The organism is Longimonas halophila, assembly GCF_002554705.1.
GTDB classification, from domain to species: domain Bacteria; phylum Bacteroidota; class Rhodothermia; order Rhodothermales; family Salinibacteraceae; genus Longimonas; species Longimonas halophila.
The window spans coordinates 1-115,343 of record NZ_PDEP01000008.1; the positions used below are offsets into that span (position 1 = coordinate 1).

Sequence of the window (115,343 nt, forward strand, 5' to 3'; positions counted from 1 at the left end):
GGCGACAACGCAACGTTTACGGTGAAGCTGATCCAGCCGGTTGCGCTGGAGGAGGGCCTGCGGTTTGCGATCCGCGAAGGCGGGCACACCGTGGGCGCCGGCGTCGTTACCGAAATCCTTGACTAACAACAAATTGTAAGATCACCGGACCTGCTTCTTAGCGAGCAGGTCCGACACACGGGCGTAGCTCAATTTGGCAGAGCAGCGGTCTCCAAAACCGCCGGTTGCGGGTTCAAGTCCTGCCGCCCGTGCAACGAGCGTTTTTCTCATCAAGAGTGCTGCCAGTTGTGCAGCGCGCTTCCAGGCCCCCGCATGTTATGACGTGGCTTCGCGAGTACATCCAAGAGGTGATTGCCGAAATGCGTAAGGTGAGCTGGCCCAGCCGCGACGAGCTCGTTAGCAGCACGCTCATTACGCTTCTTGGAACCGTTATGATATCAGGCTTCATCTTTGTAGCCGATCAGGTTGTGAGCACCATCATGGGGTTCATCTACTAATCGGATCACGAACTGGATGTGCATTTCAGCACGCGTCCTGCGCATCCGACCGACCAGTCCTTGCCCCACTCTCTCTTGCTCTCGCCCCTTACCTCTACCAGCCCCCATGTCAAGCGGAAACGGCATAAAGAAATGGTTTGTGCTACGGACCTTCTCCGGGCACGAAAAAAAAGTACGCCGTTTTCTGGAAAGCGAGCTGGAGCGTCTGGATATGGAGGACCTCGTTGACGAGGTCCTCATCCCGACTGAAACCGTATTCGAGATGCGCGGCGGAAAGAAGAAGACCAAAGAGAAGACGTTCTTCCCGGGCTATATTCTGCTGCATGCCGTTATGAACGAGCAGTTGCAGCATACTGTGTCTGGGTTGCCCTCTGTTATCGGATTCCTGACATCGGGAACCGGTGACGATCCAACGCCGCTCCGTCCAGATGAGGTGCAGCGCATTCTTGGCCGCATGGATCGCGCCGATGCGATGGGCGAGCAGCCTGAGATTCCCTTTAAGGTGGGCGACCCGGTAAAGGTTGTTGATGGACCCTTCGACAGCTTTAATGGGTTTGTTGAAGAAGTCTACCCCGAAAAAATGAAAGTCCGTGTGATGGTGTCCATCTTCGGGCGTAAGACACCTGTTGAGCTTGACTACCTGCAGGTTGAGCACGAAGAGTGACAGTGCCAAATATGATAAGCGGCGCTGGTAAAGCACCTGGTATCGTGCTCCACGCCTGAGAATCCCACAAGGCCCCGCCTCCTCTTGGGTGGATAGGGCCTTTTTCGATGTACATTGCTCCGTTACCTCCACTAACGAAACAGCGGGAGCCCAAACGGGCGTCTGAACCGCGTACCGACCTATGGCAAAGCAAGTAAACACGCAAATTAAGCTCCAGATTAAAGCCGGACAGGCGAACCCGGCTCCGCCCATTGGCCCTGCACTGGGGCAGCATGGCGTAAACATCATGGAGTTCTGCAAGAAGTTTAACGCCGAGACGCAGGACCAGATGGGTCTTCTGCTCCCGGTTGTCATTACGGTGTACGCCGACCGCTCATTTGACTTCATCGTCAAGAGCCCTCCCGCTTCGGTTTTGCTGAAGCAGGTAGCGGGGATTGAGAGTGGCGCGGGCGACCCGCTCCGCCAGAAGGTGGCCACCGTGTCGTGGGACGACTGCCGCGATATTGCCGAGCGTAAGATGGAAGACTTGAACGCGCATAGCATTGAGCAGGGTGCTCATATGATTGCGGGAACGGCGCGCTCTATGGGCATCAAGGTAAGCGACAAGCCCGAAGGGTAACCCCAGAAGCCAGCTACCCTCCACTGATCTCTACGAACAGCGCGGGAGTCTGCCCCTGGCAGGCGCTTGTACCGCACAACCTACCGACTTATGGCAAAAAAAGGAAAACGATACGCCGACGCTGAAACCCTCCTTGAGGAGGCATCGAGCCCATCTACGCTTGAGGAAGCAGCGGGCTTGGCGAAGAAGACAGCAACGGCCAGCTTCGACGAATCCATTGATCTGGACCTGCGCTTGGGCGTAGACCCACGCCATGCCGACCAGATGGTGCGAGGAGCTGTTGTGCTCCCGCACGGCACAGGCAAAGAAACCACGGTGCTCGTGCTTGCCAACGAGAGCAAACAGGCCGAAGCCGAAGAAGCCGGGGCCGACTACGTAGGACTTGAGGAATACGTGGATCGCATCCAGAATGATAACTGGCTCGACTTCGACGTGGTTATTGCCACGCCCGATGTGATGGCCCAAGTGGGACGTCTGGGGCGTATTCTCGGGCCGCGCGGCCTGATGCCAAACCCCAAAAGCGGGACGGTCACGATGAACGTGGCCGAAACCGTTGAAGAGGTGAAGTCAGGAAAGATTGAGTTCCGTGTTGACAAGCATGGTAACATGCACACGGCCATTGGCAAGGCCTCATTTTCGGCTGAGGAGCTCGCCGATAATGCGCGGGCTTTCTTGAAGGAAGTGGTGCGCCTGCGCCCGGTCTCCTCCAAAGGGATATACCTGCGCTCAATCACCCTTTCTGCCACCATGGGTCCTCCTGTATCGGTCGACCGTAGCACAGTGCTCACGGAAACGCGTTAACCACGCTGCGCCACCTGCACACGGCGCCGTATGCCCTTGTGCGCCCTCCCGTACTCCTCCGTTTCGACCCTCCCTCCGATATGCCTCTGACGCGTGCCAAAAAGGCTGAGATCATTGACGATCTCACCGAACAGTTTGAATCCTCCTCGATCATCTACCTGACGAACTTCTCGGGCCTTACCGTAGCAGAGACCAACGAACTGCGGGCCCGTTTTCGCGAGGCCGATGTCGAGTACACCGTTTGCAAAAACACGCTGGCTCAGCTGGCCATCGACCGGATCGACAATACCGACATTGAGGTGCTCTCGGAGCACTTTAGCGGTCCTACCGCCGTTGCATTCAGCAACGACCCGGCGAAGCCTGCGCGTGTCATTCAAGACTTTCTTGAAGACAATGAAAGCGAGCGCCCCGAGCTGAAGATTGCATACATTGAAGGTGATCTTTACGACGGGCCTGATGCGCTTGATGCATTGGCCGACCTGAAGTCGCGCGAAGAGCTGATTGGCGACATCATCGGTCTGATGCTTGCGCCGGCACAGAACATCACTGGTGCTCTTAATGCCCCGGCCAGTACGCTGGCGGGCGCTATCCAGAGCATCGCTGACGGCGACGACGACGCGTAAACATCGCGTTGTAGGCCGCCTGGTAGGCTCCTACGAGGAGCTTACCCTTTTGAGAGTGCCCTGTGCACTCTCTCCTATCGTACTCTCCCTTAATGAGCAGCGCAGTGCCCTCCTTAGACCGGGTGCACAGACCGCTGCAGGACACCAACTTACCTATGGCAGACATTAAAGAAATCGCAGAACAGCTTGTAGGGCTTACCATTCAGGAAGCCAGCGAGCTTGCCAACTACCTTGAAGAAGAATACGACATCAAGCCGGCTTCGGCAGGTGTGGCTGTAGCAGCCCCCGGTGCCGCTGGTGGCGAAGGCGACGGCGCTGAAGAGAAGACGGAGTTCGACGTGGTACTGACGGGCGTGAGCGGCAATAAGATTGCTGTGATCAAGGAAGTCCGTTCTATCACTGGGCTCGGGCTTAAAGAAGCCAAGGCCGTTGTCGACGAAGCGCCCAGCCCTGTTAAGGAAGGCGTTTCGCGCGAAGATGCTGATGAACTGAAAGCACAGCTCGAAGAAGCCGGTGGCGAAGTCGAGCTTAAGTAAGGCAATGTCACGGCACCAGGGTTTGTTGCCCTGTTAGCCGTGTGCAAAGCAAAACATATGCCCAAGGGCCGACCTCTGTCTGCAGGGGTGGGCCCTTGTTCGTATGCGACAGGCGCTCTTTCCGAGTAAATCTGTCAGTAAAGCCAGATGACAACAAGGCCATACATAGTAGGCCATAGTAGAAAGTTGAGTGCTGCCGATGATGCCGTCTTTGGGCCAAGTTCAGTAAAATACTCGCACCGCGAAACAACGTTATTCAGCATCGGTATTCATCTTTGCTGTGATTCGCGAACCCCGCCTGTGCGATGACGCTCAATATGTTATTGCGTAGGGCTTCCTGCGAACGAACGCCCCCTGGCATTGAAGCATCTGTCGCGACTACCCCCGGTTTCCATTCGCTCCGATTCTATTCTGCATGCGGATGAGAACACCCTCATCTCTGCTTCACCCCCAACGTGTGCGTCGTTCTTTGTAGAGCCGCCTGCTTTGTGGAGCCATACTCACAGAGCTGATTAACGGCTCACACCGGCTCCCTGGAGCTGTGCCCGCACGCACGGGTCGCACGCTTGCGCGTATTCCCCAACTGTTTAAGGAGTTATTCCGCCTATGCCCACGCTGCTCAGCGGTGACATTGTTACTAATGGTCACCTGCAAGACCCGCCCGAACGAGAATCCTTTGCCCGGATCCCCACGGTTTGGGACTATCCGGACTTTCTGGACATTCAACTCAAGTCGTTTCACGACTTTGTGCAAGACGACGTACCTCCAGAAGACCGGGAGGACGACGAGGGGCTTCAAGCGGTGTTCAACGAGCACTTCCCGATTCAAGACAGTCGCGAGCGCTACACGCTTGAGTTTGTCAACTACGGGCTCGATGCGCCGAAGCACACCATTGAGGAGTGCATTGCGCAAGGCCTCACCTTTTCGGTTCCGCTGAAGGCGACGCTCCGCCTTTCGAGCAAGGAAGAGGATGGCGATGATGAAGCCATCGAGGCTATCGAGCAAGAGGTGTACCTCGGTACGCTTCCGTTTATGACCGACCGCGGTACGTTCATCGTGAACGGCGCGGAACGCGTGATCGTTGCGCAGTTGCACCGGAGCCCCGGCCTGTTTTTTGGCACCGACACGCACTCGAACGGTACGCAACTGTTCTCCGCCCGTGTAATTCCATTTCGCGGTTCGTGGATGGAGTTCGCAACCGACATTCGGAACGTGCTGTGGGCCTACATCGACCGGAAGAAGAAAGTGCCCGTCACCACGCTCCTGCGTGCGCTCGGCGTCTCCTCCGACGACGAAATTATCAACCTGTTCGATCTCGCTGACACAGTAGAGGTCGACAGCCAGGAAGCCTTCAATGAGTATGTAGACCGCGAGCTTGCGACCTCCGTCATTGTGGAGCGCAAGGTCGAAATTGTTGACGAAGACACCGGCGAGGTCGTCGAGGAGGAAGTTGAGCGCGAGGTGATTCTGCCGGCTGAGCACATGCTGGAAGAAGAGGACTGGGAGACGCTCAGCGAGCATGACATCGAGCGCATGTATCTCGTACGCGAGAATCGCGGCGAGGACGAGCTCGACATGAGAACGCTCGTTGAGACCCTCAAAAAAGACGCGACGCACAACGAGGAAGAGGCGCTCCGTGAGATCTACCGCCAACTGCGCGGCTCGGAAGCCCCCGACCTCGACTCCGCTCGCAATGCACTGGATCGCCTGTTCTTCTCCGACAAACGTTACGACCTGGGCGATGTGGGACGCCACCGTATCAACAGCCGCCTGCAGATCGATGTGGATCCCGACACCACGGTGCTCACCCGCGACGATGTGGTGGGCATTGTGCAGGAACTCATTCGCCTGAAGAATGGACAGGTTACGCCCGACGACATTGATCACCTGAGCAATCGCCGTGTGAAAACGGTGGGCGAGCAGCTCGGGTCGCAGTTCTCGCTGGGCCTGGCTCGCATGTCCCGCACCATTAAGGAGCGCATGAATCTGCGGGATGCCGACAAGTTTACTCCGCAAGACCTGGTAAATGCACGGACCATTTCGAGCGTGATCAACACGTTCTTTGGGACGAACCAGCTAAGCCAGTTCATGGACCAGACAAATCCGCTGGCTGAACTGACAAACAAGCGCCGCCTCTCGGCCCTTGGTCCGGGTGGGCTGACACGTGAGCGCGCCGGGTTTGAGGTGCGCGACGTACACTACACGCACTACGGGCGCCTCTGCCCAATTGAGACGCCAGAAGGCCCGAACATTGGCCTGATTTCATCGCTCTGCGTGCATGGCGTCATCAACGAGTTCGGCTTCATCGAAACGCCGTACCGCGTCGTGAAAGATGGCGTGGTGACAGAAGAAGTTGAGTACCTGGCTGCTGATCAGGAAGACCGTCACATTATTGCACAGGCCAACGCGCCGATTGACGAAGACGGCAACTTCCAGACCGATCAGGTCACGTGCCGCCACCAGGGCGACTTCCCCATTGTACCGCCCAAAGAGGTCGAGTACATGGACGTAGCGCCAAACCAGATTGTCTCGCCCTCGGCCAGTCTTGTGCCGTTCCTTTCGCACGACGATGCCAACCGTGCGCTTATGGGATCGAACATGCAGCGCCAGGGTGTGCCCCTGCTGCGTAGTGATTCGCCCATTGTGGGTACTGGACTTGAAGGCCGCGCCGCGAAAGATTCGCGTGCTGTCATTGTGGCTGAAGGCAAAGGCGAAGTCGAGTATGTGGATGCCGAGCGCATCGTCGTCCGCTACGAAGAAGACGCCGAAAAAGATGATCTGACCTTTGGAGATCCGGTGCGCGAGTACAAGCTCGTGAAGTTCCGCCGCACCAACCAAGACACCTGCATGAACCAGAAACCGATCGTGCAGGTCGGCGACAAGGTCGAAGACGGTACGGTGATGACGGAAGGATTCGCCACCGAGAAAGGCGAGCTGGCCCTCGGCAAGAACGTGCTCTGCGCGTTTATGCCGTGGCACGGCTACAACTTTGAGGATGCCATCGTGATTAGCGAGCGCCTCGTGGCCGACGACGTGTACACCTCGGTCCACATCGAGGAGTTTGAGCACGAAGTGCGTGACACGAAGCGCGGTGAAGAAGAGCTGACGCGCGAGATTCCGAACGTCTCGGAGGAAGCCACGAAGGACCTTGACGAACGCGGTATTATTCGCGTGGGGGCCGAGGTGAATCCGGGCGACATCATTGTAGGCAAGATTACACCGAAGGGTGAAACCGATCCTACGCCCGAAGAGAAACTGCTGCGTGCGATCTTTGGCGACAAAGCGGGCGACGTGAAAGACGCCTCGCTGAAGGCCAAGCCGGGCATGGACGGTGTGGTGATTGACACGAAGCTGTTCAGTCGCCGCCAGCTCGATCCCGCCTCCAAGAAGATGGAGGAGAAGCGTCTTGAAGCGATCGAAGAAACCCACGTGCGTGAGGTTGCTGATCTCGACAAGCGGTTCTGGGATAAGTTCTTCAACCTGGTGGGCGGAGAAACCTCCGGCGTCATCAAAGACCGCGACGGCAACGACATTCTGCCTGAAGGAGCCGAACTTACGCGCTCGGCGCTCGACAGCGCAGAGCCGCAGGACCTGAGCACCAAGGCGCAGTTTACCACCGACGACGACCTTAACGAGAAGGTGGCTACGCTCCTGCGCAACTACAAAGTGCGCCGCCGCGAGATCGACGGCAAGGAGAAGCGCGAGAAGCACCAGGTCGAGATGGGCGACGAACTGCCCGCCGGCATTGTGCAGATGGCCAAGGTGTATGTGGCACGCAAGCGTAAAATCTCAGTCGGCGACAAGATGGCGGGCCGCCACGGCAACAAGGGCGTGATTGCCAAAATTGTACCGGTCGAAGACATGCCGCATCTGGACGATGGTACGCCCGTCGACATTGTGCTGAACCCGCTGGGTGTGCCCTCGCGGATGAACCTCGGCCAAATCTACGAAACCCTTCTTGGCTGGGCGGGCGACAAGCTCGGTAAGAAGTTTGCCACGCCGATCTTTGACGGGGCCACGATGGACGACATCGCGGATAAGCTCGAAGAAGCCGGCCTCCCACGCGATGGCAAGGCCCAACTCATTGACGGCCAAACGGGCGAACCCTTCGATGAGAAGACAACCGTGGGCCAGATCTACATGATGAAGCTGAGCCACCTGATTGATGACAAGATGCACGCGCGCTCCATCGGGCCGTACAGCCTGATTACGCAGCAGCCGCTGGGTGGTAAGGCGCAGTTTGGCGGTCAGCGCTTGGGCGAAATGGAGGTGTGGGCGCTGTATGCCTACGGAGCCTCCCATACGCTGCAAGAAATGCTGACGTACAAGTCGGACGATGTGCAAGGCCGTTCGCGTGCCTACGAGTCGATCGTGAAAGGCAAGAACATGCCGTCGCCCAGCGTGCCAGAAAGCTTCAACGTACTGGTACGCGAGCTGCAAGGTCTGGGGCTGGAGGTCAACCTCGACTAACGCGTTATCTGCACACGTACCTGAGCGCCCACGGGGCTGCACCGTGGGCGCCGGTGCACAGGCATTCCGTGCCGAGCGGTTGCACGGGCCGCTCTCTGCCACTCTCAAATAGCACACTGCTACATGCCTTACGGAAACTCAAAAAACATCGAAAAGGACTTCAACAAGATCTCGATCAACTTGTCGTCTCCAGAAGACATTCTGGAACGCTCGTATGGCGAGGTACTGAAGCCGGAAACGATTAACTACCGGTCGTTCAAGCCGGAAATGGGCGGGCTCTTCTGCGAGAAGATCTTTGGGCCCGTCAAAGACTACGAATGCCACTGCGGCAAGTACAAGCGCATCCGCTACAAGGGGATTATCTGCGACCGCTGTGGCGTAGAGGTCACGCGCAAGGCCGTCCGCCGCGAACGCATGGGCCACATCAAGCTCAGCGTACCCGTGGTGCACATCTGGTACTTCAAGACGCTGCCGAACAAGATCGGCCACCTGCTGGGCCTCAAGTCGAAGGACCTGGAGAAGGTCATCTACTACGAGCAGTACATCGTTATCCAGCCCGGTACGGCCAAGCGCCTGGGTGTGGAGCAGAACCAACTGCTCACGGAAGAGGAATACTTCAACATCCTCTACCAGATTCGGGAAGACAACAACCGTCTCCCCGACGACGACCCCGAGAAGTTCCTGGCCATGATCGGTGGGGAAGCGGTCGAAACGATGCTGAAGCGTCTGGAGCTGGAGAAGCTCGCGCAGGAACTGCGCTACCAGGTGAAAACCGAAACCAGCCAGCAGCGCAAAGCCAAAGCGCTGAAGCGCCTGAACGTGGTGCAAGGCTTCATCGATGCCAACAAGCGCACCGAAAACCGCCCCGAGTGGATGGTGATGCGCGTGATCCCGGTCATTCCGCCGGAGCTGCGCCCGCTCGTCCCGCTCGATGGCGGACGCTTTGCCACGTCGGATCTGAACGACCTGTACCGGCGCGTTATCATCCGCAATAACCGTCTGAAACGCCTCATTGACATCAAAGCGCCCGAGGTGATCCTGCGGAACGAGAAGCGTATGCTGCAGGAGGCAGTCGACTCGCTCTTCGACAACAGCCGCAAATCGAATTCGGTGCGCGGCTCCTCAAACCGTCCGCTGAAGAGCCTTTCGGACATGCTGAAAGGCAAGCAGGGGCGCTTCCGTCAGAACCTGCTTGGCAAGCGCGTCGACTACTCGGGCCGTTCGGTGATTGTGATTGGTCCCGACCTGGAACTGCACCAGTGCGGCATCCCCAAAGAGATGGCCGTGGAGCTCTTCAAGCCGTTCATCATTCGCCGCCTCATCGAGCGCGGAATCGTGAAGACGGTGAAGAGCGCCAAGAAGTACGTCGAGAAACGCACGGCTGCCGTGTGGGACATCCTGGAGAAAGTGATCCAGGGCCGCCCGGTCATGCTGAACCGTGCGCCCACGCTGCACCGCCTCGGCATCCAGGCGTTTCAGCCGGTGCTTACCGAGGGTAAAGCCATCCAGCTGCACCCGCTGGTCTGTACCGCGTACAACGCCGACTTCGATGGCGACCAGATGGCGGTTCACGTGCCGCTCTCGCACGAGGCGTGCCTGGAAGCCATGGTGCTCATGCTGAGTAGCCATAACATCCTGAGTCCGGCCAACGGCTCGCCGCTGACCGTGCCCACGCAGGACATGATCCTGGGCCTCTACTACATGACGAAGGCCAAAAACGGCGAGAAAGGCGAAGGCCGCCGCTTTGCCTCGGTCGACGAGGTGCGCCAGGCCTTTGACCAGGGCATCGTGGCCACGCATGCCAAGATCGAGCTGCGTGATCCTGACGACCCGAGCACCATTCTCAACACGACAGTTGGGCGCACGCTCTTCAACGAGATTGTGCCCGACGGCGTGCCGTTCGTGAACGAGGTGCTCACGAAGAAAAACATGCGCCCGATCATCTCGCGCATTCTGAAAACGGTTGGATTCAAGGAAACGTCCCAGTTCCTGGATGCGATGAAGCGCATGGGATACGGACGCTCCACCACATCCGGCATTACGTTCTCGCTCGCCGACATTGTGGTGCCGGACAAGAAGGAAGAACTCGTCGAAGAAGCCAATGCGGAGGTCGACAAGATCCAGTCGAACTACGAAATGGGCTTCACGACCGACAACGAGCGTTACAACCAGGTCATTGACATCTGGACGCAGACCAACAACCAGGTGTCTGAGGTGCTCTTCCAGACGCTGAAAGAACACCGCGAAGGCTTTAACGCCATCTATATGATGGCCGACTCCGGTGCGCGTGGCTCGAAAGAGCAGATCCGTCAGTTGGGCGGGATGCGTGGTCTGATGGCCAAGCCGCAGAAAAACGTCGGGGAAGGCGGCGGCGAGATCATCGAGAACCCGATCCTCTCCAACTTTAAGGAAGGCCTGTCGGTGCTGGAATACTTCATCAGCACGCACGGCGCGCGTAAGGGACTGGCCGACACGGCTCTGAAGACCGCCGATGCGGGCTACCTGACGCGCCGCCTGGTTGATGTCTCGCAAGACGTGACGATTAACGAGCACGACTGCGGCACGCTGCGCGGCATTACAGTGTCCGCCCTGACCGACAACGAAGAGGTGGTGGTTCCGCTTAGCAAGCGCATCCTGGGCCGCGTTACGGTGCACGATGTGTACGACCCACAGACCGACGACCTCATCGTGGGCGCCAACGAGCTCATTGATGAAGAGGTGGCCCAGCATATTGCCGAGACGTCGATCGAAGAGATCGAAATTCGGTCGGTGCTCACCTGCGAATCCCGCCGCGGCGTATGTACGCTGTGTTACGGGCGCAACCTGGGCACAAACCGCATGGTCGAGGTGGGCGAATCGGTGGGCGTCGTTGCGGCGCAGTCGATTGGCGAGCCCGGCACGCAGCTTACACTTCGTACCTTCCACATCGGGGGCGCCGCCAGCGCGGTCGCATCCGAAAGCACCATGCAGACGAAGTCGGCGGGTACGCTCGCCTTCCAGAACCTGCGCACGGTGATGTACGAAGACACCGACGGACCGAAAGAAATCGTGCTCACACGCCAGGGCGAAATCTCGGTCCTCGACGATGAAGGCCGTGAGCTCAACAGCCAGGTCGTGCCGTACGGCGCTGAACTGCTGGTGCAAGAAGGCGACTCGGTTGACAAGGGCGATGTGCTCGCCTCATGGGATCCCTACAACAGCGTTATCCTCTCCGAGGTCGACGGCGAGGTGGTCTTCGAAGACATGATCGAAGGCACCACCTACAAGGAAGAAACGGACGAGCAAACCGGCCACCGGGAGAAAGTGATTACCGAAAGCCGGAAACGCACGCTGACCCCTGCAGTGCGAGTGCGCGTGGACGAAGACGATGTCCGCGAGTACAACATGCCTACACAGGCGCGCATCCAGGTGGACGAAGGCGACTCGGTGCAGGCCGGTAAGGTGCTGGCCAAGATTCCGCGCCAAACGGTGAAGCAGAGCGACATTACCGGTGGTCTGCCCCGTGTTACCGAACTGTTCGAGGCGCGCACGCCCTCGGATCCGGCGGCAGTCAGCGAGATCGACGGCATCGTTAGCTTTGGCGACCGCAAGCGTGGTAAGCAAGAAGTCATCATCTCCAGCCGCGAAGACGAGATGACGAAGACCTACATGGTCTCGCTCTCGAAGCACATGCTGGTGCACGAAAACGACTTCGTACAGGCGGGCGATCAGCTCTGCGACGGAACGATTGCGCCGCACGACATCCTCAAGATTAAGGGCCCGCGGGCCGTGCAAGAGTACCTGCTGAACGAGATTCAGGAGGTCTACCGCCTGCAGGGCGTCGAGATTGACGACAAGCACATTGAGGTCGTCGTACGCCAGATGATGAAGCGCGTCAGCATTGTGGAAACAGGCGATACGCACTTCCTCGAAGAGGATGTGGTCGACCGCCACAAGATGGCGCGCGTCAACGATGACTTGCATGACAAGTTTGTCGTGACCGACCCGAGCAGCTCCGACAGCGTCAAGATTGGCGAAGTTGTGAGCCGCCGCCGCTTGCGCGAGATCAACTCGCAGCTCAAGCGCAACGACGAGCCCGAGATTCAGGTGCGCGAAGCGCGCCCAGCCGTTGGGCGTCCGGTGCTCCTGGGTATCACCAAGGCCGCACTGGCCACCGACTCGTTCATCTCGGCCGCGTCGTTCCAGGAGACGACCAAGGTGCTTACCAACTCGGCCATCCGCGCCGAAGAGGATCCGCTGCACGGTCTGAAAGAGAACGTCGTGGTGGGGCATCCCATCCCGGCGGGAACCGGCCAGCACGAGTACCGCGACATCGTGGTCGGCTCGAAGTCGGAGCTCGAAGAGCTTCAGGCAGCCATTGGCGGCAACGGAGCCGCAGGCGATGGCGCGCCCTCGAAAGAAGAGCTGGAGTCGTCGGTGAAGCAGTAACCCACGACATCCCACAACACACCTAAATCGCGCCCTGCGGCCGCTATGGCAGCAGGGCGTGTTTTTTTGTTTGCCCGTCCGATTGCGGCCGGAGATGTTCGTAAGGGCGCTTCCAGCACCGAAAGCATTCGGCCCACGTTCTCCGGCTACCGAAGGGATTCAATACGGGTCATTCCGGAGCACAACAGGCATGACCCTTCGGGCCCCTCTGCCCCGTTTGTACGTAAGAAATAACGAATGCCCGGATTGAACGGAACGCATAACTCCTTTTTTTGAGGATACGTAGCATAACGCCCCACCCCTATGCTCTACACCAAGCTTGCAATCGGTGGCGCGCTGGCCGTGAGCATCGCCGTGGTCGTGTACAAAATGCGCTGGCTCACCAAAGCAGGCGCCGGGCTTGGAGGCGCACTGGGCGCGCACGTTGTTCTCGTTGGAGGCACAGCCTGTGCGCTCCCCCTGGCCGCGTTCGTGGTCTCGGGTAGCCTGCTGGCCCGTCTGGAGGGGCCGTCCAACGAAACGACGCCGCCTCGCACAGCAGTGCAGGTGCTCGCCAATGGTGGTGTGGCGTGGGGGGCCCTTGCCGCGCTGCCCTACACCGACGACATGGTGGCCTACCTGGCGTTCACGGGCGCACTGGCCACCGCCACCGCCGACACCTGGGGCACCGAAATTGGGACGCGCTGGCACGGACAGGCATGGTCGCTCGCTACGGGGCGCTGGGTGAAAGCCGGTGCGTCGGGGGCCATTTCGGTCACAGGCACCGCAGCCGGCGTCGTGGGGGCAAGCGTCATCGCCGCTCTGGCTGCAGGCGTCGGCCCGCTCTCGTGGAGCATGGCCGGATGTGTGGCTGCAAGCGGGGTAGTCGGAAGCCTCGTGGATAGCATGCTCGGCGCGTTCGTTCAGGCGCAGTACACAACGCCCGGCGACACGACACTGCATGACACACCGGCCGCGGCATCCGACACACCGGCGCGTGGATTTCGCCTGCTCACCAACAGCGGCGTCAACGCACTGGCCACGCTGGCAGGCAGCGCCCTCGCTATCAGCAGCACAGAGTGGCTGTTTTGACACGAGTTCGCATCTCGCGTTGCAAAACACCGCAGGACCCCTTGTTTCCGGGACGCAGGCTCCTTTTCTTGTGTTGATCCATGAGTGCCCAACACCTTTCCCCACTACCTTCCACCGCAACCTACGCATCCCCTATGCCCTGGTATCGCAAGCTGCATTGGCAAATTATCATTGGTCTTCTGCTCGGACTGGCCTACGGCGTTGTGGGGGCTGCGCAAGGCTGGCAGCAGTTTACGGCGTACTGGATCGCGCCATTCGGCACCATCTTTCTGAACCTGCTCAAGCTCATTGCGGTGCCGCTGATTCTGGCCTCGCTGGTGGTGGGCATTTCCTCACTGGCCGATCTGAACAAGCTCTCGCGCATCGGCGGCAAGACCATCGGGCTCTATCTGATTACAACCGTCATTGCACTGCTGGTGGGGCTGACCCTCGTCAACACGCTGAATCCGGGCGGCTCGGTGCCCCCTGAGATGCAAACCCAGCTCGAAGAAACCTACCGCGACGACGTGGGCGAGCGCGAAGCCTTTGCCGAAGACGCCGCCGACCGTGGTCCGCTGCAGCCCATCGTTGACATGGTGCCTGCCAACTTCTTCAACTCCGCCTCCGACAACGGCAACATGCTGCAAGTGGTGTTCGTGGCGTTCCTGATTGGGATTGGGCTGCTTCTCATCCCGGGTGAAAAGGCGCAGCCACTCATCGACGTGTTCGACAGCCTCAACACACTTATTATCAAGGTGGTGGGGCTTATCATGCTTACCGCACCGGTGGGCGTGTTCGGGCTACTGGCGGATGCAATTGTATCGATCGCCGCCGACAGCCCGGCGCAGCTTGGGGCGCTGCTGGGCGCGCTCGGCTACTACTGCTTAACGGTGGTGCTGGGCCTGGCCGTGATGGTGTTCATCGTCTATCCGCTGTTCATCACGTTCTTCACGCGCAAAAGCGTGCCTGAGTACTTTAAGGCCATTGCTCCCGCCCAACTGGTCGCGTTCTCGACTTCATCCAGCGGCGCCACACTGCCGGTTACGATGGAGGTGAGCGAGAAGAATCTGGGCGTATCGAAAGAGATCTCGTCGTTTGTGCTGCCCCTGGGGGCGACCATCAACATGGATGGCACCGCGCTCTATCAGGCCGTCGCGGCGGTGTTCATTGCGCAAGTGTTGGGCCTGGATCTTACGATGGTGCAGCAGCTCAACATTGTTCTGATCGCCGTGCTGGCGTCGATTGGCACCGCGGGCGTGCCCAGCGCGGGCATCGTCATGCTCGTCGTCATTCTGGAATCAGTTGGTGTGCCCAGTGCGGGCATTGCACTCATTCTGGGGGTCGACCGTCCGCTCGACATGCTGCGCACAGCCAACAACATCACGGGCGATACGATGGTCGCTTCCGTCGTGGCCGAGAGCGAAAATGCACTTCGCGACGTGGAGGATGCAATGCAGGTCGGAACGAACGGAGCCGGTACGCTGGAAACAGCAACTCCAGAAGCAGCCTCGGGCTCAGAGGCATAACCTGCACTGCTGTCCCCTGACGTTGACGATGCATCAGGGGCATCAGGGGGAGGCGGAGCGTTGCATCCCCCTGATGCTGAACGCATCGTTGCTGCTACTGTGCTTTGTCCAACGCCCTCCTGTGGATGCACTGGATTGACGGCCTCATCATTGCGCTCTACCTGATTGGCGCGCTGGCGCTGGGGGCCTACCTGTCGCGACGCGCCTCGCAGTCGGTCGAAGACTTCTTCATTTCGGGGCGCTCGCTGCCGTGGTGGCTGGCTGGCACGTCGATGGCCGCCACCACGTTCTCGATTGACACGCCGCTCTACGTGGCAGGGGTCGTGGGCGAGCGGGGGATTGCAGGCAACTGGGAGTGGTGGGCCTTCGGGGTGGGCCATGTGGCGCTCATCTACGTGTTTGCGCGACTCTGGCGGCGCAGCGCGGTCGTGACCGATGCCGAACTCATCGAGATGCGCTACAGCGGGCGTCCGGCTGCGGTGTTGCGGGTCGTGAAGGCGTTTCTGTTTGCGGTGCCCATTAACTGCATCGGGATTGGCTACATCATGCTGGCGGCGCTGAAGGTGATGGAGGCGCTCTCGTTTTGGTCGCTCCTCGGCATCCCCACGGGCGGCACGGTGCTGGGCCTGGACCCGAAGATGCTGTCGGTGCTGGTGCTGCTTGTGTTTGTGCTGCTGTACGCGGGCCTGTCGGGCCTGTGGGGCGTGGTGGCTACCGACTTCGTGCAGTTTGTGCTGGCTCTGATTGGAGCGGTGCTCGTGGCCTGGTTCGCGATTCGAAGCCCCGAGGTGGGCGGGCTCAGCGGACTCGTGACCCAGGCCCAGGCGGCCACCGACTTTGACGTGCTGGCGTTTGTGCCGTTTGAGATTGGCTGGGACGACGGGCTGCGCATTGGGTGGAGCGCGTTTGCGGGGATTTCGGCGTCCACCTTCTTTGCGTATGCTTTTGTGCAGTGGTGGACGTTCCGGCGCTCCGATGGGGGCGGCGAGTTCATTCAGCGCCTGGTGGCCTCGCGCGATGAGCAGCATGCCGAGTGGGCGGCCTGGCTCTTCAACATCTTGCACTACGTCATTCGCACCTGGCCGTGGGTGCTGGTAGCGCTGGCGGCGCTCGTGGTGTATCCCGACCTTGAGGACCCCGAGATGGGCTACCCGAAGCTCATGCTCGACTACCTGCCGGTGGGCGTGCTTGGGCTGGCGGTGGCCTCGCTCCTGGCGGCGTTTATGAGCACTGTATCCACCCAGATTAACTGGGGCGCCTCGTACCTCACGCACGACGTGTACGCCCGCTTTGTGCGTCCAGAGGCCACGCAAGATGAACTGGTGCTGGCCGGACGCGCCGCCTCGTTGCTCATTGCCACAATCGGGGCCGTCGCTGCGTTTTTCTCGGAGAGCGTAGCCACCATCTTCCGGCTCGTCATTGCCATTGGCACCGGGCCTGGCGTGGTGCTCATTCTGCGCTGGTTCTGGTGGCGCATTAACGCGTGGGCCGAGCTGTCGGCCATGTGCGCGGGCTTTCTGATTGGACTGACCACCACGCTCTATCCCGGCGCAATCATCGACGACTTTGGGCTGCGCTTGGGTGCCATTACCGTGCTTACGGGCATCGTGTGGATCAGTGTGATGTACGCCACGAAGCCTGAATCGGCCAAGACCCTGCGGCGCTTCTACCGCATGGCGCGTCCAGGCGGACCCGGGTGGGCGCGGCAGCGGGCCGAAACGGGGGTGGCCCCGGCGGCCTCGCTGTCACGCAGCATCTGGAGCACGGTGGCGGCGGTGGGTCTACTCTTCGGCACTATGTTCGCAACCGGCGGTGCGCTGCTGCTGCGTCCGGCTGTGGCTGTGGGATGCAGTAGCGTTGCGCTGGTATCGGGATATGCGTTGTACCGGCTGCGCCAGGGGGCAGCTCCCATCATCGAAAGCGAGGAAGCCCCTTCGGCCTCCCCCTGAACCAGTCGCGCCGCAATAAAGAACAGGCTTTGCACACTCGAATGCAGGTGTGGGGAAACACCCATTTTGGCACGTAGGTTTGACTTACGCTACTTACCCACGGGCCCACGCAAACTCCATGTCTACCATTGATGACCTCCCGCTTTTTCCGCTCGGTCTGGTACTGTACCCGCATGAACAGGTGCCGCTGCACATCTTCGAAGAGCGCTACAAAGACCTGATGGCGTTTTGCACAACGCACGACGCGCCCTTCGGCGTGGTGCTGGCCGAGGAGGGGTCTATTGCCTCGGTAGGGTGTACCGCGCACATCCAGCGTATTTTGAAGCGGTACGAGAACGGGAGCGCTGATCTGATTGCCAAGGGGCAGGAGCGGTTTCGCATCGAGGAAGTGTTTGACGACCGCGCCTCGTATTACACGGCCGACGTGACCCTTATTGCAGATACCTCGGACGAGGTCGATCCGTCGTTGCGTGAGCGCATGATCACCCAGCACATGAAACTGCTCGAACTGGCCGGGCGCACTGTGCGGCCAGGGCTTTACCAAACCGACCGGCCGCTCTCGTTTGTGCTGGCGCAGAACGCGGGGCTGTCGCTGGAGCAGAAGCAAGAGGTGCTGCAACTGCGTACCGAGCTTGAACGCGTGAACTATCTGGTAGAGCACTTCGGAACGCTCATCCCGCAAGTCGAACAGCAGGAAGACCTGCAGCGCCGCGTGAAGTCGAATGGGCACTTCAAAGACTTTCCGCCCGAGGATGTGTAGGTTGCATGCGTCGCGATCTTGTGCAGCAGCCCACACCGTCCTATGATCGAATGCGGACCCTACACGCTCCACCAACTCGAAACGGGCACCTTTAAGCTCGACGGCGGCGCCATGTTCGGCATTGTGCCTAAGCCGCTGTGGGACGAGCGCATTCCCGCCGACGATCAAAATCGTATCGAACTGGCCATGCGCTGCCTGTTGATACAGGGCAACGACCGCTGCATCCTGGTGGATACCGGCATCGGCGATACGTTCTCGGAAAAAGAGCAGTCCATCTTCGGGATCGACCACTCAGTGCACACGCTTGCGGATAGCCTCAACGCGGCAGGCGTGGTGCCGTCGGAGGTGACCGACGTGGTGTTTACGCACCTGCACTTTGATCATAGTGGAGGCGCGGTCGTTCGCCATAACGATGAGGTGGTGCCGCGCTTCCCCGAGGCTACGCATCACGTGCAGGCCAGACATTGGGAGGCGGCGCGGGCTCCGAATCCCAAAGAAAAAAACTCATTTCGCACCGCTATTCTCGACCCCCTGGCCGACCAGGTGGCGTGGACATTCCATGAGGGCGCAGGCACGCTGATGCCGGGCATCGACTTGCGGTGTGTCGACGGCCACACCACCGCGCAGCAACTGGTGAAGGTGAGTGGCCCCGAGGCAACCTATGTGTTTGTAGCCGACCTACTCCCCACACATCACCATGCCGGGGCCGCCTGGACGATGGCGTACGACATTGCTCCCCTGCAGACGATTGATGAAAAGGCAAGATTCTTGCGGGATGCAGAAGCGCACGGGTGGACACTACTCTTTGAACATGACCCCATCGTTGTGCAGGGACATGCGCACGCCTCCGATCGTGGATGGCGCATTGTACCCGCCGGTTCTTCCTAACCCGACCCCCGCCTCCTATGGCCAATTATCCCGATGCCGATGCGCTGCACCGCGTGCTCAGCGAGATTATACACGACGTAAATAATCCCCTCTCCATCATTCACGGGAATGCTCAGTTTCTAATTGAGGTTGCCAAAGAAGAAGGCGATGACAGTCCGGTGCAAGAAGCGCTTCGAGACATTCACGATGCAACGAACCAGCTCTCGAAACGACTGGAGCGGCTTGAAGACCTTCGGGACGAGCTGGAGGGAGAGTAAACGCTGGCAATCTTACATGTTGAGCCTTGCGAGCATCGCAGAAAGGCCATATGTAAAACCCGTACAAAACCTCGACTCCCGGTCGTCTGGATCCGGCATAAGAAGGTCCAGCGCTTGCCCCTTCCAGGGCATCAGCCGGTAAGCAAAAGCGACACAGCCGGTTATAGTGAGCATGGATGCCTGTGCGGGGCGGGCCGATGCATCGACACGCTGCTGTGCAAAAGGATATGCAACGCATAGCCACAACGCCCCGTCTTGCTTTTAAGGGATGCATTGCCTACCCTCATAAGCACGCTGTTCTTTGTCATCCACCTGCGGTCTATCGATACAAACTGATACGCTCTTTTTTCGACGTGCACTGCCCACAGGCAGCCGTCGTTTTCCGTACATCGATAACGCAGTTAGCTCGCACTCATGACTTTGACTTACCCTCACCGACCCCTCCGGCAGTGGATTGGCTTTGCTGGAACCGCGCTCCTTCTATTCATGCTTACAACGGCCGCCCATGCCCAGCTGGGGCAGTCGTCAGCGCTGTTTCTGCGCATTGAGCCCGACAGCCGAGGGGCAGGCATGGGGAATACCGGCGTAGCTCTGGCCGACAATGCCAACGCTATGTTTTGGAACCCGGCTGGCCTGGGGTTTCAAGAAAACTCACAGGTAGGAATTACGCACGCCAATTGGCTCCCCGAGTTTGACGCTGGGCTCTTCTATGAGTATCTGGTGGGGACCTACCACGTAGACGGCGTGGGCACCTTTGGGGGGAACGTCATCTTTCTGAACCTGGGCGAACTCGAGGTGATCGACGGCAGCGGCAACCGCGTACGCTTCGATAACACGTTCGAAATGGCAACCGGCCTGTCGTACGGACGCCGCCTCAGTGAAACGTTTAGCATCGGCGGCGGCGCTCGTTTTGTCTACTCAAAACTGTCCGATAGCGATGGCGACGTAGAGAGCGGCACGGCCACCACCGGCACGTTCGACCTGTCTGCGCTCTATCGCAGTCGTCCGTTTGGCCTCTTTGGCGTGCCCACCACGTTCTCGGGGGGTGCCAATCTTGCCAACATGGGGACGTACATCCGCTACTCCGAGGAGAAACAGGCCATTCCCACCAACCTGCGCTTTGGGTACGCCTTTACGTTCGACTTCGACGAGTACAACAGCCTCACCGTCACGAACGACTTCAACAAAGAGCTGGTGAGCGTCGACTCTACCGGCGCCAATCCCGACCCGTTCTACCAGTCGATCTTTAACTCGTGGAGTTCACGCCCGGGCGAAGTAGGCCCCGATGGCGAAGCTTCGGAGCTGGGCGTCGTCGACCAATTCACCGTGGGGAGCGGACTTGAGTACTGGTACGCCGATCTCTTTGCGCTGCGCACCGGCTACTTCTACGAGCACCCTGACAACGGCAACCGTCAGTTCCTCACCTTCGGGGCTGGCGTACGCTGGAATATCGTGGGCATCGACTTCTCGTACCTCTACACGCTCGAAGAAGACAATCCGCTCTCCGACACCCTGCGGTTTAGCCTGCTGCTCTCCTTTCAGTAGCACGGCGCATAACTCCTTTTAGGGCGGATACGGAAGTGTGTCCTTGAAATATATGGCTGCTCCTCAAGCGTGAAACGCATCGCTTGGGAGCAGCTTTTTTTTGTAGAGGTATAGGCCGCTAACAGTCCGTGAAGTGCCTCGCAGTGTGCACGTTTGCATGCGTCGCTGGTATATGGAAAAGCGAACAGGTGAACCACCCATCCAGTCGCCTCTCCAGTCCAGAATCTGCTCGGTGCAGGGGGAAAGCAGAGCCTCCTGGTTAGGGCGTCACGAGGCGGGTATCTGTTTAGCCCTCTCGTCACATGGTACAACAGGCATGGCCTTCGGCCCCTCCGCCGTGTGACGCAGGCTGTTCAGGGGCACAAAAAGTATGACCCTTCGGGCCCCTCTGCCCCGCTAACGTAGCCCAGACACCGCCCGGGACGTCCTTCCGACCGCTGTCGGAATACCAGTCCCGGGCTACAAGTCGCTAAACACGTACCGAGGCGGAGCCTCGCGCCGAGTTGCGTATGTCTACCACCATGTTGCAACCCGCTGTAATAAGCCAAACAAAAAAGCGCGGAGCCTCCATGTGTGGGCTCCGCGCTTTCGTGTGTAAGGGGCAACAGACGGTGACAGCGTCACATGCTACTCGACCGTCGAGAGCGACGTGCCATACTCTGCGTTGATTGCTTCAATCGTTGTGTTGGCCACAATCCGGTGCGTGGCGCTGTTCGGGTGGATGCCGTCAAGCGAAAAGGCGGTGCCGAAGAAGTCCCCACTGGGATCCGAAAAGTTCGGAAACGGCGGGATGGCGCCGCTTTCACGCAACTCATTCAGCGTCGGGTTGATGGGCTGATAGACCCAGCCGCGCGCATCGGCCTCGCTCTGGATGAAGCTGTTGTAGGCGTCTACGCGGCTTTGTACCAGGGCCACTTCTTCCCCAGAAAGCACGCGTTCGTCGGTGGCACAGTTCAGCGTCACATCCGCGCCTTCAAGCGCACGGGCCAGCAGTTCAGAAAGTCCGTAGTTAGCAGGCACCAACGTGGTAGTGCCCTGCTGGCTGGGGGCACAGCTGGCATCAACACTGAATGATCCCCAGGCCGGACTCTGACTGCTCCCAACGGCGTTTATCTGGTTTTCGGCAGCCGCATAAGCCGCCCCAGCAGAGAAGTGCGGAATCAGCGTGATGTCGCTCACGCCGAAGAGCACACCGCCTTGCGCGCCGGCCCCTTCGAGTGCATTCAGCGCTTCGGTATAGCGTGCCTCAAAGTTGCTCACAGAGGTGACCGTTTCAGGGGTAACGACACCTGCAAAGGCCGCGTTGAGCACATCGTTGTTGCCCGTCCAGATGGTCACAAATGTGGGTTCGGCTTCGACTGCGGCTTCCACCTGTGTGCGCCCGCCCAAGAACAGTTGGGTTAGCACGTTGGCATTGTTTCTCGGGGCGTTGTTGTCAAGAAGATCAACGACGGCGGAGCCCGGTACGGCCACATTATTCAGGCGCACCGGGGGAGCTTGGCGCAGTCCACACGGTGTGCTACTTGCGCGTTCACCGGTTATAGCATTGGTAAGAGGAGGCGGGCAGCCATCGCCAGCCAGCAGGGGGCTGTTGAAGGGCGTGCCCATCTGTTCGGCCAGCAACACCGGGTAGGCATCCTGCTGCGTGGTAGCGTTGATGCCGCTGGACTGTAAGCCCGCCGTAATGCTGTTGCCCAGTGATACGTAGCGGGCAAACAGGTCGTCTTCAACGGGTGGAGGCGTAAGCGAATCGTCATCGCATCCAGCAAGCAGGAGAACGCTTGCAATCAAGAGCGCAGACAGCAGCGCGGAAAGTCGTGTTCGGAATGTGTACATAAGACGTTAGAGGGAAAGAGACGGCAGGATACGAAAGAGCGGTGGGTTACAGCGAGAACGTGGCTGTGAGTCCAAACAGGTGGGCGTCGAAGCTATAGAGCCCGTTTGTGTCCGGGCGGCCTTCAGACAAACCGCGCGTACGTCCGCGCCGGTCGTTCTGCCCCAGGTACTGGTACGACGCATTCACGCGCAGCAGGTCGCTTGCTTGCCAGCCCGCGCCAAGCGTAAGGTGGTTGCGGTCGTTTTCAGGGAGCAGCGGCGTTACGACCTCGTCGGGAGCGGCTGCCTGATTGAAGAGGTAGCCGCCTCGTACGGACCACGTGTCAGTAAGCTGGTACTCGGCACCCACACGAATGGCGTTGGTATCGCCATAGTTTTCGTTGCGGACCACAGGATCCTCCTGGTTCTCAAACTCAATCACGATCTGATCGAAGCTCGACCACTGCGTCCACTGATAGTCGACCATGAGCGTGAGGCGGTCGGTGGCCTCTACGCTCGTTCCCAACACGACCTGCATAGGCATCGTGAGGGAGGTCTCAATTTCTTGTGTTCCCAGCGCGTTTCCATCGTCAAACTGACCGCGGAGGAGGGCATCTAAGTCGGGAAAGACTGTAACAGGTTGTCCCAGAATTTCGGATAGCTGCGGGGTCGTAGGCAGACCAGTACTGATCTGGCTAAAGGTGGCCGTTCCGGTATAATTGAGCTCAACAGGAGCCATCACCCGTGCGCCAAACCGAACGCGGTCTGTGGCTTCTACCTGGACGCCCAGATGTGCGCCCAGTCCAAACGCCCAGTCCCCCTCCAGTTTTGAGTCAGCAAAAGCGGTGTGAAACGGAACGCCGATAGCTCCAAAGCTGGTGTCACTACCAGGTAGAGATTGGTCGGACAAATCCACAACCTGATTCAACTCTACCGTTCCCATCACTATATTAGGTCCGCCGCCCACTGAAATGCGATCAGTCAACTGGTAGGCCACGGTCGGCTGAATGTAGATGGACTCGACGCTGTTGTCGTACCCTTCAAAGGCCCCCTCAAAGTCGCGGTCCCATTCGGTGGCGAGCCCGTACGGCACGAACACGCCCAAGCCAAGTGCCAGATCAGGCGAGAGCCGGTGTGAGGCATACAGGTGCGGGGCCGGAATGGGGCTGTTCTGCAGATCTGTTGTCTGCTGCGTATAGTCGTCGGTAAAGGAGCCGCCTGCTGCAATGATGGTAGTACCCAGGCTTACGGTAGTGCCCTGCGTGCTTAAGAGGCCAGCGGGATTGAAGAAAATGTCTGACGCATCCCCACATGAGGTAGCGACCCCGGCTCCGGCGCGTCCCATAACGCAGGTGCCTTGTTCGTAGACACCAAACCCTTGGGCTGCACTGGATGCGGGAACCAGTCCCCAGAGCAAGAGCACGGTGGCAACGGCAGCAAGCACGCCGTAAGGCGCAGCATCAACAAAGCGCTTCCGGATGGAGCATAGCAAATAAGAGATCATAATCGATCAAGGTGATAGTGGACAGGATGGGTAGGCGCTGGCCGTGGGCACAGCCAACCACCAAGTGAGACGGCGATTGGGCCAGTGCGTGTGGCACTTAACAGTGTTTAGTCATTAACAGATCGTAACAATGGTACTATCTGACACGGGCAAAAGCAACATGCTCTATGAGATGTATCCAGAAATAGGACAGTAGGGTATGAAAACGGCCGTGGCGTCGGGCCGCGCCATTAGAAGGCAGTGCCATTAGGATGGAGTTGGGCTGGAAGCGGCAAAGTAGAGTCCCCGCTACGTGGTGGATTCTTACGTTGCGGGGTCTTCAGAGGCCACATCGATGTCAGGGTCGCCGGGGTCGGCGTTAGGGGTGGCGCCGTCGCCCTCTACAGGCGACTCGACTTCCGGCATGATGTCGTCTTCGGCAGGCTGCGCCTGGCGTTCGGCTACGGGCATAGCCTGTGTATCTGGCGATCGCTGTTGCTCGATAACGACGAGGGCCACCGTCTCGGTTGCATGGCCACCCCCCAGCGGGGTCGTCTCAACCACGCGCCATCCATTCGACAGATGTTCGTTGAGTGTCGTAAGACCGTGGACAGAATCGCCTGCTACGCGGACGAGAAGGGCTTTCTGGTCGGGGTGCTCCATGGCAACCAAAGGTCGGTGATGAAAAATGAGAGGCTGCAACTCCGTGTACATCCGGCAATACCACCACGCAGCAGCCCGGATTGAGGTTGCATTAGCGTGTTTGCACTAAATTGTTTAGTTCTACATGGCTCCCCCACCACGTGTTGGTTTGATCTACGATGTGTTCTCCGATTATACCTGGAGCAATGAGGATCCGCCCGATGCGGATGCCGAGTTCGAGCCAATCGAAACCGTTGATGTGCTCGAAGAAGCGCTGCGCCAGTGTGGCGCCGAACCCGTGCGCGTAGGACCGGCTCGCGCGCTACAGGACCGGCTATGCACTGGGCTCGCTCTCGATGCGGCCCTGACTATTGCCGAGGGGCAGGGCACGCGCAACCGGGAGGCACATGCTCCCATCTTGTTGGAACTGGCAGGCATCCCACAGTGGGGATCTGATGCGCTCACGCTCTCACTCACCCTCGACAAAGCGACAACCAAAGACCTGGCAGTTCGCGCGGGCGTCAAAACGCCGCCGTGGACGGTGTTTTCGGGGGCAGATGCTGCCAACAAAGATGCTCTTCCGGCACCGTTTCCGCTCTTCGTAAAACCGCGCTACGAGGGCACCTCCAAGGGTATTATGCCTGTCAGCAAAGTGAATACCCTCGATGCATTACGCGACGAGGTGAATCGGCAGACGGCGCTATACCGGCAAGACGTGATCGTAGAAGCCTTCATCGAAGGCGGAGGCGAGTTCACCGTCGCCGTGGTAGGCAACGACCCGCCCCGTGCGCTGCCCGTGCTGCAACGTGCGGTAGAGCCTACCACTGGCATCGGCGTGCATGCGCTGGAACGGCGCGGCGCTCCAGACCGTGAATGGGATTACACTATTGCGGGCACGCTCTCTGAATCCCTTGAAACCCGCCTGTGCCGCGATGCACTGCGCCTCTATCAGAAGCTGGAGTGTCGCGATGTGGCGCGCCTCGACTTTCGGGTGGATGCGGATGGCACGCCGTACTTTCTGGAGATCAACCCGCTCCCCACATTTGCGCCCGACGGCACCTTCGCGATCATCGCCGAACTAATGAACCGCCTGTATCCCGATCTCCTGGCGGATGTGATTGCAGCAGGACTGAAACGGCTGGGTGTGTACCCGCTTGCAAACAGAGACCCGCTTTCCAGTGGGATTTCCCTGGCCGAGTTATAAGTACACAGGACGCAGCGCTCGCTACGCCGTGCTCGGTGTGCTGTGGGTAACGAGATAGGAGATGCAATGCGCTGTGCCCGGCTGTCTGTTTTGATGCTAACCTTTTGTTCTGATTCTGCATGACGTGTTCCCCCTCGCGTCCCCATATTGCTGCCGATCGGTCGGAGGAATGGACCGACTGGCGCTGGCAGATGCGTCACCGCATCCACACGCTCAATGACCTCACGGACTGGATTCGGCCCACTGAGGCCGAGCGCCAGGGGGTCGCGGAGACGGAGCCGGTCTTTCGGTGGAATATCACGCCGTATTATGCCGCGCTGATGGATCCAGACGACCCTGCGTGTCCGGTACGGCAACAGGTCGTGCCGCACATCAACGAGATGCAGGATGACCTGGTCAACGAGCTCGACCCGCTGCAGGAAGTGGCGCACTCGCCGGTGAAGAATCTGGTGCACAACTACCCCGACCGCGTGGCGTTTTGTGTGACGGCAGAATGCGCGGTGTACTGCCGCTTCTGCCTGCGTAAGCGCATGGTGGGTGATGCCGACTTCTTTTTGCGCACGGGCGAACTGCAAAAGGCTATTGACTACATTGCCGACACCCCCGCTATCCGCGATGTGCTGCTCACAGGCGGCGATCCGCTCACCTTCAACAACGCGCATCTGGAGTGGCTACTGACGCGGCTCACGGCCATCGACCATGTCGAGATTGTTCGCTTCGGCACGCGCATGCCCGTAAAGCTGCCATACCGCATTACCGATGAGCTGTGCGACCTGTTGGCCCAGTACACTCCGCTCTGGATCAACACCCACTTTAATCATCCCAACGAACTGACCGCGGATGCTGATGAGGCGATAGACCGGCTGCTGCGAGCCGGCATTCCTGTGGGCAACCAAACCGTACTGATGCGCGGAATCAATGACGATGTGGAGACGATGAAAGCGCTCTGTGAGGGACTTGTGGCCATGCGGGTGCGTCCGTATTACCTGTACCAGGCGCAAGTCATTGGCGGTACGGGGCACTTGCGCACGCCTGTTGAAACGGGCATGCATCTGATGAAGGCGCTGCGGGGCCAGACCACCGGATTTGCGATTCCGACCTATGTGCTCGACACGCCCTACGGTAAGGTGCCGCTGAACCGGTCGTGGGTGCGCGGTCGCGCGAGAGATTATGTGGTGATGGAGACATATAACGGCACGGTCTGGGCCGAACCCAATCCACTCCCGGCGTCGTACGCACATTCCGATATGTTGCCTCGCATCCCGTATCCCGAAGCCGCAGAGACCGTCGCCTCTACGGCTCAGCGCCCTGCGGCTGTATAGATCAGAATATGCGAGGTGGCACTTCTGCGCAGCGTGCCTCGTACAGCATTGCGTAAGGCATAATATATGCAACTTAAGTTGCGGGGCATAGCATCTAACTTCTTCCCCGACTTCGTCATTCAGCGCATATGCCGATAGCCATTGGGAGGAACCGAGACACAAGCGCAGTGACTGACGAGTGAAAAGGAGCACAACGCCTCGCTGTATCCATCGTACGCTAACTTAGGGAAACGATTTGTGCCATCGGCACTCGCTCTCGCCATAAAACGAGAACTGGGGCAGGTGCTAAGTATTTGTGAAAGAAAGGTGCACATAGCATTGTGTCCCTGCGGTGCAGGCGGTGTTGGTTGCGTTACCGCTGTTCATCGTGTATCATAAGCCGGATTCTTGGTCCGTCACTCGCGTTTATATGATTCGACTCATTCTTGCTGGACTGGCCGTGCTTCTGGCTGTGCTGGCGTTTGCCACAGGCCAGTCGTGGCTGTATGCCACGGCTGGCGGTACAGGCGGCGTGGCGTTAGGCCTTGTTGTGTACCAGCTATGGCTGCGTCATGGACCGAAACCCTCGTCGCAGGCATCCCGAAACGAAGATCGGGACGCGCTGGGGCTTTCGTCGGTACGTCCCATGACGGAGCGCTCCGATGCGAATACGTCTAACAGTGCCTCGTCAAACGGCACCGAGGCTGCCCCGCCGAGCACGCAAGAGCAAAAAGACCCTCGCCCCGCTACGGCAGAATCGTCCTCAGGGCAGAAAGCTGCGCAAACGCGTGACGCATCGCAGGGTAACGCCGGCAAGACGGCGCAGGGTGCTAAGGACTCCACTGGTTCGGCGGCGCAGACGGCTAAGGAAGCTGTTGAGGCCGATGAAACGCCGGACCCCGCAGGCGATCCCCGTGTGGAGGCGTTTGTGCGGGCACTGCGCCACAGCCTGCAGGCCCATACGGTGGCGCTGCTCGTTCAGGAAGAGATGGCGTTGGAGTATCGTATTGCCGGGCTCGACAGTGCGGCTACTGCGGTGCAGCGGAGCGGCAGTTTCTCGGCTCCGGTGCCGCTGGTTACCGCCCGTATGTCGCACGCCGACGTTACGGTGCGCAGCCTTGGCGATGAGCCGCGCCTGCGCGAAGCGCTGAACTACTATTCCGACGATGCGCCTTCCCTGCAACATGTAGCTGTGGCTCCTATTCAGCACGCCCAGCAGTCGGCTACCTACTTTTTGCTCGCCGATGGGGATGCTGATGTGCCGCTTCCACACCAGCATACGAAGCGACTGCTTGCGCAAGGGGCATCTATGTTGGGTCATCTGTTGGGATACGATCCAACTGCACTTGGGCCGTCGATCCCCTCAACCGATAGAGACAGCCGAAGCGGCACTGCCACGGCCGAGACACAAGAGAGCGGATCTTCGGAGTCTGCAGCAGCAGAGGATGAGATGGTGGACATGACCACGCCCTCGCCCGAGGTAGAACGACAGGGGCCGCGCCCACGCATTGAAATTGTAGCGGAAGAGATGGAAGAGGCTTATGCGGCAGAAGCACCGCTCGCCCTTGCACTGGTCCATCTTAACCGTGCCGACATGATTGCCGAACAAGGCCAAGATACCGTCGAACGTGCGGAGCAGTTGCTGTATGAGACGTTACAGGAGGCTGCCCCGAACCAGCGGGTTGAGCGCTTTGGCGAACTCACCTATGGCGTCTTCCATCGCGCCCACGTACAAGACGTAGAAGAATGGACGCTCACGGTGCACCGGGGGATGCTTCGGGCAACGGGACTGCTAAAGGGAGGCGTAAGCATTGGCGTTACCGTGATGGGACAGCGCCACGAAACAGCCAGCGACTTTCGGGGCGAGGGTATGGAGGCGCTCCACGAGGCCTACAAGTCGGGGGCGCCGGTAATTATTGACTGAGGGATGCTCTATGCGTCCGAGACCGATTCCGGACACGGCTGTTGTGTTACGCTTGGCGCGGTCATACGAGCAAGCATGAAAGCCTGTCGTCTCCTCAAAAAACAAAACAGGTTCCATGCCCAATCCGGTGCGTTACGGATGCAGGTAGGGCTGTCCGTGTCTTCTGTTTGTCATCACTAACCTTGCATGATGATGCGCTCCTTTGCTGTTTGGACGGTCGGCCTGATCGCGGTGGGAAGCGTGCTCCTGGGGGGATGTGGAAGCAGTGCCCGAGCGCCCGAGCGTCCTGAGCCCTCGGTAATGCCCGCGCCGCCGGTTCCAGAAGCGCCCGACGAATCCACAGCAGCGCGGCCGACACCAGATGCAGTTCAGCAACTCGTTGAGGCGGCCCTGCAAGGACGACAGCCCACCTCGTACGAAGCGGTCGTGCACCGACTGGGTCCCCCGCAGCGGGTAACGGCACAGACGGTCGACAACGCCTATGCTGCGGGACAGGTGGATACGGTGCGTACGCTGTACTATCCTGCGCTGCAGGCGCGGGTGTATATCCGAAGTGATGATGCCCACAGCTTTCTCATTCAATTGCAACTCTTGGCGTCATTTTACGCAGATCCGAATGGCCTACGAGTAGACATGGCCCAGCAGGCGGTGCGCCAGCAGTTGGGGGCGCCGCAGCGCGTAGAAAACGGGATCTGGGTGTACGAAAACGTGCAGCAGGGGGCTGCCGACCTGCGGCTCAGTTGGGACGGCGAGCACCTGCGGGCCATCACGTATGTGTTCCACTTTTCGTGATGAGGTTTTGGGGCCTACGGATATGCTACTGATCTAATTTCGTCGGTATGTACCTTAAGTTCTCGCTTAATCTGCTGATGACCCATCGTCACGAGAATAACCTGAACCCCTTCACGGCGAGCAAACTGCATAGCAGGGACAAAATCGCTATCACCAGTCACAAGAACCAGACGTTCAACAATTGACTTGCTGGAAAGCCATGCCACATCCAGTCCGATTTTCATATCAACACGCTTCTGAGTTAGATCCGGTGCAAAGTCGTCTTTTGTAATACCACGTCCCGATGAGGCAAGGTCGCGTGCGGATCTTCTTTTGACCTTCCATCCATCGAATGATAGTTCTCCACTCCGGAATGCAACATTTTTGGCGATCTCAAGGTCACGTATGAATGCGCGTTTACTGGCATACGTGTCAGTACGACTGAAGTCAACCTCTTCGCCTGTAATCGGATGGGTTTCTATTTCTCCATAAGGCGGACAGTAGTAACAGTAAATGCGGAAGAGCTCCTCTTCTGCATCGTCGATACATTCGTGTGCAAATTGTCGAACCTCGTTCGCGGTAGCCTGACGCTTACCTAACGCGCGATACAGTTTGTGGATTACAAATCCGAGGTCAAGCAGTACGGCAGTCTGCTTCATTAGTAAGTGAGAGTTGATCTACAAAGTGAGATAAGGTATACGGTAAAATACAAAGGCCTCTCCCCTTAGATGAAGCAGTTGGGGAGAGGCCAAAGATAAATGCCGGCCTACCGGCGTTGACGGATTACAGTGACAGAAAAGAAGTAATAATGTAAAAGTTCCCGTCCCGCAACGCCCTATCGCTCCACCTTGAGCGCTTTGCGGACCAGCGCATCCGCCGAGTCGATGTCGGCATTGTCGCGCAGGACCACGCGGATGGCGCGCTCAGCATCGGCACGCGACAGGCCCAGCGATTCGAGGGCCGCGAGAGCGTCGGCGCGGGCGCTGGCTTTTGCATCCGACGAGCCCGTAGACGCAGCGCGGGAGCCGCCCAGATCCATCTCCGAGAGCGGATCGCGTAGCTCCACAATGAGACGCTCAGCCGTCTTGCGCCCTACGCCCGAAATCTCCTTCAGGCGCGCGGTATCGCCGTTCAGCACATGGTCGCGCAGCGCACGTGGCGACATCGCGGAGAGCGCTGACAGCGCCAGACTCGGACCCACCCTCGACACGCCGCGCATAGTGTTGAACAAGGTGCGCTCGGCCTTGGTGGCAAAGCCATACAGCGAAATGTCGTCTTCGCGCACGTAGTGCACCGTGTACAGATGCACCGACTCGCCCGTGTCGGGCAGCTCTTGGAACGTCGAGGTTGGAATGTCAATGGCATAGCCGAGGCCATCTATATCCACCACCGCCTGCTCGGTCGTTTTTTCGACGAGCGTGCCCGAAACGTACGTAATCATACCATCAGCGTAGAAACCAAACAGAAACGAAGGGGCCCACCTAAGGTGCCTGGAGCGCTATGCGGCGGGGCGGGCAGCGGACTGCGCGGCCTCGCGGTCCCAGTTCATCACAATCGGGATGCGCCGTCCCATACCAAACGCCTTGTCGGTGACACGGATGCCCGGAGGCGCCTGACGCCGCTTGTACTCGTTCTGGTCGACCATGCGCAGCACCTGATGCACCAGGTCCGGGTCGTAGCCGGTTTCGGCAATGATGGTGCCCGCCTCCTCCATCTCCTCAACATAGCGCGCCAGAATCGTGTCGAGCACTGCGTATTCGGGCAGCGAGTCGGTGTCTTCCTGATCGGGACGCAGCTCAGCCGACGGCGGTTTGTCGATCGTGTTTTGGGGGATGCGGTCGGTTCCGGCTTTGCTATTGATGTAGTTGGCAAGCTCATAGACCTTCGTCTTCAAGACATCCGACAGCACCGCGACACCGCCATTCGTATCCCCATAAAGCGTCACGTACCCGACAGCCATCTCGCTCTTGTTGCCGGTAGACAGCAGCAGGTGCCCAAACTTGTTGGAGAGCGCCATGAGCGTGATGCCCCGGCTGCGCGACTGGATGTTCTCCTCGGCCACGCCGGGTTCGGTGCCGCTGAAAGTATCAGCAAGCATGTGGTCGAAGGCGTCGACGGCGGGAGCAATCGGGATCTCCTTGAAGTCGATGCCCAGGTTGCGCGCCAGCTGCTCGGAGTCGGTCACCGAGCCTTCCGAGGAAATCTCCGACGGCATGGTCACGCCGAGTACGCGGTCGGGACCCAGCGCTTCGGTGGCCAGCGCACACGTCACCGCCGAGTCGATGCCGCCCGACAGCCCCACGAGTGCCTTCTCAAAGATGCCCGTTTTCTCGTAGTAGTCGCGGATGCCAAGCACCAGCGCATCGTGCAGGTCCGCAATATCGTTACGGGCAGGCGGTGGGGTGGGCGTAAGAGCATCCAGATCGACCACCACGAGGTCTTCGTCGAACGGCGTTCCGGCAGCAGCGCATGTGCCTGACGCCGTATACACGCGGCTGTTGCCATCGAACACAATCTCGGTGTTGGCGCCCACCTGGTTCACAAACGCGAACGGCACGTTGTGCTGCGTGGTGGCGCTTTCAAGCAGCGCTTCGCGCTCGGCAGCCTTGCCCATCGAAAAGGGCGATGCGCTGATGTTCAGCAAGAAGTCGGGACGCTGCTCGGCAAGTTCGGCAATCGGATCGCGGGTGTAGCGGCGATGCGGCACATTCGGATTGCAGTTCCACATGTCTTCGCACACGTGCAGCCCAATGCGCATCCCGCGCCACGACACGACCTGTGCCTCGGGGCCGGGCTCAAAGTGGCGGTCTTCGTCGAATACGTCGTAGGTGGGCAGCAGCGCCTTTGAGCGGACGGTGGCCTCCGCGGCCCCGCGCTCCAGCAGTAGCGCCGTGTTGTAGAGCGGACGGCCCTCGGGGTCGGGGTTTGGTAGCGGGGCCCCCACGATAACGCCGATGCCTGCGGGGATCGTGCTTGCAAGCTCGGCAATGGCCTCCTGCACCGCCTCAATGAAAAGCGGATTGCTCAACAGGTCCTGTGGTGGGTAGCCTGTGAGGCAGAGCTCCGGAAACGCCACCAGGTCGGCCCCCGCCTCGGCGGCCTGTTCGGCATACGACACAATGCGCTGGCAATTGCCGTCAAGGTCGCCAACGGTCGGGTTGATTTGAGCAAGGGCAAGCGTCATTAGCAGGTAAAGGGTTCGTGAGCAGAAGAAAGCCCAATTGACATCAGGAGGTGCAACGCCATCGCCCGGTTGACACGTTCCGGAACCGAAGAAGGGCAGTTCAGGAAATCGAAGGCGGTCGAGCTGGATAGTTCGGTGTGCCGGGGCTACTGACGTACGGACTCAGAGCGCGTTAGGGAGTCATTGGCAGCATGTGTAGTCACCCAACGGTTGATGGGTTTTTGAATGCCGTCAACGATGGTACTAACAACAAGTCCCCACACGCTCACGCCTGTTAGAAGGATAGGTGTAATGACCAGCAAGACAAATCGGGTTTCGTTTGGATCGCCCAGTTCTTCGGGCGCTGCGGTTGTCCAGAGTCCTAACTGGACAAAAGCCATGTATCCCACAATGGCCCAGAAGAGCCACACAAGACGTTGACGGAGCGAGCGGGTGCGGCGCGTTCCGAAGACAGCAATCCAAACAGTGTGTGCTGCCCACATGCCCAGCGCCGTAAGGAGCCACATGATTATGGGTGCGGCTTGAGAGAGAACGGGAGATGCATTAAGAGCGAGCGCTCCCAGTGTATCAACAGCCTGCGTAGCCATTTCTTCTTCGGCCGCCTGAAGTATCAGAGCATGGGCTATTGCCATGGGCAGACGCGCAGCATACAAAAGGGCGTCCTGCAGAAAAGCAATTACGCCGCCGTACAACGTGGGGAGCGTGAACGCAAACGCCAGAAACCACCCAATGAGCATGGGCACAAGCTGTGTCCAGCGCACATAGTCTAAGCCGATTTTAGCGAGTGCGCCAATGAAATATACAGCGTCGTTTTGGTTCAGTATCGCCATGCGGATTGCGGGGAGTTGTAGCTGTCACCGGGAGACAACGGGAGCAATCACACATGCGTAAAGGAGGCCGTGCAACCGGCCATTACGGCGAGTCGAAATCAGAAGATGGGGTTTTTTGTGCGGGGCGAGGCGGCGGTTCTTCCCCAAACCAGCGCGGCGGGTCGTAGCCCGAGCCGCCCAGCGGATGGCAGCGCCCAATGCGATACAGCGTAAGGATCAGCCCCTTCACCGCTCCATACTCACGTAGCGCCTGCTCAGCGTACGACGAGCACGTCGGGTGGAAGCGGCAGCTGGGCGGCGTAAACGGCGAGATCGCCGTCCGGTAGACCCACAGCAGGCCCAGCAGCACGTAGCGGGGCAGCCGCCAGAGCCTGCGCGCCCAACGAAAAATGACGGTGCGTATGGTATCCATAGGAGATGTGTACGCCTGTCATTTCCACAGAGATTCGACGTATCCGCCATACAATGGAAACTGCCATATCAGCGCCGCCGGAGACGTCCGCGCCGTTCGATTACGGGCATAACTTATACCATCTGCGTAGGATCATCGTACAGGTGTTTGCAAGCTGTGAATCTTTAGTCCGGGATCAGGAGCGAAGCGCTGGGAACGCAGTGACCGAGTGCTCGTGGGGTGCGGATATCCCGGGCGGCCTCCAACCAAACGTGTACATCGAAGTCTCGCATCCGGTATTACTACGTTCGTTTCCAGCTCTGTGGTGATAGAGCGCCTTACCAGGAGTGAGAATTAGGGTCCAAATAGATCTGACAGGTCTTCCGAGACCTGTCAGATCTTTATCATCAAAAAAAGCCCGGCTCCTTCGGAAAGGGCCGGGCTGCTGCGTTTCTTTCTGATGTGTTGGAGCGTGAGGGCTACTCGACGCGCACGCGCTGGCGCCCAATCTTGTAGCTGCCGCTTTTGGCGCGCACCTGCTGGGCATACTCGCTGGGCACATCCACCATGGTGTGGCTGGGGTGAATGTCGATGCGTCCGATGGCGCTTCCTGGCATCTTGGTGGCACTGGCCAGCGTGCCGACGACCTGCCCCGGACGCGTGTTGTTGCGCGCGCCGGTGTTCAGGCGCAGGCGCACCATGCCGTCTTCGTGCGAGTCGGCAGGCGGGGCTGTCTGCTTGGATGTATCCGTGCGCTGGGCCGCTTTGCGCCGCGTGCGGGCCTCGTGGAGGGCAGCAGCGGCAATGGCCGCCGGGTCGTGGCCTTCGTCAACGAGGGCGTCGATGATGTCGCGCTCGCGGCGGGAGTCGTGGGCGGCCATCCAGGTGGCCACTTCGGCGCGGAGGGTGGCGTCGCGGTGGGCCTGCACCTGGGCCTCGCTTGGCACGTCGGTGCGCTCAATGGTGCGTTTGATGTGCCGCTCCGTCTGCTTCAGGCGCTTGCGACGGTTGGGCGTCACGAGTGTAAGCGCGGTGCCCGAGCGTCCGGCGCGCCCGGTACGGCCCACGCGGTGCACGTACACCTGCGGATCGCGCGGCAGGTTGTAGTTGAACACGTGCGACACGTGGTCGATGTCGAGTCCGCGCGCAGCCACGTTGGTGCCCACCAGAATGGTGATGTCGCCGTTGCGGAAGCGGTCGAGCATGCGCTGGCGCTCGGGCTGATCCATTTCGCCGTTAAGCGCACCAGCATTGTATCCCTTCGACTGCAAGGTGTCGGCCAGGCGGAAGGTGTCGTTGCGCGTGCGGGCAAACACAATGGCGCTGGTGATGTCTTCGGTCTCCAACAGACGCATGAGTGCTGGTGTGCGATCGCGCTTGTTCGCAACCGGGTAGTAGCGCTGCTCAATGCTGGATACGGTGCGCTCTTCCGGCTCCAGGCGGCACGAGGCTGGATTATCGAGCTGCTGCTTGGCCAGCCGCTGAAAATCGTTCGACATGGTGGCCGAGAAGAACGCCGTCTGGCGCGCATCGGGCGTGGCTGCGAGGATGGATTTGATATCCTCGATAAAGCCCATGCTGAGCATCTCGTCGGCCTCGTCGAGCACGGCCACTTCGACGGCGCTCAGGTCAAGTGCGCCCTTGCGAATCAGGTCGAGCATGCGTCCGGGCGTGCCCACAACGACATCGACGCCCTTGTTGAGGCGTCGGGTCTGGCGCTGGTACGGCTGTCCGCCGTAAATGGGCAGCACGCGGATATCCAGGCGATTGCCGTAGGCGTAGACCGCCTCGGCCACCTGTTTGGCGAGTTCACGCGTGGGCGTCACGACAATACTGCGCAGCGTGCCGGTACCTTCGCCCAGATTGTGAATCATCGGAAGTGCAAAGGCCGCGGTTTTGCCCATGCCCGTCTGGGCCTGGCCCACCACGTCGCGTCCGGCGAGCATGGAGGGAATGAGCGCTTCTTGAATGGGGGTGGGTGTGGTGTAGCCACGATCGCGTACGGTATCGGCGAGCGTGGAACTCAGCCCGAGGGCTGCAAAGGGGGTAGACATAAACGAGGAAGCAATACAGAACGAAAGGCCGAGAGATGGGAGCTGGCGGCCATGTGCAAATATGATCCGCCACTTCGTCCTGTACAAGCAATGAGCCACAGGCCGCACGTAGAAATGTGGGGCGTCGGCTCCTCCAATCGAGTCGGACGACCCAGGTGCGGAAACTACACCTATGTATAAGCGGCGGGCGCGTGGGGGATGTGGAGGGCGCGTCTGCTTCCCGCGAACACTGCGCAGAGTTGAGCGGCGGGGCTGTAGACGGAGATTGGAAGCGTCCCACGGGCTGGGACAACTCCACATGAAGTGCTGCTTCAGATCCACCCCTCAGTCGCTGCGCGACAGCTCCCCTCTCCAGGGGAGCGGCCTGGGGCGACGCGCTTGCCCTTGTTTCTTTCTGCGCTAAACAGATACGGACCGTTCACCTCAGGAAAGACTTTTATTGAGAGGGCTATCACTCAACACCCATCCACTCCTCGATCGTGTGCGCAACGAACCAATCGGCGGTGCGTACGGATCGTCCCGTGTTTCTGTGAATCAACCCTCACATGCCCGTGCCCAACGACCTACTCGACGCGGTTCAGTTCGATGACGACGGCCTGGTGGCTACCATTGCGCAGGACCACGACACCGGCGACGTCCTCATGATGGCGTATATGACCGCCGAAACGCTCAAGGAAACGCTGGAAACCGGACGCATGGTGTACTGGAGCCGCTCGCGACAGGCGGTGTGGCGCAAGGGCGAAACCAGTGGCAACGTGCAACGCGTGCAGGCCGCACACCTCGACTGCGACGGCGATGTGCTGCTCTTTCAAGTCGAGCAGGTCGGCGACGCGGCGTGCCACACCGGACACCGGTCGTGCTTCTATCGCCGGGTGGAGCGCGACGGCTCGCTCGTGCATGACGGCACCAAAGTCTTCGATCCTGATGAAGTCTATGGCGCATAGGCACGGACCTTCGCCTCCCTCAGATTACCCTTCATACACCCATGGCTACCGACACGAATGAACGAAGCACGGCCTGGCACATTGCGCTGTTTGTGGGCGCATTGGTGCTGTGCGAAGGCGTAGGCGCGCTGGCGGGATACGTAACGCAGGGCCCGGTACAGACGTGGTATCCCACCCTCAACAAGCCGTTCTTTACGCCCCCCGATTGGCTTTTCGCGCCAGTATGGATTACACTCTACGCCATGATGGCCGGTGCGTGGTATCTGGTGCTGCGTCGCGGGTGGTCTACTCCCGGTGTAAAAGGAGCCAGCACTGCATTTCTTGTGCAGCTCGTACTCAACGGTACATGGTCGTTCGTCTTCTTTGGGATGCAATCCATTGCAGGCGGCCTCGTTGTCATCATTGCGCTGCTCCTGGCCATCCGGTGGACGCTCAAGCACTTCTACCCGCTTAGCGTAACCGCCTTCTGGCTGCTGATCCCGTATCTGTTCTGGGTCATGTACGCCACACTGCTCAACGGTACGCTCTGGATGATGAACTGAGCGGCCGCACCAGACGGCGCGGATGCGGGAGCGGCGTTGACGACGCAGGCATCGTGCTCGACGTGCAGGAGATCCTTCCACCGACAGTAGTCGGGGCGACAGCGGCCGGACTTTGCAGATGCTTGGCGCATCTGCGGCGCTCAGGATGACATCATGGTGGGGGAAGTGTAAGAAGGATGGCGCAAACCCCAACCCGCTCCCCTGGAGAGGGGAGCTGTCGCGTTAGCGGCTGAGGGGTAGATGAAACAAGCACCGCTGAGGATGCGCCGTGACGACTCAGCGGACGCGGGAGCGTCCTCATGCTTCCGTCAACGCAGGAGCGTTGACAGCAGGAGAAAGCGTTGGGCAGAAGGCGCCACTCGTCGCAAGGCTCCGCCTTGTGACGTCCTCATTTAGGGGCTCTGCCCCGTACGGAAGCCGGTAGATCCTGCGTACGAAGATCGCCAGAGATGCGAGCGATGCCGAACCCACGCAAGACGCGCCGGGGACGTGCCAGTCCCCGGCTATCGGCATGCTTTGTCCGCCACGTATCCCCAAAAGCGCCCGTAGCGCGGGACTGGACACGTCCCGCGTTGGCTGTATGAACGCTCACACCGACACCGCAGTGCGCTCGGCGCGCTCTTGCTGAGCGTTCTGCTCAATGCGGTCGCGCAGGGCGTTGAGCATCCCCGAGAACAGCAGGCTATGCGGCAGCGCGAGCAGATACCAGTAGAGCGTGCCCCACAGGCCGCGCGGTTCAAAGAAGTTGGTCTGCGTAACGACGGAGGTGCCGGTGCCATCCGGCTCCACCTCATACTGCATCCAGGCGCGGCCCGGCATCGTCATTTCGGCGCGAAGGCGCAGCAGGTGTGGACGGTCGATGTCTTCCACGCGCCAGAAGTCGACCGTGTCGCCGGCGCGCAGCGTGGTGGGGTGGCGGCGCCCCTTGCGGTACCCAATCCCGCCCATGAGCTGATCCAGGTAGCCGCGTAGCTGCCAGAGGGCATTGCCGTAGAGCCAGCCCGTTTTGCCGCCGAGGCTTTCAATCACCGCGAAGGCCTGCTCCGCCTCCGCCTGGACCTGCACCTGCCTTGTTTCCTTGATGAGGCCTTGCGTGGTTTCGAGCGACACGTCCACCAGGCGTCCACGGGGATGCGAGGAGACGGCGCTGTTCCACACGGTGGGGATGTCGTTCGAGGCGTAGCGCCGCAGGGCCAGCCGCACGGCCGCCTCGTACGAGATGGGCTCTATCTCCGGAAACAACCGACGCGCCGCCTCGGGGTTGTCGACCGTGACCTCGTTGTCGAGCCCCTCGATGAGCGGACGCGCAATCTGGTTGGAGATGGGCGTGACCAGTCCGACCCAGTGCGAGGACAGCCCGGGCGTAAGAAAGGGCACGTTCACGATAGGACGGTTCAGGCCGCGTGCCTTCGCGTAGCGCTGAAACATGTCGCCATAGGTCAGCACATCCGAGCCGCCAATCTCGATGACGCGTCCGGCACTTTCAGGCTGCTCCAGCGCAGCCACCAGGTACTGTAGCACGTTGCGGATGGCAATAGGCTGCGTCGGCGTCTGCACCCATTTCGGGCAGATGAGAATGGGTACGCGCTCGGTGAGATACCGAATCAACTCGAACGAGAGGCTGCCCGAGCCCACAATGACCGCTGCCCGAAACTCGGTGACGGGAATGGAGCCGTCGCGGAGCACGTCGCCGGTTTCCATGCGGCTTTTCAGGTGATCCGAGAGGCGCTCGCCCTTCGGACGAATGCCGCCCAAGTAGATGAGGCGCTGCACGCCTGCGGATGCGGCGGCCTCGCGGATGTTAGTGGCCGCGCGACGGTCGCGCTCGGCAAACTCGGTGCCGCTACCCAGCGAATGGATCAGGTAGTACGCCGCGTCGACGCTGTCGAATACGCCGGGGAGCGTGTCGGGCTTGAGGGCATCCCCTGTTACGACCTCGACGCGGTCGTGCCAGGGCTGTGCGTGCAGGCGGTCGGCGTCGCGCACGAAGCAGCGCACGCGGTAGCCCTCGCGCAGCAAGCACGGCACGAGGCGTCCACCTACGTATCCGGTAGCACCCGTAACGAGCACTGTTTGAGGAGCAGAAGCCATGAGAAGCGCGGCCAGTTGAGAAGCAAATCAATGGATGTATGAAATGCTTGGTACCGGGTACGGTTTGCAGGACGACCAAAATGAAACACAGCCAGATGCAACGATGCTGTTCGCCCTGCTCCTGCAACGACGCACAGCCCCACCGGCGCATCCGCATTACAACAACATCCCATCTGGCAGGGACCCGCATCATACATCGTTCATCTATGCTACTGCAACACATGACTTCCTTTCGACACGCTCTCTTAAACCTTCCCCCTTGTTATGGCTGATAAAAAAGAAGACACCCAAACGTGGCCCGAGCTCGCTATCGGACTGTACGATAAGCTGACCGGGCGCGGCGCTGAGATCTCGTACGAGTTTGACAACTTCGAGCTCGAAGTGCCCAGCAAAGTAGGATCTGGAGCGGAATACGCCAAGTGGAAAATGAACGGCACGCTCCGCATCCGCACCCGCGACGATGCATAACGACGGCCCGATGCAACGCCGCTGCTCCGCCATTGGCTTTTCTCTATCCGGTGTGATTCGACATGGCAACTCCGCTTGACGTACTCGGCGATTTGGACCTTACCGTTGACGGCGAATACGTTGCGGTACGTGGCGACGGACGCCGCGTTGTGGTGGATGTGCCATCGCTGGCCACCGCGCGCCGCCTTATCACGAAGACGCCGTACGGCGACACACCGCGAGCCACAGCCGCCTACGTGAACGATCTCCTGGCGGAAGTGGATCTGACCCTTGATGTGATGCTTAATCACAAGCGCGTTGTGCGCCTGGGGGCCGATGCGCGTCCGAATGCGGTGTCGCGCCTGCTGAACCTGGGCAATGTTGAGGTGCATCCGTCGGTGCCTGCCCGCGAGAGCGCCGCCCGCAATCCTGTGGCTACGGCGCTGTTGCTCATTACGGGCGTGGGGCTGTTACTCTGGCTTCTGCGTCGCGGCGATGACTGACCGCGGGGGCACTGCATCGGAAACCATACCAGCATAGCAAAAGGGACAGCCTGCAAACGGCTGTCCCTTTTTTAGTTGGTGCGATAGCCAAGACCTGACAGGTATTCAGAGACCTGTCAGGTCTGTCTTATGCATGACGCTACGTTACTCGTCCGGCAGCGCACGAGGGGCACGGACGGGCGGTGCGGGCTCGTCGAGGACGGGGTCCTCCTCCGGCAATCGCATCATGGCTTCCTCAATCGCCCGGTCAAGCTGCGGATCCTCGCCCTCAATGACCTCGCGCGGCGTCTGCACGACCGGAATGTCAGGCGATACGCCCTCATTCTCCACCGCCCAGTTGCCGTCGCGGTCGAAGAATCCGCCTCGGGGCACGGTCAGGGTTCCGCCATCCAAGAGCGGCGGCGTATCCCAAATCCCTACGAGTCCGCCCCAGGTACGGCGGCCCACAATGGGACCGATCTCCATGCGGCGGAACAGGTAAGGCAGCAGGTCGCCGCCCGAGCCCGCTGCTTCATTAGCGATCAGGACTTTGGGCCCCCACACGCCTGCGCCCGGCGTGGTGAAGGGCGTGCGCTCGGCGATTGGGTTGTTAAAGAAGCCATGCAACTCGCGCGACATGATATCCACCATGTAGTCCGCAGCCGAGCCACCGCCGTTGAAGCGCTCGTCGATGACCATGCCGCCGTGGTCCTGCTGCGCAAAGTAGTAGCGGTTGAACGCGTCGTAGCCCGCCTGGGCCGTGTTGGGCACGTAGACGTAGCCCAACTCGCCATTGGACTGTTCTTCGACGTAGCGGCGGTTGCTTTCAATCCAGGCACGGGTGCGCAGCCCCGATTCGCTGTCCACCGGTTCCACCATAACCTCGCGCGCACCGTCGGTTGTCGGCTCGTCGTTTACAAGCAGGGTAACGGGGCGACCCGCAGTGCCTTCAAAGGGCGCGTAGGGGTTCATGTCGGTGGTGAGCGGGCGGCCTTCCACTGCTAAGATGTAGTCGCCCGTTTCTACGTTGATGCCCGGTGCGCGGAGGGGCGCGTTCAGGTCCGGATTCCACGCTTCGCCGTCGTAGATGCGTTCGATGCGGTAGCGCTCGCCATCGGCTTCGAGGTCGGCGCCCAGCAGCCCCGTGCCCGGCCCCTCTGTGCTGGGCAGGTCGCCGCCGCCCACGTAGGTGTGGCCCAGCGAGAGCTCGCCCACCATCAGCTCCAACACGTAGTTCAGGTCCTCGCGATGTCGCACATGGTCGACCCACGGGGCGTACAGGTCGTAGATATTCTGCCAGTCGAGGCCGTGGTAGTTCTCCACGTACAGATAGTCGCGATGAAAGCGCCACGCTTCGTCAAAGATCTGCTGCCACTCGGCCATCGGAGTCACCGGCATCTGCACGCCCGACAGGTCAATGGCGCCGTCGCCGGGTGAGGGCGGCTGCGCGGTGGGTACAATGCCCCACTGCCCCATCGCCTGGTACAAGACCTGCTCGCCAGAGTGCGCAACCTCAAACTGCGTCACGCCCTCCAGGAACGGCTGGGCCTCCCGCGTATCCAGCTGGTACTGGTGGATGCGCAGGCCAGGCGCGTTGGGCACCGACTCGCCTACGAACACCGTGCCGGCCGGACCCGCATCCAGGCTCATATACATCCGCGCGGGCAGGTCCAGGGCCAGCGTACGCTGTGCCAGCCCCTCAGGGTCGATGCGGACCTCCATCTCTTCGTCGGATCCGTTGTCTGCGTCGCCGTTTTCTTCGGAATCGCTGGTCGCCTCCTCATCGCTCTCGGGCAGGAGGGGCGAGGGCGTGTCGCTGTCGAGCACCGTCAGGTAGACGCTGCGCTCCACCGGACGTTCGTACGAACTCATGTCGAGCCAGCCGGTGTTGAGGCCGTAGTCGGTGCTGGCCATGAAGTAGAGATAGTCGCCGCTCGCATCCCACACCGGATTCACGGCATCGGCCATGCCGTCGCTCATCGCGATCGCCTCCTCATCCTCCAGCGAGTACGCGTAGACGGTCCGAAACTGGCTGTCGAGGCGCTTGGCATAGGCAATCCACTCGCCGTCGGGCGACCACTGCGGATTCATGGTGCGTCCGGGCGGAGTGTACAGATCCTGGTCGATGCGCGTGGCTTCTTCGCTCTCCACATCGAGCACCCACAGGTTGCGGTCGGTGTCAGTAAAGAGGAGGCGTTCGCTATCGGGCGACCACTGCGGGCGGTAGTAGAACACGTCGTTGGGCAGGGGGATGCTGCGGGCTTCGCCGCCCTGCTGGTTGGTGATGCGCAGCGCGTACTCGCCGCTTCGATCCGTGAACCAGGCGATCTGCGAGCCGTCGGGCGACCACGCCGGGTAGCGGTCCGCTGCATCGGAGGCCTGCGAGAGGTTGCGCCACGAGCCGTCTTCAGCAGGGACAGTAAAGATTTCGCCACGTGCTTCGATGACTGCGCGCACGCCATTAGGCGAGAGGTCGGCATTCGTGGCCATGGAGCCCACTTCCTTCCACTGCTCGCGCGCCCACGGAAAGTCGCCGCGCACGGTCACCTCAAGCTGGGCCTGCGTATCCTGCTGCAGATCGTGCCGGTGCAGGTAGCCGCCCTGCTCGTAGACAAGCGTCGAGCCATCCACATCGAGCGACTTGACGTCGAACTCGGTGTGTTCGGTGACCTGTATAAGCGATTCGTCGGCGACGTTGTAGGCATAGACGTTCATGACCATGTTGTCGGCCCGATCGGAGAGGAAGTAGACCGTATCGCCCGCCCACACCGGCTGCGTATCGATGGTGCCCTCGAAGGGGAGTTCGGTGTGCTCATACGTCTCCATATCCAGGATCCAGATCGGGTGCACCTGTCCGCCCCGGTAGCCGCGCCAGTGGTCTTGCCAGCGCGTAATGGGCTGGTAGACAAAGCGCTCACCATCGGGACCGAACCCGCCCACATCGCCCCGCGGAATGGGCAGCGGATCGGGGGTGGCATCGCCCACGCCAATGGTCCAGAACCGCTGGTAGGAGGCGGGGGCCGAGTCGCGCGCTGATGCAAAGACAATCTGCGATCCGTCGGGCGTCCAGCCTTGCACCGTATCGGTGCCGGGGTGGTACGTGAGGCGCTCAGGCGGGCCGCCTTCTACTGGAATCACGTAGACATCGGTCTGTCCGTTGTAGCGTCCCGAGAACGCGACCTGCGATCCATCGGGAGAGAGCTGCGGGTTCGAGGCCACGCCTGCAAAGCTGGTGAGTCGCTCGGCGTCTCCGCCATTGAGCGGCGTACGCCAGATCTCGCCTGCGTAGGCAAAGACAACGGTTTCGCCCTGTACGCTGGGCGTTTGAAGCAGGCGCGTGCCCGCGTCGTTACCCGACTGCGCGTGGGCCATCAGGGGAAGGCTAAGCAGGAGCAGCAGACCTGCCAGTTTGCGAAAGCGCGAAGCACGTAGCATAGGGCTGTGGGTGGGTGTGGGAAAAACGAACGAATGGAATATAACATGCTAACTTTCGGGCGGGGTTGCAACCGCTTCCAGCGGGATTTCTGGGGAATTGAAGGGGGCACGTGGTGCTGGGGATGCGCCGTGCTTCGGGGGCATTACCTTCGGCCCCAGCCTATTGAGGCTGCTCGGAGCGTCCTGATACCGACAGCCGTGGGTAGAGGACGTACTCCTGGGTTGGCCAAAGTAAAAAATCAAGATAGGCTCTCAGGCTTTTGATGAGCGTACCTGCATCCCCGAGTGCTTGCGGAGGCAGAGCCTCCTGGTTGGGCGTCACAAGGCAGAGCCTTGCGACGAGTGGAGCGGGCGTTGGGAGAAGCTTTCGAGTCAAGTCATCCCGGACTTGATCCGGGATCCAGGAGATGCTGAGGACGCAAGCATTGTGCTGAACGTGGAGGAGATCCTTCGACTCTGCAGATGCTTGGCGCATCTGCGGCGCTCAGGATGACATCATGGTGGTGGGGAGGTACAGTATTGAAAGCAAGCCCCCAACCCGCTCCCCTGGAGAGGGGAGCTGTCGCGCAAGCGACTGAGGGGGGGACGAGCGCCCACAGCCAGCATTTGCACGTTGCAAACAAAGATGCAGAGCTACGTTGCGATGACAGGCGATATGCGTCTGTACAATGTAGAATAGAGACAAAACAACAGAAACAAACCAATGACTCGTTTTCCCTACGACCGGAATCTGCGTCCGTTGGCTCGGGCACTCCGGAAAAACATGACGAAGAGCGAGAGACGTCTGTGGACACATCTGCGACGGAAACAGCGTGGCTACACCTTCAACCAGCAGTTTATCATTGGGCGTTACATCGTGGATTTCTATGCGCGTCAGCTGCGTCTGGCGATTGAGGTGGATGGCGTTACGCATGACTATGAACAGGGCGATGGCTCTGACGCGGAACGACAGCGTGCACTGGAGGCGCTTGGGATCACTATGCTCCGATTTTCTTCAACGCGCATCTTTAAAGATTTGGAGCAGGTGCTGTATGAGATTGATGCTTGCATTGATGGCTGTGAGCGTAAAAGAAGAAGTCAGTGACTGTAGTGATTTTGTGCTGTGTGTACCAAACATCCCCCTTAATCCCCCTTCAGCGAAGGGGGAGACAAGTGGAAGGGCACGGCTTCAAGCTGCTCCCCTGGAGAGGGAAGCTGTCGCATTAGCGACTGAGGGGTGGATCTAAAGCAGCATTTCATGTGGAGGGGTCCCATGTGGAGGGGCCTCGGCCCGTGAGCCGCCTGCTTCTGCCAGGGAGGAAGCGATGGTCGTAGAGCGCATGCCGTGCCGATGGTGTAGGAGACCTTTCGACTCCTACCGACGGCTGTCGGTATGCGCTCAAGGTGACAAAAAGGGGAAAGGGAAGCATGTAAACCCATGGAATGCCTCCGGCGATCATTGAAGCCCGCTAAACAGATACGCGGGGAGAAGGACAGGATGAGGGGCCTATTCCGTTCGTTCATGGCGCGTATCCTCGCAAATACATTTTTCGGTAGTCGCTAACACTGAAGTGATTGGCGTTGTCAGAGGGACGAATGGATCCCGGATCAGCGGCGCCAAGAGCGCCTTGTCCGGTATGACTGCTTGGGGGGCATCACTTGCGATCTAACAGCTACCCATTTTTCCTATACATGCCTCGCACGCACTCGTAGCCCTTTCTGTCGCGTGACGCGTTCGCTCAGTGGCTCGGACAGATGGAGCGTGGTGAGCATGCGGGAACGGCGTCGAGATTTCTCCCTCCGACAGGGGGTGGGTGTCAGACAGTAGTCGGGAGTTAGGATGACGCTGAAGAGTGAGGTCTTGTGCCGAGTGTGTGGGAGATCCTTCGATGCGGCACCGGCTGTTGCCGCTGCCTTGCTCAGGATGACATCGTGATGGGAGGTACAGTATTGAACGCACGGCCTCAACCCGCTCCCCTGGAGAGGGGAACTGTCGCGTAAGCGACTGAGGGGTGGAATCGGCTACCGCCGCCGCTGAAGATGAGGCGGTGTGCGAAACAAGCGAGCCGATGGCGCGCCCCGAATCGAATTCGCGGTACAGGAACGCCCTCTGTGTAACATCCACGTGTCATTCATAGCACAGCCTACGCATCCGTCCATATCTTTCATATATTTTAGCGTTACACACAGGCCCCTCCACAGACCCGCTGCAACACATCATGACCGTTGTTTACCGTTTTGCTGCCCTGGTAGCGCTTTCGGCGCTGCTGCTTACCGGATGTGCCCCGCGTCCGGTGACTGATGACAGTACCGAGGCTGCCTCGGAGCCGACCTCCGACATCGAAGAGGCCGTCGAATCTGCTGAAGAGCTGGACGGCCTCTTCACCCTCTACCGTGACACGACCGACGGCTCGCTTCAGATGCTGATCCGCGAGGACCAGCTCGATGGCGAGTATGTCTACTTTACCTTTACCGAAGACGGCGCGCCCGTGGCCGGGCACTTTCGCGGCCAGTTTCGGGATAACGAGGTTTTCCGTCTGAAGCGCTACTACGACCGGATTGAGTTTGAACAGGTAAACACCTCGTTCTACTTCGATCCCGACAACGCCCTGAGCCGCGCCGCCGAGGCCAACATCAGCCCGGCGCGCCTGGCCTCGCAAGAGATCGTGGCGCAGGATACCACCGATGGCGGACGCTACCTCATCAATGCGGACGAGCTGTTCCTGAGCGAAGCGCTGCATCAGGTGAAGCCGACGCCGTCGCCCGGACAGCCGCCGACGGCCTTCTCGCTGGGCGGACTCAACAGCAGCAAGACGCGGTATGCGGATGTGCGTAACTATCCCGAAAACACGGACTTCATTGTCAACTACGTCTACGACAACCCGCAGCCCCTGTCGGGCGGCGGCGATGCGGTGACCGATGCGCGCTCGGTGGGCATTACCGTGCAGCACAGCCTCATTGAGATGCCCGACACCGATTACACGCCGCGCTTTGATGACCCGCGCGTGGGCTACTTCATGCAACAGGTCGACAATCAGACCTCCACGAGCGCCACGCCGTATCGTGACCTGATTAACCGCTGGCACCTTGAAAAGGAGGATCCCGAAGCGGAGCTTTCTGAGCCGGTCGAACCCATCGTATGGTGGATCGAAAACACCACGCCCGAAGAGATTCGTCCAACCATTCGCGAGGCCACGCTCGCCTGGAACGAGGCGTTCGAAGCCGCGGGCTTTGAGAACGCCATTGAGGTGAAGGTGCAGCCCGACAGCGCCGAGTGGGACGCGGGCGACATCCGCTACAACGTGCTGCGGTGGACGTCCTCGCCCACGCCTCCGTTTGGCGGCTACGGACCCAGCTTTGTGAATCCGCACACCGGGCAGATCCTGGGTTCCGACATCATGCTGGAGTTTGTGTACCTGACCAACCGCCTCCGCCAGCAGGATCTGTTTGATGCCGCCGCGCTCCCCAGCTGGGCGCAGCAGTCGCTCGCTGAGATGCAGGCCCACGCTGCCGAATCGGCCTCTGCCAATCACGCCGGATGCGCGCTGGGCACGACCATGCAACAGAATCTGTTGACGGGCTTGCAGGTGTTGCAGGCGCAGAATGCCTCCGAAATCGAGGTCACCGAATACGTAGAGCAGGGCCTCTACTACCTGATTCTGCACGAGGTGGGCCACACGCTCGGCCTCAACCACAACATGCAGGCCCACAACCTGCTCTCGCCCGAGGAACTGCAAGATCCCGAGGTCATTGCCGAGCAGGGACTCATCGGTTCGGTGATGGACTACCCGGCCGTGCATCTGACCGACGATGTGGATACGCAGGAGACGTTCTTCATCGATCGTCCGGGCGCGTATGACACGTGGGCTATCGAGTTTGGATACGATCCGGACCTCAACGACGAGAATCAGATGCAGGCGCACCTGAACCGCTCCACGGAGCCGGAGCTGGCCTTTGGCAACGACGCCGACGACATGCGGAGTCCGGGTAAGGGCATTGACCCGCGCGTGATGATCAATACGATCTCCAGCGACCCGGTCGAATACGCCGAGGGCCGCTTCGATATTCTGTCGGAGACGATGACCGAGCTGCTCGACAAGTACGACGAATCGGGCGACTCGTATGAGCCGCTCCGCAACGCGTATCTGGTCCTCACCGGCGAGATGGGCAGCATGGTGAACTCGGCCTCGCGCTTCATCGGCGGGGTGTACCGCGAACGCGCCATGATCGACCAGCCGGGCGCCACGCAGCCGTTCACGCCCGTGCCGCGCGCTGAGCAAGAGGCAGCGCTTGATCTACTGCGCACCCACCTGTTCGCGCCGGATGCGTTCGACATCCCGAACGAGATCTACAACCACCTGCAGCAGCAGCGCCGCGGATTCAACTTCTTCGGCACGACCGAAGACCCGAAAATCCACGCCCGCGCGCTCGCCATGCAGCGGATGGTGCTCGCGCACATTCTGCACCCCACGGTGCTCACGCGGATGACGGATGCGCGCCTCTACGGCAACGAGTATCCACTTGCCGAGTACATGGATGACCTCACGATGGCCATCTTCGAAGCCGACGCGGATGGCGACGTGAACACGTTCCGCCAGAACCTGCAGGTGGAGTACGTGCAGGCGCTTGCCAGCGTGCTGGATGAGGAGGAGAACGACAGCTACGACTACGTGGCACGCTCCGCCGCCCTGCGCAGCGTGCAGCAGATCAACGACATGATCGACGGCAAGACCGGCATCAACGCCGAAACCGAAGCCCACACCGCGCATCTGCAACATCTGATCGACGAGGTGCTGGACGCCTAATGTGCTCCTGTTGGTTCAAACACTACAACGCCCGCTTTCTTCTTCGGAGGGAGGCGGGCGCTTCTTTTGATACCACTGGAGCCAACGGTCCCCCGTTGGCGCGGCGTCGCGGCCCGAGACGCGTGAACTCGCCCGGGACGTCCGCTACGCTCCCAGTCCCGGGCTACTGTCGGCGTTCCGTGTCGGAGAAATCAGTAGCGGGGGGGGCGTCCCGCGCACGACGAGGAAGGCCGAGGACGCGAGCGGTGACGACAGTGGTCGGCAGGACACACGCCGGGAACGTCGCTGTGCTCCAGTCCCCGGCTACTACCTTAGGTATCAAGTCCCTTCTCCCGGGGGGAGAAGGACAGGATGAGGGGAATCCCACCCAGCAAATGGTGCTCACCTTGTGGCAAGGTACAACAGGCATGACCCGTCCCATCTCCCTACGCTCGCCGCAAGGCGCAACCAGCATGACTTACGGGTCTCCTCTTTGCCTTATGACGCTCCCGTTGAGGGGCTCCGTCCCGTCTGAGCTGTTGAGGATTGTAAGTAGATCCAGGTGGGGCCTCGTGCTAAGCCCGTAGGAGATCCTTCGGCGCCGCACCGGCTGTCGCCGCTGCTCTGCTCAGGATGACATCATGGTGGTGGGGGATGTGGGGGAAGGCGTAAACCACAAATCGCTCCTCTGGAGAAGGGAACTGTCGCGAACGCGACGGACGCGTGCACGCCTGCAACAAAAAGGTGGAGCACACACAGGGAGTGCTCACCATACGAACGAATAGGCTTTGGCAGACGTACCATTTCCGTAAACATGGTACTCCACACGACCCAGACACCCCATGGCTACCATTGCCCATCGCATAGAAGTTGATCCTGAGGTGCATCACGGCAAGCCCGTCATTGCAGGCACCCGGGTTCCTGTTCACATGGTGCTTGGCCTCTTGGGAGAAGGGGTCTCTATCAGCGAGATCATCAACGAGTACTACGACCACATCACACGTGAGGATGTCTTAGCCTGCATCCGGTACGCCCATACCGTTGTGCAAGAGGAAGAGGTCTATGCCACATCAAAGCCCGCCAGAAAGTGAGGAATCGAACCAGGAACCGGTGTTTCTTGCGGATGAATGCACATTTACGCAGACCGTTCGAATGATGCGAGCAGCAGGATGCACGGTACATCGTGTTCAAGATCTCGGTATGGCGGGCGCACCGGATGCCGAGGTCTACCAGACGGCCTTAGGTAAAGAAGCTGTTCTGGTGACGACCGATCGTGGGTTCGGCGATGTCCGCTCGTATCCTCCCTCATCCCATCACGGCATCATCGTACTCAACGTCTCTCCTGATCCAGGGCAAGTCCGCGCTGTGCATCGCACGTTAACGATGATGCTCCAAACGGAGACCTCGTTCGCCGGAACGCTCTTCATCGTCGATGGAAAGAAGTACAGGAAACGCAAGCAGCCCTAAAGCGGTCGGCACAAAGCACTCGGCTATGGAAAGCGCCCCCCCAATCAAGTCATCCCGGACTTGATCCGGGATCCAGAAGGTGCTGAGGTCGCAGGCATTGTGCTGAGCGTGTGGGAGATCCTTCCCCCGACAGTAGTCGGGGCGACGGCGGTCGGACTTTTCGTCTCCGTGGCGCATCTGCGCCGCTCAGGATGACATCGGGGTGGGGGGAGGTTCAGAGGGGAAGGTGCCCTCCAACCCGCTTCCCTGGAGAGGGAAGCTGTCGCGCCAGCGACTGAAGGGTGGATGTGCATGTGACGCCCGGGACGTCCGCTACGCTCCCAGTCCCGGGCTACTGTGGGCTTTCTGTGTCGGAGAAATCAGTAGCGCGGGACTGGCACGTCCCGCGCATGACGAGGAAGGGCGAGGACGCGAGCGAGCCCTGGCTACGGAAGCACCCTCATCAAGTCATCCCGGACTTGATCCGGGATCCAGGAGATGCTGAGGTCGCAGGCATTGTGCTGAGCGTGGAGGAGATCCTTCGACTCTGCAGATGCTTGGCGCATCTGCGCCGCTCAGGATGACATCGGGGTGGGGGGGGCGAAGGTGTAAACCCCAACCCGCTTCCCTGGAGAGGGAAGCTGTCGCGCCAGCGACTGAGGGGTGGATAAAGCTGCCGGAGACGCAACCGACCTTCGAAAGCACTCGGCACAACTCCCCCACCTAAGAGAATCGCCCACCTTCCCCCTAACCGTCCATCCCTCCACCCATCCATCCCTCCACCCCTGAACCCCGCATCCACACGCAATTCAACGAAACCGCAACGCATCCGTCTGATATATGATGCGGCATACGTTGTGCGGTGCATTACACCGTACACAACCACTTCTACTGACCTGCACTCACGCCCGCTCCCACTTTATGAGCACCTTTCGTGACCTTCTGGGCTATCTCCGCACGTACCGCCGGTACATCGGGCGCCGCATATACCTGGTGTTTGTGCTGACCATTGCCACGGCCTTTGCCCAGGGCTTCGGCATCACCATGCTCCTGCCGCTGCTGCGCGCCTCGCAGTCCGGCGGACCCGCCGAGGACATGGGCACCGCCGAGGAATTGCTCTACAGCTTCCTGGAGCTGCTGGGCATTGCCGACTCGATGGTGGGGATCTTGGGCCTGATTGCATTCATCTTTATTGCAAAAGGGGGCTTAGCATTTGCCAAGGGCGGATACATTGGCTACTTGCAGTCACGACTGCTGCGGGAGCTGAAAACCAAGCTCTTCGATGCCTACAGCCGCATGGATTACCGGTACTACATCAAGCAGAATGCCGGGCACTTCATCAATGTCATTAACGGGCAGGTGAACCAGTTCTTTCAGTCATTTCAGAACTTTACAGGTTTCCTGACACAGGCTGTCACGGCGATTAGCTACTTCGGTTTTGCGTTCTTCATTGCGTGGAACTTTGCGCTGATGGCGATTGGTGTGGGGCTCGTGCTGCTCTTCTTGTTTAAGTACCTGAACGCCTATGTGCGCCGCCTTTCGCGAATGCGCTCGCGCGAGATGAGTGAGCTCAATAAGCTGCTCGTGCAGTCGCTACAGTCGCTGAAGTATATCGTATCCACAAACCAGACCGCCCACCTGCGTACTGGCGTGCTGGGTAGTGTGAAGCGCCTCACCAGCTACATCTTTAAACAGCGCATTGCAGGAGCGTTTACCAGCTCGCTTAAAGAACCGGTGTCTGTGCTGCTGATCATTGGATTGATCATCGTGCAGGTCACGGTCTTTGAGGATCCGATTGCTCCGATCTTTGTTGCGCTCTTGCTCTTCCACCGGGGAATGCAGGCGATGATCTCTATTCAGAGCGGCTGGCAGCAGACGATGGATAAGATCGGCTCCGTTGAGATGGTCGATGACGAGTTCGACATGGTGCATAAGCACAGAGAAGAGACGGGATCGCATGTGCTGGAGCCACTCCACCGCTCCATCGAACTGGACAACGTGTCGTTTGCCTATGGGGAAGATGAAGACCATGCGCTGCGCGGTATTAGCCTGACTATCCCCGCCAACACCACCGTGGCCCTGGTGGGCGAGTCGGGCGCGGGTAAGTCGACGCTGGTCGATATGCTCACGCTGCTCCTAAAGCCGGATACCGGCACGGTGGAGATCGACGATGTGCCACACCCTGAGATCGACCTCAACTCATGGCGCTCGCAGATTGGCTACGTATCACAGGAGACGGTCGTCTTCGACGATACCATTGCCAACAACATCAGTCTCTGGCAGGGCAACATTGAGGACGATCCGGAGCTCCGCGATCGCATTCACGATGCCGCTAAGCGTGCCTACGCGCATCACTTCATTGAGGACCTGCCGAACGGCTACCAGACAGTCGTGGGCGACCGCGGCGTGCGGCTCTCGGGCGGACAACGCCAGCGGCTCTTTGTGGCGCGCGAGCTCTTTAAGCGTCCCAACCTGCTCATCTTAGACGAAGCCACAAGCGCGCTGGACACGGAGTCGGAGCGCTACATCCAGGACAGCATCGATGCGCTGAAAGGCGAGATGACGGTGGTGATCATCGCGCACCGCCTCTCTACCATCAAGAATGTGGACTACGTCTACGTTATGGACGAGGGCGAAGTCATCGAAGAAGGCCCCTACACGGACCTCCGCAACCACGACGGCTCCCGCTTTCAGGAGATGGTGGAGATGCAGCGGTTGTAGACTAACAAACCAACCCCCTCTGCCTGTCGGCATCTCCCCCTTGACTAAGGGGGAGAGTCTTAAAGTGTATGGTTATTCGGAGCTTATGAGAGCTGCACACTAACGCAACGAACCTCCAAACTCCCCTCCTACCGGCGCCAGCCGGAAAGGAGGGGTGCCCGAAGGGCGGGGTGGTCCCGTGCACCAGCCAAACAAATTGGTCTTGAGCCTATGCGATTACACAACCGTAAATCACTGAAGCAACGCCGCAAAGAGCTTCGCAACAGCGCAACACCTGCAGAGGCCCAGTTGTGGAACGCATTGAAGAAACGACAGCTTGCCGGACGCAAGTTCAGACGACAGCATAGCATCGGACCATACATCGTAGATTTCTACTGTCCAGATGAGCGTCTTGCGATCGAACTGGATGGCGCCTCGCACGATGGTCCACTCCGTAGCGAATATGATGCAGAGCGACAGGCGTACTTGGAAGCAAAAGACATTCGTGTCATTCGTTTTGAGAACAAGCAGGTGTTTGAGGATCCAGACGGGGTGCTGGCGTACATCGAGAAGCAGTTTCGTGAGTGATAGGGATCCAACCCCCTCTGCCTGTCGGGCTTCGCCGAAGGCGTGATCCTGTGGACATCTCCCCCTTGGCTAAGGGGGAGAGTTTCGAGGTGTATGTTCATTCGGAGCTTATGGGAACTGAACGCCAAGGCGGCGATCTACCAAACTCCCTTCCTACCGGTGTCAGCCGGAAAGATCGCTTCACCCAGCTTCTCCGCGATGACAGGCAGTGCTCGGTTGTTGCTGTGCGGGTCTGGTGTCGGCTCATGAGTCAGAACGATCCCGGTGTTTTTTTGATGGCCTGCATGACATCACTAATAGAGGCGTCCTGCAGGCGCTCGCGCCGCTCAGCAGTATAATCTCCATCTCCCGTCGTAAATTGGTGGATAAACCGAGCCGTGTCCGACGGGCCCAATTCACGCGTCAAAACCCGGATGGCTTCTTCATTGATCTGATTCAGTGGTTTGGTGTTAACTTTCATGGTGATACCACCCTGTGGATTATTAGATTGGTTGTGCGTTGTTGTGCGCAGGAGATGTACCCGTTGCGCTCAATGCGTTGCGTAATCCTCGACCCATTCTACGGGAGTGAGCACCCGAGTGTCTTGGGTCTTAGAACCTGTTTTGATATGCCGTTAGAGGCGGCTAAGGGCCAATCGTAGTGACGCGAGCCGGACCATGCACGGCTGCTGCCAGGTGCACGGCATCAACAGCTCCAATTCCCAGCTGTGAGTACTCCCGTGCCTTCTTTTCGACGGATGCTGTAACTTCTATAGTGTCTGTGGCAAGGGAAAGTACGTCATATGCAAACGCACGGCGTCTGGGATGTGGATTGTTCTCAGTTTCAACAAGCAGTATCTCACTGGAGAGAAGTTCTATCTCACCGTTCTCGACGTGTTCAATAATTGCAAGAACAGCCTCCGATTCCAGCGCAATACGAAGCTGGGTCTGGTCATCGAAGGGACGCTGGATAGCACACGTGTCAAGGTAGATCGTCATGCCTTGTAAGGTAGCTCTTCAGTAAAGAAGAGAAGATACTTAATTTGGTAGTGGATAGACCTTAAGTGATAGCCCTCTGATAAAAACGTTGACTGGGGCGAACGGTCCTCCGTTCGTCCGCGCCGGAGACGTCCGCGCCAGTCGGCGCTCCCAGTCTCCGGCTACTGTCATGTTTCCTACATCACTTAGCATTGAACCGCTACCCTTAATTTATGTCGTGGGTGTTTACAAAAGCGATTCAATTCAGGTTCTCGTATCCATGACCCGCTCGTCGCAAGGCACAACCAGCATGACCTGCGGCCCCTCCGCCTTGTGACGGTGCCCTTTAGGGGCTCCGCCCCGTGCATATTGTCGGGGATGCAGAGAAGACTTAGCATACGCAGGAGTGTCGACGGCCGAAGGAGAGAGGGGGGATGCCGCACGTGCAGGGACGGCGTGTAGGAGATCCTTCGGCGCTGCACCGGCTGTCGCCGTTGCTCTGCTCAGGATGACATCATGGTGATGGGGAGGTTCGGAGGAGAAGGCACAACCCCCAACGGCTCCTCTGGGGAGGGGAGCTGTCGCGCAAGCGACTGAGAGGTGGGCACGTCCCGCACGTGACGAGGAGCGTTGGAAATGCAAGCGAGATTCGGAAGTTTGCGGCAGGGTAGACGCCTGGATCCTGGATCTCCGTTCGCAAGCTCACTGCGTCCAGGGTGACACCCGAGTGGGGGCATTGAGTATAACATAAAGTTCAGCACCACGTACCAATGTGTCATCCCGGACAAGGTGCCCCTGGCACCGCTGATCCGGGATCCATTCCCTGGCTAAGGTTGCTTTGCTTACGCTCGTCGCAAGGCACAATCAGCATGACCTATGGCCCCTCTGCCCCGTCCAGATACCGCCGGGGATGCAAGCGGTACCGACGACAGTGGTCGGCACAGGTTACCCGGCTATGGAGGCGAGTGAAGCGTCGTGCTGAGCGTGTGGGAGATCCTTCCCCCCGACAGGAGTCTGGGGCGACGGCGGTCGGACTTTTCATCTCTGTGATGCATCTGCGGCGCTCAGGATAACATCATGGTGGGGGGCAGGTTCGGACAGGAAGGCACAACCCCCAACCCGCTCCCCTGGAGAGGGGAGCGGTCGCGTCAGCGACTGAGGGGTGGGTGCGCATGCGACGCCCGAGACGTCCTTCCGACCGCTGTCGGAATACCCGTCTCAGGCTAACTGTCCCTCAAACGGATATATCAGTAGCGCGGGACCCTCACGCCCACGTCTTCTTATACGGGAAGGCACCACGTATCGCATCCCCCAGCACCCCTATTTTCAGTACATGGACGTTCCGTATCAAACCATCCTCGTCACCGGCGGCTGTGGATTCATTGGGTCGGCCCTCGTGCGGCATCTGATTCGCACCACCGACGCCCAGGTCGTGAACGTGGATGCGCTCACCTATGCCGGACATCCTTCCACCGTCGCACCGGTCGCGGATTCGGAGCGCTACACGTTTCTCCAGGCTGACATTGCCGACCGGGAGGCCATGCGGCAGGCGTTCGACACGCACGAGCCCGATGCGGTGATGCACCTGGCGGCAGAGTCGCATGTGGACCGCTCCATCGACGGCTCGGATGCGTTCTTGCAGACGAACATCGTGGGCACGCACACGCTTCTGGAGGTGACGCGGGCGTATCTGGACGCGGCGGATGCAGACGATTGGTTTCGGTTTTTGCACGTCTCCACCGATGAGGTGTACGGCGAGCTGGGTGATACGGGGTACTTCACCGAAGAGACGCCCTACGACCCACGCTCACCCTACTCGGCCACGAAAGCGGCATCGGATCACCTCGTGCGCGCCTGGCACCACACCTACGGCGTGCCCACGCTCATCACCAACTGCTCGAATAACTACGGACCCTACCAGTACCCGGAGAAGCTTATGCCGGTGGTGATTCTGAAGGCATTGCAGCAGGAGCCCATTCCGGTCTACGGCACCGGCGAGAACATACGCGACTGGCTGTTTGTGGAGGACCATGTGCGTGCGCTGTGCCGGGTGCTGGCCGACGGCACCGTCGGCGAAACATACAACATTGGCGGACACAACGAGAAGCAGAACATCGACGTTGTTCACGCAATCTGTGACATCTTAGACACCCTGCAGCCGGGGGCGGACTTGTCTTCCTACTGCGATCTCATTACCTTCGTAACCGATCGTCCCGGCCATGACCACCGCTACGCCATCGACGCCTCGAAGATTGAACGCGACCTGGGCTGGACGCCTGACGAAGACTTCGCAAGTGGCCTCCAGAAGACCGTTCAGTGGTATCTCGCCCACATCGACTGGTGCGAGACGGTGACGGCCGATACGTATGATCTGGGGCGACTGGGGACGGCGAGTTGATATATTTCAAACCTATCCCTTCGGGCTTCGCTGAAGGCATGATTCTCTGGATGTCTCCCCCTTGGAAAAGGGGGAGAAACCCGAAGGGAGAGGGGGTTTGATCTAATGAGCGGTGATTAAAGCATCCATACCAAAAAAACACGATTGGGGGTGCGCATGAAGTTACACAACCGAAAATCACTGAAGCAACGCCGCAAAGAGCTCCGCAACAATGCCACACCCGCTGAAGTCCAGTTGTGGAGTGCGCTAAAAAAGAGACAGCTCGCCGGACGCAAGTTCAGACGCCAGCATAGCATTGGGCCATACATCGTGGATTTCTACTGTCCAGGTGAGCGTCTTGCCGTTGAGTTAGATGGTGCCTCGCACGACGACCCGCTTCGTAGCGAATATGACGCAGAGCGACAGACATATTTAGAGGCAAAAGACATTCGTGTCATTCGTTTTGAGAACAAGCAGGTGTTTGAGGATCCAGACGGGGTATTGACATACATTAAAAAGCAGTTTGATGAGTAACGTGAACAACCCCCTCTGCCTTTCGGGCTTCGCCGAAGGCGTGATCCTGTGGACATCTCCCCCTTGGCTAAGGGGGAGAGTTTTGCGGTGTAGGTTACTCCTAAATCATTGAAAACCCAACACCAACGCGACGAACCTCCAAACTCCCCCTCTTACCGGCGATAGCCGGAAAGGAGGGGTGCTCCGACAACTGTCGGGGCGGGGTGGTCTCAACTTTACGTTGCACACTGATCTTCTCCATACACAATACACTTCATGAAAGGCATTATCCTCGCTGGAGGAAGCGGTACGCGGCTGTATCCGGTGACGCACGCGGTGTCGAAACAGCTTCTGCCTGTGCACGACAAACCGATGATCTACTACCCGCTGTCGGTGTTGATGCTGGCGGGGATTCGGGATATTCTCATCATCACCACGCCGCACGACCAGGAGGCGTTTCAGCGCTTGCTGGGCGATGGGTCGCACATTGGGGTGAACCTGCAGTACGAAGTACAGCCGGAGCCGAAGGGGCTTGCGCAGGCCTTTACGATCGGAGCCGACTTTATTGGTAATGATGATGTCGCGCTCATTTTGGGCGATAACATTTTCTACGGACAGGGCTTCGGTCCCATTCTGAAAGACACGGTCGCTGACTTAGACGGTGCAACGGTTTTCGGCTACCGCGTGCGCGATCCCAAGCGTTTCGGCGTCGTTGAGGTGGATGCGGAGGGCCGGGCGTTATCGATTGAGGAGAAGCCCGACAATCCCAAGAGCAACATCGCAGTAACCGGACTTTACTTCTACGACAACCGCGTTGTGGACATTGCGCAGACCGTTGATCCCTCCGATCGTGGCGAACTGGAGATCACGTCGGTAAACAAGCGATATCTGCAGCACAATGCGCTACACGTACGCACGCTGGGCCGCGGGTACGCCTGGCTCGATACCGGTACCCACGAGGCGATGAGTGAGGCTTCGCGCTTTGTGGAGATCATTGAGCGGCGTCAGGGCCTGAAGATCGCCTGCATTGAAGAGGTGGCCTGGCGGCAGGGGTGGATCAGTGACAGCGATCTGCGTGAGCAGGCAGAGGAATTGCGAAAAACGCAGTATGGGGAATACCTCCGTAAGTTAGGTGACTCTGAAATCCATGGATAGTACGCTGGAGCGAGTAGAGGTTATAGATCTTCCGAAAGTCAAAGACGAACGTGGCAATCTGACGTTTGTGGAGAACGGAGATCTCCCGTTTGAGATGAAACGCGTCTACTGGATCTACGATGTTCCAGGCGGACAAGAGCGAGGCGGCCACGCATTTAAACGCCAGCAGGAGGTGATTGTCGCGCTTTCTGGAAGCTTTAGTGTGAAGGTGAACGACGGAAAACAAAACGCCACGTACAATCTGAATAGGTCGTATTATGGGTTGTACGTCCCTAACGGGCTGTGGCGCCATATGGAAGACTTTAGCACCAACGCGGTGGCTTTTGTCATTGCCTCTACATGCTACGACGAAGATGACTATGTGCGCGATTTCAATCTTTTCAAGGAAAAAGCAGAATGAAGGTACGCCCTAATCTAATTATCCCAGGGTTTCCTAAAAGTGGTACAAGCAGCCTCTACCACTACCTCAGCCAGCATCCCGATATTGATGGCATTAAGGGAAAAGAGCCGCACGTCTTTTCGAAGGCGAGACAGTTTGAGAGAAGAGAAGAAGTATTCAGGCGTCAATTTGATACCTCAACGCGGTTTAGGTACCGAATGGAGGCAAGTACGACATATATGATCACACCAGAAGCGCCTGAACGTATTGAACGTACAGTACCAGATCCCAAGTTCATTATTATCGCTCGTGATCCGATTGAGCGCGTGTTCTCGCACTTCAACTGGCTCTGGTGCATGGGGCAGATTGAAAATGACTTTCGTACTGAGATTCTGAAATGGGAGGAGAAGCCATATCATCCCGATGTCCACTTCGGAGGCAATTACAAGAATTATGTGGCCTTCTCAAGATATGGAGAGCAGTTCCAGCGATATCTGGATGTGTTTGAGCGAGATCAGATTCTTTACCTGACAACGGAGTCTCTAAAAACGTCTACCGAGACCGTCCTGCATAAGTGCCTCGATTTTCTTAACTTGGATCCTATTGAGGGAATTGACACACGCCGTCAGAACGTGACGAAGAAAAATGAAGTCGTCACGGCTCCTAATTTTTTGATCCGACTCCGACAAGCACTGCCCGACGTTCTTTTTTCTCTTCCTGCTGTTAGTTATGTGAAGAAGTGGTTCACCAAAACGTATGAGCCTAAGGTTTTTGGCGTAGAGGAAGAGCAACTTGTGTATGATCTAATGGAGGATGATATCAGGTTGCAAGAGCGCCTGGGACTCTTGTCAGATGAGTGGAAGACGACACAGAAATACCTGTAAGATGGAGCACCGGACGTCAGTTGAAAACTGCGAGATCGTATCGATCCCGAAAGTTAGTGACCGCCGCGGCAACCTGAGTGTTGTCCAGCATGACGATGGGTTGCCATTTGAAGTACAGCGGGTGTTCTATATCTATGACATTCCCAGTGGAAAGAGCCGGGGGGAGCATGCACACTACGAATGCCACCAGCTTCTCATTGCTGCAAGTGGAAGCTTTTGTGTTCGGCTCGATGATGGAGCAGACACCAAGACCGTAGAACTTCGTCGTCCAGGCCAGGGGCTACACATTCCACCTGGCATCTGGGCGGGAGAACGAGACTTTTCAGGAGGCGCGGTGTGTCTGGTGTTGGCCTCTCACTTTTACGACGAAGCTGACTACATCCGTGACTACGATGCCTTCCTCGATTACGCTGCAAAACAATGATCCACGAAACGGCTGATGTGCAAACCGAGGCTATTGGGGACGGCACGACCATCTGGCAGTTCTGTGTGGTGCTACCTGGTGCCCAGATTGGCGCCCGGTGTAACATCAACTGCCACGTCTTTATCGAGAATGATGTTGTGATTGGGAATGATGTGACGGTCAAAAGCGGCGTGCAGGTGTGGGACGGAATCACACTGAAAGACCAGGTCTTCGTGGGGCCGAATGCGACGTTCACAAACGACGCTGCGCCACGCTCGAAGCAGCACCCCGAGGCGTTTGAGCGAACTATTGTAGAGCAGGGGGCATCAATTGGAGCGAATGCTACGATCCTCCCCGGGCTCCGCATCGGGCATCACGCAATGATTGGAGCAGGTGCTGTCTTGACCAAAGATGCCCCGCCTCATACGGTGTGGTTTGGTAATCCTGCCAAACATCGCGGCTATGTCACAAGAGACAAAACCATGCTTGGTCCCAATCTCGTAGACGAAGATGGCAACCAATACATCCTTGAAGAAGAAACGCCCGTCCTGCAATGATCAAGTTCTTAGATCTACAAGCCATCAATGCTACATACCAAGACGAACTTCATGAGGCCGCACGCCGCGTGATCGATTCGGGGTGGTATCTGCTTGGCAGCGAGGTGGGCGCATTTGAGGAAGAGTTTGCACAGTTTGTAGGTGCGTCTCAGGCCATTGGTGTTGGAAATGGACTGGATGCCCTGCGGGTCATTCTTCGCGCCTACAAAGAGCTTGGCGCGATGGAAGATGGCGACGAGGTAATCGTACCGGCCAATACGTACATTGCATCGATTCTGGCGATTACAGACAATGATCTAACGCCTGTTCTTGTGGAGCCCGATCCGGCATCCTACAACATCGATCCGGTTCGTATCGAGGCCAAGATCACGGATCGCACCCGGGCAGTGATGATCGTGCATCTGTACGGGCAGAACGCCTACACCAACCAGATCGGCGAACTGTGCGAGACCCACGACCTCAAGCTGATCGAGGACGCTGCGCAGTCGCACGGGGCGTACTTTCAGGAAGCCCGCACAGGAGCACTCGGCGATGCTGCCGGATTTAGCTTCTATCCAGGGAAGAACCTGGGGGCACTGGGGGATGCGGGGGCAATTACCACAGATGATGACGAGCTGGCCGAGACATGCCGCACACTGGCCAACTACGGGTCGGAGGTGAAGTACGAAAACAAGTACCAGGGCTACAACACGCGTCTTGATGAGATGCAGGCTGCCTTCCTTCGCGTGCGATTGCAGCATCTCCCTGAGGAGAACCAGCGTCGTCGCGAGATTGCGCAGCAGTACCTGAGCGGGATTGAGCATCCTGATGTGGCCCTCCCGACGGTATATGACTTCAGTGGGCCAGACAATGGGCCCGCTACTGTCGATTCATCTGCCAAACCGGTAACTGATGTGGATTCCCACGTATGGCACCTCTTTGTGTCGCGTCATGCGGAGCGGGATGAGCTTCGGGCGTATCTTGATGAGCAAGGCGTTCAGACCCTTATTCATTACCCGATTCCTCCGCATCACCAGGAGGCCTATGCAGACTGGAAGGAGAAGGACCTTCCAATCACTGAGCAGATTCATGAAGAGGTGTTCAGTCTGCCGATGGGGCCGCATCTCACGGATGCTGAAGTGAATGAAGTCATCAAGGCTGTCAATAGCTATCCTGCCGCAGAGTAAACCCGATTGCACGTATGCCGTCCGAAGTAGAAATGCTGGACTTCGAAGCGTTCAAGGAGCGCTACGAGAAGGTGCCTGTTGAAGAGTACCCAAACAACGTACGTGAGGCCGTTCCTGACCCTGTGGTTTCGGTTCACCTCCTGACCTACAACCATGCCGACTACATACGGGAGGCAATCGAGAGCGTCCTCATGCAAGAGGTGGATTTTCCGATGGAAATCGTCTTAGGGGACGACGACTCCTCCGACGGCACGCGCGAGATCTGCATTGAATACGCCGAGCAGTACCCCGACCTGATTCGTCTGCAGCTCCACCACCGCGAGAATAACATCCACCTGCACGGCAGACCCACACACCTTTTCCAGTACTGGTATAACACGTTCAGTGCGCGAGGCAAATACATTGCAATTCTGTCGGGAGATGACTATTGGACGGATCCGTTGAAACTACAAAAGCAGCATGACTTCTTGCAGGCAAACAGTGAATATGCCCTCTCCTTCCATGATGCTAAAGTGGCCGCCGACAAAGGAAAGGTGGTCAGTGAGTCAAAAACGCCAGACGAGAACAAGCGAGACTTCTCCTCCGAAGATATGATGAGTGGAGCATATTTTCCTGCGCTTTCTCTATTCGTACTGAACATATTTGAGCAAGTACCAGAGAAACTCATTTTCTGTATCAATGAAGATAAAGTGACAATAAGTTTACTTGCCAGGTATGGCAAAGGTCATTTCCAAGAAGAGATTGACCCTGCAGTGTATCGCGTTCATGATAGTAGTATCTGGAGTTCAAAAACTCCTCTAATTCGAGTAAAAGCGAATAATGATACACTAAAAAATATGCTATCAGTTTGTGATGACAGAAGTACAAGAGAAGACATCGAAAGCAAAATATTAGGCTCCTGTGTTAGTCTGGTATCAAGACTAGTCTTCGCATGTGAGGTTGCGAAAGCCCTAAAAGAATTAACCGATACATTAATCCTGTTTGCAAAAAGAAAAAAGTTGTTTAACATGTTCTTGTTATTAAGTAATCTAACTCGATTTTTAGGAGGTAGCATAAAGAATTGCATTCGAGCTAAATACTGGAGACTCATTCAGAAACTCGGTATGAGTGCTAAACCACAAACCCGATAGATAAAAAATACTAGGCATGCAAATGTAAAAAACTTAGCAAGTACGAAAATATATACACTCGATGGTAATTAGGTAAACCAAAAAGCATGATACAAGAGGCTAAACAAGAGATTTTCTCACTTGCAACACAGTTCGCTTTGTGCGATGTCGAAGACACGATAGTTGTCAGTGGAGCACCCCGTTCAGGTACAACCTGGCTGGCTGAGTTGCTACGGGAACTCCCTAGCTACAAGATGCTGAATGAGCCTCTCAACATAAGTAGCTCAGCGCTCACTAAAGACATTGAAGGTGTTCAGTGGCGGACGTATTTGGAAAAGGGCACAAGCTTCCCTGAACTCCACACTGCACTTTATAGAGCACTGACTGGAGATGTCGATGCACTGTGGATGTGGCGCTTCCATTCTGATCGTCCTTCTCTCATGTTGTATGAGCATTTAAGTCATCAGAAGCTCGTCGTGAAAATCATTAGAGCGAGTCGTATGCTAGGTTGGTTATCTGATTCTTTTCCGGTTCGTGCCATTGTCCACACGTTCCGTCATCCGTGTGCCGTTGTGGCGTCGCAGATGAACTATAAGGCTGTATGGAGCAAAGCTTCGCCCCCCTCTGCTAGAGAAATGCGAGACGAACTTGGAGCTGGACTTCCTGATAAAATCTGGAAAGAGATCCAACCTGCTACTCAGTACATGCGTACAGCCGCAGGAACACTGGCTCTCGTTTGGGCAATTGATGCTCTCTGTGTCCTTCAATACCCAGTACACAGGCCTTTCGTAGTAACGACCTACGAAGATCTTTTACTTGATACAAAGAGGGAGGTCAAGAGAATTCTTGACTTGATCAACGAACTCGTACCCCAAAATATGCTTGAGCGCTTCGAGGTGCCGAGCCATTCCGCATCACAAAGTCTTGAGACAGGGAATGTTAGCAAGCAACTTGTGAAGTGGAAAGATATTCTTTCTACCGATCAGATAGATGAAGTGTTGACCATAACTCAGCAAGTCGGCATCGAATTTTATACAGAGCAGCCTATGCCAGAACAACCCTTTCTGCGTGAGCAAGTCAAACCTGCTCAATAGACTGCGCTTCGCGTAAACCATTGGTTTGATCCTAAACTATCAAGGCATTGATTTCGACACAAAAAATAAAAAAGTTCGCTTTAAGGGCTGCAATAGAGGTGACAGGAGGTTGTAGGATGAAAGACACGATTATGTTGGTGGGGGCACCGCGATCAGGTACGACCTGGTTGGCCGAGTTACTCCGAGAGGTGCCGGGATATAAGTTTCTCAATGAGCCTCTCTTGCTTCCTAACAACCCCCGTGCCCGCGACCTGGGATTCGAATGGCGAACTCACTTAGCACCTGAGACAGAGAATGAGGAGTTTGAAAAATTCTTTAGTCAGGTATTGAGTGGTCGTGTGCCACATGGACCAATGTGGCATTATGAGGCAAAATCGGCTCTCGGAAAGTTTCAGGAGCAAGTCACACGTAAGAAGTTGGTGGTCAAGTTCTGTCGTGCTGGACGCTTGCTGCACTGGCTACACGACCGTTTTAGTTTGCGGGGTACGGTGATGATCATACGGCATCCTTGTGCAGTAATTGCCTCACAACTGGCACATGGTGGATGGTCCAACCAAAGCTTCCATGGTGCAGAAGTGAATATCAATGCGCCGGCAAATATTCAAGATGAGTTTCAAGGCTTACTATCCTCGCTTGAGACGAAGCTTGATAAAATGACAGCAATCTGGTGCCTCGATTACTATATTCCTCTAGTTAAGTATGCAGATTATGGACATCCGTGGACTCTCGTGCCATACGAACGCCTGGTGTTAGATGGATACGCCGAAATGGAGCGGGTATTTGGTTATCTTGACGCTGAGGTTCCAGAGACGCTTCAAGAGAAACTCGGCACCGCTTCGGCCTATGCCTCAGATGACTTATCGGTAACAGATGAGTATAGGCAACTTTCGAAGTGGGAAAAACAACTATCAACAGAGCAAATTAACCGCGTCTTGGAAGTTGTCAAGGCCTTTGATCTCGATTTCTACACGGAAGACATTGAGCCTGACTACGATCGACTCTTACAGTTGCAAGCCATTCAGGCATAAGGTTATTGGAAAGTATGGAACACGAACTATCATTCCCGTGCAATTCCACCTGCATGTGGTGCCCATCATGACCCTGCTCTTATAATTGTCAATAGACTCTAAATACCAGCAGCTAACAAAATGGAAACTGCATCTTTCGGATGAAGAAACCTCCCATGTTCTTGCAATAGCACATTCGTGCAAAATTGACATGCACGCAGAGGATTCCAATCCTAAAATATGACATGTTTAGAGAACTGCAACATCCGGATTACGTCTGGAATTGAAAGTAGTGGTTTTTGGATGGTAGCTAGTAGATAACATGCCCGACGTTTCCGTCATCATCCCCACATACAACCGACTTAGTTTCCTCAAAACAGCCATAGCCAGTTGCTTTGAAGGAAACAATGGCATTGACATTGAAGTCGTCGTCGTGGATGATGGAAGCACGGATGGCACGCGCGAGTGGCTTAAAGCACTGCAAGATACGCGCATCCGTCCAATTCTCCAACAGCACAAAGGAGCACAGCATGCGCGTAACGCCGGTCTAAATGCCTCCGGAGGAGACGCCATCAAGTTTTTAGATGATGATGATCGACTAGCTTCTGGTGCACTGACAATAGAGTTTGAAACTCTACGAAGGAAAAAGGTAGACTTGTGTTATGGGCACCTCAAATTTGTAGGGGATAGGACTGAAGATAAAGTTTCCTACCAGAAAGATACGAAAGACTTAATATCAAGTATTTTTTTGGGGGAGATATACACTCAGCCACATGTTTTTTTATTTAGTAGTGAGCTTTTGGAAGACATAGTATGGAATGAAAGACTGAAATACGAGCAAGATAAAGACTTTGCAATCAGGGTATCTGCAAATGTTAAATCATTTGCAATAGTAGACAGAGTTGTGGGTATTTCCAACGTACACTCTGGAAAAAGAATAACAACAGAGAAAAAGTTAAAAGATTCAGTATCAGATAGATGTAAAATACGAATACATCTTATAGAGAGAGGAGTTGATGAACTTAACAGTAAAGATCAACTCAATGTGAGAAGACAGAAAGCGGCTGCGAGAGGTATTTGGCACTCTGCCTATATGATGGCTGTACATGACTTCAGGGGCTTTTTCAATGCATGGAGGAAATTAAAAAAAATAGATCCTATGTTTACCCCCAAACGTTCTGATCTATTCTCAAAGACCGTTGACAGTTTTTTTAGTCCCGCTTTAACTGAGTTCATTAAGCTCCCAGTTAGAAAATTGAAAAGAAATAAATGAACTACTATTTAAGAAAAGTACCAATTGTTTTTGATCTTTTATGCCAACATATTGATACTCCTGAAGTTGCGATCATAGGCTCGGTTCACCGAGAGAATGTTGGTGATATGGCATTGAGTGAAGGAGTTGCATCTGTACTCGAAAAAGAAGATGTGAGTTCAGGTACACAACTCATTGGTGAGGGGATGGTCGGACTATCAAAATGGCCTATAGGCCAGGGTAAAGCGATTGTTGCAGGAGGGGCATTGGGAAGGGAAACCCCCTTGCGTTCGCTTGTTGAGAAATACGGAAACGATCCGCACCAAGTGGCAATCGTCGGTATCTCGTTCTGGTCGAATCACGGTCTGTCCAAAGCTAGTGTCGACTTCCTTAGGTCTGTAAAGTTTTTGTCTTGCCGTAACTACCGAGACGTGGATACCCTGACAGAAATGGGTATTAAAGGAGCGAAGTTTGCTTACGACAATGCATTCGCACTTCCAGTTAAAGAATATGTTAGGGATAAGAGACGGCTGGGGGTTAACGTGGTAAGTCGGCACATGGCTTGGGATGGACATGGGTATATTCCCGCTAACAACAAGGAAGTGGAACGGCCCTTTGGCCCGGCGTACACACGCTCCTTGCAGAATATTGCCTCCACCCATTTAGAACGGGGTTGGGATGTGGTACATATTCCATTCACTAATGAAGACGAGCGGTTTGCCTCGTGGGTTTTCAAAGACATACCGGTTGAACTTCATACTTATGACCCCAGGGTAGAGCCAACATATCGTGCAGTGGCAAAGTGTAGCCGGTTCATTGGTACGCGCTACCATGCACATATCTTTGCTTTGAAGGCACAAGTGCCGCTTCTTTCATTTAGCTATGCAAGCAAGTGTACACTTCTTAAACAAAACCTAGGAATACCTGATTCCATGCAGGCGACACACCTGGAAGTCTCCCAGAACGGGGACAATGTTGTTAGGCGCTTTTTGAATGAAACAGGATTTGTGTTGCCTGATGATCAACTTACTCGAATCGAAAGCAGTGTGCGTAACAATATTCGAACTGCCCTACACGCTATATCCTGAGAACTCGTGTCTCCCGTTCGTCTCGTACATATTGCTCCCGAACTCCCCCCCACCGTAGGCGGGATTGCCGACTACACTGCAATCTTGTCCGAGAGATTGGCAGAGGTGTCAGATGGGGCGGTGGAGTCTGTGCTAGTTCGGGCAGGAAAGACACCTGCCGAACCTCCAGAAGTGGACTTTCGGTGTGTAGATCATGATAGATCGTACTCGGCCAAAGCCTTGAGCGCAACTATAGAACAGCTTTCCAACGGAGCGAGTGGACCTGTCGTGGGCCTGCTTCAGTACTCCAGCTATGGATACGCCCCACGCGGTGCCCCTCTCTGGCTACTTCGTGCATTGCAGCGAGCCTGTGGCGAGAACGGTGTACCGTTGATCACGATGTTTCATGAGCTATATGCTACCGGACCACCCTGGACCAGCGCGTTCTGGCTCTCGCCGGTGCAGCGGTATATAGCGGCGCAGCTGGCGCGGTTGAGCAGTGCCATTGTCACAAATCGGGCGAAGTCAGCGGCCTGGCTTCGTCGTTATGTGCCTGCGGAAACGCCTGTCCGCATACAGCCGGTGTTCTCGAATGTGGGTGAACCTGAGCATGTGCCATCGTGGGATGAACGTGAGCCGTACGCGGTGGTGTTTGGAGGGAAAAGAATGAAGACGCGTTTGTACGATGCTTTGCAGCCTGCTCACATAAGCATGATGCGTGATCTGGGAATCCGACGGGTCGTGGATATAGGATCGCCGGGGGCCGCTCCAGAAGCAATTTCTTATATGCCAGTTGAGGAGCGTGGCATTCAGTCCGCCGAATCGATTAGCGCACTGCTGTCCGATGCAAGGGCTGGATTGCTGCATTATCCGGTTGACTACCTGACTAAATCGGGAATCTGGAGCGGGTATGTGGCACACGGTGCGGTGCCGCTCATTTTCTCTCCACCTCGGGCAACAGAGACTATTCATGACGGGCGGCACTTCATTCGTCTACAAAGCAGAACGCAGATATCGACTGATGAAGCAGTGACTGTACATCAAGAAGGGTACGCCTGGTATCAAACAAACGCATGTACTGTAGAAGTTGCCCGCTCCATGTTTGACTTGATGCACATTTCCAATCCCACCTTATGATTCTCCCGAACTTTCTGGTTATCGGTGCCCAAAAGACTGGGACGACGGCTCTTAGCCAGTTTCTGCGGCAACATCCTGATGTTTGCTTCAGCCGACCCAAGGAGACTTGGTTTTTTGATGAGCGTTACGACAAGGGCATTGAGTGGTTTGCAAGTCACTTCGAGCATTACGAAGGCGAAACGGCGGTCGGGGAAGGTACGGCGCGCCTGCTACAGAGCAAAGAAGCGCCATCCCGTATCCACCATCATATACCGGGTGTTCAGCTTGTATGCATCCTCCGGAATCCGATTGACCGGGCGTTTTCCCAGTATCACTTCTATGTATATACCGGGAAAGCAAGTCCTGATCGCAGCTTTGGGGAAGTCATTCGCGATCCTGAGAGCGAGTTTGGGCAGGATATGATTCGGCAGGGCAAGTACATCAATCACCTCAGGCGGTACGAGGATGTCTTCGGAAAAGAGCAATTGCATGTGTACTTCTATGACGCATTCAGGAGCACCCCGATGGATGTTGTGCAAAGCATTTATGAGCGTCTTGGGGTAGATCCATCATTCACCCCGGAGGCCTCGTCGAAGCACAATGTTACGCAGTATTCAGCGTCTCGTGGTGCATATCACCTGGTGCGCAAAGGATGGCAGATGATTCGGGAACAGGCTGGGCACTACTTCCCGCAAGCAACTGAAAAACTGCGAAGTCAAGTACGCAGCCTTTTCTTCGACACAGAAAAGCCTACAATGAACGAACGTGACCGGTCGTTCTTGCAAGAGCAGTATGCAGAGAGCAACGCGGCATTAGAGGTGTATCTGGACACTGATCTTTCGCACTGGATATAATATTTTCACATGAAGATTTTAACTGAAAGCCGCGCCTTCTACCCCTCGGTCGGTGGTCTTGAAATGATGGCCGAAGGGCTGAGTACAACTTGGCAAAAGCGGGGTCACAACGTACGTGTCATTACAGCGACGCCGCTTCATGAACAGAAAGAGCTTGAAGCACTTGACGTAATTCGTCAGCCGTCAACTTCAGAATGGATTCAACAGTTGCGTTGGGCAGATGTGTTCTTTCAAAATGGGGTTTCACTTCGCAGCCTCGGATACCCGCTTATCATGCGTTGCCCAATTGTATATCGGCATCCAAACCTGCTTACATCCAACAAAGACGGATTCGATCTGCCTAATCAACTCAAGCGATGGGCCACCCATCTGGGATACAATATTGCCAGTTGTCAGGCCGTTGCCAACACGATACTAGGTCCTGCAGAAATCGTCCCTAACACCTTTCGCCCCATATTTGATAGAGAGGGAAAGTCCGATTCAGAACGCCAAGGTCTTCTGTTTGTCGGGCGTTTGGTGCATGGGAAAGGTATTGACATTGCACTTGATGCACTCTATCAGCTACACCAAAAAGGGAAATGTTATTCTTTAACAATATGTGGTGGAGGGAAAGATCGGGAGCTATTCAAAAAAAGGACAGCAATGCTCGGACTCGCCGAGGATGTGACCTTCGTCGGTTGGACAGACTCGAAGGAGCTTTCTCAGAAATATGCGCATGCAAGTGCAGTTCTTGTTCCGTCCCGCTATGAAGCATTTGGTATTGTTGCACTGGAGGCTATTGCTTGTGGCTGTCCGGTAGTTGCTTCGAATGTTGGCGGTCTGCCCGAATCGGTTGGAGAATGTGGGATATTGGTCGAATCGGAGAATCCAGCAGCACTGGCCGAGGGCATCGAAAAGGCTCTGAATCCTGCTGTGCGGAGTCAGTTGCGAGATGCGATGCCTGCTCATATCGCCAGACATCGCATCAACCGCGTGGCAGATGCGTACCTAGAGGTGATTGAGCGATATGTGGAAGAGGTATCGTGAGGAAATACTTTACATTGGGTTTGAGACCTCTTCATGCCATAAATCATGATCCAGTCCCATTCAAACAGTTGTCTGTTCACTGCCTGAACGACATCCAGGCAAGTGACACAGGCCGGTAGATGTAGGGTGGGAGTTTCAAATCAGTCTTACCGCTGGTCCAGATATCAGGATTCTGGATCAACCCAGAGCGCCCAGAATACATGTGGAAGCAGATCTCTCATATATCTGCCTCGTTGTTTGAATCACGTAGCAGTTTATGTCCAGCATTCGTGCCCTTCGCCAACATACTACACCGCGCTCGAAAAAAGCGACGTTACCTGCGTGGGTATGGGCAGTGGGTCTGTTTGCTGTGCTTATTATCTGGCAGGGAGCGTTTCGGAAGTGGTTTCTTCCTGGACTTGCGACACCGCTCTATGTAGCAAAAGACATTGTGTTGGTTGGAGCCCTTGCGCTGTATGGCATGCGACACCGGTTTCAACTCCGCCCATCTCTACGCCAGACAGCTCTGCCGGTCCTATGGAGCGGACTAGCATTCATTGTCGTACTGCAGGTCTTTAACTTTAATTTCCCTTCGATACCGGGAAGTGTGATCGGGGCACGCTCATATCTGCTATATACGGCCCTGTTGATTCTGATGCCACCTATCATGGATCGAATACGACGTCCAGAGCGGGTGCTTACGTGGGTTGTTGTCTTGGGTATTGTTCCTATCTTACTGCTTGGGTTCTACCAGTATGGGCAGCCCGTGGACGCATGGATCAACCAGTACGTGGCAGATGAAGCAAACGTCGTAGGAGTTCTTTCTCGACCTCGTATTACGGGTACGTTTAGCTATATTGGAGGGATGGGTGCATTTCTCTCTTCGGTGCTCTTTCTGGCTATGGGTATGTTTCTGGCAGGCTTGCGCTACGGACATCGCTGGTATACGTGGATGGGCGGAGCCTTACTTGCATTTACACTCATCGTGGCTCCGATGAACGGTTCACGGAGTGTTGTGCTGGGCATGCTTGTGCCTCTGCCTTTCGTTCTGTACGCGGTACTGAGTGGAAAGCAAGGGGTCTATATTGGGGTTTTAGTAGGTCTGCTTGCATTATCTGGAAGCTATGTTGCCGAGCATAGTGGATGGGTCTCCCAGGGGTGGGAAGGAATTGAGCATCGGATGGAAACCGCAAGTGATCAGGATACGCGTGTTCAGTCTATGCTGACTGATCCCTTTCGAAAAATTCCTGTGGGTGGGCTGTTGGGCTATGGGACAGGGGGGACGCACAATGCCGCAGGGGCCCTTGCAGGGGGGCGAGTAGATGTAGGCGTTGGGTATGAGGGAGAGGTGGGGCGTGTAATTATTGAACTTGGGGTGATTGGAGGTGCCTTATATATTCTTTTGAAAGTCTGGCTGGTATGGATTGCGTGGCAGGCGTTGCGTCGTGCAAACACGGCATGGGAAGCACTACTCGGCATCACAGTATTTAGTCAGCTTTTACTAAGTATGGGAACGGGAATGATTGTATTTAATCACATTGCTGGTGCTATGTATTGGCTCTATGCAGGGATTGCGGTGTGGCTCTGGAGTCGGCAAGAGGAACGGCAAAAAGCCTTTCGGGCAATGAGACAGCGTGTTCAATCTGTATCGAATGCGGGGCGTGGATGAGCGATTCAGTATTAGTCACACATCCTAATCGCCAGCACTCGCACCAGTTAGCGCAGGCGCTGCATAACCACGAGCAGCTATCTGGATACTGGACGGGCGTGCCTGCACGTCCGCTGGGCCAGGGCACCTGGTGGCGCTCCGTTGGTCGCCTGTTCGAAAAGCACGCATTGCTGGATCTGCCGAAGGATAAAGTGGCCCACAACATTGTGGGACCTGTAGCGCGGCGCATGGCTGCACTTGTGCCTGCATCGTGGGGCGTAGCTGTACAACATGCCGGGATGGCCTGGTTTGATCGCTGGTGTGCACGCCGCCTCGATAGCACCAATGCTCGTGCTGTGGTTGCATACGAAAACGCAGCTCTTCATACATTTCGCGCAGCCAAAGCGCGTGGCATGGTTACCGTCCTGGATGCGGCCAGCTTCCATCATGCGTGGCAGGACGAAGCGTATGACTATCCTGAGCCTGAGGCCGTACACCAGTGGATCAACACGCGCAAAGACGAAGAAATCGCTCAGGCAGATCATATACTTACGGTTTCCGATCTGGCACGTGAGAGCTATATCGAAGGCGGCGTTGCACCGGACAAGGTAACATCTGTACCGGTCGGCTGTGACCTGGAGCGCTTTCAGAAGATGGAAGAGACCGCGGCAGAAGCCGACGCGCCATTCACGTTCATCTTTGCTGGGCATGCGGGGTATCGCAAAGGGATTGACCTGCTGATCGAGGCTGCGAAGCGACTACACAGCGAGTTGGATACAGACATGCAATCCGTTCGGATTTGGATTGCGGGAGGCGAAGATACAGGAATAGAATGGGGCAACTCCTCCTGCATAGAACGTCTGGGACGACTGCCGCAACCGGAGCTTGCCTGTCGATTTCAAGAAGCAGACTGCCTGGTGCTTCCGTCGCGTCACGACTCGTTTGGGATGGTCGTTGTTGAGGCTATGGCCACGGGGCTTCCCGCTATTGTAACGGAGCACGTAGGTGCAAAGCAGGTCATTACAGAAGGCGAGTCTGGCTGGGTCATCCCGGCAGAAGATGCTGACGCGCTCTATGATCGGATGCGTTGGTGCATAGATCATCCCGCAGTGGTGCGATCTATGTCCGCGAGCGCCCATGCTGCCGCACAGGAGTACACATGGGATCGGTATCGAAGCCGGGTGGTGGCGTTTTTGGAAGGGTATTTAGAGGGGGCGTGAGATGAAAAGGATAGACTCAATAAGTTCTTTTGGGCTTGTAGCACAAGGTGCCGCGTCCAACGTGGATGGGGACGTTCATTTTTTGCCTTGATGCAAAAACGAACCAAAAAGATCAAGGCTGGAAGAACTGGGCCTGACTGCGCCCTTCGGTCCGCTAAAATTGATCAAACTCACTCGCAAGCTCGCTTAAACAGGATCAATTTTCGGGCGCGTCCCTCCGGGCTTCGTCCGGGCGGCCCACTTCTTCGAGGCCGAACGGGCTTCCTACATGGGTTCCATTGCCATATCGCGGAGAGGACCACGGGGAGGCGTGAAGCCTGTAATCTGAAACACTCAAAACAGACTGGTTGACCTTGCATTAGTTGTCAGCTCCAGCGGCATACCATGCTTAAATATTCGGTAGTGGTTGGACGATAAGTGATCGTCTCCGATCTTGAAGACGGGTCCGTCCGACATCCTGACGCCGATAGGCGGAAGGATCGCAACGCCGGACACTCATGCCCAGCATGCCGCGCGTCGTGGCGTTCCCCGTGAGCCAACATCGTATCCCCTCCGTAGGCTCGTGTTGAGATGCTTCACTGCGTTCAGCATGACAACCGAGAAATCGCGGGGAAGACCGCCTTCAGGGAGGGGCCATTTAACGTGTTAGCACTACCGAATATTCGTGTCCAGATGCAATAAGTAAGACGCTGGATCAAGTTCTTGGTGACTTGAACTGATGGTTTGGTGATATGAGAGAAGGCAGGTTCTACGTCGTAGAACAAACCCACACAAAGTCATCCCGGACAATCCCGACGGAAGTCGAGAGCAGAGCCGGAATCTTTCCTGTTCACAAAAGTGGGACAACTCCACAACTTGGAAGCTGTTTTCTTTGGGCATCAACCCCAAACTCGGTCATCTTTTGCTTACGTCTTTGCAAGGCAGCATACAATCCGCCCGCAACATCGACAGGCGTTTCGTAGGTAACTTAAGTTATGAGGTATGGTACCCACTCCTCACGTTCTGTCATTCTGAGGAGCATGGCAACGAAGAATCTCCCCCAAGGAGAGCAAAACAGGTGCGATAAGGAGATTTGCTCGTATTCACTCGTCAGTCGCTTTGCTCGTGTTTCGACTCCTACCGGCAGGTGTCGGTATCCGCTCAAAATGACAGCTCTGTAGGTCGCAACTTGGGTTGGGCAACAACCTGTACAGCACTGCTGCATACAAAAAGTTCGGTAGGGGTTCGGGGCTAAACAGCGCGCGCCCAAAAGAGCGCCTCGAGGGTGCAGCAGATTCCTCGACCTCGTTCGGAATGACACTGCAGAAGTGGCAAGCATGCCAAGGACTAAGCGCCTCACGTAAACATCTGCCCCGCACGAAAAGCCTTCCACGATCGCATACATACGTCGCATCCACCATTGCATGTCAGACTTACGTCGTACGATTACCCGGAAGTGGCTACGCATCCTTCGGCACCACTTGAAAACATTTCTCGGCACACGCCCTGCGCTCTACTTTCCCATTTTTCGGCGTCGAAGCGGGTACGATGCGCTACTTGTAGATCAAGATACCGATATCTGCATTGAGGGCTTCCCGCGTTCAGCCAACAGCTTTGCAGCCGGAGCGTTTGAAGCAGCCCAGTCACACAATATTCGGCTTGCCCATCACACCCATGTTGCAGCCAATGCGATGCGGGCCTGCGAGCGAGGCATTCCGGCGATTGTATTGATTCGGGATCCCCGCGATGCAATCGTTTCGAACATTGCTCTGGCTCATGAAGTCCGCCTGGTCGAGACCGGTGCGGTGCCGGAGCAGATATCTGGGTTTGGTCGGCAACTGGAAGCGTGGCAGGCGTTCTATGACGCCTTAAAACCGCACGAGGATCAGTTCGTCACCGCACCATTCAAGCAGGTGATCGAAGACTTTGGGGCAGTGATTCAAGCTGTGAATGTCCGGTTCGATACAGATTTTGATGTATTCAATCACACAAAAGAGGCGGCAGACGCCATTCACGCTGGTCGAGGATATCATGCAGGTCCAAACCAGCGGCGGGGTGAGATAAAAGAGCGCGTTCGAACGGCGTTCGAAGAGGAATTGAAAAGCGATAAGCGCCTTCGTCGCACGCTGGAACATGCAAGGGAGACCCATGCTGCTTACCTTACACGCGCTTCTGTTACGGGGCATTCCAGCACACGGCAGTAGCCTCGTTGTCGTATCCACTTTTAGTTCTTATCATACCACATGCCCACCCGTATTGCACTTGTCGTTCCCGACTTATCGACCTCGGGAGGCGTGTCAACCGTTGCCCACTTTCTCACGGAGGTTGTGCGCGAGTCATCAGCATTTGAGGTGGATCTCTTTTCGGTAGCGCTCGGATCGTCCGATCGGGCCAGTGTGCAGCTCCGCTCGCCCTCCACATGGACGACCGGGGTGCAGGTGCTTCCAGAAACGAAACACGAGTTGTCCTACAGCCACGTAGGCGCGGCAGTGTCAGAAGTCGAATACTTTCGCTACCAGCCGCGAGCAGCGCTCACCCGGCGTTTGAATACCTACGACCTTGTCCAGGTTGTAGCAGGGACGCCTGCATGGACCCATCTCTGTCGAGATGTGCACGTCCCCGTTGCCCTCCAGGTAGCGACGCTGACCCGAGAAGAGCGCCAGTCTGCATTGTCGAGCAGCATACATCCCATAGCACTGTGGCGGCAACTCATGGCCCGCATTACGGACCGTCTGGATCACACCGCTCTCAGCCATGCAGACGTCGTATTTGTAGAGAACCAGTGGATGTACGACCACTTAACAGAATATCTGCCGGATGAGCAGGTGGTGTTTGCTCCGCCGGGCGTGGATACAGAGCGATTCACACCCGGAGATGTACCCTCGCAGCGGTCGTACATTCTATCTGTCGGACGCTTTGCCGATGCCCGGAAAAACGTACCGCTTCTCTTTGATGCCTACGCTCAGTACCGGCAAACCGCTGCGCATCCCCTACCGCTCGTCTTAGCTGGACGCACAGCGCCTCCTCCCGACGCATGGGCGCAGGCTGAAAAGCTCGGCATACGAGACGCTGTGACCTTTGAAGAAGACGTTCCTGCCGATGCGCTGCCTGCCCTGTACCGTGAGGCAGCACTGTATGTCGTGTCTGCTGATGAAGAGGGGCTGGGCCTGACTATACTTGAGGCGATGGCAAGTGGGTGCCCCGTGGTGAGCACAAACTGCGGCGGGCCATCAACGTCTGTTGTGGAAGGCGAGACCGGTCACCTTACGCCGGTTGGTGATGCCGATGCGCTGGCAAAGGCGATGACTGATGTGCTGTCCGATGCAGAGCGCACCGATGCGATGGGGCAGGCTGGTCGCAAACGAGCAGCGTCCGTGTTTTCAAAAGAGTCCACCGGGCAGCGTTTTCTTGACGTATACAAACAGCTTGTGTCGCCATGACCGTCGCCCACACCGTAGCCAGTCTCGACCCGGATGCCGGAGGGCCGTCGCGTACCGTTTCGGCATTGTGTGAGGCGTTGGGAGAGCATTCAACCTCCGTCGAACTGGTGACAACCGATGCCGGTGGCAAAGGACAGGCGATGACGCCATCCGCAGAAGCAGCGCAGACGACCTTTGTGCCAAGCCATCCGCTCTGGACCCGCGTCCGGCAGTTCTACACAGCGACCCGTGCCCGCATCCACCAGACCGGGGCGGAGTTGGTGCATGACCACGGGGTGTGGCTCTTGACCAATGCCGCGAGCTACTATGCGGCGCAGGCGCAGGGCGTGCCGTATGTGCTTACCCCGCGTGGTATGCTGGAGCCGTGGGCGCTGAATCACAATGCATGGAAGAAGAACCTGGTGTGGTACGCGTACCAGCATCGCATCTTGAAGGGGGCGGCTTTGCTTCATGCTACGGCACCGGCTGAGGCAACGCATCTGCGCGCGCTCGGGCTGGATGCGCCTATCGTAGTGGCTCCGAACGGCGTGACCGTACCGCAGCAGTGGAAGCAGAAATCAGATTCGGGTACGATGCGACAAGCGCTCTTCCTCTCGCGGGTGCATCCCAAGAAGGGACTGTTGAACCTAATGGAAGCGTGGGCAGCGGTAGATCCTCCGGATTGGGAACTGGTTATTGCCGGTCCGGATGAGAACGATCACCAATCAGAGGTCGAAGCCCGCGCAGTGGAGTTAGGCATTACCGACCAGGTGTCGTTTCCGGGCTCTATTCCGGATGCGGAGAAGTGGGCGCTCTATCGGGCGAGTGATCTGTTTGTATTGCCGACGTTCAGTGAGAACTTTGGTGTAGTCGTTGCGGAGGCGCTGGCCAGTGGCATCCCGGCGATAACAACGACTGGAGCGCCATGGTCGGTCTTGGAGGAGCGCGACTGCGGCTGGTGGATCGAGACGGGAGTGGATCCGCTCGTGGAAGCGTTACGGGAGGCCACGACCTGTTCGGATGCTGAGCGATTAGCGATGGGACGGTATGGGCGCGAGCTTGTGAAAGAACGGTTTGCGTGGCCTGCTATTGCCCAGACGCTTGCGGGAGCGTATCGGTGGCTGCTTGATCCTACGGTGGGGCGCCCAGAATCGGTGGTGCCGCGTGGGGCTGCGGTGGATACCAAAGACCTGACAGGTCTCTGAGACCTGTCAGGTCTAATCGGAACAGCCCGCTCCGATCTATCACGCTGTCGATGCGTGTAACGTGCCTGCTACACAAAACGACACCTCCGAATCCATGTCCGACACCCTCGACATCGCCTCCAACCGCACCGCGCAGAAATATCCGTGGGGCGAGATGGCACTGCGGGTGCTGTGGATGGTGGTCGGAAAGCCCCTGTTCTGGGCCAGTCCGCGTCCGTTGTTCGGATGGCGGCGGTGGCTCTTGCGGCGGTTTGGGGCGACGATCGGACAGGGGGTCAACATCTACCCGAGCGCCACCATCTACTTCCCGTGGAAACTTACCGTGGGCGACTGGAGCGCGATCGGTGAGGGAGCGATGATCTACAACTTGGGCCCGATCACGATTGGTAAACAGGTAACCATCTCACAGCGCGCCCACTTGTGCGCTGGGACACACGATCACACGGATCCAACCATGCCGCTCCTGAAACCACCTATCACCGTCCACGATCAGGCCTGGATCTGTGCCGATGCCTTTGTTGGTCCCGATGTCACCGTAGGCGAAGGAGCCATCGTCGGTGCCCGAGCTGTGGCGGTGAAGGATGTGGAGGCATGGGCGATTGTGGGCGGGAATCCAGCGCGGCGTATTGGAACGCGGGCATTACAGACGACTTAGGACGGAGGCAACCAATTCATTGTACGTCCATGAGACATTTCACTTTGCATGTCGCAGATGCTACCCCTCACTGTTCTCATCGCCGCCAAGAATGAAGCAGCGAATCTCCCAAAGTGTCTGAAAGCACTACATCCGGCTAAACGGGTTGTGATTGTTGACTCCCACAGCACCGATGCCACGCCCGACATTGCAGAAGCGCATGGGGCAGAGGTCGCGCAGTTTGAGTACAGTGGGGGGTATCCCAAGAAGCGGCAGTGGGCGCTGGACACGCTGGATATCAAGACCCCCTGGGTGTTGCTTCTCGATGCCGATGAGGTGGTACCCGAGGCGCTCTGGACAGAGATCGCAGAGGCAATTCAGCAGCCGGATCCTGAAACGGCCTATCTCATTACGAAAGGCTTTCACTTCATGGGGCAGCGGTTTACCCACGGCGGGTTCTCGCATCAGGCGGTGCTGTTGTTCCAGACAGGTACCGCACGGTTCGAGCAACTGATCGATGATCCAGCGTCCGCGCTGGATATGGAGATACATGAGCGCTTGCTGGTTGATGGCAGCGTGGGCGAGTTGGATACGCCTCTCATCCACGAAGACTATAAGGGATTGGAAGCATACATTGAGCGCCACAACAAGTATTCTACATGGGAAGCACGCCTTCGGCAGACGTATCTCACAGAGGGCGCGTACGGGGAGCAAGCCGTTGAAGCAAACCTGTTTGGCGATGCACAGGAACGCCGTCGGTTTCTAAAGAAGATTGCTATTCGTATCCCTCTGGAGCCGTGGCTCTGGTTTTTCTATCACTATGTGTTTCGGCTCGGATTTTTGGAAGGGCAGCCGGGACTCATCGCCAGCCGCATCCGCCGCAATTACATTGCGAATGTGCGAGCCAAGATGTACGAGTTGGAGCGTTCGGAGGATCAGATAGGTAAACAATAATAGACGATATGGACATCAAGGCGCTCAGTAACGAGGAGTTTGCGCGACGGGGAAATGCACTGTTCGAGAAAAACGTCCGCCCTCATGTGGATGTGGAATCTGACGGCCACTTGTTTGTGGCGATTGATATTGCAACAGGGACGTACGCGGTTGATGCAGATGCGGTAATAGCGACCGATAAACTTATAGACCAACAGCCGGATGCACAGAGTCGCATTTGGTATCGCCGTGTTGGCTCGGAGCATGCGTACCGGATGGGTTGGCGTGGTTCTGAGATGTGAAACTCTTCTTTTTCAATGCAGGCTATTGCTGTGTCACACGTGATTCGTGGGGTAACGCGTGGGATTCCACGTCATAGTCATCCCGGACAAGGCGCCCCTGGCGCCGCTGATCCGGGATCTTTTGTGGCCTTCTATGACAATCATGCCTGACCCACCCAACCATTGACCTGTGACAGAGCACTATTCGCAACTGGTTTGGTATACAACCCGCACCCTGCCTGCCCCAAGCGCCGATTTAAGGAAGACGTGAGGCAGTGGAAAACCCATAGCCGGGGACCGCTCGCGTCCCCGGCGGTCTGTGCGTATCCACCCCTCTCCAGGAGAGCGGTTTGGGGCTTGTGCCATCCAACTCATACCTCCCACCACCATGATGTTGTCCTGAGCGGCGCAGATGCGCCAAGCATCTGCAGAGTCGAAGGATCTCTCCCACGTTCAGCACTATGCCATACTCTTCAAGGTCGTCCCTGTCGGGGGAAGCATCTCAACGCCGGCCTTTCATGTGTGGCACGGCCTTCGGATGTGAAATCTGGATCCCGGCTCAAGTCCGGCCTGCCCTGGTCGCCGACTGGGGAAGTGGTGTGGTGAAGGGTAACGAAAAGATACGAGTAGAGGAGCATGGGCGCTACCGCTCGAATCGGGGTAGGCATCAGTGTTTTGTTGTGGACGGGCTTATTCGTCTTCTGATGGCATCTCCCCCGCACGCAACAGCCTGACAACTTCCGATATGATCTTACTACGCATCTCCTCGCTCAACAGGCCGGCTTGATCCTCAAACAAATCAGTGTTCGCCGTGAATAGCTTTCCCGGCCGGGCGGAGCTTCGAGCGAGACAGGTCCGAAAACGGGAACGAGATGAGAATTACTGCTTCGGCTGGAGGTGCTTCCATGCCTCGCCCTCTTCTTCTTGATTCCAATCCTCGGCGAGTGTCTCTTCGCTGAGCAGAGCCGTTTCACTCACGTCGCGCGTGTCGGCTTCGGGCACGTCCTCCAACACGGTGATAAGCACGCGCTGTGAGGCGTGGAGTGTAAGCGGCTCCAAAAGGCGAATGTGGCCGTGCTCATCGACCACCGCTTCGACTGTTTTCGGCATTGCTCTCTTAAGCGTTGTTCGATTGAATACTCAGTGGTCTAATCTATTCAGAGTCGACTCGGTTCGCTGTACATAACTGGTGGATGACTGCACTGGGAGGGTTCCCGTAGCCAGGTAGCTTGTGCCGAACGCCATCGGTAACTCGTGCCGACCACTGTCGGCACTGTTTGCATCTCCAGTGGTCTGTGCGTATCCACCCCTCAGTCGCTGGTGCGACAGCTCCCCTCTCCAGGGGAGCGATTGGGGGATTGCTCCTTTACCTTACACTTCAGCGTCATCCTGACCCACGACGACCGTCGGGGGGAAGGATCTCAACGCCAACCCTGCACGTGTGGCACCGGCATCGAGTGGTGTTTAGACCTGACAGGTTTCGGAAACCTGTCAGGTCTGGATCGCCAGGTCTGAACGTCCTAAAACCGCCGGGGGGTGAACGGGGCGTTCCAGCGGATGCCCAGGGCTGGGGCGACGAACGTGTCGGTACCGGTTTCGGCATCGTCGGTGCGCAGGATGCGGAGTTGGCCTTCGATGAGCAGGTCGGGGCCGATTTCGAAGCCGAGATGCATATCCAGCGCATCTTCGACCTGACGAATCCCGCTGAGCATGGCCACGCGGTCGCTAACGCGAGTGTCGGTGGAGCGACGGATGTCGCCGCCTACATTACGGTCGTCGGTACCGCGTCCCCGCCAGGTGCGGTGGTACCAGAGTCCGGCCTGCCACCGGTGCTGCGGGCGGTAAGCCAGCCGTGCAGACACGTCGTAGCTGTTGGGTCCGGCGCTGTGCCCGATCGGATCGCTCCAGTGGGCAAACGCATCGAGCGAAAAGCGTCCAGCATAGAAAAATGGACGGATGCGGCTGCCTTCCACATGCAGCGACCAGGCGCTTAGCGATGCGGGGGCAATGTTCACCCCAACGAGCCCGGCCCACTGATTGCGCCAGTGGTCCGTGCCGAGGTGCTGCACCGACCAGTCGTTGAGGGCAAGCTGCGCATGCGCTTCGAGTCCGCTTACCACCTGCCAGCGGACATCGAGTCCGGTGATCGTGTTATGCGGACCGCCCGCCATGGAGTGGATGCTGCGCACACCAATGAGGGGCGACAGGTAGTGCGCTTGCACGGCTTTGGGGGGCGCGCCCGGTGCATCGCGACGCGAAAAGACAGTCGCCTCAAAGAGTCCGACGGTGAGGCGGGGACTCGGCGCATAAGCCAGCCGGTGAAATGCGGCATAGCGGCGGGGCTGCACGACATCGGCGCCGTCACGCTGCCGAGCGACACGAGTGGCATCAATAAAACGCGTGTACAGGGTGGTGTACTGAAACGCACCGCGCTGGGCCTGAATGCGTAGCTGCTCGTGCGGGGAGCCGTAGTTGGAGAGCACCAGACTGTTCATTCCGTAGCCCCAGTGGCGGCTGAGGCGTCCGAACTGAAGATCGACAGGCGCGAGATCAAGCCCTATCATGCCCACGGCTTCAAAGTAGTCGTAGGTGGTGTTGCCTTGCGGCTGGAGGACGAAGCCGAAGCGTGGAGCGGTGTTCACAAGCTCCTGGCGGTTAGCTGGAAACTCGTTACGGACGTCCTGGGCCTGGTTCTCAGAGGCATACGTGTCAAAGTACACACGTCCGAGGTGGCCGGTGGCGCGGGCGCCGCGGCTGTTGCGCCAGGCGGTGTCGGCGGCGCGCGGGTCGGTGCCGCTGTGCTGCACGGGCCCCCGGTAGCCGTTGTAGACGGGCTCCAGCGTGAGGCGGTAGCCGTCGCCTTCGCTGTGGAGGAACGTGTGTCCATCGCGGTAGAGCGCGCCCCACTGCCGGTTGATCCATGCGGCGCCGGGTGCGGACTGCTCGTGGCGCAGGCGGTCGACCGTGCGCTGTTGCGGGGAGGACAGATGCGGGGCCGTCCGTGCGGTGTCGAGCAGGGCTTGGGCCTGGGGAGCACGCTGGGGGTGATGGAAGCCGTCGGTGGGGGCCGGGAGGGCGCCCTGCACACGCAGACGATCCATGAGCAGGGCGGTGTCACCGTTTAGGCGAAGCAGGCCGTCCTGTTGGGCGGTGGCGGAGAGCGGCAGAGCGGCCAGCACAACAAGAAGCAGCCAACCGGTCCAGCGAGCAAGGGATGGGGGCATTGGGAATGGGCGAGCCGGGTCGTGAGCAGGACGGGTGGGACGCTGTGGGTGCCCTCTCAACCTACGAGGTGCGGCGTAGAAAGTACAGGGAGGGCGATCGTTGGATTCAGAATGCTTCCTTAGCTGGGGGCCGCTCGCATCCCCGACAAGAGGACGGGGCAGAGGGGCCCAAAGGGTCATGCCTGCTGTGCCCCTGAACGGGTGCGTCACAAGGCGGAGCCTTGCGACGAGTGTAAGCAAAGAAACCTCAGCCGGGGACCGCTTGCGTCCCCGGCGGTTTGCGCGCATCCACCCCTCAGTCGCTGGGCGACAGCTCCCCTCTCCAGGGGAGCGCTTCGAGTTCATGTCTTCCTTTGTGTTCAGCATGCGGCTCGCGTGTGCGGAACGCAGGAGCGTTCATTCGCTGAGTCAACGGGGGACCGTTGACGTCAGGAGCAGACGTTCTGGGCGGTCCTTTTGGCATTGCTCCCACCCCGACGTGGCACACCGAGAGCCTGCACATACGCGACAGCGGACAACCAAGACATGCCTGTTCGGGGGCCACAACCCGGAGCGCATGAGCGGGAGGGCGCGGCCGGGGCTTATCCAAACAGAACAGGTTCTTAAACCGCAGGGTCGGCACATTGCGGCATGGACAAAGTACAGCCTACGTACTGTCTTCCAACCAATCTGCCGTTTGCTTATGGCTGATGCGCCGGTCTTTCGCCTCTACAATTCGATGACGCGTCAGGTGGATGCGGTGGAGCCGCTGGAGGACGGGCATCTGCGGTTTTATGCGTGTGGGCCTACGGTGTACACGTATGCGCACATCGGCAACTTTCGGTCGTTTCTGACGGCGGATCTCATCAACCGCACCGCGCAGGCGCTGGGCTGGGAGACCACCTTTGTGAGCAATGTGACGGACGTGGGGCACCTGACGCAGGACGACCTGGTCGATCCGGAGGGCGCCGATAAGATGGCGGCGGCGCTGGAGCGCGAGGGGCAGCGCTTTGCCAACATCTATGACCTGGCGCGCTACTATACGGGCGCGCTGCTCGACGACTGGCACGCGCTGAACCTGCAGAATCCGGATGTGCGCCCGCGCGCTACCGAGCACATTGCGCATCAGATTAAGGCGGTGGAGCGCCTGATGGAGCGCGGCCATGCCTACGAGACCGATCAGGGCGTCTACTTTTCGGTGGAGACGTTCCCCGAGTACGGTAAGCTCTCGGGCAACGAGGCGGCGGAGCAGCTGCAGGCTACCGAGCGCGAGACGGTTCAGGACCCGGACAAGAAAGATCCGCGCGATTTTGCGCTCTGGAAGAAGGATCCCGACCACCTGATGCAATGGCACAGTCCGTGGGGTTGGGGCTTTCCGGGGTGGCACATTGAGTGCTCGGCGATGTCGATGGCCTACCTGGGCGAGGCGTTCGACCTGCACACCGGCGGCGAAGACCTGGCGTTTCCGCATCATGAGTGCGAGGTCGCGCAGAATGAGTGCCTGACCGGCGCAACGTCGGTGCGCTACTGGGTGCACACGCGCTTTCTGCAGGTGGAGGGCGAAAAGATGTCGAAGTCCAGCGGCAACTTCTTCACCGTGCGCGATCTCATCGAGCCGCCCGAAGACGGCGGGCGCGGGGTGGATCCGCTGGCGCTGCGCTACACGCTGATGGCGGGGCAGTACCGCAAGCCGTTCAACTTCACGAAGAAGACGCTCTCCGACAGCGCGCGCATCATCCGCCGCTATCAGGACGCCGCTGAACAGGTTGAGGAGGCCTTGCAGGCGGACGAAGAGGGGCCCGACCACGCCGCCGACACGCTCCCCGACTGCTACGACGCCACCCTCGCCGCCATGTGCGACGACCTGAACACACCGAAGGCCCTCGCCACGGCGCTCGAAGGCGTAAAGTTCATCCAGGGCCTCGGGCGCGACCTGAACGGTGCCACCGCCCGCACCGCACAGCAGTGGCTGGTGGATACGAACGATCTGCTTGGCATCATCTGGCATCAGGGGGATGCGGAGGCCGCTGCCACAGGCGAGAATGCGGACCTCGCTACGAAGGTCAACGCCTTGCTCGACGAACGGGCTGCGGCGCGCGAATCTGGCGACTACGACCGGGCCGATGCCATCCGCGATGAACTCGACGCCATGGGCATCGAGGTGATGGACGCCCCCGACGGCACCACCTGGAAACGGAAGGCGGTGCTGTAATTTGTGGGGCGGTGCCCTGTCCGGACGGGTGCATCGTGGTCCCACAGGCGACACATCGGCGATGTGGCGCTACCGTTCATCCTCCGACCTATTCTGTCTATGTGGGCGCATTGCGATGCGCCCCTACTGTCGCCATATTTTGCCTGTATGGACGCATTGCGATGCGTCCCTACCGTCATATGTCAAATTATCATCTTCTGCTATGGATCTATTTGAACGACCGCGTCGGTTGCGTCGCACGGCGAACCTGCGGCGCATCAACTGCGAAACGCGCCTTTCAACGGATCATCTGATTGCTCCGCTCTTTGTGATGGCGGGCTCGGATGCGCAGGAGGAGGTATCCTCCATGCCGAACCAGTACCGCTACACGGTGGATCGGCTCGTGCGCGAGGCCGAGACGCTCCACGCACTGGGCATTCCCGGCGTGGCGCTCTTCCCTGCAATTCCGGAGGCGCAGAAAGACGCCACCGCCAGCGCCGCTACCGATCCCGACGGACTCTACCCGCGGGCGATTCGTGCGCTGAAGGAGGCCGTGCCCGAGCTGCTTGTCATGACCGACACTGCCCTCGATCCGTACTCCTCCGATGGCCACGACGGCATCGTCGAGGACGGCGTGATCGTGAACGACGCCACCGTCGAGCGCATGTGCGATATCGCCTGCACACAGGCCGAAGCCGGCGCCGACGTGATCGCACCGTCCGACATGATGGATGGGCGCGTGGGGGCCATCCGCACCGCACTGGATGCGGAAGGCTTTGCGGATACGGCGATTCTGTCATACACCGCCAAGTACGCCTCGGCCTACTACGGTCCGTTTCGGGATGCGCTGGACTCTGCTCCGGTCGAGGGCGACGACATCCCCGCCGACAAAGCCACCTACCAGATGGATCCCGCCAACAGCGATGAGGCGCTCCGCGAACTGCGCCTGGATCTACAGGAGGGGGCCGACATGGTCATGGTGAAGCCCGCGCTGCCGTACCTCGATATTATCCACCGCGTGAAGCAAGCCTCGGATGTTCCCGTGGCCGCCTACAACGTGAGCGGCGAGTACGCGATGATCTGCGCGGCCGGGCAAAACGGCTGGCTGGATACGAAAGCCACCGCCCTGGAGGCGCTCACGGCCATCCGGCGCGCGGGCGCCGACACGATCCTCACCTACTTTGCCAAAGACGCCGCCCGCTGGATTGCTGATGCGGCATAGATCCCAAGCCAGCCCCCCGTACGGGCGCACCGCCGGTGCGGCCTACCTGCTGCCGGTGATTCCAAACCCTTACCATCCCAAACCCAACCTCCAACCGACCATGCCAACCATTCCCCCGATCGACTACGGCGACCTGCAAGGCGGACTCGTCCGCATGATGGAGCGCTACCAGGACGAAGGCACCCTCACCGGCGACGCCGACGAGGACGACGCCATCCGTGCCGATGCCAATGCTGCCCTCCTCGGTCTGCTCTACGACCAGCGCGTGCGCGCTGAGTATGCGTTCACCGGACCGCTGCGCTTGAAGGAGCGCCTGGGTCACCTGGACATGGCCACGATCGCCGCAATGGACTTCGACGAGTTCCAGCCGATCTTTGCGGAGAAACCCGCGGTGCATCGCTTCACCAACAAGATGGCCGAGAACACGCAGAAGGTGGCGAAGATGATCGCTGAGGAGTACGACGGCGATGCGGCCAACATGTGGAACGATGGGGCCGACATCAACACGATCGAGAAGCGAATTAAGAAGCTGCCGGGCTTCGGGAAGGGCAAGGCCTCGAAGATCAAGTACGTGCTCCACTACTTCGGCCAGCGCGACTTTTCGTGAGAACGTTCAGACCTGACAGGTTTCCAAAACCTGTCAGGTCTAAAATTTCAGGAGCGGCCTCATAGCCCGGGACGTCCGCTGCGCTCCCAGTCCCGGGCTACAAGTCGCTAAACACGTACTCCGCCTTGTGACGCTGCTATTCAGGGGCACAACTGGCATGACCCTTCGGGCCCCTCCGCCCCGTGCGGGTTTTTAGGAAATGAGACTTGTCGGACGCGGGAGCGTCCTCGCTCCTGCGTCAATGCAGGAGCGTTGACGAGCAGGGGAAAAAGCCTCGTTCCCCCCGAACCCCGTCGGAAAAAGAGGAGATAGATGAAAGAGTGCCGGTTCGTCTGCTCCCCTGGAGAGGGGAGCGGTCGCGAACGCGACTGAGGGGTGGATACGGAACGGTCAGACCTGACAGGTTTCCAAACCCTGTCAGGTCTAAAAGCTCACAGTAGCGCGGGACTGGCCACGTCCCACGCATGAACAGTGCGCATTTTGCGCTCTGCACAACCCTTCGCATCCCACTGATTTATTACGACCTACCACATGACCGACACGCTCTGGCCGCTGCTGGAAACGCATCTGTTTGAGGTGCCTTCCACCGAGGAAGCCTTCAACCCGTACCGTGATCGCCATCCGGAGCTCGACCAGCCGGGGGCACCCGATGTGCGACGCGCAAACCTGCGCGGCTACCTCGACGCATTGCAGGCACCGCGTCTCTTTATGATGGCCGAAGCGCCCGGCCCGTGGGGCTGCCGCTTTACCGGCATCCCGATTACGAGCGAGGACCAGCTGCTCGACCCCGCGTTTCCGCTGTCGGGCCAGCGCACCAGCACCGCCGACGAGCCACACACCGAGTACAGCGGCTCCATCTTCTGGCGCGTGATGGCTCCGGCGTTCCCGCACTTCTTTATCTGGAACAGCGTGCCGTTGCATCCGCACGACGAGGGCGAGCCGCTCACCATCCGCACGCCGCGCCGCACGGAGGTGCGCGCGTGGAGCGACCTCACGCAGGGCTTGCTGGATGCGATGCAGCCGGAGCGCATTGTGGCGATTGGGCGCAAGGCCGAGCGCGCGTTCAACGAGTTGGAGGCCGACCCCATCTACGTGCGGCATCCCTCGCACGGCGGATCCAAGAAGTTTGCTGCGGGCATGGAGGCTATCCTGCGCGACATGGGCCTGCCCACCGCCGCCAACGCGTAGCCTGAACCGGTCTGTCAGGAAGCGGGAAGCATCCCTGCCGCGCCGCGTTGGCATGATCCGCCGTCTGTTTCGAAATGCCCTTGCTCTTGTGGAATCGACCGACCGCTGGCCTGCCATTCTTGCACTGCTGAGCGCCGACCGGTGGGTGCGTGCTGAAGACGTGGCCCCTCAACTTGGTATCAGTCCGCGCACAGTCTACCGCGAGATGCAGCGGCTTATGGATGCTGGTGCACCGGTCGAGGCGGCTCCTGGATATGGCTATCGGCTGGATGCAGAGCGGATGCGCTCGGTGCACAACCTGACCGATGACGAACGCGTGGCGCTGACGGTGGGGGCGGCGTGGGGCGCTGCACAGCTCAGCGGTCGGTGGCAGGCGGCGGCCCATAGCGTGCAGGCGGACCTCCAGGCTACGCTGCCCAAGGCCATGCAACGACGCGCCGCGTCGCTAACCGAAACGCATGTGCGCGGCCCAGCCCAGCCTGCTCCGCCGCGAGATACCGTGGCCCATCGCCTGCAGGACGCCATCGGGGCCGAGCAGACGGTGCGTCTGGAGCGTGGGAATGAGGCGGATGAAAATGCGGAGTCCGTCCTCCTGAATCCGTATGCGCTGGTTCGCGCCGGAACGGCGTGGCAGGTCGTCGGCTACGTGCATCAGACGGAGCGGGTGCAGCACATTGCGCTGTCCACGATCACCGATCTGCATACGACCGACACCACGTTCGAGCGTCCGCCGGGCTATCGGTCCACCGCGCGCCGGACTGCGTCCCCCGAACGGACGGTGCACGTGCGGTTCGATACCAAGGTGGCAGAGGCGGTGACGGCTCCTGCGGTGGCTACGGTTGTCGAGCGCGAGGCCACCCTGCAGGGCGTGCGCATGACGCTGCGCGTGGCACACGAGCGCGATCTGGTGCCGTGGCTATTGAGTTGGGGCGCCGAGGTGTACGTAGAAGCGCCCACCGCACTGCGCAACCAGCTTGTTGCGGTGGCACAGCGCATCGCCGAGCAGTATCCGGCGGCGCCCACGCTGCTGTCATAGCGCCTGCCTCTGATGCCAACGAATTTGTTGACGCTAAAAGTATGAATCTGTACACGTTGCTTGCGTTTGGACTGGTCGTGTACATCGTGCGGGACATGTTGCGGACGTGGACGAAGGCACGGGCCGAGGCCACCTCGGATGCGGCCCTGCGAGCCCGCGTGGCGACCCTCGAAGAGGCCCTTGATCAGCAGCAGGCCGCGCTTCAGACGGACATTGCTGCGCTGCGTGAGGAGCAGGATCACATGACCACGCGCCTGGAGCACCTGGAGACGATTGTAACCCACGAGGCATGGGAGCGGTGGGGCGAGGACGCGGCCTCCCGCATCGATCCGCCCGACCGACGGCCCGATGCCCCGGCCTCCGAGATTGCGGCCCAGTGGGCCCGGAAGATGCGTCCGTAGATCCAGATAGATTCTGACGGGATCGTAAAGCCCCCTGCATCCCTCGAAAAAATGACCCGCATGGTTGCGATTGGGTACAGCAACCCGCACATTGGAAGTGGTACGCATCATAGGGGCTCCACCATGAGAATACACTTGACTTATTATCCGAGTGCTATGTTTGTAACGTCTATCTAACTCGGGGTGGAATGAAACTTGTGGTCTGTACCACGGGCCTGCGACGTTGCTGCGTAGGCTGCTATCGACCTTGTGTACTCATTGTGTTGCATATGGCTACCGACGATCCATTGCTGTGCAGTTCGTGTTCGATGCTTGGCGAGCCGCTCTGGCGAAGCCGGGCCCGGCTGTATCCCACCTACATTGAGCTTTCTGGGTGGTCGTGGACGGGGCGCACGGTGTACCGCCTGCCTATCGAGACGATTCAGCATGTGCGGTGGTGGGGCGGCAAGCGCGACATTAACCTGGAGATTACGCTTGCAAGTGGAAAAATAGTGGCGCTGTATCTGGAGGAAAGTGCCGGTACGTGGAACTATACGCTGCGCCGCCTGCGCGAAGAAAACATGATAGCATCGGAGGGAGACGCGAGCGCGGACGCGGTACGCGATGCGCAGAGCACAGCCCCTGCAACTGATCCAGATAGAAGCGCAGACCCGTCGCCCTCTGGAGATACGCTTCCGGAACGCACTGCGCCGCATCGGGTCGGAATAGCACCGTCGTAAGTCCTCCTTTCCTATGCTGTACCTCTGCTATGGCTCGACCTCTTGCTGCTGCACTGCTTCTTGCTCTGTTTGTCGGATTCGGATCGGCGGCAGCGCAGTCGGTTGATCATATCGACGACGAGGACCTCGCCGCGGCACTGGCTGAGGTCGATGAGCTCCGGAAAAACGGCGAGTTTGGGGCTGCCTACGGGCGGCTAAACGACATCCAGGGCGAGTATCCCGACCGGGCCGAAGTGCTCTGGCGCATGGCAGCTACCGAGGTGAACATGGGCGAGCAGCGCGGCAACAGCACCTCCTTTTTCGAACGTGGTCTGGAGACAGCCAACGCAGCCCTCGAAGCGGATTCCTCGAACGGATACGCGCACTTTGCCCGTTCAATGGCTGAAGGCCGCCTGGCGTTAGCGGCCGGCACGCGCGAGCGCATCGAACGGTCGCGCGCGGTGAAGCACCATGCCGACCGCGCGATCGAGCTCGAAGATGACATCGACGGTGCGTATAACGCGCGGGGACAGTGGAACCGCGAGGTGGCCAGCCTCGGTTTTATGTCGCGTGCCATTGTGCGCACGGTCTACGGCGGACTGCCCGATGCCTCGTATGAGCAGGCTGTGGAGGACTTTCAGGCTGCTATCGAAATCGAAGATCGCATCTTGCACCGCTACGAACTGGCGCGCACCTACGCGATCATGGAGCGCCCCGAGGATGCCCGCGAACAGATCGACATTCTGCTCGATATGCCGGAGGTCTACTACAACGACGCCGATCTGAAAGAGCAGGCGCGCGACCTCCGCAACGATCTGTAACGTCTTTGGTCTGCAGGGGCCGCCTGCCCTCTTCGAGACCGCCTCTTCTGATGTGTCTAACCTACCCACGCTTCCCGTTGTATGGCCTATTCTGCGGAAATTAGCCGCGAACAGCCCACTGCCTTTCTCTTTCTGCTGGACCAGTCGGCCTCTATGCAAGACCGCTTTGGGGGGGCGGAGCAGAAGGGTGATGCCGCGCCCAGCAAGGCCCGCGTCTTATCGGACACGGTGAACCGGCTGATGCAGAACCTGGTCTTGCGCTGCGCGAAGGAGGATGGCGTGCGCGACTACTTCCACATCGGCGTAATTGGCTATGGCGAGCGCGTGCAGCCGCTCATCGAACCCAGCGAAGAGGTGCAGAACAGCACGGGGCTCATCCCCATCAGTCACCTGGCTGAGCGCCCGAAGCGCATGGACGAGCGCCTGCGCGAGGTGGATACCGGCGACGGGCGCACCGAAGAGAAGCGCGTAAAAGTGCCCGTGTGGTTCGATCCGCACGCTAAGAACGGCACGCCCATGTGCCAGGCGCTCGATCTGGCCGCGCAGTCGGTGCGCACGTGGATCGACCAGCATCCGCACAGCTTTCCACCGGTCGTGCTGAACGTAACCGACGGCGAGGCCACCGATGGCGAGCCGCTCCGCTACGCCCAACAGCTCCGCAGCTTTGCCACCGACGACGGCGAGGTGCTGCTTTTTAACGTGCATCTGTCCTCCTCGGAGGCGCCCGCCGTGGAGTTGCCCTCGGCCGCCGGCGAGCTGCCCCGCACCGACGAGTACGCCGAAACGCTCTATCAGATGTCGAGCACGCTGCCTTTCTCCATGCGCGCTGCCGCCGAGCAAGAGGGCTACACGGTCAACCTGGATACACGCGGCTTTGTCTTCAACGCCGACCCGGTGGCGCTTGTGCGGTTTTTGGAAATCGGCACGCGCCCCAGCAATCTGCGGTAGGTGGAAGGGTGGATGTAATGGAGGTGTGGAAGAATGGGGGGGAAGTAAGGAATGCGAGTGTTCTGTCACACGTCATTGTTTGAGTCGTTTGAGAGCACGGGATCGCGCCCACTAAATCTCCCTTTGAGGGAGACATGTTTAGCGATGTGCCATCCAGGGGACATGCAGTGCCGACAGTGGTCGGCACAAGTTGCCGATGGCATTCGCCCTTCAATACGAAAAATGCCCTGGGGTGAACGGTCCCCCGTTCGCCTGCTTCTCGTGTATCGCTACTGATGGTAAAGATCTGACAGGTCTTTGGAGACCTGTCAGATCTATTCGGGCCCGAATTATCATCCCGCACAAGTCCCTGCCCCTCATGAACGCATCGCTGCAGGTGCTAAGCGTCCCCAAAGCCGGGCACACCGATGCCGAAAACGAGGACGCCGCCGCGTACAAGGCAGAAAGCTGGCCCCTGCACGCAGCCGTCGCTGACGGGGCTACCGAATCCGCGTTCTCGCGCACATGGGCCCAGCTGCTGGTGGAGCGCTCCCTGGCGGAGGGCATCCTGGCACCGACCGAGACCGCCCTTACGGCGTGGCGCACGGCCTGGCGCACGGCCGTGGACCCGAAGGTGCAGGCCCAGCCCTGGTACGTGGCCGCTAAGACCGAACAGGGCGCCCACGCTACGTATCTCCACCTGCAATGTACCGCAAATGGCGACTGGCAGGCGGCCCGCGTGGGCGACTGCGTGCTCTTCCACATCCGAAACCGCACGCTCCAGGCCACGTGGCCGGATATGGAAGCAGGTTCGTTCAACCACCGTCCCGACCTCGTATCCACCCAGCCCGGTCACGCGCCCACGGTGCACACTACATGCGGCACCTGGCAGCCGGGCGATGCGTTTTTGCTTGCCACCGATGCTGCCGCTGCGTGGCTCCTTCAGACAGGTGCTGCACCTGCGCTGGAATGGACGCCCGACGCGTTTCGGGACGCCGCCCAGGCCGCCCGTACGCAGGGCACGCTTCGCAATGATGACACCACCGTACTGCGTTTCGTTCTCTCGTCCTAATGCCTCGTCATGGCCAGCTACCCTACGCCCAGCGCCTATCAGGAAGCCGTTCAGTTCCCCGAGTCTGCCTTTCTGGATGAGACGCTGCAAAACGCCACCCCGCGCACTAACGTGCTGGGACTGCCGCAGCCCATCAGCGGGGCGTTCGCGGTGGTCTTTCCCATGACCGACGCCCACAACCAGCGCTGGGCTGCCAAGTGCTTCCTGACGGATGTGCCCGACCAGCAGGCACGCTACGAAGCCATCGCCGCGCACCTGTCCGAGCACGACCTGCCCGCGCTCGTCACGTTCGACTACCAGCAACCGGGCATTCGCGTAGAAGGCACCGCGTACCCGCTGCTCAAAATGGAGTGGGTCGAAGGCACCGCGCTAAACACGTGGATCCGCACGCACCGCGACGATCCCGACGCGCTCCGGGCCCTGGCCAAGGTCTGGACCGACCTGCTCGCCGATCTGGAGGCGGCCCAGATTGCTCATGGCGACCTGCAGCACGGCAATGTCCTCGTGGTCGATACCGACAGCGGCCCGGCGCTTCGCCTGGTTGACTACGACACCCTGTACGTGCCCGCGCTCGACGGACGCCAAAGCCCGGAGGTCGGCCACCGCAACTACCAGCACCCTGACCGCACCGAACGCGATTTCGGCCCCGCGCTCGACCGCTTTGCCGGACTCGTCATCTACACTGCCATCCAGGCCACCCGCGTGCGCCCCGCCCTCTGGGACCGCTTCGACACCGGCGAGAACCTGCTCTTCCGCGACAGCGACTTCTACGAGCCCGAGCAGTCCCCGCTCTTTCAGGTTTTGGGGGATACGGAGGCCATCGCCCCATTGGTAGCACATCTCGAAACCGCCTGCTACCAATCGCCCGAGCAGGTGCCCACGCTTGCACAGGCCCGCGACGGCACCGCCGAGGTCCCCGCTCGTTCGCGTGAGGAGTTCGCCTCCACCCGACGCGCAGCACGCACCACCGCACGAACGGCTCCGCGCTCCCGATGGGCCACGCTCGCCCTGCCGCTCCTGGCTATGGGCCTCGTGCTGGCAGCCGTCTTTGGCTGGACCGTGAACGTGTGGGTTGGATTCGGCCTGGGGGCCGCCGTTGCTATTGGATGGGGCACCGGTGTGGCGTATCAGTACCGCGCGCATCCGATTGTGCGTCGGCAGCGCCGACTGCAGCACGAAGCCGACCGCTACACCGCGCTCATCGAGACGATGGAGCGGGAGCTGGAGACGCTTGCTGAGCAAAAGTCCGATGTGAAGTCATCCGTAGAGGAGCGCCGCGACGAACGGCTGGAGGAGGTGCAAGACGAAGCCCTCTACGACAAACTGAAGCACCACTTCATTGGCGAAGTCGGCGCAGTCGACGGCGTAAAGCACCGCGATGTGGTGCGTCTGAAAGCAAACAACATCCGGACCGCCTACGAAGCCACGCCCGAAGCACTGTCTGAGGTGCGGCGCATCCGCGATACCACGAAGGCGCGCATCAACATGTGGAGGAGCAGCCTGGTGCAGCACTACGCCGATGCGCTCCCCACGAAGCTCTCGCCTGCCGAGGAGCGGCGGTTGCAGCGTTACATTGCCCGGCGGGTGGAGCGCATCGAGACCGAGGCCGCCCGTGTGCGCGAGAAGATTCGCGTGTACGAGGCCGAGCGCCGTCGCACGAACGCGCGCCAGGAAGAGCAGCCGTCGCTTTCGGTTCGGCGCTACCTGACGCATCTCGTGTACCTCACCGATCTCCCGAAAAGTGATCTCGGGCCGCCGCGTCCATCAAGCCCATCCACGAACGGACAGGCATCAGCAGACGCTTCGCCCGAACGCCCCGCGCCGGTTAGCGAGGGCCCATGGTGGACACAGGGCACGACGTGATCTTCGAGCGGCTATTCGCCATCGAGGAGTTCGTCAACGGTGGTTTCGGAGCGGCCTTCTTCGGGCGTGTCGCGGACAAGAGCGAGAATGGCGGCGTGGGGCACGATGAGATAGTCGGTGCCTTCGAAGCGAATTTCAGTGGCTTTTTCGCGCAGGAAGAACGCATAGTCGCCTACCTCGGCTTGCAAGGGCAGATAGCGGATCGGCCGCTCAGTTTGCTTCCAGGTTTCGCTCTCTGAGTACTCAGGATTCGGCGTCAGATACCCGGGGCCCGTTTTGATGATGCGCCCACCCTTTACCTCTTCCTGCGCTGACACCGTAGCGGGTAAGAGCAGCCCCGAGTCGGTTTTCTGTTCACCCTGGCGCGGTTGAATGAGGACTCGGTCGCCTACAACGAGAAGCGTGCTCATGAACGTGTGTGATCGTAGGAAAAATACATGCGTATCCCGTACGACCCGATCAGGGAGCGGTTCATCTGAGCGCGGGCTGGCGAAACCTGTTGCTACTTTTCAACAGGAACCTTGAGTGAACGAGAACCTGTGCGCTTACGCCGTGCCCAGCGGATCCCAAATGCGTTTCATGGGAAGCGTGAAGCCTTCAACGACCGTGTTGGCAGTCACGCGGTCGGGGCGATCGAGCACCTCGGGGGGATCATCGGGCGTGTAGGTCGTGACGGTCTCGGTCTGCGGGTCGATGAGCCAGCCCAGGCGGACGCCCGCTCGCACGTACTCGTTCATCTTGTGTTTGAGCGCGTGCAGCGGATCGGTTGGCGAGCGCAGTTCAATCACAAAGTCGGGGGCCAGCGGCACAAATCCTGCACGTTCGTCCTCGGTGAGCGCCAGGTATCGCTCGCGCTGTACCCACGCCGCATCGGGCATGCGGTGCGCGCCGTTCGGAAGCCGAAACATGGTGCTGGAATCGAAGGCGATGCCGGTGCCGTCGTCCTCGGCCCATTCATCCAGGTAGCGCATGATGCGCGTGTTACGTGCTCCAGATAGGCCACCGGTTGGACTCATGATAAGGAGGGATCCGTCGGGATTCTGTTCGATGTGGAGGGTGTCGTTTTCCTGACAGAGCGCAGCAAATCCCGCATCCGAAAGCGGATGCTCAAAGTGGATCTGCATGCGCTCGTGCGGCAGCACCGGACGGATCGTTAGCGCCGTAGCACGGTCGGGGGCACGGTCGGCAACATCAGGCATAGCCAGTTAGCAAGTTGGGCAGAGGGCTGCGCTGTGCATGAGTGACCTCGACATCGAGGGAGCGTCTATACCGCCGGGCAGTCATTCCGTTGCCTGTGCTTCCACGACCCGCACGCCGTTCCAGAACGCCACATGGTCTTTGATGTGGGTAGCTTTCTCCTTCGGCTCGGGGTAGTACCACGCGGCGTTTTCGTTGCGTTCATCGCCCACCACCACATCGTAGTACGAGGCGCGCCCCTTCCACGGGCAGGTCGTTTGGTGGTCGCTCTCTGCAAAAAACGTCTCGTTAATGGATTCGGGCGGGAAGTAGTGGTTGCCTTCTACAACGACGGTGCTGTCGCTTTCGGCCAGTACGGTGTCATTCCAGATCGCTTGCATAGTGGTCTTACGGGATTGGTTACGGAGTACGAAAGAGGAAGGCGAGCATCCAAAGCGCCAGGATGCCGCGCAGCGTCCATGCAATGGTGCGGAGCCAGTTGGAGCGCACGAGCCAGGTGTGGGTGTAGGCGTCGAAGCCACTGGTGAGCATGCCGTGCAGCGGCGCCTGCACGAGTCCGGTACTGACCCAGATGAGGGCAAGCAGTCCAAGCCCGGTCCACACCTGCGCCGACGGCACCAACGCCGCGTATCCCGCTGCCAACAGACCTGCTGTAGCAAGTTCAACCAGCATCACCGGTCCTACGATCCACGTGATGCGCTGCATGTGGAGCGCCTGGTACGTTGCGTACGTTTCGGGACCCACCTGCGCGAAAAGCGGATAGTGGACGAGCTGCATCACCCAGATGACGCCGACCATGGTCCACGTGGCACCGGCGTGCACGAGCAATAGGGTAGCGGGATGCAGTGCGTTGGGCATGATACCGGAGCAGCGTCTCGGGTTAGGCAGGCACGGAGCGATCCGTGCGGATGGCCTCGGCGGCCATGCGTCCGGTGCCCATCGCATCGTTGATAGAGGCAGTGCGCAGGTAGTCGCCGCAGACGTACACGCCGTCATGGTGGCGCACCATGTTGGCATCGTGCCGCACAGATGGCGGGGTTTGATCGGGCAATGCGTGTTCGATCCGGTAGGTGCGCAGGTGCGTCCATCCGCCTGCGGGCAGCCCAAACCAGTCGATGAGTTCGCGGCGCACGGTGCGTTCGAGCGCGTCGTCGTCTTCAAGCGGATCGCCCACAACAACCGCCGAGATGAGGGTTTCGCCGTCGGGGGCGTACGAGGGCGCCACATCCGACATAACGGCCACGTTGTTCAGCAGGCCGTCCTGGTCGCCGTTGAGCGCGAGGATGGGATCGTCAAGCGGCGATTCGGGTGCGGCGTAGTAGAGGCAGGTGGTGCTGCGCTGCTTCGTAGAGATGGTTTCGTCGCCGAGCAGGTTATGGGCGGCGGGGGCGTCGGTTGCGATTACGATGGCAGAAGCTGGTGCGGACGTTCCATCGTCGAACCGCACCTGATTGTTTTCGAGAGCGGCAACCTGCGTGTTGAGGTCGATGCTGCTGGAGGGCAACTGCGCGGCCAGTTGGTTGGGAATGGCCTGCATGCCCTGCGCCGGAACCGTCGTATCTCCCTCGGCAAACATCTTGAACAAGAACTCGAACAGGCGGCTGGAGGCCTGGAGCTCCGTATCGAAAAAGATGCCGCCAAAGAACGGACGGAAGAAGCGGTCGATCATCAGGTCCGAGAAGCCCCAGCGCGTGGCCAGCACTTGGCGAGTAGGCTGCTCGGGCTGGCTGAATATTTCGTTGATCGACTGTGCAGTGAGGGCGCTGCGCATGCGGGCGACGCGCAGTTTGTCGGCGAGGGTGCCCACGGGGGCAAAGAGCGTACGCGGCGCGTCGAATGGATGCCGGAACGGGTCGGCAATGCGGTGGAAGTGGCCGTGCGTGCGCACCAGCGCTCCGTCATAAAACGGCTGCAGGTTGAGTGCGTCGTAGTCGAGCAGCGCCTGGCATTCGGGGTAGGCAGTGAGTAGCACCTGGAAGCCGCGATCGAGCGTGAACCCCTCAACGGAATCGGTACGCACACGCCCCCCAACGGCATCGGCGGCATCGATCAGACGAAACGGGATGTTGGCGCGATGAAGATATGTAGCGCAGGTCAGACCGGCTAACCCGGCACCAACAATCGTTACGGGATGGGTAGTCAACGGTGAATACACGGTTTGGAGTGAGGTGGAGTAATTCTACAATCTGTTTACGGAGGGCCCGGCGTGGGGGATCAGGTCGGCTTGTAATTGTATCGCAATAGCATTTCTTGAGATCCGTTCGGCTACATGCGCTGCGGCTGATGCGGACGCAGTGTGCGTCCAAGCGCATGACGCAACGCTGCGGGCAGTTCGCCGAACGTCCACGTAAAGCCGTGCGCTGTGAGCCGCGCCGGGCGGGCACGGATGCTCTTGAGCGCCATCGCATCGGCAGCCTCGCCGCTTACGGCGCGAATGAGCGCTTCGGGGATGCGCCAGGGCGTAGGCCGACTGAAAATCGTGCCCAGCGTGTCAACGAGCGTACGCATCCGTACGGGGGCGGGCGCGGTGGCGTTGACGGGTCCGGCGAGCGTGTCATCGTGCAGCGTGTGCACGATGCTGCCGAGCAGGTCGTCGAGGGCAATCCACGGCACAAAGGCGGTGCCGCGTCCGGGCGTGCCGCCGAGTCCGGCCTGCACGAGCGGGGATAGCACCTGCAGCGCTCCGCCATTGGCCGCAAGCACGACGCCAATGCGCAGGTTTACGGTGCGAATGCCGGCGGATTCGGCGGGGGCGGTAGCGCCCTCCCACGCGGCGCACACCTCGCCCAGGAAGTCAGTCGTGCGCGGGGCGTTGGCTTCGGTGACGGGCGTGTCGCCGCGGTCGCCGTAGGCCCCGACAGCCGAGGCGGAGATGAATGTGTCGGGCGGGTCGTTGAGCGAAGCGAGGGCGTCGGCCAGCAGGCGCGTACCACGGACCCGGCTGTCGAAGATGCGCGCTTTTTTGGTAGCGGTCCAGCGTGGGGCAAAGACGTTTTCCCCGGCCAGATGCACCACGGCATCCACCGAAGCGAGCGCCTCTGCATCCACCTGCCCCGTGCTGGGGTTCCACGTAATCTCATCGGGGCGTGTGGCAGAGCGGCGGACCAGGCGGCGCACGGGGTATCCGCCCGTACGCAGAAAAGCGACCAGCGCCCGGCCTACGAGTCCGCTGCTGCCACTTACAGCGACGGTGGGCCGTGCGGTATCGTAGCGGGCATGCAGATCCAGGTCGTGCCGGGTGATGCGGTGGCGATATGCAAACTGGCGGCGCAGCTCGGGCTCTGCAAGGTAGGGCGCCAGGGCCGTGCTTAGCGGCGCAAGCGGGAGGTCGTACGTGATGTCGTCAACGAGGCGGCTGCGCGTGTCGCTGATAGGCTCGAAGCGATGCGTGTGGTTCCACTGCTTGAACGGCCCCTGGACCTGCCGATCGCAGAACTGGCGTCTGGCAATGTGACTGTGGTGCTCGGCGATCCAGGTGAGGGCCAGCGGCTCGTAGCCGAGTCGGATGACCGCACGCTCGCCATTTTCGATGCCCTCGAACGCGGCCAACTGCACCGGGGCCCACGGCGGCGTGAGGCGCTCGAAGGCGCCCGGACGCGCATGCCAGTCGTAGAGCGCCTGGGCAGAAACGTCGAGCACCGAGGGAAAGCGAAGGGTGGGCATGAAGGCTGTGTTTTATTGGGTGGCAGATTTGACGGGGCGCGTTACAGCCGGGGACGTTCCAGTCCCCGGCTAACTGGGGCTTTGCTAACGGGGGCGTTTTTGCTCTTGTGTGACCGCATGGCGTTGTGCGTGGGGCGGGTTGCGAGCCGCCGCCTTTTCAGCGCACCTCGTCGTAGGCGGCCATGGCAGCATCGCGCGCCTGGCTGTGATCTACAATGGGCTTGGGATAGGTGTCGCCCAGCGTGATGCCGGCCTTGCGAAGCGTGCGGGTGCTGGCCTCCCAGGGTGCGTGCAGGTCACTTGTGGGCAGGTCGCGTAGTTCGGGCACCCATCGGCGCACGTAGTCGCCGTTCGGGTCGTGGCGCTCGCCCTGCGATACCGGGTTGAAGATGCGGAAGAACGGCTGCGCATCGGCGCCGGAGCCCGCAGACCACTGCCAGCCCATCGCGTTGTTGGCGAGGTTGCCGTCGACCAGATGGTCCCAGAACCAGCGCTCGCCGTGGTACCAGTGGATGAGCAGGTCTTTCGTGAGGAACGACCCCACGATCATGCGCACGCGGTTGTGCATCCAGCCGGTTTCGCGAAGCTGACGCATGCCCGCATCCACGATTGGATAGCCGGTCTGACCCTGCTGCCAGCGCTGCAGCGCCTCCGCGTCGTCGGTCCAGGCAAAGTCCTTGAACTTATCGCGGTAGGTTTCATCCGGAATCGTGGGGTAGTGGTGCACCATGTGGTACGCAAACTCGCGCCACACCAACTCCTGCAGATAGGGCTTGGCCTCCTCGTGGGCATCGTTGGCGTCGGCCCAGTCGGTGACGGCCTGCCACACCTGCAACGGACTGATTTCGCCGTGGTGCAGGTACGGCGAGAGCCGCGAGGTGCCGTCATGGTCGGGACGGTCGCGCTCGGTTTCGTAGTCGGCAATCACGTGGTTGAGCGTGTACTGCAGCCGCTCGTGCGCCGCCGCTTCGCCAGGGGTCCACGTGTCGGCCAGTCCGCCGGTCCAGTCGGTGCCGTCGTGGTGTTTGGGATGCAGACGCAGGTCGTGCACCGAAGTGCTGTCGGGCCAGGCGTCGGGCACGGTGCCCGAGAGGTCGGGCGCACCAAGTGGCGGCGCGTCGGTGCGGAGCAGATCGTGGCCGGTCACCTTCTTCCAGAACGGCGTGTAGACGTGGTAGGGCCCGCCGCTGGTCGTTTCGACGCCTTCGGGGTCGTGTAGCAGTTGGGTTTCGTGGAATACGGGGGTGCATCCCGCTGCGTTGAGCGCATCGGCAACTGTTTGGGCCTGAGCGGCGAGCGTGGGCTCGTAGCGCTGATTCCAGTGCAGATGTGTGGCCCCGACGGATTCCGCGCAGTCCAGAAGCGCCTGCTCAGCCGGGCCCTCTCGCAGGATGAGCCGCGACCCTGCTGCTTCGAGATCGGATCGCAGCGACTGCAGGCTCTTGTGCAGCCACCACCGATGCGCCCCGCCCGGTTGCCACGGCGCTTCGCCGTCTGGATCCCACACAAACACGGGCACAACCGCCCCCTGTTGGGCAGCGTCGTGGAGAGCGGGATTGTCGCACAGGCGCAGGTCGTGGCGCAGCCATACGAGGGAGACGTTGGGCATATCTGGGTAGGTGGGATGAGTCGTTAGGGCGAGTAGAGACGCACCAGTGGCACGTCTCTACGGGGGCGCGTCTCTACGGGATCGGTCTGCAAATGTCAATCCGCAGGCACTGCGACGGAATGGAGCGCGTTTGCCGCGCTTGCGCCCATGGGTTACAGATTTTCGTTGTGCACGAGGCTGCGAAGCTGGGACGCACGCTCGGCGATGGCACTCCGCTCTGCATCCTCCTTACGCCGCAGGTTGGCGAGCTGAAAGTTCATACGCCGATTGCCGCTGAGCGTGTCTTCGTGGCGATCCAGAAAGTCCCAGTAGAGCGTGGTGAACGGGCAGGCGTCGTCGCCGGTCGCTTTGCCGGGGTCGTAGCGGCAGCCCGCACAGTAGTTGCTCATGCGGCTAATGTACTTGCCCGAGGCGGTGTAGGGTTTGGTGCCCACGTATCCGCCGTCGGCATACTGCGACATGCCCAGCATGTTAGGCACCGATACCCACGGCCAGGCGTCGATGTAAAATGCTTCGTGCCAGTCGTTTAGCTCGTGTGGGTTGATGCCGTAGAGCAGCCCGAACAGTCCCGTGATCATGAGGCGCTGGATGTGGTGGCCGTAGGCGTGGTCGACGACCTGCGTGAGCGCATCGTGCAGGCACGCCATGTGGGTGTCGCCCGTCCAGTAGAACTCGGGCAGCGGCTCGGTGGCGTCGAGCTCGTTCATGGCGGACCAGTCGTCGGCGCGGTGCCAGTAGAGCCCGCGGATGAACTCGCGCCAGCCCAGAATCTGGCGGATGAAGCCCTCCACTGCGTTGAGCGGAGCCTGATCGTTGTGATAGGCCGCTTCGGCAGCAGAGACCGCGTCGCGCGGATCGAGCAGTTTCAGGTTGAGTGCGGGCGAAAGCTGCGAATGCGAGAGCCAGGGTCGCCCGGTCCACATGGCATCCTGGTGCGTACCAAACGTGGGCAGACGCTCCTCAATGAAGCGGTCGAGGGCTTCCTGAGCCTGCTCGGGCGTTACCGGCCACGGAAACGGCTCCGTGAGGCGTCCGGGCGCATCGGGGTATGCCTGTTTCACATCGGCGAGGGCTTCCTGCACATACGGATCGTCAAGATACGACGGCGGATCAGGGAGCAGGCCGGGGCCGTCGGCCCCGAACGACGCGCGGTTGTCCTTGTCGTAATTCCAGTTGCCGCCCACGGGGCTGCCATCGTCGGTGAGCAGACAGTTGTAGGCGCGGCGCTGTTCGCGATAGAAGTACTCCAGCGTGGGGGATTTGCGGCCCTCGACCCAGTCGGCGAACGTGTCGTGATCGCACAAGAAATGCGTGTCGTCGTGCAGCGTGAGCGGCACGCCTGCCTCGTGGCAGACCTGTTTCAGGCTGCGGCGCTGTGCAAGCGTGCCCGGTTCGGTGGCATGGACCGATTCGGGGGTGTGCTCGCGCAAGGTGCGCGTTAGTTGAGCCAAGGGGCCGACCTGCTCGACCGATTCGGTACACGCTTCGTAGCGAACCGTGAAGCCCTGGTTGCGCAGGGCATCACGAAAATAACGCTGCGCCGCCACCACATAAACGCGTTTCTGCACGTGCTCGGTCGTATCCGGTGCTGTGTGTTCAGTGAGCACGCACACATCCTGCTCCAGATCGGTGTCCTCAAAAATCGGAGCCGACCGGTTTAGTTGATCGCGAAAGAAAACGAGGAGGCGGCGCATTGGGGGGTGTTGTACAAAGGGGGATGCGAAAGAGCGGCGGCGGTGCAGTGGAAAAGAGGGAGACAAGCGTTTAGCTGCTGCGCACGGTGCCCAGTCCGCCATCAACGCCGATGACCTGTCCGGTGACCCAGTCGGCACTCGGGTCTGCAAGCCAGCAGATGGCGTCGGCCACATCCTCGGGCTGGCCCACACGGCCCAGCGCGTGCATGGCTTCGGACTGCTTGCGCCCGGCATCCGACTTCAGGATATTGGCCGAGAGCGGCGTATCTACCAGCCCCGGCGCCACGCAGTTGATGCGCACGCCGCGCTTGGCATAGGTCGCTGCTGCCGCCCGCGTGAGTCCAATGATGCCGCTCTTCGCTGCTGCAATGGCCTCATGGTTGTTGAGTCCGATGCGTCCAACCGCTGAGGAGCTCAGCACAATGCTTCCGCCGGAGCGCATGAGCGCCCGCGAGGCCGCTTTCACTGTAAAGAAGGACGAGTCAAGGTTCAGCGCCATCTGCTCGCGGTATTCCTCGACAGATGTGAGGTGCGCCGGCTTTAGCATGATGGAGCCGACGGTATGAATAACGCTGTCGATCTGGCCGTATGTTTCGGTCGCGGCATCGATGATGCCCTGCACTGCGTCGTATGCGGTGGCATCAAGCGGATGCACGGTGGTTTCGGTGTTGAGGGAATCCGCCAGGTCGTTCAGGTCCGATTCGGTACGTGCACCCAGCACCAAACGAGCGCCATCGTCGGCCAGGCGGCGGGCCACTTCTGAGCCGATGCCGCCGGTGGCACCAATCAAGACAAAGACGGGAGATGCATCAGAAGACGCCATAGGAGAAATAGGGGGTCAGAAGATCATTGCGGAAACGCCATGCAGCGTGGGGATGCATGCACAGCGCAACGTTTTAGGATGAATGTGCAGGCAAGATTCTACGATTGCACAGATATCGGTAGATCGTTACGGGCCTTGCAGATCGGGCGCAGGAGCGTTCGTCGCCTCATCGCACCGATGGGGGGCACTGTCGGTGCCAGGTTCTGTGATTCATCGTACAATCTCACAGGCACTGCCACAAAAAAAGCGGACGCCCAGTGCAGGGCGTCCGCTTGATGCATCCGGCTAAACCAATTAGATTTAGCATGATGCCCGTGTTATGATGAGAGCGAGTCATCTCACTCTTCCGGCGGCATCAGCACACCATCAATGACGTGGATCACGCCGTTCGCTGCTTCGATATCGGCTTGTACGACCTGTGCGTCACCAACCATTACACCGTCGGAGGTCACTTCGATGGAGAGGCTATCTCCTTGTAGCGTAGGTACCGACTGTGTGCCTTCGCTCAGATCGCCCGACATGGTGGCACCTTCCACCACATGATACAGCAGAATCGACTCCAGTTGCGACTTGTCTTCGGCACCGATCAGGTCTTCGAGAGCACCATCAGGCAGCGATTCAAAAGCCGCATTCGTCGGAGCGAACACCGTGAAGGGGCCGTCGCCTTCCAGTGCCGACACGAGACCGGTTGAGTCGAGTGCCGTAACGAGCGTGCTGAAGCTCGAGTCTGCTACAGCAACATCAACGATGGTGAGGGAGTCCTGCGTCATGGTGGGCGCATCCTCGTCCGCGCTCATGTCTTCGCCGTCTGAGGCATCAGGCGTTTCTCCGCCGCCACAGGCCGACAATCCAATAACGAGCACAGCGGCCAGCAGCAACATTGAAAGCCCGCGTGTGATGTACGATTGAGATGATATCATGGATGATCCTCCGTAGTTAGTCAACAAAAAGCGTAAAAGCCGAACAGAAAAAACAGGTCTTGCAGTACCGTAATATGACACGGCGTGCTGTTCTTTCATGCATCACCAGTTGGCATGCTCACGACCGCATGAAACATGCGGGTCAGCAACAGAGCCTCGCGGTGTGCGTGGGGTGACGAGACAGCAGCAAGACTACGGTCCCTAATATGACGCATACGTACTACCAAATACCACTGCCCCCATAGGTGTGATTGCAATTATGTTACAATTCAATGATTAAATGGTGTAACGTTCGTCTGATTCAGCCATGCTTCTTGTCCTCTCATTCCTTTATTTCTCTTTCAGACCAGATCTCCATCACTGCGGCTCGTCTCTTCTACCCAAATCTTGGTGTATTATCCACCCAACGGACCTACATGGAAAAACGCCCTACTCGCCGCGTCCGAGTTAGGAGAGCGGCGGCGTAGGGCGCAGCAGTGCAGGCTGCAGGTAGTTGTTCGGGAGGCAAAGGGATTGCATCCACCGCGGTACTACCGCACAACAACCGAGTCTTCGTCGCTTGAGGCTCCGTTCGACGGCCCAGTGTGCATGTGCTTTTCAGCGTCGGGCACCGTAAAGAAGGCCTCAGGGTCGGCCACAGCCTCATCTTCGAGCACTGTGTCGATTACACTGTCCACGCGCTCGGCATACGTTACGGTGATGCCGTCGAGCGCATCGTCGGCAATCTCTTTTACATCCTTCTCGTTTTTCTTGGGGAGTACCACCCGTTCGATGCCTGCGCGCTTTGCAGCCAGCACCTTCTCTTTGATGCCGCCAACGGGAAGCACGAGTCCACGAAGCGTGATTTCGCCGGTCATTGCCACGGTGTGTTTTACGCGGCGCTGTGTAAAGGCTGAAACCAGCGCGGCCAGGATCGACGTGCCTGCCGAGGGGCCATCCTTGGGTACCGCACCAGCGGGCACATGCACGTGCACATCCCAGTAGCGGAACGCATCCTGCGGAATACCCAGTTCGTCGGCACGGGCTTTTACGTACGAGAGCGCGGCCTGGGCCGACTCTTTCATCACGTCGCCCAGCTGTCCGGTCAGAATCATACGGCCCGATCCGCGTGAGAGTGACGCCTCGATGAAGAGAATATCGCCGCCAGTGGGTGTCCATGCCAATCCCGTGGCTACGCCTGGCACTTCAGTGCGCTCGGCCACCTCCGAGAAGTACTTGCGCGCGCCAATGTACGGTTCGATGTCATTGGGCTCGACAGTGGTCGACTCGATTTCGCCGGTGGCCACCTTCTTGACCACGCCCCTGCATACGGCGCCAATGGTTCGCTCCAGTTGGCGCACGCCTGACTCGCGGGTGTAGCCGTCAATGAGCCGCATGAGCGCATCGTCGGTGAAGCCCACCTGGTCCTCCGTAAGGCCGTTCTCCTCAATCTGGCGCGGCAGCAGGTATTGCTTGGCGATCTGGAGCTTCTCATTCTGCGTGTAGCCGTTGATCTCGATCATCTCCATCCGGTCGCGCAGCGGGGCCGGAATCCGCTCTACGTAGTTGGCCGTAGCCACAAAGAGCACCTTCGACAGGTCGTAGTCGAGCTCCAAGTAATGGTCGTTGAAGTTGTCGTTCTGCTCGGGATCGAGCACTTCGAGCAGCGCACTGGAGGGGTCGCCCCGGAACCCACTGTCGAGCTTGTCGACCTCGTCGAGCATCATGACAGGGTTGTTGGTTCCGGCTTTCTTGAGGCTCTGCAGAATGCGACCGGGCAGCGCACCCACGTAGGTGCGACGGTGGCCCCGGATCTCGGCTTCGTCGCGCACGCCTCCGAGGCTCATCCGCACAAATTTACGCCCGATAGCGCGGGCCACGCTCTTGCCCAAGCTCGTCTTGCCCACGCCGGGCGGCCCGTGCAGGCACAGAATAGGCGCCTTCATATCGCCCTTCAGCTTGAGGACGGCCAGGTACTCCAAGATGCGTTCTTTCACATCTTCGAGCCCGTAGTGGTCTTCGTTTAAGATCGTCTCGGCCCGTTCAATGTCGAGCTGGTCCTCGGAGTATTCCAGCCACGGCAGGTCCAAGATCCAGTCGACGTAGTTGCGCGTGACGGCGTAGTCGGGCGCAGCCGGGTTGGTGCGTTCCAGCCGGGTGAGTTGCTTTTCGAGCTGCTCACGCGCCTCGTCGGGCAGGTCCTTCTCGGCCGCGCGGTCGCGCAGTTCCTGAATCTCGCCGCCGCCAGCGCCTTCGCCCAGCTCCTCCTGAATCGCTTTCAGCTGCTGACGCAACAGGTACTCGCGCTGCTGCTCGTCGACATCGGTCTTTACCCGCGATCGAATCTCTTCCGACAGCTCCAGCACCTGCAGTTCTTCGTTGAGCTGGTCGAGCACCTTGTTGGCCCGCTCGGCCACCGGACGCGTGGCAAGGATGTCCTGCTTCTTGTCGACTTCAACCTGTAAGTTCGATGCGATAAAGTGCACCAGGAACGTAGGCGACTCGATGTTCTCGATTGCTTCAGCGGCTTCGCTGGGCAGGTTCGGCGACTTGTTCACGATTTGCACCGCCAGCTCCTTAATGGAGTGGATGAGTGCCTGAATCTCCAGATCTTCGCTGGCCTCGGGGTTGCGTACGGCCTCCACCTCTGCTTGGAAGTACGGCTCCTGCTGCGTGTACTCGCCGATTTCGATTCGCCGCTTCCCCTGAATCACGATGGACTTCGAGCCATCGGGCATTTTGATGAGCTTTAGGATCTCGGCAACGGTGCCTACGTCGTAGAGGTCACTCGGTGTGGGATCTTCAACCTCACTCTCCCGCTGGGCAACCACGCCAATGAGGCGATCGTGCTCGAAGGCTTCGCGCACCAACTGGAGCGAGGTGTCACGTCCCACGGTGATAGGCAACACCACCCCCGGAAACAATACCGTGTTGCGCAGTGCCAGGATGGGCAGCGTCTCTGGTATGTCGGCATTGCTCATCTCTACCTCCTCGTCGGGCGTAGGGAGCGGAATACGCTGCTCTGGGTCGGGCCCGGCATCGTCCATCGAGAACAGGTCACTCAGGTCGAGTTCATTCATATAAAAGCAGCTACACAGAGAAAAAGCAGAACGGACCGCTGCGCGTCAGGTGCATGGAGCGCAGCCGTGTCGAATTGGGAACAGCCACAAAGACCAGACCATCGTTCACATACTGCGTTTAACCGACAAGTTGGCACGGTCGGACCCCAGCTACGCATCGTTTGGGGAATGCTGCTCCGACAAAACCGCCGTGATGGCAGCCCGGAGGTCGCTGGAGGTAAACGGCTTGCTCACAACGTGAGTAACATGAGGATGGGCCGGACTCGTGTCGGTATAGCCGGAGAGGAGCACCACACCCAGCTCGGGGTGCCGCGCATGAACGGCCTCGGCCAGTTCAGCGCCATTCATCTCGGGCATCCCAAAATCGGTAAACATGAGGTCGAAGGGGGTGTCAGACAGCACATCGAGCGCTTTCTGTGCCGATTCGACCGGCGTAACGGCATGGCCCTGGTGCGTAAGCAGCTTGTCGATCGTACGGCGTACCATTGCCTCATCATCTACGACGAGAATACGGCATTGCGGGGCAGACTCAGAATCGCCTTGGTCTGTGGAGGCAGACGGGCTCTCGGCATGATCGGCACAGGGGAACTGTAAGGTAAATGTGGTGCCCTTGGTGGGCGCACTGTCCACACGAATGATGCCGTTGTGCTCTTGTACAATGCTGTATGTGGCCGAGAGGCCCAGCCCGGTTCCGTCTTCGCCCTTTGTCGTAAACAACGGTTCAAAGATACGGGCCTGCACGTCGTCGTCCATGCCCATGCCTGTGTCACGCACCTGGACGGTCACGGCAGGTGCCGCCTCGGAGACCACCTCGGCCTCCCGCTGATACGGCGCGCCCATGTGGCTGGCGTAGGTGGTGAAACGCAGCGCTCCCCCCTCGGGCATCGCATGTACGGCATTCAGGATGAGGTTCACAAACACCTCGCGTAGCTCCGACGCTACACCCTTGATGGGCGGTGGATGCTCGTAGGCTCGCTCTACCTTAATGGTGATGCCCTGGCGGCGCGGTTCGTTGCGCCAGTAGGGCTGCGTAAGCGTGAGGCAGTCGTTGATTAGCGCTTCGATGTCGAGCGTCTCGATGTGCACCTCGGTATCATCACGGATGTAGCGCTGCAGCTTTTGGATGAGCGATGCTCCATCGGAGGCCGCCTGATGCACTGTGTTTAGCGATGATTGCACATCCTCGGGCAGCTTGTGCAGCACATTGGCCTCGCGCACCAGCTCCAGGTGCCCCATGAGTCCGCTCAGCAGGTTGTTGAGGTCGTGGGCCACGCCCATCGTCATGCGGCCCAGCGTCTCCATACGGTGGCGCTTCGTTTGCGACGGCACCCAGCTCGACGGCTCGGCCAGCACCTCGCCCGTAACCGTGATGGCCCCAATGCGGGGCCCATCGGATGCGACTTGACGTACAGGAATCACATTGAGCAGAATGGGAAGCGGCTCGTCGCGGCTGGGTGTCTGTGCCGATACGAGCAGCCCGGTTACCAGTGCGCCCGAGGCCGCCTCCTCCAGCGCTCCCATGGCGCGCTGCTGGTCGTCGTCGGGCAGGCGGCCCCATGGCGAGTGCGTAGCTCCCATCACATGGCGCCAGGCCTCGTTGCAATGCACAATCGTGCAGGGGGTGTCGGGCCGGGGGCGGGAGGCTGAGGAACGACACGACCATGTAGCAACAAGAAGTTCAGGATTCATGATGGAAGCACCGGTGCATGATCAGGACAGAAGCGAAGTTGCTGGGGGAGCGTGCAATGCGTGCAAGAAACGGAAGAGTAGGCATCCAATACAAGTCCTGCTATGCCTTTTTATGTAACTTGACGTCGGCCTGCATGTACGAATGCATGTTGGGGCGTCTCTTTCATTTTGTATCACCGACCGTCTACACAACTATGTGGCACGACAGCGTTTTGGGAACCGTGGGCAACACGCCTTTGGTGCGCATCAATAAACTGGCCGACGCGGTGCCATGTACCGTTTTAGGCAAAGTCGAGTTTTTCAATCCGGGTGGTTCGGTGAAAGACCGCATTGGCATCTCGCTCATTGAGGACGCCGAAGAGAAGGGGCTGATTGAACCCGGCGGTACCATTATTGAGGGCACAAGCGGCAATACCGGCGCGGGACTTGCGATCACGGCCATTGCAAAGGGATACCGGTGCATCTTCACGACAACCGACAAGCAGAGTCAGGAGAAGGTCGATGTGCTCCGTGCGCTGGGCGCTGAAGTGCTTGTGTGCCCGACTAATGTTGAGCCCGACGACCCGCGTTCCTACTACTCCACGGCCCGCCGCCTGGCCGAAGAGATTCCGAATTCGGTCTACCTGAATCAGTACGACAACCCGTCGAACGTGGCGGCGCACGTAGAAACCACTGGGCCCGAGTTGTGGGAGCAGACGGAAGGCCGCATCACCCACTTCATTGCGGGCGCCGGCACCGGCGGCACCATTTCGGGCACCGGGCGCTACCTCAAGGAGCAGAACGAGGAGATCACAGTCGTCGGCGTTGACCCCCACGGCTCGGTCTTCCACAAGTACTTCCATGAAGGCGTGTTCGACCACGACGAAATCTACCCGTACGTAACGGAGGGCGTGGGCGAGGATATTTTGCCCGAGAACATGGACTTCGATGTGGTCGACGACTTTGTGCAGGTCGACGACAAGACCACCATGCAGATGACACGCCGCCTGGCCCGCGAAGAGGGGCTCTTCATTGGGCAGTCGTGCGGCATGGCAATGGCCGGCGCGCTGCAGTGGCTGCACGACCACGAGGCTACGCTCGACGAAGATGATGTCGTCGTGGTCTTGCTCCCCGACTCGGGCTTCCGGTATCTCTCTAAAACCTACAACGACGAGTGGATGCGAAGCCACGGCTTCTCGGAAAGCCGCACCAACGTCACCGTAGAGCATGTGCTCAAGCGGCGTTCAACGGATGCGCCCGTCATTGCTGCCTCTCCCAATGACACACTTGGCTCCATTATTGAGCGGATGACCGACAAGGGCATTTCGCAGATGCCCGTGATAGATGCTGAAAACGAGGTGGTGGGGAGCATCACGGAAACACAGATCCTGAACGCGCTGATTGCTTCCCCTGAAGCGCGCAACGAATCCGTTAAGACCGTAATGGGCGATCCGCTGCCGGTCGTTCCTCCGTCATTGCATCTGGAGCATCTGTCAAGTTACCTTGAAAGCGGTGCCGGTGCTGTGCTTGTAGAGCATGACGCTGCCGACGGTACCTACGCCGTGATCACCAAAAGCGATCTCATTGGTGCCCTCGCCCAGTCGAACGGAAACGGCACCCCCTGATTGTCCGATCCTTCTTCTTACTTCCTCCCTGTTCATATGGCCACATTCGACCCCAACACCGACGGCGACTCTGAGTTGAACATCGAGCTCACCCCCGAGAAAGCCGAAGGTACGTATGCGAACCTTGTTATGATTGCGCACTCGCCCGAGGAGTTCATTCTCGACTTTATTCGCGTGGTGCCCGGTGTACAGAAAGCCCGCGTCAAGAGCCGCATCATCGTAACGCCGCAGCATGCCAAGCGCCTGCTCAACGCGCTCCAAGATAACATTTCGCGCTATGAGGAAGCCCACGGTGCCATTGCCGAACCCGATGGCGATGATGGAGGCAACAACCCTCCACCCATGAATTTCGGAGGCTTCCGAGGCAAAGCCTAAGAACCTGTTCTTGTTCGAATTTAACGGTTCGACCGAGGGCCGGTCGACCAAAACTACTTGGCGAACGAGAGCCCCCATGTGCTCCATTGCAAAAAAAGCCCGATGCGCTGTGCATCGGGCTTTTTGATATTATGCTGGTTATGAGCCGGCGCAGGCTGTACAGTGCCGGGCGCTCCTCCAACGCCCGAATGACAGCGTGTCCGTTATGGATATGGGGACGCGTCCTACTCCTGTGCGTTGCTGCTATCGGAGGGCGGCATCGTGTCGATGTCGACGCCGGCTCCGCCCATAAGTGTGCCCAACTCATCCGGCTGAATACGTCCTACGATGTTGATAAACAGCAGCCGGTCGTCAGAAGGATCGCTCATCATCATGGTAAGCCCCGACACCTCCTCATCGTCGTAACGCATGAAGAGCGACACGTCTTCGCCCTCATCGCGGACATGCATCACGCGCTCCCATCCGCTGTCGAGCAAGTCGTCGGCAAAGCGGTCGAGCAGGTCGGAGTAGTCAGCCGTCGCCATGTTTTCGGTGGGGAAGCCACGCATCTGAATTGAGCGTAGGTTTTGCATCAACCCCGCAGCGGCACTGTCCTCTTCGCGGGCGGCACGGCTGCGCACCATGTCGAGCAGGGCCCCCTGAATCGTAACTTCGATATTGGGGCGCATGTCAAGAGCATCAGCAACGCGGCTCAGGTCTACATAGCCGGGGTCGTTGGTTACACTATCCGACTGCGCCAGGCTCACAGGAGGGCCTGCAACACTGGTTATGCATAGAAGAGCAAAGGCAATGGTAAGGGAACGCAAAGTACGCATAGGAGGAGGCAAGGTTAGGGGGTAGCAGACGAGGAGGCGTCATCGTGCGCGTCGAAGAATGGACTTAGTGCACGCTCCATTTCGCGTTCGGCGGTCGTGCTGGCATCCTGACTTGCATCTGATATGTAAGCCAGTACCAGCTCCGCCTCGGCATGCGCTTGGGCCACGTCCTCGTCGGTGTAGGGCGCTTCAATGTGGGATTCGGTTGGCGGTGCGGTATCCGAAGAAAGCTGAGGCAACACCGGGTCGGCGATGAGCCAGGCCAGCGCGGTAACGAGCACCGCCGCCAGGGCCGTGCTGTATGCGGGGCGCATCAGTACGTCGAAGGCAGCCGCCACGCGGTCGAGCCACGGGGGGCGCGCATCGGCAGACGAATCGGGAGCGGCGTGGCCTGCCGTTGCGGTTGCGTCTGCAGATGCACGCACCGTTTGGTCGAGGATCGCCTCGGTGCACTCCGGCGGGCAGGAAGGCGTAGGGTATTCATGCAACGCGGTACCAATCCGCTTGGCATGACGCACCTGCGTCTTCCAATGAGGCGCCGTTTCAAGCGCCGCCTCAAACCGCACGGCCTCATCAGCAGGCAGCGTGCCGTCTACATAGGCCTCAACCCGCTCATCCATCCAGTCGTCGGGGGGGCGCGTCGAATTACGTGGGTTCATAGTCGAGTACTTCAGCCAGTTCGTGACGTAGTTTCTTGCGACCGCGGTGGATGTACACCTTCACTGTGTTGATCGGCATATCCAGCGCGTCGCTGATTTCCTTGTACTTCATGTTGTGGAGCTCCCGCATCGTAACCACGCTGCGGTACGGCTCGTCAATCTCGGCAAGGGCCGCATCCAGCCGGGTCTCAAAGTCAGCGCTCTCGGCATCGGCGTACGGATCAGCCTCCGCATCGGGCGCCCGGTGCAGGTTTTCGGAATCCACTGTAACCGACTTCCGGCGTGTTTGCCGCTTGCGCAGCAGGTCGATGCAGGCGTTACGCGTGACACGCATCAGCCAGGCAATCGCACGCTCATCGTCAACATCGTCGTAGTGGTTCCAGTAGCGGATGAACACGTCTTGCGTTACATCCTTCGCAGCCGCATCATCTTTCAGGTAAGCGCAGGCAAACCCGTAGATGCGATCTTGGTACTGGTGTACACGTTCAGTAAAAGCGTCCACAAAACAAGGGAGTGGGTGATGGAGGCACAAGCCGACAAAGGTGGGAGCATCTCCCGTGTTCACCCGCATTCACGTATCGAAGGAGATCTTTGTTACAGAGGCACATCGTTTCGATGTAGAAGCCGTAACCAGTGCATGTTTCCACACACTTTATCGTCTGCTGCGGCCTCACGTCTTCGTCTGCTTAGAGATCGCGACGGTTCCTACCGCCCCACCCCTTCCATGCCATCTTGCAGTGAGTACAGGATGCTCAGGTAGCTCTCGTACCGCGCGGGGTGGATCGCGCCCTCGTCGACGGCGTCTTTTACCGCGCAGCCGGGCTCGTGATCGTGCGTACAGTCGTCGAACTTGCACCCGTCAATGTAGGGCACGAACTCAACAAAGAAGTGGCACAAGTCAGCTGGATGCAGGTCCAGAATGCCAAACTCGCGCACGCCCGGCGTATCCACAATGTGCCCCCCGTCGGGCAACGGATGCAGCGTCGCAAACGTGGTGGTATGGCGGCCCTTCTTGGTCTGTTCGCTGATGGTTTTCGTTTGCAGTTCCAGGTCTGGAGCAATCGCGTTAATCAGGCTCGACTTGCCCGCGCCCGAAGGTCCCGCCACCACGTTCACCTGGTCGCGCAACGCGTCATGCCAGGCGGCTACGCCGTCGTCTTCGGTGGCGCTGGTGCAATACACCGGATAGTCGATCGCCCGGTAGCGCGCCGCCACGTCATCCACCTGCGCCTGCTGCTCGGCATCAGCCAGATCAATCTTGTTGATGACCAGGCCCGCCGGGATCTGATGCATCTCGGCCATCACCAGAAAGCGATCCACAAACGCCGGGTTCAGGGGCGGCTGCTGTACCGCTTGCACCGCCCATGCACGGTCGATGTTGGCCACCATGACATGCTCTTGCTCCACGCGCCGCCCCGCCGCACGCCGACTCAAGCGGTTGCGACGCTCGTGGATATCCACGATCATCCCGGTTTCGTCGTCGGGATTGTAGTCGATCGTCACGCGGTCGCCCACCGCTACGGGGTTGGTCACATCGGTTTCGTTGAGGCGAAACTTACCACGAATGCGCGACGGCACCACCGTAGGCACCTCCTCCGGCGCATCGGCCACCTGCACTTCGTACCAGCTTCCCGTCGATCGCAGCACACGGCCCTCGTAGGCAGGCGCATCACTCATAGGCCAAACAAAACAAGAAAAAAGAGATAACCGTGCGGTTCAAAGCCCAATCGAGGTTGCTGATCCGTCTCGTATCTCTCGCTGGACTGTGGGGTACAGGGGGAAGCGAAGGTCGGCGCGCTGGCCCACGTTGGCACCTATCCAGCAGTCGTTCGTAGGTCAGCTTGGTGGCCTGCTGTCTCGCGGGTCCAAGCTCCTGCCCACCTGCTCATTGCGGATCAGTTCGCGTGCCCATGCCCTCCGATTCTCACCATCCCGACCCAGACCACCCCGACGCTGCTCCTGCAAGCGAGCGCCGCGTGGAGCGCCTCAACTGGCTGGGGCGCGTTGTGTATGCCGGCGGCGCCGTGCACCGATGGTCGCGCCGCGCTGCCGATGTGCTGCACGACCGCACCGCCACCGTGGCTGCGCGCTCGCGCCAGGCCTTCTACGACGGACTCAACCCTGACATCGACGAGGCTACCGTT

General features: G+C 58.9%; 98 protein-coding genes, 1 tRNA gene and 1 pseudogene (1 of these 100 running past the window's edge). 69 read left to right on the forward strand and 31 right to left on the reverse strand.

The window, feature by feature from the left end:
• From CRI93_RS09205 to porV, 17 genes are all read left to right on the forward strand, one after another.
• On the forward strand, positions 1-126 hold a 126-nt coding region (locus CRI93_RS09205), incomplete at its 5' end, for an EF-Tu C-terminal domain-related protein (RefSeq protein WP_483869238.1).
• Positions 127-177: 51 nt separating this feature from the next.
• Positions 178-251: transfer RNA gene (locus tag CRI93_RS09210), tRNA-Trp, on the forward strand.
• Between the two features lie 66 nt (positions 252-317).
• Entirely contained in the window at positions 318-497 is a 180-nt protein-coding gene (gene secE / locus CRI93_RS09215) for a preprotein translocase subunit SecE (protein WP_098062345.1), read from the forward strand.
• Positions 498-603: 106 nt separating this feature from the next.
• Positions 604-1,161, forward strand: a complete 558-nt coding sequence (gene nusG / locus CRI93_RS09220; RefSeq protein ID WP_098062346.1) for a transcription termination/antitermination protein NusG — start codon at positions 604-606, stop codon at positions 1,159-1,161.
• Positions 1,162-1,342: 181 nt separating this feature from the next.
• On the forward strand, positions 1,343-1,780 hold the full coding sequence (gene rplK, locus CRI93_RS09225; RefSeq protein WP_098062347.1) for a 50S ribosomal protein L11: 438 nt from the start codon (positions 1,343-1,345) through the stop codon (positions 1,778-1,780).
• Positions 1,781-1,870: 90 nt separating this feature from the next.
• Positions 1,871-2,581 (forward strand): 50S ribosomal protein L1, encoded by a 711-nt coding sequence (gene rplA, locus CRI93_RS09230; RefSeq protein ID WP_098062348.1) that lies wholly within the window; start codon positions 1,871-1,873, stop codon positions 2,579-2,581.
• An 80-nt stretch (positions 2,582-2,661) separates the two neighbouring features.
• Positions 2,662-3,204, forward strand: coding sequence for a 50S ribosomal protein L10 (gene rplJ / locus CRI93_RS09235; protein WP_098062349.1), 543 nt, complete (start codon positions 2,662-2,664; stop codon positions 3,202-3,204).
• Between the two features lie 155 nt (positions 3,205-3,359).
• Entirely contained in the window at positions 3,360-3,740 is a 381-nt protein-coding gene (gene rplL / locus CRI93_RS09240) for a 50S ribosomal protein L7/L12 (protein ID WP_098062350.1), read from the forward strand.
• Positions 3,741-4,346: 606 nt separating this feature from the next.
• On the forward strand, positions 4,347-8,210 hold the full coding sequence (rpoB, locus tag CRI93_RS09245; RefSeq protein ID WP_098062351.1) for a DNA-directed RNA polymerase subunit beta: 3,864 nt from the start codon (positions 4,347-4,349) through the stop codon (positions 8,208-8,210).
• A 123-nt stretch (positions 8,211-8,333) separates the two neighbouring features.
• A complete protein-coding gene (gene rpoC / locus CRI93_RS09250) occupies positions 8,334-12,638 on the forward strand; it encodes a DNA-directed RNA polymerase subunit beta' (protein WP_098062352.1) in 4,305 nt (1,434 codons plus the stop codon).
• Positions 12,639-12,941: 303 nt separating this feature from the next.
• Positions 12,942-13,709 (forward strand): DUF92 domain-containing protein, encoded by a 768-nt coding sequence (locus tag CRI93_RS09255; RefSeq protein WP_098062353.1) that lies wholly within the window; start codon positions 12,942-12,944, stop codon positions 13,707-13,709.
• 134 nt (positions 13,710-13,843) lie between these two features.
• The gene (locus tag CRI93_RS09260) at positions 13,844-15,214 is read left to right on the forward strand and encodes a dicarboxylate/amino acid:cation symporter (protein WP_098062354.1); all 1,371 of its coding nucleotides are present in this window, start codon (positions 13,844-13,846) and stop codon (positions 15,212-15,214) included.
• 125 nt (positions 15,215-15,339) lie between these two features.
• On the forward strand, positions 15,340-17,163 hold the full coding sequence (locus CRI93_RS09265) for a sodium:solute symporter family protein (RefSeq protein WP_098062355.1): 1,824 nt from the start codon (positions 15,340-15,342) through the stop codon (positions 17,161-17,163).
• Between the two features lie 118 nt (positions 17,164-17,281).
• Positions 17,282-17,923, forward strand: coding sequence for an LON peptidase substrate-binding domain-containing protein (locus tag CRI93_RS09270; protein WP_098062356.1), 642 nt, complete (start codon positions 17,282-17,284; stop codon positions 17,921-17,923).
• Positions 17,924-17,965: 42 nt separating this feature from the next.
• A complete protein-coding gene (locus CRI93_RS09275; RefSeq protein ID WP_098062357.1) occupies positions 17,966-18,811 on the forward strand; it encodes an MBL fold metallo-hydrolase in 846 nt (281 codons plus the stop codon).
• A 17-nt stretch (positions 18,812-18,828) separates the two neighbouring features.
• The gene (locus CRI93_RS09280; protein WP_176521810.1) at positions 18,829-19,068 is read left to right on the forward strand and encodes a histidine kinase dimerization/phospho-acceptor domain-containing protein; all 240 of its coding nucleotides are present in this window, start codon (positions 18,829-18,831) and stop codon (positions 19,066-19,068) included.
• A 486-nt stretch (positions 19,069-19,554) separates the two neighbouring features.
• Positions 19,555-20,613 (forward strand): type IX secretion system outer membrane channel protein PorV, encoded by a 1,059-nt coding sequence (gene porV, locus CRI93_RS09285; protein ID WP_098062359.1) that lies wholly within the window; start codon positions 19,555-19,557, stop codon positions 20,611-20,613.
• Between the two features lie 627 nt (positions 20,614-21,240).
• Here the strand turns inward: porV and CRI93_RS09290 are convergent.
• The 3 genes from CRI93_RS09290 to CRI93_RS09300 form a co-directional block, all read right to left on the reverse strand.
• Positions 21,241-22,449 (reverse strand): SGNH/GDSL hydrolase family protein, encoded by a 1,209-nt coding sequence (locus tag CRI93_RS09290; protein ID WP_098062360.1) that lies wholly within the window; start codon positions 22,447-22,449, stop codon positions 21,241-21,243.
• Positions 22,450-22,495: 46 nt separating this feature from the next.
• On the reverse strand, positions 22,496-23,932 hold the full coding sequence (locus CRI93_RS09295; RefSeq protein WP_098062361.1) for an OmpP1/FadL family transporter: 1,437 nt from the start codon (positions 23,930-23,932) through the stop codon (positions 22,496-22,498).
• A 303-nt stretch (positions 23,933-24,235) separates the two neighbouring features.
• Positions 24,236-24,574, reverse strand: a complete 339-nt coding sequence (locus tag CRI93_RS09300; RefSeq protein WP_098062362.1) for a hypothetical protein — start codon at positions 24,572-24,574, stop codon at positions 24,236-24,238.
• A 124-nt stretch (positions 24,575-24,698) separates the two neighbouring features.
• Here CRI93_RS09300 and CRI93_RS09305 point away from each other — a divergent pair, with 124 nt between their 5' ends.
• The 4 genes from CRI93_RS09305 to CRI93_RS09320 all read left to right on the forward strand — a co-directional run bounded on the left by CRI93_RS09305 (position 24,699) and on the right by CRI93_RS09320 (position 29,774).
• The gene (locus tag CRI93_RS09305; protein WP_098062363.1) at positions 24,699-25,757 is read left to right on the forward strand and encodes a D-alanine--D-alanine ligase family protein; all 1,059 of its coding nucleotides are present in this window, start codon (positions 24,699-24,701) and stop codon (positions 25,755-25,757) included.
• Between the two features lie 119 nt (positions 25,758-25,876).
• On the forward strand, positions 25,877-27,079 hold the full coding sequence (locus CRI93_RS09310; protein ID WP_098062364.1) for a KamA family radical SAM protein: 1,203 nt from the start codon (positions 25,877-25,879) through the stop codon (positions 27,077-27,079).
• Between the two features lie 409 nt (positions 27,080-27,488).
• Positions 27,489-28,982 carry a hypothetical protein gene (locus tag CRI93_RS09315; protein WP_098062365.1) on the forward strand — a complete coding sequence of 498 codons (1,494 nt, stop codon included), beginning with the start codon at positions 27,489-27,491 and terminating at the stop codon, positions 28,980-28,982.
• A gap of 186 nt (positions 28,983-29,168) precedes the next feature.
• The gene (locus CRI93_RS09320) at positions 29,169-29,774 is read left to right on the forward strand and encodes a hypothetical protein (protein ID WP_098062366.1); all 606 of its coding nucleotides are present in this window, start codon (positions 29,169-29,171) and stop codon (positions 29,772-29,774) included.
• 14 nt (positions 29,775-29,788) lie between these two features.
• Here the strand turns inward: CRI93_RS09320 and CRI93_RS09325 are convergent, their stop codons facing one another.
• From CRI93_RS09325 to CRI93_RS09350, 6 genes and pseudogenes are all read right to left on the reverse strand, one after another.
• Entirely contained in the window at positions 29,789-30,412 is a 624-nt protein-coding gene (locus CRI93_RS09325; protein WP_098062367.1) for an NYN domain-containing protein, read from the reverse strand.
• A 176-nt stretch (positions 30,413-30,588) separates the two neighbouring features.
• Positions 30,589-31,194, reverse strand: coding sequence for a Holliday junction branch migration protein RuvA (gene ruvA / locus CRI93_RS09330; protein ID WP_098062368.1), 606 nt, complete (start codon positions 31,192-31,194; stop codon positions 30,589-30,591).
• Between the two features lie 57 nt (positions 31,195-31,251).
• Entirely contained in the window at positions 31,252-32,937 is a 1,686-nt protein-coding gene (locus CRI93_RS09335; protein ID WP_098062369.1) for an NAD+ synthase, read from the reverse strand.
• 146 nt (positions 32,938-33,083) lie between these two features.
• Positions 33,084-33,767 carry a hypothetical protein gene (locus CRI93_RS09340; protein WP_098062370.1) on the reverse strand — a complete coding sequence of 228 codons (684 nt, stop codon included), beginning with the start codon at positions 33,765-33,767 and terminating at the stop codon, positions 33,084-33,086.
• 157 nt (positions 33,768-33,924) lie between these two features.
• A pseudogene (gene yidD, locus CRI93_RS09345) lies at positions 33,925-34,179 on the reverse strand (membrane protein insertion efficiency factor YidD); the annotation flags it as partial.
• Positions 34,180-34,637: 458 nt separating this feature from the next.
• On the reverse strand, positions 34,638-36,212 hold the full coding sequence (locus CRI93_RS09350) for a DEAD/DEAH box helicase (RefSeq protein WP_176521811.1): 1,575 nt from the start codon (positions 36,210-36,212) through the stop codon (positions 34,638-34,640).
• A 551-nt stretch (positions 36,213-36,763) separates the two neighbouring features.
• Here CRI93_RS09350 and hisI point away from each other — a divergent pair.
• Both hisI and CRI93_RS09360 read left to right on the forward strand, forming a co-directional pair.
• On the forward strand, positions 36,764-37,156 hold the full coding sequence (gene hisI / locus CRI93_RS09355) for a phosphoribosyl-AMP cyclohydrolase (protein ID WP_176521812.1): 393 nt from the start codon (positions 36,764-36,766) through the stop codon (positions 37,154-37,156).
• A gap of 41 nt (positions 37,157-37,197) precedes the next feature.
• Positions 37,198-37,698 (forward strand): TspO/MBR family protein, encoded by a 501-nt coding sequence (locus CRI93_RS09360; RefSeq protein ID WP_098062374.1) that lies wholly within the window; start codon positions 37,198-37,200, stop codon positions 37,696-37,698.
• Between the two features lie 588 nt (positions 37,699-38,286).
• Here the strand turns inward: CRI93_RS09360 and CRI93_RS09365 are convergent.
• Positions 38,287-39,789, reverse strand: coding sequence for an SDR family oxidoreductase (locus tag CRI93_RS09365; protein ID WP_098062375.1), 1,503 nt, complete (start codon positions 39,787-39,789; stop codon positions 38,287-38,289).
• Positions 39,790-40,053: 264 nt separating this feature from the next.
• Here CRI93_RS09365 and CRI93_RS09370 point away from each other — a divergent pair, with 264 nt between their 5' ends.
• Both CRI93_RS09370 and CRI93_RS09375 read left to right on the forward strand, forming a co-directional pair.
• Complete coding sequence (locus CRI93_RS09370; protein WP_098062376.1) at positions 40,054-40,257, forward strand: hypothetical protein; 204 nt, start codon at positions 40,054-40,056, stop codon at positions 40,255-40,257.
• Between the two features lie 62 nt (positions 40,258-40,319).
• Positions 40,320-40,739, forward strand: coding sequence for a hypothetical protein (locus CRI93_RS09375; protein ID WP_098062377.1), 420 nt, complete (start codon positions 40,320-40,322; stop codon positions 40,737-40,739).
• Positions 40,740-40,883: 144 nt separating this feature from the next.
• On the opposite strand, the gene CRI93_RS09380 is transcribed toward CRI93_RS09375, so the two are convergent.
• Positions 40,884-44,153, reverse strand: a complete 3,270-nt coding sequence (locus tag CRI93_RS09380) for a S41 family peptidase (RefSeq protein WP_217992521.1) — start codon at positions 44,151-44,153, stop codon at positions 40,884-40,886.
• A 703-nt stretch (positions 44,154-44,856) separates the two neighbouring features.
• Between CRI93_RS09380 and CRI93_RS09385 the strand changes: the two genes are divergently transcribed.
• From CRI93_RS09385 to CRI93_RS09410, 6 genes are all read left to right on the forward strand, one after another.
• The gene (locus tag CRI93_RS09385) at positions 44,857-45,237 is read left to right on the forward strand and encodes an endonuclease domain-containing protein (RefSeq protein ID WP_098062378.1); all 381 of its coding nucleotides are present in this window, start codon (positions 44,857-44,859) and stop codon (positions 45,235-45,237) included.
• Positions 45,238-46,351: 1,114 nt separating this feature from the next.
• A complete protein-coding gene (locus tag CRI93_RS09390) occupies positions 46,352-48,937 on the forward strand; it encodes a zinc-dependent metalloprotease (protein WP_098062379.1) in 2,586 nt (861 codons plus the stop codon).
• 821 nt (positions 48,938-49,758) lie between these two features.
• Positions 49,759-50,007: a DUF433 domain-containing protein gene (locus CRI93_RS09395; RefSeq protein ID WP_098062380.1), complete on the forward strand. Its 249-nt coding sequence runs from the start codon at positions 49,759-49,761 to the stop codon at positions 50,005-50,007.
• On the forward strand, positions 49,979-50,383 hold the full coding sequence (locus tag CRI93_RS09400; protein WP_141491649.1) for a DUF5615 family PIN-like protein: 405 nt from the start codon (positions 49,979-49,981) through the stop codon (positions 50,381-50,383). The genes CRI93_RS09395 and CRI93_RS09400 overlap by 29 nt, the downstream gene beginning before the upstream one ends.
• A 900-nt stretch (positions 50,384-51,283) precedes the next feature.
• The gene (locus CRI93_RS09405; RefSeq protein WP_098062382.1) at positions 51,284-53,083 is read left to right on the forward strand and encodes an ABC transporter ATP-binding protein; all 1,800 of its coding nucleotides are present in this window, start codon (positions 51,284-51,286) and stop codon (positions 53,081-53,083) included.
• A 210-nt stretch (positions 53,084-53,293) separates the two neighbouring features.
• Positions 53,294-53,650 carry an endonuclease domain-containing protein gene (locus CRI93_RS09410; protein WP_098062383.1) on the forward strand — a complete coding sequence of 119 codons (357 nt, stop codon included), beginning with the start codon at positions 53,294-53,296 and terminating at the stop codon, positions 53,648-53,650.
• A gap of 250 nt (positions 53,651-53,900) precedes the next feature.
• Here CRI93_RS09410 and CRI93_RS09415 read toward each other — a convergent pair whose 3' ends face one another.
• Both CRI93_RS09415 and CRI93_RS15155 read right to left on the reverse strand, forming a co-directional pair.
• Complete coding sequence (locus CRI93_RS09415; protein ID WP_098062384.1) at positions 53,901-54,110, reverse strand: hypothetical protein; 210 nt, start codon at positions 54,108-54,110, stop codon at positions 53,901-53,903.
• A 163-nt stretch (positions 54,111-54,273) separates the two neighbouring features.
• On the reverse strand, positions 54,274-54,627 hold the full coding sequence (locus CRI93_RS15155; protein ID WP_141491650.1) for a PIN domain-containing protein: 354 nt from the start codon (positions 54,625-54,627) through the stop codon (positions 54,274-54,276).
• A gap of 1,312 nt (positions 54,628-55,939) precedes the next feature.
• Here CRI93_RS15155 and rfbB point away from each other — a divergent pair.
• From rfbB to CRI93_RS09540, 24 genes are all read left to right on the forward strand, one after another.
• The gene (gene rfbB, locus CRI93_RS09425) at positions 55,940-57,004 is read left to right on the forward strand and encodes a dTDP-glucose 4,6-dehydratase (RefSeq protein ID WP_098062386.1); all 1,065 of its coding nucleotides are present in this window, start codon (positions 55,940-55,942) and stop codon (positions 57,002-57,004) included.
• A 156-nt stretch (positions 57,005-57,160) separates the two neighbouring features.
• The gene (locus CRI93_RS09430; RefSeq protein WP_098062387.1) at positions 57,161-57,517 is read left to right on the forward strand and encodes an endonuclease domain-containing protein; all 357 of its coding nucleotides are present in this window, start codon (positions 57,161-57,163) and stop codon (positions 57,515-57,517) included.
• A 255-nt stretch (positions 57,518-57,772) separates the two neighbouring features.
• On the forward strand, positions 57,773-58,651 hold the full coding sequence (rfbA, locus tag CRI93_RS09435) for a glucose-1-phosphate thymidylyltransferase RfbA (RefSeq protein WP_098062388.1): 879 nt from the start codon (positions 57,773-57,775) through the stop codon (positions 58,649-58,651).
• Positions 58,644-59,051 (forward strand): sugar 3,4-ketoisomerase, encoded by a 408-nt coding sequence (locus CRI93_RS09440; protein WP_098062389.1) that lies wholly within the window; start codon positions 58,644-58,646, stop codon positions 59,049-59,051. The genes rfbA and CRI93_RS09440 overlap by 8 nt, the downstream gene beginning before the upstream one ends.
• The gene (locus CRI93_RS09445; protein ID WP_098062390.1) at positions 59,048-59,914 is read left to right on the forward strand and encodes a sulfotransferase domain-containing protein; all 867 of its coding nucleotides are present in this window, start codon (positions 59,048-59,050) and stop codon (positions 59,912-59,914) included. Before CRI93_RS09440 ends, CRI93_RS09445 begins: the two co-directional genes overlap by 4 nt.
• Before the next feature lies 1 nt (position 59,915).
• The gene (locus CRI93_RS09450; protein WP_098062391.1) at positions 59,916-60,338 is read left to right on the forward strand and encodes a sugar 3,4-ketoisomerase; all 423 of its coding nucleotides are present in this window, start codon (positions 59,916-59,918) and stop codon (positions 60,336-60,338) included.
• Positions 60,335-60,874, forward strand: a complete 540-nt coding sequence (locus CRI93_RS09455; RefSeq protein WP_098062392.1) for an acyltransferase — start codon at positions 60,335-60,337, stop codon at positions 60,872-60,874. Before CRI93_RS09450 ends, CRI93_RS09455 begins: the two co-directional genes overlap by 4 nt.
• Entirely contained in the window at positions 60,871-62,040 is a 1,170-nt protein-coding gene (locus tag CRI93_RS09460; protein WP_098062393.1) for a DegT/DnrJ/EryC1/StrS family aminotransferase, read from the forward strand. The genes CRI93_RS09455 and CRI93_RS09460 overlap by 4 nt, the downstream gene beginning before the upstream one ends.
• A gap of 14 nt (positions 62,041-62,054) precedes the next feature.
• Positions 62,055-63,170, forward strand: a complete 1,116-nt coding sequence (locus CRI93_RS09465) for a glycosyltransferase family 2 protein (protein ID WP_098062394.1) — start codon at positions 62,055-62,057, stop codon at positions 63,168-63,170.
• Positions 63,171-63,256: 86 nt separating this feature from the next.
• The gene (locus CRI93_RS09470) at positions 63,257-64,243 is read left to right on the forward strand and encodes a sulfotransferase (RefSeq protein WP_098062395.1); all 987 of its coding nucleotides are present in this window, start codon (positions 63,257-63,259) and stop codon (positions 64,241-64,243) included.
• Between the two features lie 116 nt (positions 64,244-64,359).
• Positions 64,360-65,271 carry a sulfotransferase gene (locus tag CRI93_RS09475; protein WP_098062396.1) on the forward strand — a complete coding sequence of 304 codons (912 nt, stop codon included), beginning with the start codon at positions 64,360-64,362 and terminating at the stop codon, positions 65,269-65,271.
• 301 nt (positions 65,272-65,572) lie between these two features.
• Positions 65,573-66,523, forward strand: a complete 951-nt coding sequence (locus tag CRI93_RS09480; protein ID WP_098062397.1) for a glycosyltransferase family 2 protein — start codon at positions 65,573-65,575, stop codon at positions 66,521-66,523.
• Entirely contained in the window at positions 66,520-67,590 is a 1,071-nt protein-coding gene (locus CRI93_RS09485) for a polysaccharide pyruvyl transferase family protein (RefSeq protein ID WP_098062398.1), read from the forward strand. Before CRI93_RS09480 ends, CRI93_RS09485 begins: the two co-directional genes overlap by 4 nt.
• Before the next feature lie 378 nt (positions 67,591-67,968).
• Positions 67,969-68,706, forward strand: coding sequence for a hypothetical protein (locus tag CRI93_RS09490; protein ID WP_141491651.1), 738 nt, complete (start codon positions 67,969-67,971; stop codon positions 68,704-68,706).
• Positions 68,703-69,539: a sulfotransferase family protein gene (locus tag CRI93_RS09495; protein ID WP_098062400.1), complete on the forward strand. Its 837-nt coding sequence runs from the start codon at positions 68,703-68,705 to the stop codon at positions 69,537-69,539. The genes CRI93_RS09490 and CRI93_RS09495 overlap by 4 nt, the downstream gene beginning before the upstream one ends.
• A 9-nt stretch (positions 69,540-69,548) precedes the next feature.
• Positions 69,549-70,565, forward strand: coding sequence for a glycosyltransferase family 4 protein (locus tag CRI93_RS09500; RefSeq protein WP_098062401.1), 1,017 nt, complete (start codon positions 69,549-69,551; stop codon positions 70,563-70,565).
• Between the two features lie 256 nt (positions 70,566-70,821).
• Positions 70,822-72,213 (forward strand): hypothetical protein, encoded by a 1,392-nt coding sequence (locus CRI93_RS09505; RefSeq protein ID WP_141491652.1) that lies wholly within the window; start codon positions 70,822-70,824, stop codon positions 72,211-72,213.
• Complete coding sequence (locus CRI93_RS09510) at positions 72,210-73,412, forward strand: glycosyltransferase family 4 protein (RefSeq protein WP_098062403.1); 1,203 nt, start codon at positions 72,210-72,212, stop codon at positions 73,410-73,412. The genes CRI93_RS09505 and CRI93_RS09510 overlap by 4 nt, the downstream gene beginning before the upstream one ends.
• A gap of 1,403 nt (positions 73,413-74,815) precedes the next feature.
• Positions 74,816-75,595: a hypothetical protein gene (locus CRI93_RS09515; RefSeq protein WP_176521814.1), complete on the forward strand. Its 780-nt coding sequence runs from the start codon at positions 74,816-74,818 to the stop codon at positions 75,593-75,595.
• Between the two features lie 39 nt (positions 75,596-75,634).
• Positions 75,635-76,831: a glycosyltransferase family 4 protein gene (locus tag CRI93_RS09520; RefSeq protein WP_098062405.1), complete on the forward strand. Its 1,197-nt coding sequence runs from the start codon at positions 75,635-75,637 to the stop codon at positions 76,829-76,831.
• Positions 76,828-78,015, forward strand: coding sequence for a glycosyltransferase (locus tag CRI93_RS09525; protein ID WP_098062406.1), 1,188 nt, complete (start codon positions 76,828-76,830; stop codon positions 78,013-78,015). Before CRI93_RS09520 ends, CRI93_RS09525 begins: the two co-directional genes overlap by 4 nt.
• Positions 78,016-78,109: 94 nt before the next feature.
• Positions 78,110-78,670 (forward strand): WcaF family extracellular polysaccharide biosynthesis acetyltransferase, encoded by a 561-nt coding sequence (locus tag CRI93_RS09530; protein ID WP_098062407.1) that lies wholly within the window; start codon positions 78,110-78,112, stop codon positions 78,668-78,670.
• A gap of 57 nt (positions 78,671-78,727) precedes the next feature.
• Positions 78,728-79,603 (forward strand): glycosyltransferase family 2 protein, encoded by an 876-nt coding sequence (locus CRI93_RS09535; RefSeq protein ID WP_217992523.1) that lies wholly within the window; start codon positions 78,728-78,730, stop codon positions 79,601-79,603.
• 8 nt (positions 79,604-79,611) lie between these two features.
• Positions 79,612-79,884 (forward strand): hypothetical protein, encoded by a 273-nt coding sequence (locus tag CRI93_RS09540; protein WP_098062409.1) that lies wholly within the window; start codon positions 79,612-79,614, stop codon positions 79,882-79,884.
• A gap of 858 nt (positions 79,885-80,742) precedes the next feature.
• Here CRI93_RS09540 and CRI93_RS09545 read toward each other — a convergent pair.
• Both CRI93_RS09545 and CRI93_RS09550 read right to left on the reverse strand, forming a co-directional pair.
• Positions 80,743-80,973, reverse strand: coding sequence for a hypothetical protein (locus CRI93_RS09545; RefSeq protein ID WP_098062410.1), 231 nt, complete (start codon positions 80,971-80,973; stop codon positions 80,743-80,745).
• A 410-nt stretch (positions 80,974-81,383) separates the two neighbouring features.
• Positions 81,384-83,087 carry a capsule assembly Wzi family protein gene (locus CRI93_RS09550; RefSeq protein WP_176521815.1) on the reverse strand — a complete coding sequence of 568 codons (1,704 nt, stop codon included), beginning with the start codon at positions 83,085-83,087 and terminating at the stop codon, positions 81,384-81,386.
• Positions 83,088-83,769: 682 nt separating this feature from the next.
• On the opposite strand from CRI93_RS09550, the gene cysS reads away from it, so the two are divergent.
• From cysS to CRI93_RS09605, 11 genes are all read left to right on the forward strand, one after another.
• Positions 83,770-85,278, forward strand: coding sequence for a cysteine--tRNA ligase (gene cysS, locus CRI93_RS09555; protein WP_245850435.1), 1,509 nt, complete (start codon positions 83,770-83,772; stop codon positions 85,276-85,278).
• Between the two features lie 202 nt (positions 85,279-85,480).
• A complete protein-coding gene (gene hemB / locus CRI93_RS09560; protein ID WP_098062413.1) occupies positions 85,481-86,479 on the forward strand; it encodes a porphobilinogen synthase in 999 nt (332 codons plus the stop codon).
• 100 nt (positions 86,480-86,579) lie between these two features.
• Positions 86,580-87,086, forward strand: a complete 507-nt coding sequence (locus tag CRI93_RS09565; protein WP_098062511.1) for an HhH-GDP family DNA glycosylase — start codon at positions 86,580-86,582, stop codon at positions 87,084-87,086.
• Positions 87,087-87,617: 531 nt separating this feature from the next.
• Entirely contained in the window at positions 87,618-88,274 is a 657-nt protein-coding gene (locus tag CRI93_RS09570) for a uracil-DNA glycosylase (protein ID WP_098062414.1), read from the forward strand.
• Between the two features lie 52 nt (positions 88,275-88,326).
• The gene (locus tag CRI93_RS09575; protein ID WP_098062415.1) at positions 88,327-89,310 is read left to right on the forward strand and encodes a helix-turn-helix transcriptional regulator; all 984 of its coding nucleotides are present in this window, start codon (positions 88,327-88,329) and stop codon (positions 89,308-89,310) included.
• A 41-nt stretch (positions 89,311-89,351) separates the two neighbouring features.
• Positions 89,352-89,711 (forward strand): hypothetical protein, encoded by a 360-nt coding sequence (locus tag CRI93_RS09580; RefSeq protein WP_098062416.1) that lies wholly within the window; start codon positions 89,352-89,354, stop codon positions 89,709-89,711.
• Between the two features lie 269 nt (positions 89,712-89,980).
• Positions 89,981-90,430, forward strand: a complete 450-nt coding sequence (locus CRI93_RS09585; protein ID WP_098062417.1) for a hypothetical protein — start codon at positions 89,981-89,983, stop codon at positions 90,428-90,430.
• A gap of 29 nt (positions 90,431-90,459) precedes the next feature.
• Entirely contained in the window at positions 90,460-91,230 is a 771-nt protein-coding gene (locus CRI93_RS09590) for a hypothetical protein (protein WP_098062418.1), read from the forward strand.
• An 81-nt stretch (positions 91,231-91,311) separates the two neighbouring features.
• The gene (locus CRI93_RS09595; protein ID WP_098062419.1) at positions 91,312-92,178 is read left to right on the forward strand and encodes a vWA domain-containing protein; all 867 of its coding nucleotides are present in this window, start codon (positions 91,312-91,314) and stop codon (positions 92,176-92,178) included.
• 358 nt (positions 92,179-92,536) lie between these two features.
• A complete protein-coding gene (locus tag CRI93_RS09600; protein WP_176521816.1) occupies positions 92,537-93,229 on the forward strand; it encodes a protein phosphatase 2C domain-containing protein in 693 nt (230 codons plus the stop codon).
• Positions 93,230-93,238: 9 nt separating this feature from the next.
• A complete protein-coding gene (locus tag CRI93_RS09605; RefSeq protein ID WP_176521817.1) occupies positions 93,239-95,092 on the forward strand; it encodes a protein kinase family protein in 1,854 nt (617 codons plus the stop codon).
• A gap of 11 nt (positions 95,093-95,103) precedes the next feature.
• On the opposite strand, the gene CRI93_RS09610 is transcribed toward CRI93_RS09605, so the two are convergent.
• The 12 genes from CRI93_RS09610 to CRI93_RS09665 form a co-directional block, all read right to left on the reverse strand.
• On the reverse strand, positions 95,104-95,502 hold the full coding sequence (locus tag CRI93_RS09610) for a co-chaperone GroES (protein ID WP_098062421.1): 399 nt from the start codon (positions 95,500-95,502) through the stop codon (positions 95,104-95,106).
• Positions 95,503-95,637: 135 nt separating this feature from the next.
• Entirely contained in the window at positions 95,638-96,291 is a 654-nt protein-coding gene (locus CRI93_RS09615; RefSeq protein ID WP_217992524.1) for a Uma2 family endonuclease, read from the reverse strand.
• Positions 96,292-96,372: 81 nt separating this feature from the next.
• Entirely contained in the window at positions 96,373-96,669 is a 297-nt protein-coding gene (locus tag CRI93_RS09620; RefSeq protein ID WP_098062422.1) for a DUF427 domain-containing protein, read from the reverse strand.
• Positions 96,670-96,688: 19 nt separating this feature from the next.
• Positions 96,689-97,147: a hypothetical protein gene (locus CRI93_RS09625; protein ID WP_098062423.1), complete on the reverse strand. Its 459-nt coding sequence runs from the start codon at positions 97,145-97,147 to the stop codon at positions 96,689-96,691.
• 22 nt (positions 97,148-97,169) lie between these two features.
• Positions 97,170-98,432, reverse strand: coding sequence for a protoporphyrinogen/coproporphyrinogen oxidase (locus tag CRI93_RS09630; protein ID WP_098062424.1), 1,263 nt, complete (start codon positions 98,430-98,432; stop codon positions 97,170-97,172).
• A 122-nt stretch (positions 98,433-98,554) separates the two neighbouring features.
• The gene (locus CRI93_RS09635; RefSeq protein ID WP_098062425.1) at positions 98,555-99,952 is read right to left on the reverse strand and encodes a TIGR01777 family oxidoreductase; all 1,398 of its coding nucleotides are present in this window, start codon (positions 99,950-99,952) and stop codon (positions 98,555-98,557) included.
• A 157-nt stretch (positions 99,953-100,109) separates the two neighbouring features.
• Entirely contained in the window at positions 100,110-101,561 is a 1,452-nt protein-coding gene (locus CRI93_RS09640; protein ID WP_098062426.1) for a cryptochrome/photolyase family protein, read from the reverse strand.
• Positions 101,562-101,713: 152 nt separating this feature from the next.
• Positions 101,714-103,255: a cryptochrome/photolyase family protein gene (locus tag CRI93_RS09645; protein WP_098062427.1), complete on the reverse strand. Its 1,542-nt coding sequence runs from the start codon at positions 103,253-103,255 to the stop codon at positions 101,714-101,716.
• Positions 103,256-103,325: 70 nt separating this feature from the next.
• Entirely contained in the window at positions 103,326-104,078 is a 753-nt protein-coding gene (locus CRI93_RS09650) for an SDR family NAD(P)-dependent oxidoreductase (protein ID WP_098062428.1), read from the reverse strand.
• Positions 104,079-104,416: 338 nt separating this feature from the next.
• Positions 104,417-104,998 (reverse strand): fasciclin domain-containing protein, encoded by a 582-nt coding sequence (locus CRI93_RS09655; RefSeq protein ID WP_217992525.1) that lies wholly within the window; start codon positions 104,996-104,998, stop codon positions 104,417-104,419.
• A 530-nt stretch (positions 104,999-105,528) separates the two neighbouring features.
• Positions 105,529-108,057: an endopeptidase La gene (lon, locus tag CRI93_RS09660; protein WP_098062430.1), complete on the reverse strand. Its 2,529-nt coding sequence runs from the start codon at positions 108,055-108,057 to the stop codon at positions 105,529-105,531.
• A gap of 150 nt (positions 108,058-108,207) precedes the next feature.
• A complete protein-coding gene (locus CRI93_RS09665; RefSeq protein WP_098062431.1) occupies positions 108,208-109,746 on the reverse strand; it encodes a hybrid sensor histidine kinase/response regulator in 1,539 nt (512 codons plus the stop codon).
• Positions 109,747-109,940: 194 nt separating this feature from the next.
• Between CRI93_RS09665 and CRI93_RS09670 the strand changes: the two genes are divergently transcribed.
• Together CRI93_RS09670 and CRI93_RS09675 are read left to right on the forward strand one after the other, a co-directional pair.
• Complete coding sequence (locus CRI93_RS09670) at positions 109,941-111,350, forward strand: cystathionine beta-synthase (protein ID WP_098062432.1); 1,410 nt, start codon at positions 109,941-109,943, stop codon at positions 111,348-111,350.
• Between the two features lie 36 nt (positions 111,351-111,386).
• Positions 111,387-111,725, forward strand: a complete 339-nt coding sequence (locus CRI93_RS09675) for a DUF3467 domain-containing protein (protein WP_098062433.1) — start codon at positions 111,387-111,389, stop codon at positions 111,723-111,725.
• A 224-nt stretch (positions 111,726-111,949) separates the two neighbouring features.
• On the opposite strand, the gene CRI93_RS09680 is transcribed toward CRI93_RS09675, so the two are convergent.
• The 4 genes from CRI93_RS09680 to rsgA form a co-directional block, all read right to left on the reverse strand.
• The gene (locus CRI93_RS09680) at positions 111,950-112,540 is read right to left on the reverse strand and encodes a DUF4252 domain-containing protein (RefSeq protein WP_098062434.1); all 591 of its coding nucleotides are present in this window, start codon (positions 112,538-112,540) and stop codon (positions 111,950-111,952) included.
• A gap of 14 nt (positions 112,541-112,554) precedes the next feature.
• Positions 112,555-113,199 (reverse strand): anti-sigma factor, encoded by a 645-nt coding sequence (locus CRI93_RS09685; RefSeq protein ID WP_141491653.1) that lies wholly within the window; start codon positions 113,197-113,199, stop codon positions 112,555-112,557.
• Positions 113,186-113,701, reverse strand: a complete 516-nt coding sequence (locus CRI93_RS09690; protein ID WP_245850438.1) for an RNA polymerase sigma factor — start codon at positions 113,699-113,701, stop codon at positions 113,186-113,188. The genes CRI93_RS09685 and CRI93_RS09690 overlap by 14 nt, the downstream gene beginning before the upstream one ends.
• A gap of 203 nt (positions 113,702-113,904) precedes the next feature.
• Positions 113,905-114,876 carry a ribosome small subunit-dependent GTPase A gene (gene rsgA / locus CRI93_RS09695; protein ID WP_098062437.1) on the reverse strand — a complete coding sequence of 324 codons (972 nt, stop codon included), beginning with the start codon at positions 114,874-114,876 and terminating at the stop codon, positions 113,905-113,907.
• Between the two features lie 233 nt (positions 114,877-115,109).
• On the opposite strand from rsgA, the gene CRI93_RS09700 reads away from it, so the two are divergent.
• Positions 115,110-115,343 carry the 5' portion of a hypothetical protein gene (locus CRI93_RS09700; RefSeq protein ID WP_098062438.1) on the forward strand. The gene runs 45 nt beyond the window's last position, so only the first 234 of its 279 coding nucleotides appear in the window; it begins with the start codon at positions 115,110-115,112; its stop codon lies off the right edge, out of view.

What these genes read in the sequence shown, in the direction of transcription:
- secE (WP_098062345.1), top strand. Translation starts at nt 318, where the DNA reads ATGACGTGGCTTCGCGAGTACATCCAAGAGGTGATTGCCGAAATGCGT.
- nusG (WP_098062346.1), top strand. Translation starts at nt 604, where the DNA reads ATGTCAAGCGGAAACGGCATAAAGAAATGGTTTGTGCTACGGACCTTC.
- rplK (WP_098062347.1), top strand. Translation starts at nt 1,343, where the DNA reads ATGGCAAAGCAAGTAAACACGCAAATTAAGCTCCAGATTAAAGCCGGA.
- rplA (WP_098062348.1), top strand. Translation starts at nt 1,871, where the DNA reads ATGGCAAAAAAAGGAAAACGATACGCCGACGCTGAAACCCTCCTTGAG.
- rplJ (WP_098062349.1), top strand. Translation starts at nt 2,662, where the DNA reads ATGCCTCTGACGCGTGCCAAAAAGGCTGAGATCATTGACGATCTCACC.
- rplL (WP_098062350.1), top strand. Translation starts at nt 3,360, where the DNA reads ATGGCAGACATTAAAGAAATCGCAGAACAGCTTGTAGGGCTTACCATT.
- rpoB (WP_098062351.1), top strand. Translation starts at nt 4,347, where the DNA reads ATGCCCACGCTGCTCAGCGGTGACATTGTTACTAATGGTCACCTGCAA.
- rpoC (WP_098062352.1), top strand. Translation starts at nt 8,334, where the DNA reads ATGCCTTACGGAAACTCAAAAAACATCGAAAAGGACTTCAACAAGATC.
- CRI93_RS09255 (WP_098062353.1), top strand. Translation starts at nt 12,942, where the DNA reads ATGCTCTACACCAAGCTTGCAATCGGTGGCGCGCTGGCCGTGAGCATC.
- CRI93_RS09260 (WP_098062354.1), top strand. Translation starts at nt 13,844, where the DNA reads ATGCCCTGGTATCGCAAGCTGCATTGGCAAATTATCATTGGTCTTCTG.
- CRI93_RS09265 (WP_098062355.1), top strand. Translation starts at nt 15,340, where the DNA reads ATGCACTGGATTGACGGCCTCATCATTGCGCTCTACCTGATTGGCGCG.
- CRI93_RS09270 (WP_098062356.1), top strand. Translation starts at nt 17,282, where the DNA reads ATGTCTACCATTGATGACCTCCCGCTTTTTCCGCTCGGTCTGGTACTG.
- CRI93_RS09275 (WP_098062357.1), top strand. Translation starts at nt 17,966, where the DNA reads ATGATCGAATGCGGACCCTACACGCTCCACCAACTCGAAACGGGCACC.
- CRI93_RS09280 (WP_176521810.1), top strand. Translation starts at nt 18,829, where the DNA reads ATGGCCAATTATCCCGATGCCGATGCGCTGCACCGCGTGCTCAGCGAG.
- porV (WP_098062359.1), top strand. Translation starts at nt 19,555, where the DNA reads ATGCTTACAACGGCCGCCCATGCCCAGCTGGGGCAGTCGTCAGCGCTG.
- CRI93_RS09290 (WP_098062360.1), bottom strand. Translation starts at nt 22,449, where the DNA reads ATGTACACATTCCGAACACGACTTTCCGCGCTGCTGTCTGCGCTCTTG.
- CRI93_RS09295 (WP_098062361.1), bottom strand. Translation starts at nt 23,932, where the DNA reads ATGATCTCTTATTTGCTATGCTCCATCCGGAAGCGCTTTGTTGATGCT.
- CRI93_RS09300 (WP_098062362.1), bottom strand. Translation starts at nt 24,574, where the DNA reads ATGGAGCACCCCGACCAGAAAGCCCTTCTCGTCCGCGTAGCAGGCGAT.
- CRI93_RS09305 (WP_098062363.1), top strand. Translation starts at nt 24,699, where the DNA reads ATGGCTCCCCCACCACGTGTTGGTTTGATCTACGATGTGTTCTCCGAT.
- CRI93_RS09310 (WP_098062364.1), top strand. Translation starts at nt 25,877, where the DNA reads ATGACGTGTTCCCCCTCGCGTCCCCATATTGCTGCCGATCGGTCGGAG.
- CRI93_RS09315 (WP_098062365.1), top strand. Translation starts at nt 27,489, where the DNA reads ATGATTCGACTCATTCTTGCTGGACTGGCCGTGCTTCTGGCTGTGCTG.
- CRI93_RS09320 (WP_098062366.1), top strand. Translation starts at nt 29,169, where the DNA reads ATGATGATGCGCTCCTTTGCTGTTTGGACGGTCGGCCTGATCGCGGTG.
- CRI93_RS09325 (WP_098062367.1), bottom strand. Translation starts at nt 30,412, where the DNA reads ATGAAGCAGACTGCCGTACTGCTTGACCTCGGATTTGTAATCCACAAA.
- ruvA (WP_098062368.1), bottom strand. Translation starts at nt 31,194, where the DNA reads ATGATTACGTACGTTTCGGGCACGCTCGTCGAAAAAACGACCGAGCAG.
- CRI93_RS09335 (WP_098062369.1), bottom strand. Translation starts at nt 32,937, where the DNA reads ATGACGCTTGCCCTTGCTCAAATCAACCCGACCGTTGGCGACCTTGAC.
- CRI93_RS09340 (WP_098062370.1), bottom strand. Translation starts at nt 33,767, where the DNA reads ATGGCGATACTGAACCAAAACGACGCTGTATATTTCATTGGCGCACTC.
- CRI93_RS09350 (WP_176521811.1), bottom strand. Translation starts at nt 36,212, where the DNA reads ATGTCTACCCCCTTTGCAGCCCTCGGGCTGAGTTCCACGCTCGCCGAT.
- CRI93_RS09360 (WP_098062374.1), top strand. Translation starts at nt 37,198, where the DNA reads ATGGCTACCGACACGAATGAACGAAGCACGGCCTGGCACATTGCGCTG.
- CRI93_RS09365 (WP_098062375.1), bottom strand. Translation starts at nt 39,789, where the DNA reads ATGGCTTCTGCTCCTCAAACAGTGCTCGTTACGGGTGCTACCGGATAC.
- CRI93_RS09370 (WP_098062376.1), top strand. Translation starts at nt 40,054, where the DNA reads ATGGCTGATAAAAAAGAAGACACCCAAACGTGGCCCGAGCTCGCTATC.
- CRI93_RS09375 (WP_098062377.1), top strand. Translation starts at nt 40,320, where the DNA reads ATGGCAACTCCGCTTGACGTACTCGGCGATTTGGACCTTACCGTTGAC.
- CRI93_RS09380 (WP_217992521.1), bottom strand. Translation starts at nt 44,153, where the DNA reads ATGCTACGTGCTTCGCGCTTTCGCAAACTGGCAGGTCTGCTGCTCCTG.
- CRI93_RS09385 (WP_098062378.1), top strand. Translation starts at nt 44,857, where the DNA reads ATGACTCGTTTTCCCTACGACCGGAATCTGCGTCCGTTGGCTCGGGCA.
- CRI93_RS09390 (WP_098062379.1), top strand. Translation starts at nt 46,352, where the DNA reads ATGACCGTTGTTTACCGTTTTGCTGCCCTGGTAGCGCTTTCGGCGCTG.
- CRI93_RS09395 (WP_098062380.1), top strand. Translation starts at nt 49,759, where the DNA reads ATGGCTACCATTGCCCATCGCATAGAAGTTGATCCTGAGGTGCATCAC.
- CRI93_RS09400 (WP_141491649.1), top strand. Translation starts at nt 49,979, where the DNA reads ATGCCACATCAAAGCCCGCCAGAAAGTGAGGAATCGAACCAGGAACCG.
- CRI93_RS09405 (WP_098062382.1), top strand. Translation starts at nt 51,284, where the DNA reads ATGAGCACCTTTCGTGACCTTCTGGGCTATCTCCGCACGTACCGCCGG.
- CRI93_RS09410 (WP_098062383.1), top strand. Translation starts at nt 53,294, where the DNA reads ATGCGATTACACAACCGTAAATCACTGAAGCAACGCCGCAAAGAGCTT.
- CRI93_RS09415 (WP_098062384.1), bottom strand. Translation starts at nt 54,110, where the DNA reads ATGAAAGTTAACACCAAACCACTGAATCAGATCAATGAAGAAGCCATC.
- CRI93_RS15155 (WP_141491650.1), bottom strand. Translation starts at nt 54,627, where the DNA reads ATGACGATCTACCTTGACACGTGTGCTATCCAGCGTCCCTTCGATGAC.
- rfbB (WP_098062386.1), top strand. Translation starts at nt 55,940, where the DNA reads ATGGACGTTCCGTATCAAACCATCCTCGTCACCGGCGGCTGTGGATTC.
- CRI93_RS09430 (WP_098062387.1), top strand. Translation starts at nt 57,161, where the DNA reads ATGAAGTTACACAACCGAAAATCACTGAAGCAACGCCGCAAAGAGCTC.
- rfbA (WP_098062388.1), top strand. Translation starts at nt 57,773, where the DNA reads ATGAAAGGCATTATCCTCGCTGGAGGAAGCGGTACGCGGCTGTATCCG.
- CRI93_RS09440 (WP_098062389.1), top strand. Translation starts at nt 58,644, where the DNA reads ATGGATAGTACGCTGGAGCGAGTAGAGGTTATAGATCTTCCGAAAGTC.
- CRI93_RS09445 (WP_098062390.1), top strand. Translation starts at nt 59,048, where the DNA reads ATGAAGGTACGCCCTAATCTAATTATCCCAGGGTTTCCTAAAAGTGGT.
- CRI93_RS09450 (WP_098062391.1), top strand. Translation starts at nt 59,916, where the DNA reads ATGGAGCACCGGACGTCAGTTGAAAACTGCGAGATCGTATCGATCCCG.
- CRI93_RS09455 (WP_098062392.1), top strand. Translation starts at nt 60,335, where the DNA reads ATGATCCACGAAACGGCTGATGTGCAAACCGAGGCTATTGGGGACGGC.
- CRI93_RS09460 (WP_098062393.1), top strand. Translation starts at nt 60,871, where the DNA reads ATGATCAAGTTCTTAGATCTACAAGCCATCAATGCTACATACCAAGAC.
- CRI93_RS09465 (WP_098062394.1), top strand. Translation starts at nt 62,055, where the DNA reads ATGCCGTCCGAAGTAGAAATGCTGGACTTCGAAGCGTTCAAGGAGCGC.
- CRI93_RS09470 (WP_098062395.1), top strand. Translation starts at nt 63,257, where the DNA reads ATGATACAAGAGGCTAAACAAGAGATTTTCTCACTTGCAACACAGTTC.
- CRI93_RS09475 (WP_098062396.1), top strand. Translation starts at nt 64,360, where the DNA reads ATGAAAGACACGATTATGTTGGTGGGGGCACCGCGATCAGGTACGACC.
- CRI93_RS09480 (WP_098062397.1), top strand. Translation starts at nt 65,573, where the DNA reads ATGCCCGACGTTTCCGTCATCATCCCCACATACAACCGACTTAGTTTC.
- CRI93_RS09485 (WP_098062398.1), top strand. Translation starts at nt 66,520, where the DNA reads ATGAACTACTATTTAAGAAAAGTACCAATTGTTTTTGATCTTTTATGC.
- CRI93_RS09490 (WP_141491651.1), top strand. Translation starts at nt 67,969, where the DNA reads ATGTTTCATGAGCTATATGCTACCGGACCACCCTGGACCAGCGCGTTC.
- CRI93_RS09495 (WP_098062400.1), top strand. Translation starts at nt 68,703, where the DNA reads ATGATTCTCCCGAACTTTCTGGTTATCGGTGCCCAAAAGACTGGGACG.
- CRI93_RS09500 (WP_098062401.1), top strand. Translation starts at nt 69,549, where the DNA reads ATGAAGATTTTAACTGAAAGCCGCGCCTTCTACCCCTCGGTCGGTGGT.
- CRI93_RS09505 (WP_141491652.1), top strand. Translation starts at nt 70,822, where the DNA reads ATGTCCAGCATTCGTGCCCTTCGCCAACATACTACACCGCGCTCGAAA.
- CRI93_RS09510 (WP_098062403.1), top strand. Translation starts at nt 72,210, where the DNA reads ATGAGCGATTCAGTATTAGTCACACATCCTAATCGCCAGCACTCGCAC.
- CRI93_RS09515 (WP_176521814.1), top strand. Translation starts at nt 74,816, where the DNA reads ATGTCAGACTTACGTCGTACGATTACCCGGAAGTGGCTACGCATCCTT.
- CRI93_RS09520 (WP_098062405.1), top strand. Translation starts at nt 75,635, where the DNA reads ATGCCCACCCGTATTGCACTTGTCGTTCCCGACTTATCGACCTCGGGA.
- CRI93_RS09525 (WP_098062406.1), top strand. Translation starts at nt 76,828, where the DNA reads ATGACCGTCGCCCACACCGTAGCCAGTCTCGACCCGGATGCCGGAGGG.
- CRI93_RS09530 (WP_098062407.1), top strand. Translation starts at nt 78,110, where the DNA reads ATGTCCGACACCCTCGACATCGCCTCCAACCGCACCGCGCAGAAATAT.
- CRI93_RS09535 (WP_217992523.1), top strand. Translation starts at nt 78,728, where the DNA reads ATGCTACCCCTCACTGTTCTCATCGCCGCCAAGAATGAAGCAGCGAAT.
- CRI93_RS09540 (WP_098062409.1), top strand. Translation starts at nt 79,612, where the DNA reads ATGGACATCAAGGCGCTCAGTAACGAGGAGTTTGCGCGACGGGGAAAT.
- CRI93_RS09545 (WP_098062410.1), bottom strand. Translation starts at nt 80,973, where the DNA reads ATGCCGAAAACAGTCGAAGCGGTGGTCGATGAGCACGGCCACATTCGC.
- CRI93_RS09550 (WP_176521815.1), bottom strand. Translation starts at nt 83,087, where the DNA reads ATGCCCCCATCCCTTGCTCGCTGGACCGGTTGGCTGCTTCTTGTTGTG.
- cysS (WP_245850435.1), top strand. Translation starts at nt 83,770, where the DNA reads ATGGCTGATGCGCCGGTCTTTCGCCTCTACAATTCGATGACGCGTCAG.
- hemB (WP_098062413.1), top strand. Translation starts at nt 85,481, where the DNA reads ATGGATCTATTTGAACGACCGCGTCGGTTGCGTCGCACGGCGAACCTG.
- CRI93_RS09565 (WP_098062511.1), top strand. Translation starts at nt 86,580, where the DNA reads ATGCCAACCATTCCCCCGATCGACTACGGCGACCTGCAAGGCGGACTC.
- CRI93_RS09570 (WP_098062414.1), top strand. Translation starts at nt 87,618, where the DNA reads ATGACCGACACGCTCTGGCCGCTGCTGGAAACGCATCTGTTTGAGGTG.
- CRI93_RS09575 (WP_098062415.1), top strand. Translation starts at nt 88,327, where the DNA reads ATGATCCGCCGTCTGTTTCGAAATGCCCTTGCTCTTGTGGAATCGACC.
- CRI93_RS09580 (WP_098062416.1), top strand. Translation starts at nt 89,352, where the DNA reads ATGAATCTGTACACGTTGCTTGCGTTTGGACTGGTCGTGTACATCGTG.
- CRI93_RS09585 (WP_098062417.1), top strand. Translation starts at nt 89,981, where the DNA reads ATGGCTACCGACGATCCATTGCTGTGCAGTTCGTGTTCGATGCTTGGC.
- CRI93_RS09590 (WP_098062418.1), top strand. Translation starts at nt 90,460, where the DNA reads ATGGCTCGACCTCTTGCTGCTGCACTGCTTCTTGCTCTGTTTGTCGGA.
- CRI93_RS09595 (WP_098062419.1), top strand. Translation starts at nt 91,312, where the DNA reads ATGGCCTATTCTGCGGAAATTAGCCGCGAACAGCCCACTGCCTTTCTC.
- CRI93_RS09600 (WP_176521816.1), top strand. Translation starts at nt 92,537, where the DNA reads ATGAACGCATCGCTGCAGGTGCTAAGCGTCCCCAAAGCCGGGCACACC.
- CRI93_RS09605 (WP_176521817.1), top strand. Translation starts at nt 93,239, where the DNA reads ATGGCCAGCTACCCTACGCCCAGCGCCTATCAGGAAGCCGTTCAGTTC.
- CRI93_RS09610 (WP_098062421.1), bottom strand. Translation starts at nt 95,502, where the DNA reads ATGAGCACGCTTCTCGTTGTAGGCGACCGAGTCCTCATTCAACCGCGC.
- CRI93_RS09615 (WP_217992524.1), bottom strand. Translation starts at nt 96,291, where the DNA reads ATGCCTGATGTTGCCGACCGTGCCCCCGACCGTGCTACGGCGCTAACG.
- CRI93_RS09620 (WP_098062422.1), bottom strand. Translation starts at nt 96,669, where the DNA reads ATGCAAGCGATCTGGAATGACACCGTACTGGCCGAAAGCGACAGCACC.
- CRI93_RS09625 (WP_098062423.1), bottom strand. Translation starts at nt 97,147, where the DNA reads ATGCCCAACGCACTGCATCCCGCTACCCTATTGCTCGTGCACGCCGGT.
- CRI93_RS09635 (WP_098062425.1), bottom strand. Translation starts at nt 99,952, where the DNA reads ATGCCCACCCTTCGCTTTCCCTCGGTGCTCGACGTTTCTGCCCAGGCG.
- CRI93_RS09640 (WP_098062426.1), bottom strand. Translation starts at nt 101,561, where the DNA reads ATGCCCAACGTCTCCCTCGTATGGCTGCGCCACGACCTGCGCCTGTGC.
- CRI93_RS09645 (WP_098062427.1), bottom strand. Translation starts at nt 103,255, where the DNA reads ATGCGCCGCCTCCTCGTTTTCTTTCGCGATCAACTAAACCGGTCGGCT.
- CRI93_RS09650 (WP_098062428.1), bottom strand. Translation starts at nt 104,078, where the DNA reads ATGGCGTCTTCTGATGCATCTCCCGTCTTTGTCTTGATTGGTGCCACC.
- CRI93_RS09655 (WP_217992525.1), bottom strand. Translation starts at nt 104,998, where the DNA reads ATGATATCATCTCAATCGTACATCACACGCGGGCTTTCAATGTTGCTG.
- lon (WP_098062430.1), bottom strand. Translation starts at nt 108,057, where the DNA reads ATGAATGAACTCGACCTGAGTGACCTGTTCTCGATGGACGATGCCGGG.
- CRI93_RS09665 (WP_098062431.1), bottom strand. Translation starts at nt 109,746, where the DNA reads ATGAATCCTGAACTTCTTGTTGCTACATGGTCGTGTCGTTCCTCAGCC.
- CRI93_RS09670 (WP_098062432.1), top strand. Translation starts at nt 109,941, where the DNA reads ATGTGGCACGACAGCGTTTTGGGAACCGTGGGCAACACGCCTTTGGTG.
- CRI93_RS09675 (WP_098062433.1), top strand. Translation starts at nt 111,387, where the DNA reads ATGGCCACATTCGACCCCAACACCGACGGCGACTCTGAGTTGAACATC.
- CRI93_RS09680 (WP_098062434.1), bottom strand. Translation starts at nt 112,540, where the DNA reads ATGCGTACTTTGCGTTCCCTTACCATTGCCTTTGCTCTTCTATGCATA.
- CRI93_RS09685 (WP_141491653.1), bottom strand. Translation starts at nt 113,199, where the DNA reads ATGAACCCACGTAATTCGACGCGCCCCCCCGACGACTGGATGGATGAG.
- rsgA (WP_098062437.1), bottom strand. Translation starts at nt 114,876, where the DNA reads ATGAGTGATGCGCCTGCCTACGAGGGCCGTGTGCTGCGATCGACGGGA.